Below are 115,343 nucleotides of genomic sequence, written 5' to 3'. Positions count from 1 at the left end.
ACAGCAGCAAGGCATCCTCGGGCTTGGCGAAATGCAGGTAACCGTAGTACCACAGGGCCGCGACGGTACCGATGATGCTGCAGACTCCGGTAATGATCAGCGGGATGGCGTTGCGTTCTTCACTCATTGCGACTTCTCGTCAGGGTAGTTGGGGACTTCGGCCAGGCGCCGCAGCCCGTTGAAATGCATCGGGTCGTCCAGAAAGCGCAACATGACCTGGCGCCAGGTCTTGTCGGCAAAGGTCTGCACATGCCCGCCACGGGTCAGCTGCAACACCCTCGGGGGCGGCGCAGCCTGATACAACTGCAGGCCGTTGACCAGCGGCACGATGGGGTCGTCGATGCTGTGGAAGAACAGCTTGGGCGGGGCCTTGATCTGCGCGATCGAATGGATCGCACTGTCGCCATCGGGCACCAGCCACGACAAAGGCACCTGCAGCGGCCAGGTCAACCACGAATTGCTCAGGGCAAAGCGCCCGACCTGACGGTAGCTGGCCGGTACGCCATCGAAAACCATGGCCTTGAAGCGCTCGGCCTGGCGCGGATGCTCGGCCAGGTAATGGATAGCCATTGAGCCGCCCAGGCTCTGGCCCAGCAGGATCTGCGGCTTGCCCTGCACCTCGGGGGCCTGGTCCAGCCAGGCCAGCGCCGCGGCGATGTCCTGGTAGACCTCCGGCAGCCCGGGCTTGCCCTGCGACAGGCCGTAGCCGCGGTAGTCGAGCAACAGCACCTGATAACCCTGCTCCGGCAACCACCAGCTGCCGCCCAGATGCCAGGCCAGATTGCCGCCATTGCCATGCAGGTGCAGCACCGTGCCCTTGACCTCGACACCAGCCTTGGCCGGCAGCCACCAGCCATGCAGGCGAGTGCCGTCGGCGGCGGTCAGGGTTACGTCGCGGTACGCGAGTTTGGCTTTCTCGGGGGTGAACGGCTGGCCAGGCTCGGGATAGAACAACAGCGAACTGCAACCGCCCAGACTCAGCAGCACCAGCAGCAGGCCCAGATGCCTGCGCCATGCTTCAGAGAATGTTCGAGTAATCGGCTTCAATCCGGTCCAGGCTCAGGTGGTTGAGGAAGTTGGAGAAACACATCCAGGCCGACAGCGCGTTGAGGTCGCGAAACTGCTCAGGCAGGTACTTGGGCGGTTCCACCAGGCCTTCATCGACCAGTTGGCGCAAGGTGCGCATGTCTTCAAGGGTGGTCTTGCCGCAGAACAACAAGGGGATCTGTTCGAGCTTGCCCTTGCGCACGGCCAACTGAATATAGTTGTAAACCATGATAAAGCCCTTGAGATAGGACAAGTCCTTGGTAAACGGCAAGCCGTTGGGCACCGAGCCACGGAACACCCGGCTGGCGTTGCCGTAGCTTTCGGCCATCTCGAAGCCCTGGGCACGGAAAAACTCATACACCTGCATGAAGTCGGCGCCCTCCTCGACCATATGGATGGCGCGGGTGCGGTTGGTCAGCTTGCGCAGGCGGCTGGGGTAGGAGGCGAAGGCGATCACTTCCATGAGGATCGCCAGGCCTTCCTGGGTCACGGTCGACGAGGGCGGGCCCTTGGCCAGGAAGGTGCAGATCGGCTGGTTGAGACCATTGAGGGTGGTGCCGACGTGCACCAGACCTTCGTGAACCTCCAGCGCGCGCACATCGCGGCTGTTGAACATGGCGTCGGCGCGGATCTTGATGTAGTCGGCGCCAGCGGCGGCGTCGGCGACGATACCGTCGGACTCGAACACGCGGATGGTGTCTTCGGCCTCGTTGAACACCTTGTTCAGGCGGCCCTGGAGCATCTCCACAGCCTGCTTGGCGGTGAGGTTCTTCGGCTCGTCCTTGAGGTCGCCACGGCCGTCGATGTTGTTCAGGTAGTCCGAGAGCATCAGGCCGAGGTCGGCCAGGGTCGGGTCACCGGCATGGAAGGCATCGGAGGCGGCGCCGTACAGTTCCTGGGAGATCAGGCCGAAATCCTCGGTGCCGCGCGCTTCGAGCATGCGCACCACCATGCGGTATTCCTTGCACATGCGCCGCATGATCTGCCCGACCGGGTTGAACTGGCCAAGCTGGCGGGTGATGTCGCGCTCGATGTTCTGGAACTCAAGCTTGACTGCCGCCGAGTCGAACGACAGCGGCCGGCCCTGGTAGTAGGCGCGGTCTACCGCTGGCAGCTCCTTGCCCTTGGCCTTGAGGAAACCCTGGCGGATGTTGTCGTCCCACTTCACCGCATCAAGCACGCGAATGGGCGTTTGCGCCAGGACAATGCGATCAGACAGGGCACGTATCGTCTGCTGGTACTCGTCCACCCTACACTCCTTGAATTGCGCTGATTACTTGCCGGCCCGCTTGAAGCGCGCCACTTCGATGAACAGGTCGGAGTTGGCCGGGTCGTCCAGGTAAGCCAGGACGCGCTCGGCCGGGCTGTCGATTAGAACCCCTTCGCCGTTTTCTTCGGGCACCTCGATGCTGCGGCCGCTGAGTTCTTTCTTCTGCACGGCCTGGTTGACCTGCTCGACATCAAGGTTGTAGACCACCAGTTCCTTGTTATCGAGCACTTCAAAACCGCCGATCAGGAAGTTGCCGCCCAGACGCTTGGGCACGCCGGCCGAGAGGTACCAGCGATTGCCGTGCTGGGACACGGTGAAGGCGTACTCGTCGCGCTTCTTGTTCTTGCCGATGGCCACTGCCTTGTAGGCGTTGCCACCGCTGCGGCTGATCTGCAGGGTCAGCGGCTCGCCCCAGGCGTCCTTGCTGGTCCAGGTGCCGAGCAGGGCCTTGGGTGCAGGTTTGTTGCCCGGAATCGGCTCGTTGAAGGTGACCAGACAACCGCCAAGCAGCAAGAACGACAATGCCAACAGCAGGGTTCTGGCTTTCATCAACCTCTCCTTGAAATAGGTTCGCGCCTTACACCGACGCCAAGACCAGATGCAGGTACCGGGTAAGAATAGCGAGCATCGGCGCTTCAGCCTGGGCTTGTTCAGCGTCGAGCAGGCCCTGATATTCCATCTGCTCGATAATCGCCGTCAACACCAGGGCATCCTGTTGTGGCTGACGTGAGCCTACCACCTGCAGCATCTGCACGGCGCCGCGCAGCAGAATCTGCTCGTGCAGCTTGACCAGCTCGGCCAGGCGCGGGCACAGCAGCGCCTCCTGGCGAAAGGCCTGCTCGGCCATCAGAAAGTCGCGGCGGTTATGCAATTGGCGCTGCACATAGTCGGTGGTCATCTTCGCTACTTCATCGGCCAGGCGCGCCCGCCACTGCGGGCTGCCATCGCCCTGGGAGAGCAACTGGCGCAGCACCACCTCGGTGTTCTCCCAGAGCTTGGCCATGTAGGCCGCGCTGCGTTCGACATACTGGGCGAAGGTGTCGGTGAGCAGGTCTTCGATGTCCTTGAAGTAATAGGTGGTCGCCGACAGCGGCACGCCGGCCTCGGCTGCCACCGCGCGGTGGCGCACGCCGCGCACGCCATCACGCACGACGATGCGCATGGCCGCGTCGAGGATCTGCTGGCGGCGCTGCTCGCTGCCTTCGCGGCTGGCCTTGCGGCCCTGGTACTGCACGCTTTCGGCCACCGCTGTAGCCACGCAGGCGGCGCCTTGTTGAGTCATTGCAGGAGTCACTGCTGGTCTACCCCAAACGTTGGATCCGATCGATGAATTTCTTCCAGGCATGAAAAAGCCGCCCCGGAAGGCGGCTTGTTCAGTTCGCTCAGGCCTGTGGGCGCATGTGCGGGAACAGGATGACGTCGCGAATCGATGGCGAGTTGGTCAGCAGCATCACCAGACGGTCGATGCCGATGCCTTCACCGGCGGTTGGCGGCATGCCGTATTCCAGGGCACGGACGAAGTCGGCATCGTAGTGCATGGCTTCGTCGTCACCGGCGTCTTTCTCGGCCACCTGGGCCATGAAGCGCTCGGCCTGGTCTTCGGCATCGTTGAGCTCGGAGTAGGCGTTGGCGATTTCACGGCCACCGATGAACAGCTCGAAGCGGTCGGTGACGTTCGGGTTGTCGTCGTTGCGACGGGCCAGCGGCGAGACTTCGAACGGGTACTGGGTGATGAAGTGCGGCTGCTCGAGCTTGTGCTCGACCAGCTCTTCGAAAATCATCACCTGCAGCTTGCCCAGGCCTTCGAAGCCGAGCACCTTGGCGCCGGCCTTCTTGGCGATCTCGCGGGCCTTGTCGATGTCCTGCAGGTCGGCGGCGCTGATCTCGGGGTTGTACTTGAGGATCGAGTCGAACACCGACAGGCGCACGAACGGCTCGCCGAAGTGGAACACCTTGTCGCCGTACGGCACGTCGGTGCTGCCCAGAACCAGCTGGGCCAGTTCGCGGAACAGCTCCTCGGTGAGGTCCATGTTGTCTTCGTAGTCGGCGTGGGCCTGGTAGAACTCGAGCATGGTGAACTCGGGGTTGTGCCGGGTCGAAACGCCTTCGTTACGGAAGTTGCGGTTGATCTCGAAGACCTTCTCGAAACCACCGACCACCAGGCGCTTGAGGTACAGCTCCGGGGCGATGCGCAGGAACATCTGCATGTCCAGGGCATTGTGGTGGGTTTCGAACGGCTTGGCTGCGGCGCCACCAGGAATGGTCTGCAGCATTGGCGTCTCGACTTCGAGGAAGTCGCGGGCCATAAGGAAGTTGCGGATGTGGGCAATGACCTGCGAGCGAACGCGGAAGGTGTGGCGGGTTTCATCGTTGACCATCAGGTCGACGTAGCGCTGGCGGTAGCGCTGCTCGGTGTCGGTCAGGCCGTGGTGCTTGTCCGGCAGCGGGCGCAGCGACTTGGTCAGCAGGCGCACGCTGGTCATTTCGACGTACAGGTCGCCCTTGCCGGAGCGCGCCAGGGTACCTTCGGCGGCGATGATGTCGCCCAGGTCCCAGGTCTTGACCGCGGCCAGGGTTTCTTCCGGCAGGGTCTTGCGGTTGACGTAGACCTGGATGCGCCCGGTCATGTCCTGGATCACCATGAACGAGCCACGGTTGAGCATGATGCGCCCGGCAACCTTGACCGGAATCGCTGCTGCTTCCAGCTCTTCCTTGGTCTTGTCGACATACTGTTTCTGCAGGTCGTTGCAGTAGCTGTCACGGCGGAAGTCGTTGGGGAAGGCGTTACCCTTGGCGCGCTCGGCAGCAAGTTTTTCCTTGCGCAGCGCGATCAGGTTGTTTTCTTCCTGTTGCAGGTCTTGCGATTCGGTCTTCAGGTCGCTCATGTCGTCATTCTTTCCATCAGGTATTCGTTGCCCTTTTCGGGCAGGGCGCGCGATGCCGGCGGGCGGCCGGGCATCGCGGCGGTGGTGTGCGGCTTACAGCCCCTGCTTGAGGCTCGCTTCCAGGTACTGGTCGAGGTCGCCGTCCAGCACCTTCTGGCAGTCGCTGCGCTCGACGCCGGTACGCAGGTCCTTGATACGCGAGTCATCCAGCACGTACGAACGGATCTGGTGGCCCCAGCCGATGTCCGACTTGCTGTCTTCCAATGCCTGCGAGGCGGCGTTGCGCTTCTGCATTTCCAGCTCGTACAACTTGGCCCGCAGCATTTTCATGGCGGTGTCCTTGTTGGCGTGCTGGGAGCGTTCGTTCTGGCAGGCCACCACGGTGTTGGTCGGCACGTGGGTGATACGTACTGCCGAGTCGGTGGTGTTTACGTGCTGGCCACCGGCGCCCGAGGAGCGGTAGGTGTCGACGCGCAGGTCGGACGGGTTGATGTCGATTTCGACCTTGTCGTCGATCTCGGGCGACACGAACACCGCCGAGAACGAGGTGTGGCGACGGGCGCCGGAGTCGAACGGGCTCTTGCGCACCAGGCGGTGCACGCCGATCTCGGTACGCAGCCAGCCGAAGGCGTACTCGCCCTTGATGTGCACGGTGGCACCCTTGATGCCGGCGACTTCACCCTCGGAAAGCTCGATGATGGTGGCGTCGAAACCGCGCTTGTCGGCCCAGCGCAGGTACATGCGCAGGAGGATGTTGGCCCAGTCCTGCGCTTCGGTACCACCGGAACCGGCCTGGATGTCCAGGTAGGCGTTGTTCATGTCCATCTCGCCGCTGAACATGCGACGGAACTCAAGCTGTGCCAGGCTTTCTTCCAGACCTTGCAGCTCGGTCACGACGTCGCTCGCGGCGCCTTCGTCATTTTCCTCGACGGCCATGTCGAGCAGGTCCTGGCAGTCGGCCAGGCCACCGGACATCTTGTCCAGGGTCTCGACGACCTGCGCCAGCATGGCACGTTCGCGGCCCAGGGCCTGAGCGTACTCGGGCTTGTTCCAGACGTTCGGGTCTTCGAGCTCGCGGTTGACTTCGATCAGGCGGTCATGCTTTTGATCGTAGTCAAAGATACCCCCGAATGGACTCGGAGCGCTCGGTGAGGTCCTTGATGGTGTTCAGGATCGGTTGGATTTCCATGGGCGGGCAGCTCTCGTGCGTATTCTGTAGAAAAGCCGGAGAGTATAGCGGAGTTAGAGCTTCAAGCGGCAAGCTACAAGCGACAAGAGGCCGGAGAAAAACCCGGCGCCAGGTTTTTTCTTGCAGCTTGAAGCTTGCCGCTTGTAGCTACCGTCAATCCACCCCGACCTGGTTACGGCCGTTGTTCTTGGCCAGGTACAGGCCTTTGTCCGCTGCCGAAATCAGTTGCCGGCAGTGGCTGCCGATGCCCGGGGTGAGGGTCGCCAGGCCGATACTCACGGTGAGCACCGAGTCGGCGTTGGGCATGGTGTGGGCGATGTTCATCGCCGCCACGGTCTGGCGCAGTTTTTCCGCCACCAGGCGGGCGCCACCCGGCGAGGTGTTGGGCAGCACCAGGGCGAATTCCTCGCCACCGTAACGGGCCGGCAGGTCGCTGGGGCGGGCGCAGGAGGCGCGAATGGCTTCGGCGACCTTGCGCAGCGCTTCGTCACCGGCCAGGTGGCCGAAGGTGTCGTTGAACGACTTGAAATAGTCGACATCGATCATCAGCAACGACAACTGCGCCTGTTCGCGCATGGCCCGGCGCCATTCCAGCTCCAGGTACTCGTCGAAGTGGCGACGGTTGGAAAGCCCCGTGAGGCCGTCGGAGTTCATCAGCCGCTGCAGCACCAGGTTGGTGTCGAGCAACTGCTGCTGGCTGACGCGCAGGGCGCGGTAGGCCTCGTCGCGCTGCAGCAGGGTCAGGTAGGAGCGCGAGTGGTAGCGGATACGCGCCACCAGCTCGATGTTGTCCGGCAGCTTCACCAGGTAGTCGTTGGCCCCGGCGGCAAAGGCGGCGCTCTTGACCAGCGGGTCCTCCTTGGTCGACAGGACGATGATCGGGATGTCCTGGGTGGCCGGGTTGTTGCGGTATTCGCGCACCAGGGTCAGGCCGTCAAGGCCGGGCATGATCAGGTCCTGGAGAATCACCGTGGGCTTGATGCGCACAGCCTGGGCCACCGCCTGGTGCGGGTCGGCGCAGAAGTGGAAATCGATGTTCTCTTCGTGAGCCAGGCCACGCCGCACCGCTTCGCCAATCATTGCCTGATCGTCGACCAAGAGGACCATTGCCGAATTTTCATTCATGGTCGGAAAACCGTCGAGCGGTAAATCATTCATGCGCTGTCACCTGGTCACTGCCGGCCAGCCGGCGTGGCTCAATACATATCGTCATTTTGGAAAAATTTCCATCAATCGCGCGGCGATTCGCTCCAGAGGGCGAATTTCGACGGCGGCGTCTATCGCGGCGGCTGCCTTGGGCATGCCGTACACCGCGCTGCTCTGCTGATCCTGGGCGATGGTCAGAAAGCCCTGTTGGCGCATCAGCTTCAGGCCCTGGGCGCCATCGCGCCCCATGCCGGTGAGCAGTACGCCGACCGCGTCGCCGCGCCAGTAGCGGGCCACGCTTTCAAAAAATACGTCGATCGAGGGCCGGTAGATTTCGTTTACCGGCTCAGCGGTATAGGCCAGGTTGCCGTTCTTGAGCAGGCGAATGTGGTGGTTGGTGCCGGCCAGCAGCACCTGCCCCGGTTGCGGCGGCTCGCCTTCGCTGGCCAGGCGCACCGCCAGGCCCGAGGCGCTGCTGAGCCATTCGGCCATGCCGGCGGCGAACACCTGGTCAACGTGCTGGACCAGCACGATGGCCGCCGGAAAACTGCGCGGCAAGCCCTTGAGCAGCACTTCCAGGGCCGCCGGGCCGCCCGCCGAAGAGCCAATGGCAACCAGGCCCTGGCGCTGCGCGGCTTCTCGCACCGGCGCGGCCATGGCCCGGGTCGGGGTGCTGCGCTGCTGGCCGATCAGCCAGCCGATATTGAGGATCTTGCGCAGCAGCGGCGCTGCCGCTTCACGCGGATCGCCGGCGCCAAGGGCCGGAGTATCGACCACGTCGAGGGCGCCATGGCCCATGGCCTCAAACACCCGGTGGACGTTCTGCTGGCGGTCGACGGTGACGATCACGATGGCGCACGGCGTCTCGGCCATGATCCGCCGGGTGGCCTCGACGCCATCCATGACCGGCATGATCAAATCCATGAGGATCAGGTCCGGTAACTGCTCGGCACACAGCTTGACCGCATCGGCGCCATTGCTGGCGACCCAGATCACCTGATGGGCCGGTTCGAATGCCAACGCCCGGCGCAAGGCCTCCACGGCCATGGGCATATCGTTGACGATGGCGATTTTCATCCCTGCGCTCCCCCGATCAGCTCGACGACAGCGTCGAGCAAGGCATCATCGTGAAAACTGGCCTTTGCCAAATAGTAGTCGGCCCCGGCGTCCAGTCCACGGCGACGATCTTCTTCGCGGTCTTTGTACGACACCACCATCACCGGCAGCGATTGCAGGCGGCTGTCGCGCCGCAGCAGCGTGACCAGTTCGATACCGTCCATGCGCGGCATGTCGATGTCGGTGATCAGCAGGTCGAAGTCTTCGCTGCGCAAGGCGTTCCAGCCGTCCATGCCGTCGACCGCAACGGCCACTTCATAGCCCTTGTTGCTCAGCAGCTTGCGCTGCAGTTCGCGCACGGTCAGCGAGTCGTCGACCACCAGCACGCGCTTGCGCGCCGCCTCGCGCACGCTGCGCTGGCCGCGCTCGATACGCTCCAGGCGGCCGGTGCTGAGGAGTTTTTCCACCGAACGCAGCAGGTCTTCGACATCGATGATCAGCACCACCGCGCCGTCGTCGAGCAAAGCCCCGGCGGAAATATCCTGGACCTTGCCCAGGCGCGCATCCAGCGGCATCACCACCAGCACCCGTTCGCCGATCAGGCGCTCGACCGCCACGCCGTAGAGCATGTCGCGCTCGCGAATCACCACCACCTTGATGCTTTGCCCTTCGCCCTGGCTTGGCGGACGGTTGAGCAACTGACTGGCCGCGACCAGGCCGATATGCCGGCCCTCATGCCAGAAATGCTGGCGGCCCTCGATCTGCACGATGGCCTCGGCCGGCAGCTCCAGGGTGCGTTCGATATGTGCCAGCGGGAAGGCATAGGCTTCGGCGCCAACCTCGACCACCAGGCTGCGCACCACCGACAGGGTCAGCGGCACTTCGAGGTGAAAGCAACTGCCCTGGCCGCTGGTCTGGGTCAGCTCGATCGAGCCGCGCAACTGGCGAACCATGTGCTGCACGGCGTCCAGGCCGACACCGCGCCCGGACACCTCGGTAACCCGGTCACGCAGGCTGAAACCGGGCAAAAACAGGAAGGTCAGCAGCTCGGCCTCGCTCATCTGCGCCACGGTTTCGGCCGGTGACAACTGGCGCTCGACGATGCTCTGGCGCAAGTGTGCCAAGTCGACGCCGCCGCCATCGTCGCTGATCTCAAGCACCAGCAGGCCGGCCTGGTGCGAGGCACGCAGGCGGATCTGCCCTTCCAGGGGCTTGCCGGCCACCAGGCGCCGCTCGGGCGATTCGATACCGTGATCGACGGCATTGCGCAGCAGGTGGGTCAAGGGCGCTTCGAGCTTTTCCAGTACGTCGCGGTCGACCTGGGTTTTCTCGCCGTCGATGTCCAGGCGCACCTGCTTGCCCAGCGAACGACCAAGGTCACGGACCATGCGGCTTTGCCCGGTCAGCACATCGGCGAACGGGCGCATGCGACAGGCCAGTGCGGTGTCGTAAAGCAGCTGCGCGCGCTGGCTGGCCTGCCAGCCGAACTCATCGAGATCGGAGGCTTGCTGCAACAGAATTTGCTGGGTCTCACCGAGCAGACGCTGGGCCTGGGCCAAAGCGTCCTGGACTTCGGCGCTCTGGCCGCTGCTTTCCAGTTGCTGCTTGAGGCCATCGAGGGCGCGGATGCTTTGCCCGTGCATGCGCTTGAGGCGCTGCAGGGTGGCCAGGTAAGGCTTGAGCCGCTGGGTTTCGACCAGCGATTTGCTCGACAGGTCGAGCAGGCTGTTCAGGCGCTCGGCCGTGACCCGCAAGACCCGCTCACCGCCCTCGGTCGTGCGTTTGCCGCTGCGCACCGGCGCGGCTTCAACCTCGGGCTCGGGGTCAACGCTTGGCAGCTCGACCGCCAGTGGTTCGGGTTCGGGCTCGGGTTCCGGCAATGGCGGCGCTGCGATCGCAGGCGCTGCTGGTGCACCAGGGTCGAGCAACGCGGCCATCTGCACCAGAAAGGTCTGCACCGCGGCATCGATACTGGCATCGCCCGGCGTGGCGATGCGCATCAGCAGGTCGGTGCCCTGCAACAGCGCATCGATATGCTCCGGGCGCAGCAGCAAGCGGCCTTCCTGGGCGCCGACCAGGCAGTCTTCCATGACATGGGCGACGCTGACCCCGGCATCGACGCCGACAATCCGCGCCGCGCCCTTGAGCGAATGGGCTGCGCGCATGCACGCTTCAAGCTGGTCGGCCTGGGTCGGGTTGCGCTCCAGCGCCAGCAGCCCGGCACTGAGCACCTGGGTCTGGGCTTCGGCCTCCAGGCTGAACAGCTCGAGCAACGAGGCGTCGCGCATTTGCTCTGGGGTCATGACAGGCTCCGGTTCACGGCAGACAGCACTTGGTCTTCATCCAGCACGCGAACACTGCGTCCGCGCCATTGCAGCACCGCTGCGGTAAAACGCGTTTCGCCCTGCTCGGCCCCCAGGCGGACGGGGTCCAGAGCATGGATGCCGTCCACTTCATCGACCTGGACCACCACCGAGCCGCCGGCAGCGGCGATGATCAGCATGCGCGGCATGATCCGCGCCGAGGTTGGCGCCGAACCCTGGGTTTCAAGGCCGAGCAGGTCGCCCAGCGACAGGCAGGGCACCAGCGCTCCACGTACATTGGCCACGCCATGCAGCACCCGCGAGCGCTGGTGTGGCAGGGAATGCACCTGCTGCAGCGGCGCAACCTCGACCAGGCAGCGGGTGGCCAGCGCCAGCCACTCCTCGCCCAGGCGAAACAGCAGCAACGAGCGGCCACTGCTGGCTTGCTCAGGCGCCTCGCTCTGCTCGTGGGCTTCCTGAGACAACGAATAGCGGTCCAGCAGGCGCGTCGCTGCAGCGGCATAGACGTCGCAGTTGCGGCAGTGAATATGTTCATCAAGCAGCGGGCAGCTCTTGTCGCCGTGTACGCCGATACGGTTCCAGCAATCGTCGATGCTGGCGGCGTCACTGGCGACCAGTTGCACGTCGTTGTCACCCATCATTGCTCAGACTCCCGGTCAGCGCGCCGTGCGGCCCGTTCCTGCAGGCGCCGGGCGCCTGCGACATCACCTTGCGAAGCCAGCAGCGCGGCCAGGTGCACCAGTGCCTCCGGATGCTGGGGGTCAAGGTACAGCGCCTTGCGGTAATGGCTCAGGGCTTCGCCGCTGTCGCCGGCGGTGTCACTGAGCAAGCCCAGCCAGTAGAACACCTGGGCAGTGGGCGGATACTGCTGCAAGTAGCGGGTACACGCGGCCTGGGCCTCGGTGCTGCTGCCGGCATTGGCCAACTGGGCGATCTGCGCCAGTAATTGGCTGGCCGCATCCTGCGCGGCGGGCTTCGCCGGCGGCGGCGCAATCGGCTTGAGCTTGCGCACCGTCAGCGGCGCCGACGCCGGGCGCGGCACGCTGGCCGCCGTCACCGGCACTGTCAACGGCAAAGGGATCGCCAACGGCTTGCTCGGCGGCGTCGGCTGCATTTCAGCCTGGCGTACGTAGGCAAAGGATTGGGCAATGCCCACCGGGCGCATGCCCATGCGCGCCAGCAGGCTGCCTTCGGCCGGGCCGATGAACAGCACACCTTGCTCATGGATCAGGCTTTTGAGCACCTCGAACACCCGCTGCTGGGTGGGGACGTCGAAATAGATCAGCAGGTTGCGGCAGAACACGAAATCGTAACTGCCCTCCCGGGCCTTGAGCGCCGGATCCAGGACATTGCCGACCTGCAACTTGACCTGCTGGCGAACCCGCTCGTCTAGGCTATGGCCTTCGTCAGTCTCGCTGAAATGCCGCTCGCGAAAGTCCAGGTGCGAGCCACGGAACGAATTGCGCCCATACAGCGCCTGCTCGGCGCGGCCAATGGAATTGGGGCTGATATCCATGGCGTCGACGCGAAAGCTGTGAGGGGCAAAGCCGCCGTCGAGCAGGGCCATGGCAATCGAGTACGGCTCTTCGCCGGTCGAGCACGGCAGGCTGAGGATGCGCAGCGGGCGCATGCCACCGAGCTCGGCCAGGCGTTTGCGCGCCAGGGTCACCAGGGCGTTGAACGACTCCGGATAACGGAAGAACCAGGTTTCCGGGACGATCACCGCCTCGATCAGCGCCTGCTGCTCCTGGCTCGACTGCTGCAGGCGCAGCCAATAGTCATCCAGGTCGCGGGCTTCGAGGGTGGCGCAGCGCTGACGCAAGGCGCGCTCGACCATCGCTGCGCCGACCGAGGCGACATCCAGACCGATCCGATCCTGCAAAAAGCGAAAGAAGCGCTGTTCGCCACTCATACCAGGCCCTCGTCGCTCGCCGCCAGCTCAGGCGGGAACAACAGCTGGCGCACCTCGGCGCTGAGCAGGTCCTGTACACCGATGCACTGCAGCAAACCGTGGGCATCCTCGCGCACCGGCCCCAGGTAAGGCGCCTGCTGGTTGTCCAGGCCATAGGGCTGGAACTGGGCGGGGTCGCAACGCAGGGTATCGGTGGCCTGTTCGAGGATCAGCCCCAGCCGCAAGTGCGGGCGCAACGGGTCGGCACGGTAGTGCACCAGGACCAGGCGCGTGCTGGTGCGCACCGGCGCCGGCAAACCGAAGCTCAAGGCGCCGACGTCGATCACCGGTACCAGCGCGCCTCGATGCGCCAGCACCCCGGCCACCCAGGCCGGGGTCTGGGCAATGGGCTTGAGCGGCAGGCGCGGCAGCACTTCGGCGACCTCATGGGCGTCCAGGGCAAAGCGCTGGTCGCCGATGCGAAACACCAGGTACAGGGTGCCGTGGGAGGCCGCATCCTGGTTGCGGCGAGGCTGAAGGTCGTTCATCGGCAGGTCAGACTTTGAACCGCGACACGCCGCCACGCAGGCCGGTGGCCACCTGGCTCAGTTCGTCAATGGCAAAGCTGGCCTGGCGCAACGATTCGACCGTCTGGCTGCTGGCATCGCCCAACTGCGCCAGGGCGTGGTTGATCTGTTCGGCGCCGGTGGCCTGGGCCTGCATGCCTTCATTGACCATCAACACCCGCGGCGCCAGGGCCTGGACCTGGTGAATGATCTGGGTCAGTTGCTCGCCGACCTGCTGCACCTCGAACATGCCGCGGCGCACTTCTTCGGAGAACTTGTCCATGCCCATGACCCCGGCCGACACCGCCGACTGGATCTCGCGAACCATCTGCTCGATGTCGTAGGTGGCCACGGCAGTCTGGTCGGCCAGGCGCCGCACTTCAGTGGCGACCACGGCGAAACCGCGGCCGTATTCACCGGCTTTTTCCGCCTCGATGGCGGCGTTGAGCGACAGCAGGTTGGTCTGGTCGGCGACCTTGACGATGGTCACCACCACCTGGTTGATGTTGCCGGCCTTCTCGTTGAGGATCGCCAGCTTGTTGTTGACCAGATCGGCCGCGCCCATCACCTGGTGCATGGTCTCTTCCATGCGCGCCAGGCCCTGCTGGCCGGAGCCGGCCAGGATCGAGGCCTGGTCGGCGGCCGAGGTCACTTCGGTCATGGTCCGCACCAGGTCGCGGGAAGTCGCGGCGATTTCCCGCGAAGTCGCGCCGATTTCGGTGGTGGTGGCGGCGGTCTCGGTGGCGGTGGCCTGTTGCTGCTTGGAGGTGGCGGCAATCTCGGTCACCGAAGTGGTGACCTGCACCGAGGAGCGCTGGGCCTGGGACACCAGGTTGGTCAGTTCGCCCATCATTTCGTTGAAGCCGGTTTCCACCGCGCCGAACTCATCCTTGCGATCCAGGTTCAGGCGCACGCTGAGGTCGCCGCCGCTGAGCTTGTCCAGGGCATGGACGATACGCTGCATCGGTGCGGTGATGGCGCGCATCAGCACCAGGCCGCAGATGGTTGCGGCGACAATCGCCAGCAACAGCGAGACGATCATGCTGAACTTGGCCGTGGCCACGGCGCTGACGATGGAGTCGGTGGCGGATTCGGCCGAATGACGGTTGCGCTCGATCACCCCGTTCAGGTGCTTGCGGCCATCGACCCAGGCCGGGGTCAGCACCTCGGCGAGCAGGCGCTGGGCTTCGGGGTAATCCTTCTTGCGGTAGGCCTCCAGGACGCTATCCACCGCTTTCAGGTAGCCCGCTTCGAGCTGGCCGAACTGGTCGAAGCTGGCCTGGTCGTCCTTCTCGCGAATGGTCGCCTGGTAGCTGGCCATGTGCTGTTTGAGGCGCTCTTCAAAGCCCTTGTACAGCTCCATGTCGGCCGAGGTGAGCTCGCGGTGGTCGCTCAGGCCCACCAGCTGCTGGGTCAGTACATAGCTGTCGACCCAGGCGCTGCGGATCATGGAGCTGTAGTAGACCCCCGGGATGCTGTCGGTTCGCACCGCTTCCTCGCCGGACTCTATGGCCACCAGTCGCGAATAGGCAGCGACCACCATTAGCGACATGATGGCGATAATCACGGCGAAGCTCGCCAGGATCCGTTGGCGCAAGGTCCAGTTTTTCACAGTCAGCCCTCAAGTGTTCTACGCGAGCAGGAAAAATGGGCAGAGTATAGCCCAGCGGCTGCGCGCTTTTGCGGCTGACTTAACGGCGGGATCGGGCCAAACGGGCTAGATACTGGCCATTAGCCCGGTTTCATTGACTGGCAGCAAGTTTTACCTGGTTTTCCAGCTCGCTCTTGAGCGCCGGGTCAAGCTTGAGCTGGCGCGCCAGTTCGTCCAGGTAGGCGCGCTCCATGAAATGCTCCTCGTCCACCAGCATGACACTGGCGATGTACATTTCGGCGGCCATTTCCGGGGTGCTGGCGGCGCGGGCGACGTCGGCCGGGTCCAGCGGTTTGTTCAGCTCGGCGTGCAGCCAGTGTTGCAGTTCCTGGTCGCTGGACAGCTTGACGAATTCGCCCTCGATCAGCGCCCGCTCGCGGTCATCGACATGGCCATCGGACTTGGCCGCTGCCACCAGCGCCTTGAGGATCGCCTGGCTGTGCTGCTCGACCTGGGCCGGCGGCAGGCGGTCGAGGGTTTGCGGCTCACCCTGCACCGCAGTGCCCTGCTTGGCCTGCCAGTTGCCGTAGGCCTTGTAGGCGATCACCCCGAGGGCCGCCAGGCCGCCGTAGGTCAGGGCCTTGCCGCCGTACTTGCGAGCCTTTTTGTTGCCCAGCAGCAAGCCCATCGCCCCTGCCGCCAGGGCACCGCCGCCGGCACCGGAGAGCAGGCTGCCCAGGCCACCACCGCCCTTGCCGCCGAGCAGGTCGCCAAGGCCGCCGGATTTGCCGGCAGGGCTTTTGCCGCCCTGGTTCTGCAGCAGGTCCTGGCCGGATTTGAGCAGTTGATCAAGCAAGCCGCGGGTGTTCATGGGGCATCTCCATGGGGAGGAAAGAAGCCCAAAGAGTACTGCCGCAGGCTGAAGCGAAGCTGAATGCATTTGCTTCCAGATGTTGCCTACGCTTAAACCAGCTATACCTGCACTTTCACCGCCCCGAGATAATTCCAACAAGAGGGAACACCATGTTCGTGCACAAGACCGCCACGCTCTGCGCCCTGAGCACCGCCCTGCTGGCCAGCTCCAGCCTGCAGGCCGCCGAACCCCTGAAAGCCGTGGGCGCCGGCGAAGGCCAGCTGGATATCGTCGCCTGGCCGGGTTACATCGAACGCGGTGAAAGCGACAAGGCCTACGACTGGGTAACCGGCTTCGAGAAGGACACCGGCTGCAAGGTCAGCGTCAAGACCGCCGCCACCTCCGACGAGATGGTCAGCCTGATGACCAAGGGCGGTTACGACCTGGTCACCGCCTCCGGTGACGCCTCGCTGCGCCTGATCGCCGGCAAGCGCGTGCAGCCGATCAACACCGCGCTGATCCCCAACTGGAAGAACCTCGACCCGCGGCTCAAGGACGGCGCCTGGTACGTGGTCAACCAACAGGTGTACGGCACGCCCTACCAATGGGGTCCGAACGTGCTGCTGTACAACACTGAGGTGTTCAAGCAGGCGCCGACCAGCTGGAGCGTGGTTTTCGAGCCGCAGGAGCTGCCCGACGGCAAGCCCAACAAGGGCCGGGTGCAGGCCTACGACGGGCCGATCTACATCGCCGATGCGGCGCTGTACCTGAAGTCGGCCAAACCTGAACTGGGCATCCACAACCCCTATGAACTGAACGAAACCCAGTACCAAGCGGTGCTCGATCTGCTGCGCCAGCAACATCCGCTGATCCACCGTTACTGGCACGATGCCACGGTGCAGATGAGTGACGTCAAGAACGAGGGCGTGGTCGCCTCCAGTTCCTGGGGCTACATGGTCAACGGCCTGCAAGCCGACAAACAGCCGGTGGCCTCGACCATTCCCAAGGAAGGCGCCACCGGCTGGGCCGACACCACCATGCTGCACAGCGAGGCCAAGCACCCCAACTGCGCCTACAAGTGGATGGACTGGTCGCTGCAGCCCAAGGTCCAGGGCGACGTAGCGGCCTGGTTCGGCTCGCTGCCCGCGGTGCCGGCGGCCTGCAGCGGCAGCGAACTGCTCGGCGCCGAGGGCTGCAAGACCAATGGTTTCGACCAGTTCGACAAGATCGCCTTCTGGAAGACCCCGCAGGCCGAGGGGGGCAAGTTCGTGCCCTATAGCCGCTGGACCCAGGACTATATTGCGATCATGGGCGGCCGTTAGGGCCCTGTCGCGGGGCAAGCCCGCTCCCACCTGAAGACGCGGGCTTGCTCCCTCTTGCTGGAGCTTCGCACCATGACCCTTGCAGTGCAGTTCACCAATGTCTCGCGCACCTTTGGCGAGGTCAGGGCGGTTGACCAGGTGTCGATCGACATCCACGACGGTGAGTTCTTCTCGATGCTCGGCCCCTCGGGGTCGGGCAAGACCACCTGCCTGCGTCTGATTGCAGGCTTCGAGCAACCCAGTGCCGGGTCGATCCGCATCCACGGTGAAGAGGCGGCGGGGTTGCCGCCCTACCAGCGCGACGTCAACACGGTGTTCCAGGACTACGCGCTGTTCCCGCACATGAACGTGCGCGACAACGTCGCCTATGGCCTCAAGGTCAAGGGCGTGGCCAAGGCCGAACGCCATGCCCGCGCCGAAGAGGCCCTGGCCATGGTTGCCCTGGGCGGCTATGGCCAGCGCAAGCCGGTGCAACTGTCTGGCGGCCAGCGCCAGCGCGTGGCCCTGGCGCGGGCGCTGGTCAATCGCCCGCGGGTGCTGCTGCTCGATGAACCGCTGGGAGCGCTGGACCTGAAACTGCGCGAGCAAATGCAGGGCGAGCTGAAAAAGCTGCAGCGCCAATTGGGCATCACCTTCATCTTTGTCACCCATGACCAGACCGAGGCGCTGTCGATGTCGGACCGCGTCGCGGTGTTCAACCGCGGCCGCATCGAGCAGGTCGACACTCCACGCAACCTGTACATGAAGCCGGCGACCACTTTCGTCGCCGAGTTCGTCGGCACCTCGAATGTGCTGCGCGGCGCATTGGCGCAGCAGCTCAATGGCAGCCAGCTGCCGTTCTCGATCCGCCCGGAACACATCCGCCTTGGCGACCAGCCGGCGGCCAGCAACGAAATCCAGGTCAGCGGCCTGCTCCACGATATCCAGTACCAGGGCAGCGCCACCCGCTACGAGCTGCAGCTGGACAACGGCCAGTTGCTGAGCATCAGCCAGGCCAACAACCAGTGGCAGGAACACGCCGCGCCCTGGCAGCCCGGCCAGCGCCTGCAGGCACGCTGGGCCCGCGAGGCGATGACGGCGTTGCAGGAAACCGTGCCCGGCGAGGGCCACTGAAATGACCCAGGCTCTGGCAAACAGCGCGCCGGGCGTCATGCGGCGCTTCTCGACCCTGCTCTACCGGCGCCCCAACCTGTACCTGGCGCTGCTGCTGGTGCCGCCACTGCTGTGGTTTGGCGCAATCTACCTGGGGTCGCTGCTGAGCCTGCTGTGGCAGGGTTTCTACACCTTCGACGACTTCACCATGGCGGTCACCCCTGACCTGACCCTGGGCAACTTCGCTGCGCTGTTCAACCCATCGAACTTCGACATCATCCTGCGCACCCTGGGCATGGCCATCGCCGTGTCGCTGGCTAGCGCCGTGCTGGCCTTCCCCATCGCCTACTACATGGCCCGCTACACCAGCGGCAAGACCAAAGCGTTCTTTTATATCGCGGTGATGATGCCGATGTGGGCCAGCTACATCGTCAAGGCCTACGCCTGGACCCTGCTGCTGGCCAAGGGCGGCGTGGCCCAGTGGTTCGTCCAGCAACTCAACCTGGGGCCGGTGCTGCAGTTCATCCTCGGTATTCCCGGGGTCGGCGGCAGCACCCTGTCGACCTCGCACCTGGGGCGCTTCCTGGTGTTCGTGTACATCTGGCTGCCGTTCATGATCCTGCCGATCCAGGCTTCGCTGGAACGCCTGCCGCCGTCATTGCTGCAAGCCTCGGCGGACCTTGGCGCCCGGCCGCGACAGACCTTCATGCAGGTGATCCTGCCGCTGTCGGTACCTGGCATAGCCGCAGGCTCGATCTTCACCTTCTCGCTGACCCTGGGCGACTTTATCGTCCCGCAACTGGTCGGCCCGCCCGGCTACTTCATTGGCAGCATGGTCTATGCCCAGCAGGGCGCCATCGGCAACATGCCCATGGCCGCCGCCTTTACCCTGGTGCCGATCGTGCTGATTGCCGTGTACCTGACCATAGTCAAACGCCTGGGGGCCTTCGATGCACTCTGAACGCGCCTCGATCGGCCTGCGCCTGGCGGCCTGGGGCGGGCTGGTGTTCCTGCACTTCCCGATCCTGATCATCTTCCTCTATGCCTTCAACACCGAGGACGCCGCCTTCAGCTTTCCGCCCCAGGGCTTGACCCTGAAGTGGTTCAGCGTGGCGTTTGCGCGCCCGGACGTGCTGGAGTCGATCAAGCTGTCGCTGCAGGTCGCCTGCCTGGCGACGCTGATCGCCCTGGTGCTCGGCACCCTGGCCTCGGCGGCGCTGTACCGGCGCAGCTTTTTCGGCAAGGAGAGCATCTCGCTGATGCTGATTTTGCCCATCGCCCTGCCCGGGATCATCACCGGCATCGCCCTGCTCTCGGCATTCAAGACCCTGGGGATCGAGCCGGGCATTTTCACCATCGTCGTCGGCCACGCCACCTTTTGCGTGGTGATCGTCTACAACAACGTCATCGCCCGCCTGCGGCGCACCTCGCAGAGCCTGATCGAGGCGTCGATGGACCTGGGCGCCGACGGCTGGCAGACCTTTCGCTACATCGTTTTGCCCAACCTCGGCTCGGCACTGCTGGCCGGCGGCATGCTGGCCTTTGCCTTGTCGTTCGATGAAATCATCGTCACCACCTTCACCGCAGGCCACGAGCGCACCCTGCCAATCTGGCTGCTCAACCAGTTGAGCCGGCCGCGCGATGTGCCGGTCACCAACGTAGTGGCCATGCTGGTGATGCTGGTGACCATGCTGCCGATCCTCGGCGCCTATTACCTGACCCGCGGCGGCGAAAGCGTTGCCGGCAGCGGCAAATAACTCCTGGAGGACTGGACCATGCAAACCCGACTGTTGATCAACGGCCAACTGGTGGACGGCGAAGGCGCAGGCTACGCGGTGCTCAACCCGGCGCTGGGCAGCGTGCTGGTGGAAGTCAACGAGGCCAGCGAGGCCCAGGTCGATGCTGCCGTGCGCGCCGCCGACCGTGCCTTCGACAGCTGGTCGCAGACCACGCCCAAAGAGCGTTCGCTGTTGCTGCTCAAACTTGCCGACGCCATCGAGGCCCACGGCGAAGAGCTGGCCCGCCTGGAGTCGGACAACTGCGGCAAGCCCTACGCCGCCGCGCTCAATGACGAGATCCCGGCGATCGCCGATGTGTTCCGCTTTTTTGCCGGTGCCAGCCGCTGTCTGGGCGGCTCGGCTGCCGGTGAATACCTGCCGGGGCATACCTCGATGACCCGTCGCGACCCGCTGGGCGTGGTCGCCTCGATCGCGCCGTGGAACTACCCGCTGATGATGGTTGCCTGGAAGATCGCCCCGGCGCTGGCCGCCGGCAACACCGTGGTGCTCAAGCCGTCGGAGCAAACGCCGCTGACAGCGCTGCGCCTGGCAGAACTTGCCAGCGAGCTGTTGCCGGCCGGCGTGCTGAACATTCTTTTCGGCCGCGGGCCGAGCGTCGGCACGCCGCTGGTGACCCACCCGAAAGTGCGCATGGTGTCGCTGACCGGCTCGATCCCAACCGGCGCCAACATCATCGCCAGCACCGCCGACAGCGTGAAGCGCATGCACATGGAACTGGGCGGCAAGGCCCCGGTGATCATTTTTGATGATGCCGATATCGACGCCGCGGTCGACGGCATCCGCACCTTCGGCTTCTACAATGCCGGCCAGGACTGCACCGCCGCCTGCCGCATCTATGCCCAGAGCGGGATCTACGAGCAATTCGTCGAAAAGCTCGGCAAGGCCGTGGCCAGCATCAAGCATGGCCTGCAGAACGACCCGGACACCGAGCTCGGCCCGCTGATCACCGCCCAGCACCGCGACCGGGTGGCGGCCATGGTCGAACGGGCGGTTGCCCAGCCGCATATTCGCCTGGTCACCGGTGGCAAGGCGGTGGCCGGTGACGGTTTCTTTTTCGAACCTACGGTGCTGGCCGATGCCCAGCAGGATGACGAGATCGTCCGCCGCGAGGTGTTCGGGCCGGTGGTCTCGGTGACCCGTTTCGACGATGAAGCGCAGGCCCTGGCCTGGGCCAACGATTCCGACTACGGCCTGGCGTCGTCGCTGTGGACCGCCGACGTCGGCCGTGCCCACCGCGTTTCGGCGCGCCTGCAGTACGGCTGTACCTGGGTCAACACGCACTTTATGCTGGTCAGCGAAATGCCCCATGGCGGTCAGAAACTGTCTGGCTATGGCAAGGATATGTCCATGTACGGGCTGGAGGACTACACCTGCGTCCGACATGTGATGTTCAAACATTAAGGTAAGGACACCCATGGAAATCACCCGACGCGACTTCATCAACGGAGTCGCCATCGGCGTCGCAGCGGGCCTGACCCCGCTGCAACTGCTTCAGGCGGCCCCCAGCGGGCGCTATTACCCACCGGCCTTGACCGGTTTGCGTGGCAGCCATGTCGGCGCCTTCGAAGTTGCGCACCAGATGGGCTGGGAGAAAAAGGCCTTCGCCACCGACGCCCTGCCGATCAGCGAGGAATACGACCTGGTGGTGGTCGGCGGCGGCATCAGCGGCCTGGCGGCGGCGTTCTTCTATCGCGAGAAACATCCCGCCGCGAAGATCCTGATCCTCGAGAACCATGACGATTTCGGCGGCCACGCCAAGCGCAACGAGTTCAGCGCCGGTGGGCGGATGATCCTTGGCTATGGCGGCAGTGAAGCCTTGCAGTCGCCCAACCATCTGTACAGCAAGGAGGTCAACGGCCTGCTGCAAAAGCTTGGCGTCGATATCAAGCGTTTCGAGACCGCCTTTGACCGCAGCTTCTACCCCGACCTGGGCCTGTCGCGCGCGGTGTTCTTCGACCAGGAAACCTTCGGCGAAGACAAGCTGGTCACTGGCGACCCGACGCCGATGGTCGCCGACGACATCGCCCCGAGCCAGCTCAACGCCCGCCCGATTGCTGATTTCATCAATGACTTCCCCTTGCCCGCAAGCGACCGCAAGGCGCTGATCGACCTGCACCAGGCGCCGCGCGACTACCTGGCCGGCAAGTCGCTGGAGGACAAGACGGCCTATCTGGAGCGCACCAGCTACCGCGACTTCCTGCTCAAGGACGTCGGCCTGTCGGCCAGGGCGGTCAAGTACTTCCAGGGCCGCACCAACGACTTCATGGCCGTGGGCATCGATGCCGTCGCCGCTGCCGACGCCTACTCTGTCGGCTTCCCGGGCTTTGCCGCGATGAACCTGGCGCCGCTCAGCGAGGAAGCCAAGGCGGAGATGGAAGAGCCCTACATCTACCACTTCCCCGACGGCAACGCCTCGCTGGCACGCCTGCTGGTGCGCAGCCTGGTGCCATCGGTGGCGCCGGGCCAGAGCATGGAAGACATCGTCCTCGCCAATTTCGACTACAGCCAGCTCGACCGCGCCGGGCAACCGCTGCGCCTGCGCCTGAACAGCACGGCGGTGAGCGTGCGCAACGTCGCGGGTGGAGTCGATGTCGGCTACAGCCGCGCCGGGCAACTGGCCAAGGTGCGCGCCAAGCACTGCGTCCTGGCCTGCTACAACATGATGATCCCCTACCTGCTGCGCGACCTGTCGGCCGAACAGGCCCACGCCCTGAGCCAGAACGTCAAGTTCCCGCTGGTGTACACCAAGGTCATCGTGCGCAACTGGCAAGCGTTCCAGAAGCTTGGCGTGCACGAAATCTACGCCGCCACCCAGCCCTACAGCCGGATCAAGCTCGACTACCCGGTGAGCCTCGGCGGCTACGAGCATCCACGCGACCCGGCGCAGCCCATCGGCCTGCACATGGTGTTAGTCCCGACCAGCCCCGACAGCGGCATGAACAGCCGCGACCAGGCCCGTGCCGGACGCGGGCGCCTGTACGGCACCTCATTCGAGGTACTGGAAAGCCAGCTGCGCGAGCAGTTGCAACGCATGCTGGGTCCTGGTGGCTTTGACCACAACAAGGACATCCTGGCGATCACGGTCAACCGCTGGCCCCATGGTTATGCCTGCTCCACCAATACCCTCTACGACGACCCGGCGCAGATCGAGCAGTGGATGGAGCTGGCGCGCCAGCCCGTGGGCAAGGTCAGCATCGCCAACTCGGACGCGGCCTGGAGCGCCTATGCCCATGCGGCGATTGATGAGGCGTGGAGTGCGGTGGGGGAACTGGGCTAAATCCAGGAAACCTCCTTCATCCATAAAGGCTTCGCCCTACGGACATCCCATTGCTGCATCGCAGACGGTATCATAATCTGATACCATGAATAATCATCAGCGCAGTACGCTGAAGTCAATCTTCAGCAAACCGATACCCGGCAATCTGGAATGGGCTCGCATCGAATCTTTGTTGGTCGGTGCGGGAGCCCGGGTAATCGAAGGCAGAGGTTCACGCGTGCGCTTTGAACTCAATGGTGTGATCGCGACGTTCCATCGCCCTCATCCGGATAAAGATGCCAAGCCTTATCAGATCCGCGATGCGCGGTACTTTCTGGAACAGGCAGGAGTGACCCCATGAATGTCATGAACTACAAGGGCTACGCCGCCCGTATTGAATACAGCGATGAAGACCAATTGCTGATCGGCCATGTCGCCGGCATACGCGATGTGATCGGCTTTCACGCGCAATCGGTCCCGCAGTTGCGCAGCGCCTTCGAAGAAGCCGTGGATGACTACCTTGATACCTGCGCGCGCCTGGGACGTGAGCCACAGAAAGCTTACTCGGGGAAATTGAGCTTGCGCCTTGAGCCGACGCTGCATGCCAGCGTCGCGCAAAAAGCTGAGTTGGCAGACAAGAGCATCAACCAGTGGGTCAGCGATGTGTTGAGCCAGGCCGCACATGCCTAAGGCCCGCTCCCACAGAGGGTTTATGTACGCCGAACCTGTGGGAGCTGGCTTGCCTGCGATCGAGCGCGAAGCGCTCGCCATTCAGTCAATCGCGTAAATCAGACTCATGTATCGGCTGCTCGCGACTGGTAGCCCGTTGATACTGCGCCGGCCACACCGCCTTGTTGCCGCCCAGGTCGTCGTCGGCATGCAGCGGCCAGTACGGGTCGCGCAGCAATTCGCGGGCGAGGAAGATGATATCGGCCTGCGCGGTACGCAAGATGGTTTCAGCCTGCATCGGGTCGGTGATCATGCCCACCGTCCCGGTGGCGATCCCCGCCTCTTCCCGCACTTTGGCCGCGAACTGAGTCTGATAGCCCGGCCCGGTCGGGATCTCGGCTTTTACCGAGGTGCCGCCAGAGGACACGTCGATCAGGTCCACGCCCAGTTTGCGCAGGCGCTTGGCCAGCTCCACGGTCTCATCCGGGTTCCAGCCATCCTCGACCCAATCGGTGGCCGATAGCCGCACGAACACCGGCAACTCGGCCGGCCACACCTCGCGCACCGCTTCGGTCACTTGCAGGGTCAGGCGAATGCGATTTTCAAAGCAGCTGCCGTACTGGTCGCGGCGCTGGTTGCTCAATGGCGACAGGAACTGGTGCAACAGGTAGCCATGGGCGGCATGCACTTCGACCACCTTGAAACCGGCCTCAAGGGCGCGCCGGGCAGCGGCGACAAAGGCCTGGATGATCTCGCCGATCTGCGCTTCGTTCAGTTCGCTGGGTGCGGTGTGCTCCGGGTCGAAGGCAATTTTCGAGGGCCCCACTGGCACCCAGCCGCCATCGTCGACCTTGACGCTGCCATGCTTGCCCAGCCACGGCCGATGGGTGCTGGCCTTGCGCCCGGCATGGGCCAGCTGGATGCCGGGCACCGCGCCCTGGGCGGTGATGAAACGGGTGATGCGTTGCAGCCCCGGGATCTGCGCGTCGTCCCACAAGCCCAGGTCTTGCGCGGTAATGCGCCCGTCGGCGGTCACGGCAGTAGCTTCGGTGAAAATCAGCCCGGCACCGCCCACCGCGCGGCTGCCCAGGTGCACCAGGTGCCAGTCATTGGCCAGGCCGTCGACACTGGAATACTGGCACATGGGTGAGACGGCAATGCGGTTGGGCAGGATCAGCTGGCGCAGGGTATACGGCTCAAGCAGCAGGCTCATGGGGCACCTCTCAAATCAAGTGGTAAGGCTCCAGGTAGTTGACCGGCCGACTACAGAATCTTCCCCGCAGGTTCTTCGACCCATCATTCGAAGCCTAGACCACTTTGCCCCGTGAGATCAGCGCGGCTCGATATGCGCGATCATCAGTTGCACGCTTTCCTGGCCGCGGAACTCGTTGACGTCGAGCTTGTAGGCCAGCTCGACCCAGCGCACGGTGGGGTTGGGCCAGACTTCACGGTCGACGCCAAAGGCGATGCCATCGAGCTTGAGCGAACCGCATTCGCTCTTGAGCACCACCTTCAGGTGCCGCTCACCGACGACCCGTTGCTCGACCAGTTGGAACACCCCGTGGAACAGCGGCTCGGGGAAGTGCTGGCCCCACGGCCCGGCGTTGCGCAAAGCCCGGGCCAGCTCCAGGTGGAACTCCTCGACCGCCAGGGTGCCGTCCGACAACAAACGGCCGGTGAGGTCTTCTTCACGCAGCTGGCGACGGGTTTCTTCGTCGAAGGCCTGGGCAAAGTCCGGAAAGTTATCAGCCGGCAGCGACAGGCCGGCGGCCATGGCGTGGCCGCCGAACTTGCTGATCAACTGCGGATGGCGCGCCGCCACGGCATCCAGCGCATCGCGAATATGAAAGCCCGGCACCGAGCGCGCCGAGCCCTTGAGCATGCCGTCGCCGGCATCGGCAAAGGCGATGGTCGGGCGGTGGTAACGCTCTTTCAGGCGCGAGGCAAGGATGCCGATCACGCCCTGGTGCCAGTCCGGCTCGAACAGGCACAGGCCGAACGGCATCGATTCCAGCGGCAGGTCCTTGAGCTGGGCCAGGGCTTCGCGCTGCATGCCCTGCTCGATGGATTTGCGGTCCTGGTTCAGTTCGTCGAGCTGGCCGGCCATTTCCCGAGCCTGGTTGGCATCGTCACTGAGCAGGCACTCGATGCCCAGGCTCATGTCGTCCAGGCGCCCGGCCGCATTGAGCCGTGGGCCGAGAATAAAGCCAAGGTCGGTGGAGGTGATACGCGCATGATCGCGGCGGGCCACTTCAAGAATGGCCTTGAGCCCCGGCCGCGCCCGTCCGGCACGGATGCGTTCCAGGCCCTGGTGCACCAGGATGCGGTTGTTGGCATCCAGCGGCACCACGTCAGCGACGCTGCCCAGGGCCACCAGATCAAGCAGCTCGCCAATGTTCGGTTGCGGCGCGTTGTCGTAGTGACCGAGGCTGCGCAACCGCGCGCGCAAGGCCATCAGCACATAGAAAATCACCCCGACCCCGGCCAGCGCCTTGCTGGGGAACTCGCAGCCCGGCTGGTTGGGGTTGACGATGGCGTCGGCCGCCGGCAGCTCATGGCCAGGCAGGTGGTGATCGGTCACCAGGACCTTCAATCCCGCAGCTTTGGCGGCGGCCACGCCTTCGACGCTGGAAATGCCGTTGTCGACGGTGATCAGCAATTGCGGCTGGCGCTGCAAGGCCACTTCGACAATCTCCGGAGTCAGGCCATAGCCGTACTCGAAGCGGTTGGGCACCAGGTAATCAACATGGGCAGCACCCAGCAGACGCAGGCCGAGCAGGCCAACGGTGCTGGCGGTGGCGCCGTCGGCATCGAAGTCGCCGACGATGAGGATGCGCTGGCGTTCTGCCAGTGCCGTCACCAGCAGGTCGACTGCCGCCTCGATGCCCTTGAGCTGCTGGTAAGGCAGCAGGCGCGCCAGGCTCTTATCCAGCTCGGCTGCCGATTGCACGCCACGGGCGGCATACAGGCGGGTCAGCAAGGGTGGCAGGTCGCCGAGAAAGGGCAACGTGGACGGCAACGGGCGGGGATCGATACGCATGGGGCGTTGGGGCTTCTCGTCAATCAGGGATGTTCGGCTTGAAAGGACGCGCGATCAGCGCTCGCCCATCAGCCATTGCAGCTGGACTTCGTGCTGGCCGCGATCGTCGGTGACGAACACCGTGCCTTCGCTGATCATCACGTCCCACTTGATCGCCCGCGGCATGTCCTTGGCCAGGGTTTCCAGTACTTCCTGGGGCACGGCGGCGATGTTGAGGTTTTTCAGGTTCTTGACCGCCGGCAGCACCTTGGTTTCCCACACGCGCAGGCTGCCATAGGCCAGCAGGCTGGTGCGCTCGGTGCGACGCGAGCACCAGGTCAGACGATCGGCATCGGGCTGGCCGACTTCGATCCAGTGCAGGATGCGGTCGTCCAGGCTTTTTTCCCACACCGCCGCTTCGTCCACGTCCGACAGACCTCGGCCAAAAGACAGTTGCTCGTTGTACCACAGGGCGTAGGCCAGCAGACGCACGGCCATGCGCTCTTCGGTTTCCGACGGGTGACGGGCGATGGTCTGCTTGACGCTTTCGTACACACCGCGGTCAAGGTCGGTGAGGTTCAGTTCAAACTTGTAGGTGGTGGATGGCTGGGCCATGGACGGGCTTCTTGCGGCAAGGAAAGTCGCCCAGTCTAACCGATCCGCATGTTCCTTGCGCCGCAGCAGTATCTGGGCGCGCCCAGCTATGATAAAAACGGGGGCCCTGACCCGCTGCCACGGACGCCTCATGCCTACGCCCAGCAAACCTCTCGCCGGCCTCAAAGTCATCGAACTCGGCACCCTGATTGCCGGCCCGTTCGCTTCGCGCATCTGCGCCGAATTCGGCGCCGAGGTAATCAAGGTCGAGTCGCCCGATGGCGGCGACCCGCTGCGCAAGTGGCGCAAGCTGTACGAAGGCACGTCGCTGTGGTGGTTCGTCCAGGCCCGCAACAAGCAGTCGCTCACGCTCAACCTCAAGCATGCCGAAGGGCTGGATATTCTCAAGAAGCTGCTGGCCGAGGCCGACATCCTGATCGAGAACTTCCGTCCCGGGGTGCTGGAAAAACTCGGCCTGGGCTGGGACGTGCTGCACGCTCTCAACCCGAAGCTGGTGATGGTGCGCCTGTCCGGCTTCGGCCAGACCGGGCCGATGAAAGACCAGCCGGGGTTCGGCGCCGTCGGCGAATCCATGGGCGGGCTGCGCTACATCACCGGTTTCGAGGACCGCCCGCCGGTGCGTACCGGCATCTCCATCGGTGACTCGATTGCGGCCTTGTGGGGCGTGATCGGGGCGTTGATGGCCCTGCGTCATCGCGAAGTCAACGGCGGCCAGGGCCAGGTGGTAGACGTGGCCCTGTACGAAGCGATCTTCGCCATGATGGAAAGCATGGTGCCGGAGTTCGACGTGTTCGGCTTTATCCGCGAGCGTACCGGCAACATCATGCCCGGCATCACCCCCTCCTCCATCCACACCAGCGCCGATGGCAAGCACGTGCAGATCGGCGCCAATGGCGATGCGATCTTCAAGCGATTCATGCAGGCCATCGGCCGCGATGACCTGGCCGACGATCCGGCGCTCGCCAGCAATGACGGCCGCGACCTGCGCCGCGATGAGTTGTACGGGGTGATCGACCGCTGGGCGCGGACCTTGCCACTGGATGCGCTGATGCAGGTGCTCAATGAGGCCCAGGTACCGGCCAGCCGCATCTACAGTGCCGAAGATATGTTCAGCGACCCGCAATTTCTCGCCCGCGAGATGTTCCTCCAGGCCAAGCTGCCCGATGGCACGCCGTTCAAGATGCCGGGGATCGTCCCCAAGCTCTCGGACACCCCCGGCTCCAGCGAATGGGTCGGGCCGGAGCTTGGAGCCCACACCGAGCAGGTACTGGCCGGGCTGGGTTATGACACAGCAGCGATTGCCCGGCTACGCACGCAAGGCGCAGTCTGAACACGGCACTACTCAAGTTGCGTGGCAACGGTGGAGACCTGGACATGACCCATCACTGGCAAGCGAGCATGCGTCGTGGATTGCCGCTGTTGCTAGGTCTGTTGCTTTGCCTGGGCCTGCCCGCTCCGGCCTCGGCCAAGGAGCGTTTGTTCTGGTTGTTGCGCGACTTGCCGCCGCTGACCATTTTCGAAGGCACCGGCAAGGGCCAGGGGGTGATCGACCGCTTGCTGCCGCTGCTGATCGAACAGATGCCCGAATACGATCACAGCATCGTCCGGGTCAACCGCGCCCGCGGCATCCAGATGCTCCAGGCGCCCACCTTCACCTGCGACCCGACCCTGCTGTGGACCCCGGAGCGAGCGCGCTATGTGCATTTCTCGATCCCCAGCCTGGGCGTGCTCAGCAGCGGCCTGGTGGTCCGGCGCAAGGACCAGCACCTGCTTGACCCCTACCTGCACAACCAGCAGGTCGACCTGCAGACGCTGCTCGGCAGTACCGCGCTCAAGCTGGGTGTGGTCGCCCAGCGCAGCTACAGCCCGGCGGTTGATGAACTGCTCAAGACCCTGCCCGACACTACCCTCAGCCGCCACTACGGCAATGACGCAGTGACCAGCCTGCTGCAAATGCAGCAGCATGACCGCCTGCAACTGGTGCTCGGCTACTGGCCGGAAGTGCGCTACCTGCTGCAACAGCAAGGCTGGCCCAGCGACGACTATGCCTTCTACCCGATCCAGGGAGTCGAGCAGTACCAGTTGCTGCGGGTCGGCTGCTCCGACACGCCGCTGGGGCGCGAAGCCATCAGCCATATCAACAAACTGCTACTGCCGCTGCGCAACGACACCTTGCCCGACCTGTACGCCCAGTGGCTGGCGCCGCAAATGCGCGAACAGTACCTGCACGACAGCCTGCACCTGTTTGGCGAGCACCCCTGAGGCCCGATCGCAGGCAAAAAGAAACCCCGAACGGTGGGGAGGCCGCCCGGGGCTAAACAAAAGCCCATAGGGCTTCGCACGACAGCTTCACGACATCGGAGCAAAATCCCGATCAGCTGTCCTTGTCAGGTCTGATTGCCTTGCCCGGCAAAGGTTCCGTCACACCCCGGCGCTGATCGAGCGGCCTTGCTGCAGATGGCGCTGCGCCGCGATGACGCAAGGCTGCAGGCGGCCCTCTACAATCAGCAGGTCACGCTGCAAGCCATCGACAAGGTCGACCAGCAGGCGCTGGTCCTGCAACTGGCTGGGCTTGACCGTACGCCGCAGCACACTGCGGTTGGCTTCGTCGGTCAGGCGCAGGTCGAAATCACAGCCGGTGCTCAGGCGCACCAGCCTGACCCGGTACGGTGCCAATGCTTGACCAAGCAACAATCTGATACATTCCATCTCATTCATTGTTCACCTACCTGTCGAGAAGGGGTCTTTCACTGACCCTGAGGCAGCCGGAAAAGTTCTCTCAGTGCGATTTCCTTTACCCAGCATGCCCGGCAAAAATGACAGATTGAAATCCAGCACGCTGAGCGGAGCCTGCCTGTGACAGCCCCTGCCCCCAGTGAACTGCGCATCATCCTGGCCGATGACCACCCGATCTTTCGTATCGGCCTGCGCGCCGTGCTCGAGCAGCTTCCGGGCATTCGCGTAGTGGGCGAAGCCGGCGGCCCGCTGGAGCTCACGACCCTGCTGCAAAGCCTGGAATGCGACGTGCTGGTGACCGACTTCATGATGCCGCTGGAGCAGCAGAACGATGGCTTGAAGCTGCTCGAACAACTGCGCCGGCACCATCCGCAGTTGCCGCTGCTGGTGGTGACCATGCTCAACAATGCCGGGCTGTTCCGGGCCATGCTGGCCCTGGGCGTCAATGGCCTGCTGAGCAAGGCCAGCCTGGCCGACGAATTGCCCCAGGCCATCGCCCGCCTGCGCAGCGGCAAGATTTACCTGGCCGATTCGGTGCAGCAGTTGCTGTTGCAGGACGGTGCCGTGCGTGAAGACCTGGCTCGCGACCAGACGGCGTTGTCGCCGCGCGAGCTGGAAGTCGCCCGCCTGCTCGCCGGCGGCCACACGGTCGGCCAGATCGCCACCCTGCTCAACCGCAGCAAGCAGACAGTGAGCAGCCAGAAGGTCAGTGCCATGCGCAAGCTGGGCCTGGCCAATGACGCCGCGCTGTACCTCTATTTGCAGGAGCACGGCCTGGGCTGAAGGCTGTTCACGCCCTGCGCCGCAGCCTGGCCTCGGCCGGCTCACGCTCGAGCATCCACCGGCGCAGGTCCTGCCCCGCCATCGGCCGGGCAATGAAATAGCCCTGCATGATCGGGCTGCCCAGGGCCTTGATCGCCATCAGGTCATCCACCGTCTCGACGCCCTCGACCACCACGTTCAGGTCCATGCGCCGGGCCATGATCAGCGCCCCCGCCACCACGGCGGCCTTGCGGCCATCATCGGCCATGCCCCGGACAAACTCGCTGGGCAGTTTCAACTCGCTGAATGGCAGTTCGAGCAGGCGCTGCAGATTGGACACGCCCATGCCGAAATCATCGATCGACAGTTGGCAGCCCTGGATGCGCAGGTGCAACAGCCCTTCGAGCTGGTTGCTGTCGAGCTGGCAGCTGTGGGTTTCGATGACCTCCAGGGTCAGGGCGCTGGCCGGCACGTCATGGCGCTTGAGGGCCGCGACGACCTGCGCGGCGAAATCATCGCGGGTGAGCATCAGCGGGGCGATGTTGACCGCCACGGGTAATGGCTGGCCACTGGCGAGCCTGGCCTGGGCACTGAATGCCAGGGCCTGGTCGAGTACGTGCCAGCTGAGTGCCTCCAGCAACCCGGCGCCTTCAATCAAGGGGAAGAACTGCGCCGGGCTAAGCAAGCCAAGGCTTGGGTGTTGCCAACGTACTAACGCCTCCACCCCGACCAGGGCACCGTCGAAACCCACCTTGGGCTGGTAATGGGCCTGCCACTGCGCCTGGCTCTGCGCCAACTCGGCGGGCGACATGGCCAACAGCTCGGCATGGGCCGGTGCGGCGAGCGCCTGGGGCGAATCGCCGGGCTCGTCGAGGTAGCGGCGCAGCAACTTGTGCAGCGACACGCTGCAAGCCGGCTTCTGCAGACTGCCGAGCACCCGCAAGCCCAACTGTCGCGCCAGGTCGGCAACGCTATCGAGCACACCACGTTCGGCGCTGCTGAGGATAATCAAGGCCGCCGCCAGGCCGCTGTCAGCCAGGTGACGGATCAGCTCCAGGCCGTCCTGGCCGTCCATGTGCAGGTCGCAGATGGCGATATCGACCCGCCCGCGCCGGGACAGCGTCTGCCGTGCGCCGTCGACCGACTCCGCCGTCAGCACATCGAAGACGCCATTGGCATTGAGCATCTGATGCAAGGCCATCAGTTGGAAAGGATGATCCTCGAGAATCAGAACCTTAAGTGAGCGCATGAAAATTTCCCCGCAGTAGCCGATCTGAACGACAGCACTGTGCAACTCTAGGAAAATTGACCTAGGACGCCCATAGGACATGTCCTAAAGTTGAGGTGACATTTTCCACAGCTCTTGTTCAATGTCCTGATTCAACTGGTCGATTGCCGCCTGCAATGCTGCCCATCCCGGGTCGGCAGCCTGCGTCGAGCGCACCTGGCTGGCCTTTTCCAGTTGCGCGCACGCCTGCGCCAGGGGCAGCGCATCAATCAGGCAGGCGACGCCCTTGAGGCGGTGCAATGCCACGCCAATGGCTTCCCAGCCTTGGGTCTGGACGGCAGAGGCGAGCAAAGCGGACTCTTCCCGCAGGTTTTTGCGCAACTCCTCAAGCATGCGCCGCAGTACCGCATTGTTGGCCTGGGTCATCTTCTGCAGGGTATCCATCCTGAAGCTGGGCCGCGCGGCCAGCCTGTCGATCACCGCGACAAGCTGGGCCAGCGCAACCGGCTTGACCAGACATTCATCCATGCCGGCCTCCAGGCAGCGGGCGCGCTCCTCTTTCATAGCGTTGGCGGTGCAGCCAACGATGGCGATCGCTGGGCGCTGGCTGTCGCGTTCCAGGCGGCGGATGCCACGGGCCAGCGCATAACCGTTCATCACCGGCATGTTGCAATCGCTGAGCACCAGGTCGAAATCGCCGTCCTGCCAGGCCTGCAAAGCACTCTGGCCGTTCTCCACAGCCAGTACCTCATGGCCAAGGAATTCCAGTTGCTGGCTGAGCACTAAGCGGCTGGCCGAAAGGTCATCAACCACCAGAATCCGCCGCGCCGGCCCGCCCGCCAGCCCACGCGTCGGCGCTGGCGCTACAGGCTCGGTAGCCAGCGCTTCGAGGGTCAGCTCGACACTGACCTCGGTACCTTTGCCCGGCACGCTACGCAGGGCAATGTTGCCGCCCATCAACTCGACCAACTGCCGGCAAATGCTCAGGCCCAGGCCCGAGCCGCCATATTCGGCACCCGCGCCTGCCTGAGCGAAGGGCTGGAACAGCGCGCTCTGCTGTTGCTTGCTGATACCGATGCCGGTGTCACGCACACACAAGCGTAAGCCAACGCCCTGCAAACTGTCGCAGCCCGTGCGGCTGACCTGCAGCTCTACCAGGCCCAGGTGGGTGAATTTCAGGGCATTGCCCAGCAGGTTGGTCAGCACCTGGCGCAAGCGCAGCGGGTCGAACCAGTACACCCCCTCTGCTTCGCTGGCCAGTTGCAGGCGCAAGTCCAGGCCCTGAGCCAGGGCCTGGGCCTGGAACTGCTCGACGATAGCCTTGAGAAATGGCGCCAGTGCCCGGGCCTGGGGTTCGAGCTGCAGGCTGCCGGCCTCGATCCGGGCAAGGTCGAGGCTGTCACCGATCAGCGCAATCAGCTCACGGGCTGATTGATGGGCGGTTTCCAGCCGCCGGGACGGCTGCTCGCCGCGGTCCAGGGTGGTTTCCCGCTCAAGTTCGAGCAGGCCGATGATCACCGCCATGGGCGTGCGAATCTCGTGGCTCATGGTCGCCAGAAAGGTACTTTTGGCCTGGTTGGCCTGCTCGGCCTGCTGCCGGGCTTCGACCAGCGCCACCTCCAGTTGCTTGCGCTCGGTGATGTCGATCCAGCCCCCCAGCAGGCCTTGCAGCTGCCCGTCGGCACTGTAGAACGGCACGGTCCACTGGTAGGCATCGGTGCGCTGGCCCTCAAACTCGATACAGCGGTCCGCGAACACCGGTTGCGGATCTTCGAGCAGGCTCAGGTAATCGGCATGCAGTTGCCTGGCCAGCTCCTCGGGAATGACATCGATGTCTGTCAGCCGCCGGCCCTTGACATCTTCCAGGCGCATCGAGAAGGCCTGTTCGTAGCTTTTGTTGCAGGTGATCAGCCGCCCCTCCAGGTCGCGCACGTAGATCGGGTTGGGGATTCCGTCGAGCAGTGCACGCTTGAACGCCAACTGGTCGTTGAGGGCTTGCTCGGCCTTCTGCCGCTGGTTGATCTGCGCGCGCAAGCGACTGCTCCAGACCAGCGACACCAGCCCGAACAGTACCGCCGCCGCCACGGTCCAGTAGATCCACGGCGCAATCCGCTGCCAGGCCGGCGCTGGCGGCGCCAGCGCGCCCAGCCACTTCATGCGCACGGCACGCAACTCGGCGACCGGGAAGGCTTCCAGGGCCTTGTTGAGGATGCTTTCCAGCTCCGGAGCGCTGCGCCGTACCGAGAACCGGTCCGGTGCCCACTTGCCCTCGACTCCACGCCCGACCTTGAGCACCGGGTCGTTGCCGATCACGCTGTAGGCGCCGATTTCGCTGTCGATGGTGGCCAGGGCTTCGCCGTTGCGGACCTTTTCCCGGGCTTGCTCCAGCGAGTCCACCAACAACAGGCGAATACCCGGGTGATCCTCGCGAAGGGTGCTCTCCAGCGCATGCTGCGCCGGCAGTGCCAGGGTCTGCCCGGCCAGTTCGTCCAGCGACGCCAGGCCCAGTTGCGGCGCACGAACGATGAACACCCAGCTCTGCCCGCCAATGGAATGAGTGAACCCGAGAAACTCGCGGCGCTCCGCGGTTTCACTGAGGGTTGTGCTCATGTCGGCCTGCCCGCTCCTGAGCAGCTCCAGGCTCTGGGCAATCGATTCGGACGGCGCATAGTCAAACTGCAGGCCCGTCATCTGCGCAATGGTCGCCAGCACATCGCTGTTAAGCCCCACCCAGGCGCCCTGGCGAGTGCGGAACAGGTAAGGCGGATACTGGCTGCCAACCACGGTCACCCGCGGATGGCTGGCGATCCAGCGGCGCTCGGCGACGCTCAGCTCGACCCGGTGATGAGCCACGTCCGAGCCCAGGCCGGAGGTCCAGCGGCCAAGAATTTCGCGGCGCACCGACTCCTCGATGCTGGCCAGCGCCTGGTTGAACATCTCCTGCAGCAGCCGGTCTTCGGCACGCACGGCAAAGGCGAAGCCAATCGGCGGCAAGGCGCTGGGGCCGACCACCTGCAGGCCCAGGTACGGACGCAGGGCATTGAAGGCGCGGATGATGATCTCGTTGCCGACAAACGCATCCACTTCACCCTGGTTGAGCGCCTCCAGGGCACTGCTGAGGTTGGGCGCCAGCAGCACCTGACTGTCGGGATAAACCTGGTGCATGACCCGGGTGTCGGCATAACCGTCGAGCAGGACCACTTTCTTCCCCGCCAGCGACTTTGGCGGCACCGGCGCGCCGCCACGCACCACGACCATGGAGCGGTCCGGAATGTAATCGTCGGAGAACGCCAGGCCCGCCACGCTGCGTTCAAAGCCGTTGGCGCTGGTCAGGACATCGATGTCGCCATGGCGCAAGGCCTCGATCGCCTCCTCGCGCTTGGCGAAGGCCAGCACCTGGGTTTTCACCCCCAGGCGTTCGGCAACCAGGCTCAGGTAGTCGGCGCTGATGCCCTGGTAGCGGTTGCGGTCGATGGTGATGTCCACCGGCTCGTAGTCGGCAAACGAGATACCGACCCGCAACACCCGCGCCGGGCCCAGCCATTGTTGCTGGGCCGCGGTCAATGGCATCGGCCCAAGCTCGGTGAACGGCGGTACCAGGGTAAAGGGCAGGCTCTGGGCGGCCTGGGCCCAGGGCCCGATACCCAGCCAGAACAGGCAGGCCAGCAACAGCCCTGTTGTGCGTCGATGTCCGGTGCTCATTGATACCCTTGATCCGTTGCTGCAAACCATTGCCAGTGTAGAAATAAAAAAGCCCGTCAGAGACGGGCTTTGTTGTGCCGATCAGTCGATCAGAGCGGTTTGCCGCGATTACCGTGCTGGCTGACGAAGGCCTGAACGGCTTTCAGGTCATTGGCCAGTACCGTGCACTTCTCTTCGCGGGCGAACAGGTCAGTCAGGTGCGCCGGCAGTTCCAGAGCCTTGCCGACACCGGCCTTCTCCACCGCTTCCGGGAACTTGACCGGGTGCGCAGTGCCCAGCACCACCATCGGCGTGTCCAGGCTGCGGCGGCACTCGCGTGCGGCCTTGACGCCGATCGCGGTGTGCGGGTCGAGCACCTCACCGGTCTGGGCAAAGACCTCGGCGATGGTTTCGCAGGTTTGCGCATCATCGACCGCCAACGAATCGAACAGCTTGCGCGCTTCGGTCCAGCGATCCTGTTCGACGCTGAAACCGCCGCCCTGCTTGAAGTTGTCCATCAGCCCGGCGATAGCCGCGCCATTGCGACCGTGCAGGTCGAACAGCAGGCGTTCGAAGTTCGACGAAACCATGATGTCCATGGACGGCGACAGGGTTGCGTGCAAGGTTTCCTTGACGTACTGGTTGCCGCTCATGAAGCGGTGCAGGATGTCGTTGCGGTTGGTGGCGACGATCAGCTGGCTGATCGGCAGGCCCATGTTGCGCGCCAGGTAGCCGGCGAAGATATCGCCGAAGTTGCCGGTCGGAACCGAGAACGCCACCGAACGCGCCGGGCCGCCCAACTGCAGGGCTGCATGGAAGTAGTAAACGATCTGGGCCATGATCCGCGCCCAGTTGATCGAGTTCACTGCCACCAGGCGGGTGCCCTTGAGGAAGCCCTGGTCAGCGAAACTGGCCTTGACCATTTCCTGGCAGTCGTCGAAGTTGCCTTCGATGGCGATGTTGTGGATGTTCTCGCCGAAGATGGTGGTCATCTGCCGGCGCTGAACTTCCGACACGCGCTGGTGCGGGTGGAGGATGAAGATATCGACGTTGTCGCAACGGCGGCAGCCTTCGATGGCGGCGGAACCGGTATCACCACTGGTGGCGCCGATGATCACGACGCGCTCGCCACGCTTGGCCAGCACATGATCAAGCAGGCGGCCGAGCAGTTGCAGGGCGAAGTCCTTGAACGCCAGGGTTGGGCCATGGAACAGCTCCAGCACCCATTCGTTGCTGTTCAGCTGACGCAGCGGTGCAACCGCGGCATGGGCGAACTCGCCGTAGGTTTCTTCGAGAATCTTCTTGAAATCGGCATCGGCGATGCTGCCGGTGACGAACGGGCGCATCACCCGGAAGGCCAGCTCGTGGTAGGGCAGGCCGGTCCAGGAAGCGATTTCTTCCTGGGTGAAACGCGGCAGGTTTTCCGGCACGTACAGGCCGCCGTCGCTGGCAAGACCGGCCAGCAGCACGTCTTCAAAGTTCAGGGCCGGTGCCTGGCCGCGGGTACTGATGTAGCGCATTTTTGCAAACCTTCGGTTTGAGCTTCAAGCTTCAAGCTTCAAGCTGCAAATCACCGCAGTCCCGCTGTGATCTTGCCGCTTGCAGCTTGCCGCTTGCCGCAGTTGTCAGTTGAGTTGTTCGACGCGGATACGCACGACGTTGCCGACCACATCCTGCAAGGCTTCCAGGGCGGTGATGGCGTCGTTCATGCGTTGCTCGATCACTCGATGAGTGAGCAGGATCATGGGCACCAGGCCGTCCTGTTCCTCGACTTCCTTCTGCATGATCGATTCGATATTGATGCCGCGCTCGGAAAGGATGCTCGCCACCTGGGCCAGCACGCCCGGGTGATCCTTGGCCTGGATGCGCAGGTAGTAGGCGCTTTCGCAGGCTTCGATCGGCAGGATCGGGTGGGCCGACAGCGAGTCAGGCTGGAAGGCCAGGTGCGGTACGCGGTTCTCCGGATCAGAAGTCATGGCGCGAACCACATCGACCAGGTCGGCAATCACCGACGAAGCGGTAGGCTCCATGCCGGCGCCAGCACCGTAGAACAGGGTCGAACCGGCAGCATCACCGTTGACCATCACGGCGTTCATCACGCCGTTGACGTTGGCGATCAGGCGGTCGGCCGGGATCAGCGTCGGGTGCACACGCAGCTCGATACCGTTGGCAGTGCTGCGGGCCACGCCCAGGTGCTTGATGCGATAACCCAGCGCTTCGGCGTAGTTGACGTCAGCGGTGGTCAGCTGAGTGATGCCTTCGGTGTAGGCCTTGTCGAACTGCAGCGGGATACCAAAGGCGATGGACGCCAGGATGGTCAGCTTGTGCGCGGCATCGATGCCTTCGACGTCGAAGGTCGGGTCGGCTTCGGCGTAACCCAGGGCCTGGGCTTCGGCCAGCACGTCGGGGAACGCACGGCCTTTTTCACGCATTTCGGTGAGGATGAAGTTGCCGGTACCGTTGATGATCCCGGCCACCCAGTTGATGCGGTTGGCCGACAGGCCTTCACGGATCGCCTTGATCACCGGGATGCCACCGGCCACAGCCGCTTCGAAGGCGACGATAACGCCCTTCTCACGGGCCTTGGCGAAGATCTCGTTGCCGTGCACGGCAATCAGCGCCTTGTTGGCGGTGACCACGTGCTTGCCGTTGTCGATGGCCTTGAGCACCAGCTCGCGGGCAATGGTGTAGCCGCCGATCAGCTCGATGACAATGTCGATTTCCGGGTTCGTTGCGACCTCGAACACATCAGCGGTAATGGGGGTACCGGTAATCTGGCAATTCGGGTTTGGCGAACGCATGGCAATCTGTGCCACTTCAATACCACGCCCGGCACGGCGGGCGATCTCCTCGGCGTTACGCTGAAGTACATTGAAGGTACCGCCACCGACGGTCCCCAACCCACAGATGCCTACTTTGACCGGTTTCACTGTGAACTCCCCATGAAACGACCGGCTGGCAGCCGATCGTGAAACTGCCGTCACCCCAAGGCAACGGCTTGCGATTGAATTACTTGGCCAGGGCCAGCTTGGCCACTTGCGGCGCCGGCTGGTAGCCCGGAATCACCTGGCCGTTTTCCAGGACGATGGCCGGCGTGCCGTTGACGCCGATCGACTGGCCCAGGGCGAACTGCTTGCCGACCGGGTTGGCGCACTTGGCGGCCTTGATTTCCTTGCCGTCGATCATCTTGTCCAGCGCCGCCTTGCGGTCGCTCGAGCACCAGACCGCCTGCAACTGCTCGTCACCCGGCGAACCCAGGCCCTGACGCGGGAAGGCGACGTAGCGCACTTCGATACCGCGACGGTTGAGCTCAGGCACTTCGGCGTGCAGCTTGTGGCAGTACGGGCAGGTGGTGTCGGTAAACACGGTGATGTGCGACTTGGTTTCGCCCTTGGCAGGATAAACCACCATCTCGGCCGCTGGAATGGCATTGATGGTCTTGGCGATGGCCTGCCGTTCGGTCTTCTCGGTCAGGTTGACCGGCTTGCCGTCCTGGATCTGGAACAGGTAGCCCTGCATGACGAACTGGCCATCCGCGCTGGCGTACAGCACGCGGCCGCCTTCAAGCTTGACTTCATACAGGCCGTTGAGCGGGCTGCTGGCAACGCTATCGACCGGCACGCCCAGTTCCAGGGACTGCAGGGTCTTGCGGATCGCCTGCTCGGCGTTGTCGGCGGCAGCGGCAAAGGTGCTGACCAGCGCCAGGGCGGCGGCGGCGAAAATCTGGGTCACGCGCATGGGAACTCCTGAGGGCGGACGGGGGCCGGAAGCTGGACGCTCGTGCTTAAACCACGGCGATTACACGGCCCTTGATGCAAACCGCACAAGCCTACCACAGATGCCAGCACAGACCGACTGCGGGCGATGCACGCAATGTTCGATCAGCGCTCAGCCGCGCGGGTGATGCCGGGCATGCAGTTCCTGCAGCCGCGCGCGGGCCACATGGGTGTAGATCTGGGTGGTCGACAGGTCGCTGTGGCCGAGCAGCATCTGCACCACGCGCAAGTCGGCGCCGTGGTTGAGCAGGTGAGTGGCGAAGGCATGGCGCAGGGTGTGCGGCGACAGGCTCTTGTCGATACCGGCCACCAGCGCCTGGTGCTTGATGCGGTGCCAGAAGGTCTGGCGGGTCATCTGCTCGCCGCGCAGGCTGGGGAACAATACATCGCTGGGACGCCCGCCGAGCAGTTCGTTACGGCCGTCACGCAGGTAGCGCTCAATCCACACCACCGCCTCTTCACCCATGGGCACCAGGCGCTCCTTGCTGCCCTTGCCCATCACCCGCAGCACGCCCTGGCGCAGGTTGACCTGATCGAGGGTCAGGCTCACCAGCTCGGTGACACGCAAGCCACAGGCGTACAGCACTTCAAGCATGGCGCGGTCGCGCTGGCCGATCGGCTCGCTCAGGTCCGGTGCCTGCAGCAAGGCTTCGACGTCGGCTTCCGACAGGGATTTGGGCAATGGCCGCCCCAGTTGCGGCATTTCCACCTGCAGGGTCGGGTCAATGCCGATCAGTTTTTCCCGCAGCAGGTAGCGATAGAAGCCTCGCACCCCGGAGAGAAAACGCGCGGTCGAGCGTGGCTTGTAGCCCTGCTCCAGGCGCCAGGCCAGGTGATCGAGGATCAGTTCGCGCCCGGCATTGGGCAGCTCGACGCCCTGCTCCGTGAGCCAGCCGTTGAACAGCGCCAGGTCGCTGCGGTAGGAATCGCGGGTGTTGTCGGCCAGGCCCTTCTCCAGCCACAGGGCGTCCAGGAACTGATCGATAAGCGGATGTTCAATAGCGGGCATGACAACTCTGCGGCAAGCGACGAAAACGACGAATTGCCGCTAGTCTTCCATAACACTGCCGGCATAGGGAGCCCGAATGAACGAACAACAGATATTGCTGGCATTTGGCGGGATAGGTCTGGCAGCGCTGTGCTGCCAATGGCTGGCCTGGCGCCTGAAGCTGCCGGCGATCCTTTTCCTGCTGCTCAGCGGCATCCTCGCCGGCCCGTTGCTCGGCTGGCTCGACCCACAGGAGCTGTTCGGCCCATTGCTGATGCCGCTGGTGTCGCTGGCGGTGGCGCTGATCCTGTTCGAAGGCAGCCTGACCCTGCACCTGTCGCAGTGGAAAGACATCGGCAGCGTGGTGCAGCGCATGGTCACCCTCGGCGCGCTGTCGACCTGGCTGGTAATCACCCTGGCCACCCACTGGCTGCTGGGCTTCGACTGGCTGCTGGCAACCTTGTTCGGCACCCTGACCCTGGTGACCGGGCCGACGGTGATCGTGCCGATGCTTCGAGTGGTACGGCCCAAGGCAACGATCGCCAACATCCTGCGCTGGGAAGGCATCGTTATCGACCCGATTGGCGCGCTGCTGGCGGTGGTGGTCTACAGCTTCATCATCGCCAGCGCCGCCGGCGACGGCCTAAGCCACAGCCTGGTGACCTTTACCGGGGTGATTGTCTGCGGCAGCGCGTTCGGCGTGGCCGGCGGCTGGCTGCTCGGCCAGGTGATGCGTCACCAATGGCTGCCGGAGTATTTGCACAACCTGGCGTCGCTGGCGGCGGTGCTGGGGATTTTCATTGGTGCCAACCAGGTGATGCATGAGTCGGGGCTGCTGGCGGTCACCCTCATGGGTATGTGGCTGGCCAACATGAAGGGCGTGGATGTCCGGCAGATCCTGCACTTCAAGGAGAACCTCAGCGTGCTGCTGATCTCCGGGCTGTTCATCCTCCTGGCCGCGCGCCTGGACCTCAATGCCTTGATCGGCCTGGGCCCAGCGGTGCTGGCCCTGCTGCTGATCATTCAGTTCGTGGCCCGGCCGCTTAACGTCGCGCTGTCGACCTTCGGCTCGCAATTGAACTGGCGCGAACGCGCCCTGCTGGCCTGGATCGCCCCGCGCGGCATCGTTGCCGCGGCGGTGTCGGCGATCTTTGCCATCCGCCTGGATGAAGCCGGGCATGAAGGCGCACTGCTGCTGGTGCCATTGACCTTCGCGGTGATCATCGGCACCGTGGTGCTGCAGAGCGCCACTTCGCGGCCCTTGGCGCGCCTGCTCAAGGTTGCCGAACCTGCCCCCAGCGGTTTTTTGATCGTCGGCGCCAACCCGCCGGCCCGCGCTGTGGCCAAGGCTTTGCAACAGCTCGATTGCCGGGTGCTGCTGGCCGACTCTAGCTGGGAGAACATCCGCGCGGCACGCATGGAAGGCTTGCCAACCTACTTCGGCCACCCCGCCTCGCAGCATGCCGATGCCCACCTGGACCTGGTAGGCCTGGGGCATTTGCTCGGGTTGTCACCGGCAGGTGAGCTCAACACCCTGGCCTGCACGCGCTTTCGCCACGACTTTGGCACGCAGCGGCTGTTTGTCCTGGCCAGTGGCCTTGAGGCCAAGCGCAGCGACAAGCATCGGGCCAGCGATGAGCACCGCGGGCAGACACTGGGAAGCCAGCCGCTGACCTACGGGCAGTTGGCCGGATTGCTGAACAATGGCGCCGAGCTGTACAGCACGCACCTGACCGAGGCATTCGGCTGGGCGGACTACCAGGCGCTGCATGGCGAGCGGGCCAACCCGTTGTTTGCCCGCGATGGCAGTGGCTGGGTGCATGTGTTCGGGCCCGACAGCCTGCTCAAGCCCGGGCCTGGGTGGACACTGGTGGCGTTGATTCAGCCCGCTCCTACAGAATGATCAGAACCCGGGCAATACCGGCACCGGGCGCTTGTCTTCATCGATGGCGACAAAGCTGAACAGGCCATGGATGGCCTTTTCGCGACTGTCGCAGCTCATGCTTTCGACAAACACTTCGACCTCGACCTTGAGGCTGGTGTTACCCACTGTCGCCACCCGCCCGACCAGCTCGACGATGGAGCCGGCGGCAATCGGGTGCTTGAAGTCGATACGGTCGGTCGACACCGTTACCAGCGGCAAGCGGCAGAAACGCGTGGCAGCAATGAACGAGACTTCGTCCATCCAGGCCAGCGCGGTGCCGCCGAACAGGGTGTTGTGGTGGTTGGTGGTGGACGGGAATACCGCCTTGGTCACGCGGGTCACCGACAGTTCGGTGCGGCGCTCGATTTCCTGCTCTCTGGAGGTCATGGGCTTCACATTGGACGACAAATTTCAGACAACAAAAAAGCAGCCCGAAGGCTGCTTTTTTCGCATGGTGGCCGTAGCCACCGGTCAAGCTGTCCTCAGGACAGTTTTTCCTTGATGCGAGCGGCTTTACCGGACAGGTCGCGCAGGTAGTACAGCTTGGCTTTACGCACGTCACCACGACGTTTCACGGCCAGGCTGTCGATTTGCGGGCTGTAGGTCTGGAAAGTACGCTCAACGCCAACACCGTTGGAGATCTTGCGAACAGTGAAAGCACTGTTCACACCACGGTTACGCTTGGCGATGACAACGCCTTCGAAAGCCTGCAGACGCGAACGATCGCCTTCCTTCACTTTCACCTGAACGACGATGGTGTCGCCCGGGGCAAAGGTCGGGATCTCTTTGGTCATCTGCTCTGCTTCGAGTGCAAGAATGATTTTGTTGGTCATGCTGTGCTCCTAAGGTAAATCAGCTGGATTTACCATCGATACGTTAACTATCGTCCCGCTCACGGAGGTATTCCGCCAGCAGCTTCTTCTCTTCTCCAGAAAGTGAGCGACTTTCCAGAAGATCGACGCGTCGTTCATAGGTCCGCCCAAGGGACTGCTGTAAACGCCATCGCCGGATGTGTGCATGGTTGCCACTAAGCAACACGTCGGGAACACGCTGATCCGCATACACCTCAGGTCGGGTGTAGTGCGGGCAATCAAGCAGACCATCGGTGAAGGAATCTTCCTGCGCCGAGTCCGCATGCCCTAAAGCTCCAGGCAGCAGTCGTGTAACCGCATCGATCAGGACCATCGCCGGCAGCTCGCCGCCAGACAGGACATAGTCTCCAATCGACCACTCTTCATCGACATGAGCTTCAATAAAGCGCTCGTCGATGCCTTCATATCGACCGGCTATCAGAATCAACGATTCGTGCTTCGCCAGGTCTTTGACCGCCGACTGAGTCAGCTTGCGGCCTTGTGGGCTCAGGTAAATCACCTTTGCCGCCTCTCCGGTTGCCTGCCTGGCATTCACCAGGGCGTCTTCCAGAGGCTTGATCTTCATCACCATGCCCGGACCACCGCCAAACGGCCGATCATCTACCGTATGGTGACGATCTGTGGTGTAGTCCCGCGGGTTCCAGCAGGTCAGTTGCAACAACCCCTGTTTCACCGCGCGGCTGGTAATGCCGTACTCACTGATGGCCGAGAACATCTCGGGGAACAGCGTGATGACGTCTACGCGCAGGCTGGCCATTGCTTAGAAGTCCGCGTCCCATTCGACCCTCATTTCGCCTGCAACCAGGTCGATCTTCAACACGCATTGCTCGGTATAGGGCAACAGGCGTTCTCGATCATCCAGGCTGCCCGCGCAGGGCTTGACCACCATTACATCGTTCGCGCCGGTCTCCAACAGGTGATCAATCGTGCCGAACAGCTGTTCGTCCTGATTGATGACTTTCAGACCCACCAACTGGTACCAGTAGTACTCGTCGGCAGACAGGTTGGGCAAAAGGCTACGCGAGATACAAATCTCATAACCGCTCAGAAGACGGGCTTCATCACGATCGTCGAGGCCTTTGAGCTTGGCGACCAGGTCCTTTTGAGTGGAACGGCCACTGACCAGCTCGACCTGTTTTACCTTCCCTTCGTGCCGAAGCGTCCAGTTACGGTAATCCAACAGGTTTTCAATCGGATCGGTAAAGGAAAAGACCTTTACCTCGCCGCGAACGCCGTGAACCGAAAAAATCTTGCCAACGACGATCAGGTCATCAGCTTTTTCTGGCGTCGCGCTCATACTATTCAGGCAGCAGCCTTAGCAGCATCTTTCAGCAGTTTTGCAACGCGCTCGGATGGCTGTGCGCCAACGCTCAGCCAGTGAGCAACGCGGTCTTGTTTAACGGACAGGCGAACTTCCTGGCCACGAGCGATAGGGTTGAAGAAACCAACCTGCTCGATGTGCGAACCGGTAACCGGGTTACGCGAGTCGGTCACGGTCAGGGTGTAGAATGGGCGCTTTTTAGAGCCACCACGGGCAAGACGGATGGTTAGCATTGAACATCGTTCCTGTAGTCGGTGCTGCAAATCATAATGCACAGCGGGCACACGGGTGCCCGAAAGGCCGCATATTCTCAAGGAATACACGGACTTTTGCAAATGCCTTTTTACGCCAGGTAAAAAGGACAGCCTGCAGATCTGCGCTTCGTACAGCCTCTATATAAAGGCTGCGTTGTTCCCGCCGGGGCGGGAGTCCGATCGTCGGCCCGTTTCCAGGCCGCCGATGCGAATAGGGTTACAGTTTGGGCATGCCGCCGCCGGGCATCATGCCACCCAGGCCGCGCATCATCTTGGCCATGCCGCCTTTGGCAGAAAACTTCTTCATCATCTTCTGCATCTGCTTGTGCTGCTTGATCAGACGGCCGATGTCCTGCACCTGGGTGCCGGAACCAAGGGCGATACGGCGTTTGCGCGAACCGCTGATCAGCTCAGGGTCGCGGCGCTCGGCCGGGGTCATCGAGTTGATGATCGCTTCCATCTGCTTGAACTGCTTCTCGGCGGCGCCCTGGGCGCTGCCCATCTGGGCCAGGTTGACGCCGCCGATGCTCGGCAGCTTGTCCATCAGGCCGCCCAGGCCACCCATGTTCTTCATTTGTTGCAGCTGGTCGCGGAAGTCTTCGAGGTCGAAGCCCTTGCCCTTCTTCAGCTTCTTGGCCAGTTTGTCGGCCTTGTCCTTGTCGAGGGTCTGTTCGGCCTGCTCGATCAGGCTGAGCACGTCGCCCATGCCCAGGATGCGCGAAGCGATACGGTCGGGGTGGAACGGCTCGAGCGCGTCGCTTTTCTCGCCCATACCGATGAACTTGATCGGCTTGCCGGTAATGGCGCGCACCGACAGCGCGGCACCGCCACGGGCGTCACCGTCGACCTTGGTGAGGATCACCCCGGTCAGCGGCAGCGCATCGCCGAACGCCTTGGCCGTATTGGCGGCGTCCTGGCCGGTCATGGCGTCGACCACGAACAACGTCTCGATCGGCTTGACCGCAGCGTGCAGGTCCTTGATCTCGGTCATCATTTCGGCGTCGATGTGCAGACGGCCGGCGGTGTCGACGATGACCACGTCGATGAACTTGAGCTTGGCTTCGCGGATCGCCGCCTCAGCGATGGCCACCGGCTTCTGGCTGATATCCGACGGGAAGAAGGTCACGCCGATGTCGCCCGCCAGGGTTTCCAGCTGCTTGATCGCCGCCGGACGGTAGACGTCGGCCGAGACCACCATCACGGTCTTTTTCTTGCGCTCTTTGAGGAAGCGCGCCAGCTTGCCGGCGGTGGTGGTCTTGCCCGCGCCCTGCAGACCGGCCATCAGCACCACCGCAGGCGGTGCGGCGTTGAGCGCCAGGTCTTCGTTGGCGGCGCCCATCAGGCCTTCGAGCTCGGCCTGGACGATCTTCACGAACGCCTGGCCCGGGGTCAGGCTGCGCGACACCTCGGTGCCGACCGCACGCTCCTTGACCTTGTTGACGAAATCCTTGACCACCGGCAGGGCGACGTCAGCCTCGAGCAACGCCATGCGCACTTCACGCAGGGTGTCTTTGATGTTGTCTTCGGTCAGCTTGGCCTTGCCGGTGACATGGCGCAGCGTCTGTGACAGACGGTCGGTCAGGTTTTCAAACATGGTGATCCTTTCGGGCTCTGTAGAACCGAGGTTTATCAGCTGCCTCTGGCGTATTCGGCCGGCCTTGGGCAGGGGCAGGCCGGCGATTATAACGAAGACTTGGCCCAGCGCACACCATGCCGTCGGCTGGCAGTCTTCCTAGGCGGGCGCGATCTATGCCAAACTCAGTCCCTTTCGGGCTTGCCTAACAGGACTTATGCTCCCCTTGTCACCCAGCTTGCTACCCAATCTCATCGCCGCCTGCCTGTATGCCGCCGCGACCTTCTATCAAGGCTCACGCCTGGCCCAGGGCTCCAAGGCCGACAAACGCCTGCTCGGCCTGCTTGGCGCGCTGGCGGTCATTGCCCAGGGCACTGCGCTGTTCTGGCAACTGCTCACGCCCCTGGGCCTGAGCCTGGACTTCTTCAGCGCCGCCAGCCTGATCGCCACCGCGGTGATCGCCCTGACCCTGCTGGCCTGCCTGCGCATCCCGGTGGAGAACCTGCTGCTGTTGCTGTTCCCGCTGGGCATGGCCACGGCACTGATCGCCCAGTTCGCGCCGTCGGGCACGGTGCCGCTGATCAACGAAGAGCCGGGCATCCTCGCGCATATCCTGCTGTCGATCCTGGCCTATGGCATGTTCACCATCGCCGTGGTGCAGTCCCTGCTGCTGCTGTTGCAGGATCACCAGCTCAAGCACAAGCACCCCTCCGGGCTGATCAAGAACTTCCCGCCGCTGCAAACCATGGAAAGCCTGCTGTTCGGCTTCCTCTGGGCCGGCTGGGGCCTGCTGTCGCTGTCACTGCTGTCCGGCTGGCTGTTCCTCGACAACCTGTTCGCCCAGCACCTGGTGCATAAAACCCTGCTGGCGTGCCTGGCCTGGATCGTCTTCAGCGTATTGCTGTGGGGCCGCACCCGCCTCGGCTGGCGCGGGCACAAGGCGATCCGCTGGACCCTGGCCGGCTTCTGCCTGCTGATGCTGGCCTATTTCGGCAGCAAGCTGGTACGCGAATTCATCCTGCATATCTGACGGGCACAGGTAAATGGACGCTCTGCCGTTAGGACCGCTACTCGGCGTATTGGCACTGGCACTGCTGTGGTCGGCGCTGTTCACTGCGGTGGACGCCGCCCAGCAGCAGCTCAACGGTGGCCGGCGCAACCCGCAGACCGGCGAGCACCCCGAACTTGCCGTAACCCCTCAGGCCCTGGTGCTGTGCTCGACCCTGGGCAAGCTGCTGGTATTGGCCCTGGCCTGCCTGATGGGCCAGCGCTACAGCGGCGAGCACGGTTTCTGGCTGGCGGGCCTGGGCGCCGCCGCCGTGCTTTTGATCGTCGCCGAATACCTGCCGCGACAACTGGCCAGGCGCAATCCGCAGGCCTTCATCGGCCTGGGCAACAGCTTGCTTAAAGTGCCGCTCAAACTGCTGCAGCCGGTAGCCTGGCTGCTGGATGGCTGCGCGCGGGTGCTGCTGCGCCCGTTCCGGGTGCAAAGCCATGCGGTAGCGCTGCACGACAACGACGACAGCGACAGCTACGCCGCCGACGAGCCGGATGCCGACCAGCGCCTGAACCTGCCGGAAAGCCTGCTGGCGCTGGACAAAATCACCGTCAACGACATCCTCGTGCCGCGCAACGATGTCGACGGCATCAACCTCGACGAGCCGATCGAGGCAATCATCGAGCAGTTGATCATCAGCCGCCACACCCGCCTGCCGGTCTACCACAGCGATATCAACCAGGTGGAGGCGATCCTCAATACCAAGCTGATCAGCCACCTGCTGCCCAAGGCCGAACTGACCCGCGAAACCCTGCAGGCGGCCTGCTACGAACCCTATTTCGTGCCGGAAAGCACCCCGTTGCAGCTGCAATTGCTGAATTTCCACAAACAGCAGCGGCGCCTGGGCGTGGTGGTCGACGAATACGGTGAAGTACTGGGCATCGTTACCCTGGAAGACATCCTCGAAGAAATCGTCGGCGAGTTCGAAGACGAACACAGCCTCGACAACCCGCATATCCACCCCCAGGCCGACGGGCGCTTTGTCATCGAAGGCAACGTGTCGATCCGCGAGCTCAACCGCACCCTGGGCTGGCACCTGCCCAGCGACGGGCCGAAGACCCTCAACGGCCTGGTCACCGAAGCCCTGGAAAGCATCCCGGCAAGCGCCGTGTGCCTAAAAATCGGCCGTTATCGCCTGGAAATCCTCGAAACCGAGGACAATTGTGCCAGCCGCATACTGGTCTGGACGCTCAAGCGCTAGCTATACTGGCCACACGCTTACCCAGCCCCAGCCGTCTCGCCCGCTACCCGCACCGGCGTCACACGGCCAGTCAGCCTGACTGAACATTGCGCGCACCAGCGGTACTGGCTCACACCCCGAGCCTTGCCCGCGCCCGCCCCCATCCCCAACGGGCGTATGTTTCGTCACGCGACCATAACAATTCGCTTCGGCGCACGCCCGTGCCTGCCTGTTCGTACCCGGCCGGCGGCGATGCCCATGGAGCTCTCGACTGACAGGGATAATCGCATGACGACCAGCAGCACCTACCCCGAAACCGCCCAGGCCAGCCCCGGCAACTCGCCGGCACGGGTTGCCACCGCCAGCTTCATCGGCACCGCCATCGAGTTCTACGACTTCTACGTGTACGCCACCGCGGCGGCGCTGGTGATCGGCCCGGTGTTCTTCCCGCAGACCTCCGGCACCGCGCAGATGCTCTCGGCGTTCCTTACTTTCGGCATCGCCTTCCTGGCCCGCCCCCTGGGTTCGGCGCTGTTCGGTCACTTTGGCGACCGTATCGGCCGTAAATCGACCCTGGTCGCATCCTTGCTGCTGATGGGCGTGTGTACCACCTTGATTGGCGTGCTGCCTGGCTATGACAGCATTGGCGCCTGGGCGCCGATCCTGCTTTGCGTGTTGCGCTTCGGCCAGGGGCTTGGACTTGGCGGTGAATGGGGCGGCGCGGCGTTGCTGGCCACCGAGAACGCGCCCAAGGGCAAGCGCGCCTGGTTCGGCATGTTCCCGCAGCTAGGCCCTTCGATCGGTTTTCTGGCGGCCAACGGCCTGTTCCTGACCCTGGCCATGCTGCTGACCGATGAGCAATTCCGCAGTTGGGGCTGGCGCATTCCGTTCCTGCTCAGCGCCGTGCTGGTGATGGTCGGCCTGTATGTGCGCCTGAAGCTCGAAGAAACCCCAGTGTTCGCCAAGGCCGTGGCCCGTCACGAGCGGGTGAAGATGCCGGTGGTCGAGCTCTTCGCCCAGTACTGGGCCCCCACCCTGCTGGGCGCGGCGGCCATGGTGGTGTGCTATGCGCTGTTTTACATCTCGACGGTGTTCTCGCTCAGCTATGGCGTCTCGACCTTGGGTTACAGTCGCGAGACCTTCCTCGGCCTGCTGTGCTTCGCGGTGCTGTTCATGGCCCTGGCCACGCCACTGTCGGCCTGGCTCAGCGACCGTTACGGGCGCAAGCCGGTGCTGATTGTCGGCGCTGTGCTGGCCATTGCCTCGGGCTTTACCATGGAGCCGCTGCTGACCTCGGGTTCGACCACGGGGGTGGCGCTGTTCCTGGCCATCGAGCTGTTTTTGATGGGCGTGACCTTTGCGCCGATGGGCGCCTTGCTGCCTGAGCTGTTCCCCACTCACGTGCGTTACACCGGGGCGTCGGCAGCCTACAACCTGGGCGGGATCGTCGGCGCCTCGGCGGCACCGTTCTTTGCCCAGAAGCTGGTGGCCATGGGCGGTTTGAGCTGGGTCGGCGGCTATGTCTCGGCGGCAGCTGTGCTGAGCCTGATTGCGGTGTTGTGCCTGAAAGAGACGCGCCACTCGGAGCTGTAAAATCATCGCGGGGCAAGCCCGCTCCTACCGGTGTAGGAGCGGGCTTGCCCCGCGATTGCTTAGAACTCTACCTTGACCGCCTGCGAAGCACGGTTGGCCTTGGCCCGGGCGGCTTCGATCGACTCGTCGCGGGCCAGGCACACGCCCATGCGCCGCTGGCCGTTGACCTCAGGCTTGCCGAACAGGCGAATGGCGGTATCCGGCTCGCTCAGGGCGGCGCCGAGGTTGGCGAAGGCGGTCTGCTGCGACTGGCCTTCCACCAGGATCACTGCCGACGCCGACGGGCCGAACTGACGGATCAGCGGGATCGGCAAGCCCAGGATCGCCCGCGCATGCAGGGCGAACTGCGACAGGTCCTGGGAAATCAGGGTCACCAGGCCGGTGTCATGCGGGCGTGGCGAGACTTCGCTGAACCACACCTGGTCGCCTTTGACGAACAGCTCGACACCGAACAGGCCGCGGCCGCCCAGCGCCTCGGTCACCGCTTTGGCCACCCGCTCGGATTCAGCCAGGGCCACCGGGCTCATCGCCTGCGGCTGCCAGGATTCCTGGTAATCGCCCTTCTCCTGACGGTGGCCGACCGGCGCGCAGAAGGTGGTGCCGCCGACATGACGAACGGTCAGCAGGGTGATTTCGTAGTCGAAATCAATAAAGCCTTCGATGATCACCCGGCCCTTGCCGGCACGCCCGCCTTCCTGGGCATAGTCCCAGGCCTTTTGCACGTCGTCAGCGCTGCGCAGCAGGCTCTGGCCCTTGCCCGACGAACTCATCACCGGCTTGACCACGCACGGAAAGCCGAGGTCGTCGACGGCCTTGGCGTATTCCTCGAAGGTGTCGGCGAAATGGTACGGCGAGGTCGGCAGGTCGAGCTCTTCGGCGGCCAGGCGACGGATGCCTTCGCGGTTCATGGTCAATTGCGCGGCGCGGGCGGTCGGCACCACGGTGAAACCTTCGTTTTCCAGCTCGACCAGGGTCGCGGTGGCGATGGCTTCGATTTCCGGGACGATGTAGTGCGGCTTCTCGGCCTCGATCACTGCCCGCAGGGCGGCGCCGTCGAGCATGTTGATCACGTGGCTCCGATGGGCCACCTGCATGGCCGGGGCATTGGCGTAACGGTCCACGGCAATCACTTCAACGCCCAGGCGTTGCAGCTCGATCACCACTTCCTTGCCCAGCTCGCCGCAGCCACAGAGCAGTACGCGGGTCGCGGTCGGCGACAATGGGGTTCCGATACGGGTCATTTCAGGTCCTCAGAGGGAAGAACATCCTGGGCCGCCCCGTACTCGGTGCAACCCGGTGAAAAGGAGCGCCATTTTACATGAACCGCGCTCAGCCAGTGACCACCCGCTTGCGCGCGCGCCAGGCCATGGCCAGCCAGACCACGGTAACCCCGGCGAATTTCGAGGCCATGGCGGTGCCGACCACGGCCGGGGTCAGGGCGCCGATCATGCCGAAGAAGATAAAGGTGTCGATCGGGATGCTCAGCGCCGAACTCAGCCACAGGCGATCGTGCAGCGGCCGCTTGGTGATGGTGAACACCAGCCAGTCGATCAGCTCGGACACCGCGAAGGCGGTGGCGCTGGCCAGGGCGATGGCCGGCTCCGAGGTGATATAGGACAGCACCAGGGCCGCCAGCATGGCCACCAGCGCACCGTGGCCGAAGCGGGTCTGGACCATGTCGCGCAGGATGAACACCAGCCCGCCCCAGGCGGACCAGATGACGTCCAGGTGCGGGGCACTGGAGAAGGCGTAGTTGATCAGCACTACGCTGCTGATATAGGCAATCAGAAAGAACATGGGATCGACCGCTGGGTAAGCGCTACAGGGTACTGCAGCGCTTGCCGGCGGCCAAGCGGCGGATCATGCGCCGACGCTGAAGATCAGCCCGGCCGCGACCGCGCGCTCGTGGCACAGTTTGAGCACCTGGCGCCGCTCGCTGTTGTCCATCCGCCCCCAGCGGGTGATTTCAGCGGCGCTGCGCTGGCAGCCGGTGCAGATATCGGCGTCATCCAGCGCGCAGATCTGCACGCAGGGCGAGGCCACCGGGCGTTCAGGCGTGCTCATCAATCCTCCTGTGGGGCCAGGTCGCGGGCATAACGCTCGGCGTTGTGCACGTAGTGGGCGGCACTGGCTTCAAGCATCTTCTTTTGCGCCTCGGTCAGTTCGCGCACCACCTTGCCCGGCGAGCCCATCACCAGCGAGCCGTCAGGTATTTCCTTGCCTTCGGGGATCAGCGCGTTGGCGCCAATGATGCAGTACTTGCCGATCCGCGCACCGTTGAGGATCACCGCGTTGATGCCGACCAGGCTATGGTCGCCGACCGTGCAGCCGTGAAGCATGGCGTTGTGGCCGACGGTCACGCCCTTGCCCAGGGTCAGCGGCGAGCCCATGTCGGTGTGCATCACCGTGCCGTCCTGGACGTTGCTGTTCTCGCCAATGTCGATCAGCTCGTTATCGCCGCGCAACACCGCGCCGAACCAGACGTTGGCGCCGGCCTGCAGGCGCACCTTGCCGATCAGCGTGGCAGTCGGCGCAACCCAGCTGCGCGGATGGGTTTCGACCCGCAGGTCGCCCAGACGGTATTTCATGCGTGGATCCTCACGGTGCGGCGTGGCTGGCGGGTGGTCCCGCTCAAATGGGGGTAAAGCGTTCAGGCGGCTGATGCAGGCTGATGTTGGCATCGTAAAGCAAGTTGACCAGCTCGACGATCATGATCGCCGACAGCCCCCAGATCTTGTACTCGCCATAGCGGTAGCTGGGCACGTACCAACTGCGGCCCTGATAATCGATACGGTGGGTATGGTCACGCGGGTCCTGGCGAAAGAACTCCAGCGGCACGGTGAACACCGCAGCGATCTCGGCGTCATTGGCCTGGTACTCGACGAAATCCGGAATCAGGCCGACGAAAGGCGTTACTTTCAGCCCATGCAGCGAGATCAGCGGGCTCAACGGGCCGATGATCTCCACCAGGCCCGGCGGCAGGCCGATTTCTTCTTCGGCTTCACGCAGGGCGGTGAAGATCAGGTCGGGGTCTTCCGGATCGCGGCGACCACCGGGGAAGGCCACTTCGCCGCCGTGGGTCGACAAGCCCTTGGCGCGCAGGGTCAACACCAGCTCCGGCTCTTCGCTGCGGGTGATGGGCAATAACACAGCGGCCTCGGGAAAACGTCGGTCCGTCTCCAGGGTACTCGGCGTATGACTGCTCACGCGGCGAAGTAGCTCGTCCAGCATTGCTCTCTCTCGATTCCAAAGCCTGTCGTGCATGATGCACCAAAGCCGCGGGCCGCCCAAGTCCCGGCGACGATCCGGCTTGCGGCCGCAGGGACAGTGGCGCCAAGATAGGCGCACCTAACAGGAATAAAAGCATGAAATTCTGCAGTGCGTGCGGCAATCAGGTGATTCAGCGTATTCCCGAGGGCGATACCCGCCTGCGCTATGTCTGCGATCACTGCCAGACCATTCATTACCAGAACCCCAACATCGTCGCCGGGGTGCTGCCGACCTGGGGCAGCCGGGTGCTGTTGTGCCGCCGCGCCATCGAACCGCGCCGGGGCTACTGGACCTTGCCCGCCGGGTTCATGGAGAACGGCGAAACCATCGAACAGGCCGCGCGCCGGGAAACCGATGAAGAAGCCTGCGCCCGCGTAGGCGGCATGAGCCTCTACCAACTGTTCGACCTGCCGCACATCAACCAGGTGCACGTGTTCTTTCGCGCCGAGCTTGCCGACCTGGACTTTGCCGTCGGCGTCGAGAGCCTGGAAGTGCGGCTTTTCGACGAAAGTGAAATCCCGTGGGACGAGCTGGCTTTCCGCACCGTCAGTCGTACCCTAGAATGCTATTATCGTGACCGCATCGAGCAGCGCTTCCCGATCGGCAATGAATGCCTGTCACCCATGCTCGTCTCGTCACCCAACACCTAGCTTTTTCAGGGATATCGTTTCATGCGCTGGTTGCTTGCCCTTTTCTGCCTCAGTGTGGCTTCGATGTCCCAGGCGGGTTTCACCGAAACCATCATCACCCGGCCGGTCGACCAGACCGCGCCTTCGCCACTGCAACCGCAAGCGCCCAAGCCTGCGCTGATCGACAAGATCCTGGTGATCAAGTCCGAACGTCGTTTACAGCTGATCAGCGCCGGCACGCCGCTGAAAACCTACCGCATCTCCCTGGGCAAGCAACCCAAGGGCGCCAAGCTGCGCGAAGGCGACAAGCGCACCCCCGAAGGCTTCTACTGGATCGACTGGCGCAAGCAGAGCGACCGCTACAACCTGGCCATGCACGTGTCCTACCCGAATATCACCGACGCCGCTCGCGCCCGTCGTGAAGGCGTTCCGCCGGGCGGGATGATCATGATCCACGGCACGCCGCTGAGCGAGGAATACCCGGAAGAAGTCTTCCACACCCTCGACTGGACCGAAGGCTGCATCGCCATGACCAACCGCGACATGCGTGAAGTGTGGAACATGGTCCCGGACGGCACCATGATCGAGATCCGCCCCTGATCGCCCCTTAAGGCGCTTCCGGCAAGCACGTCGGAAGCTTCCTTCGCAACTCAGGCTTCGGCCCTACTCGTCTACCGGCTCGGTAGCGCATCCATTCGAATAGTAGCGTCCATAAAATCCACGCATCTGGATACCACCTGGACGCTACTGCATGCCCTGTTCACTCAGCATTGTCGCTGCACGCCTTGTCATCCGGCCTTCGGCCCTCTTTGTTGTGCTGTTGATGGTGCGTCCCGCCAGTGCTCATGAACACCTGGGCATTCAGCCGCTACGCGACCAGCGTCTGCAACTGGAACAACTCGAGCAACGTCAACGCCTGCGCAAGCTGCAACGTAGCGATGAATTGGCCGAACCGGCCAGCCAAGCACCAGCCGCCACCGAGGCCTCGCCCTGCTGGCCGCTGAACGGCGTGCGCCTGGCTGGCAACCGGCAAATCGGCTCGGCAGAACTGGCAGCCAGCGTGCGACCGCTGCTGACGCCATGCATGGACGTGGCACGGATCAACCTGATCCTCAAAACCATCACCGAGCAGTATGTGCAAGCCGGCTACCTGACCAGCCGCCCCTACCTGAGCCAGCCGCCGCAAGCAGGCGCAACTCTGGACATCGAGATCGTCGAGGGCTTTGTCGAGTCGATCGAGCTGGCCGACCCCGACTTGCCGCTGTCACTGCACAGCGCATTCCCGACCCTGCTCGGCCAGCCCTTGCGCCTGAGCGAACTGGAACAGGGCATGGACCAGTTGAACCGGCTGCGAGCCTTCGACCTGGGCGCCGACCTGCTGCCCGGCGAGCTGCAAGGCGGCACCCGCATCCTCATCACGCCGCGGCAGATCAACCCGCGCTGGCGCCTGGGCAGCAGCTTCGACAACCGCGGCAGCGAGCTGACCGGGCGCGAGCGTGTCGGCGCCAGCCTGACCCTGGACAGCCCGTTGCAACTCAATGACTACAGCCAGCTGTCGCTTACCTCGTCGCTCGGTTCCGGCGCCAGTTACAGCCGCGGCTACGGCCTGTACTACAGCATCCCCTACGGCCCCTGGACCTACGCGCTCAACCTCAACCAGCTGCAGTACCAGGCGCAACTGCCGGGCCGGCGCGAGCGCAGCAGTGGCCAGAGCGGGTTCTACGGCCTGAGCCTTGAACGCAACCTGTGGCGCAACCAGCACGGGCTGCTCAGCGCCAGCCTGCGCCTGGACCAGAAGCGCCTGGACAACCGCCTGGCCGGGCAACGCCTGCACGTGCAAAGCCCGACCCTTACCAGCCTGGAAGCAGGCCTGAACCTGCTGTGGCTCGACGCCAACCTGTGGAGTGCCTACCTGGGCATTGCCCAAGGCCTGGAATGGTTTGGCGCCGATACTGCGCCGCTGGCCAGCAACGCGCCGCAGCCACAGTTTCGCAAGTACCGCGCAAGCGCCCTGCACCTGCGCCAGGGCCGTGACCCGGCCTGGCCCTGGCGTTGGCAGAGCGAACTGAACCTGCAGTACAGCGCCGACGCTCTGCCAGCAGTCGAGCAATTGCTGCTCAGCGACAACAGTGCCGTGCGCGGCTTTCGCCAACAGGTGGCGGCTGGTGCTAGCGGCGCCGCGTGGCGCAACACCCTGAGCCAGCCGTTGGCCCTGAACCTGCCCGCCGGGCTAGTGATTCGCCCGCAACTGGGCCTGGACCTGGGCTGGAGCAAATTCGACCACGGCCGCGCCGCACAGCGCTTGGCCGGCGCCCATGCCGGCCTTGAACTGAACCTGCCCGACAGCCTGCTCAAGCTTGACTACCAACGCGCGCTGCACGCCAGCAACACCCGCCGCCAGGACCTGGAGCCCGGCTACTGGCTGCTGGAGTGGGTACTGAACATCTGAAGTCCACAACAAAAAAGAGAAGACCGTGATGCCCAAGACGCCCTCCCCCGCTGTACAACGGCGCAGGCTCAATCGCCTGCGCTGGATAATCGCCCTGAGCCTGATGAGCCCGGGCATTGGCCTTGCCGCCAACGGCCTGCAAGCGGCAGCCGGGGTTGCCGGAACGCCGCTGATCACCGATCGGCACGGTGTACCGGTGATCGATATTGTCGCGCCCAACGCCAGTGGCCTGTCGCACAACCAGTTTCTCGATTACAACGTCAACAAATCCGGGTTGGTGTTGAACAACGCCCTGCAGGCCGGGCAATCGCAACTGGCCGGCGCCCTGGCCGCCAACCCGCAGTTTCAGGGCCAGGCCGCCTCGACCATTCTCAATGAAGTGATCAGCCGCAACGCCTCGCGCATTGCCGGCCCACAGGAAATCTTCGGTCGCCCGGCCGACTACATCCTGGCCAACCCCAATGGCATCACCCTCAACGGTGGCAGCTTCATCAATACCACCCGTGCAGGCTTTCTGGTCGGTACGGTCGAGCTTGAAGACCAGCGCCTCAAGTACCTCGATACCCGTACCGCCAGCGGCACCCTGGAGGTCCTCGGCGCCGGCCAGAGCAACCACTACGGAGCTCTCGAACTGATCGCCCCACGCATCGACAGCCGCGGCGCGCTCGCGGCGCGCGACGACTTGAGCCTGGTGGTCGGGCGCAACCGCATCGACACCACCGACGGCCAGGTCATCGAGCACCTGGTGGCGCCGGCTGGCAGTATCGATGCCAGCCTGTTTGGCGCCATGCAAGCCGGGCGCATCCGTATCCTCAGCACCGCGGCGGGCGCCGGTGTGCGCATGGCCAGCAGCCAGTTGCAAGCCCGCGACGGGATCGCCATAGACGCTGCCGGCACCCTGGAGATCAGCGCCGTACGCGCCCAGGCGCAACAGGTAAACATCAAGGCCGGCAAGAACCTCACCCTCGATGCCCAAGCGCGGGAAAACATCAGCCGCGAACAGCAGAACCGCAAAGAAAAGTGGGGGCTCATCACCACCGAAACCTACGAGCGCGAAAGCACCCGCACCGAGCGCCAACAGGTCGGCAGCCAGATCAAGGCCAGCCAGGACATCAACCTGCAGGCGGGCGGCGACCTGCGCATGGTCGCCGCCCGCGTTGAGGCCGGTGGCGACCTGTCGGTCAAGGCGGGCCAGAACCTGACCATCAGCGCCGGCGTCGACAGCCTGCAGGTCGATGAAAAAATCCGCCACCGCAAACACCTGTGGCGCGGTGACAAGGACAGCAGCAGCTACCAGGAAAGCGCCAAGGCCAGTGTTCTGTCCGGCCAGCAGGTTTCCCTGGCGTCCAAAGGCAACACGCAGATACTGGGCAGCGCCCTGAGCAGCGCCGGCGACATGAACCTTAAGGCCGGCAAGCTGGAGGTCGCCAGCATCGCACTGAGCAACGACGAAAACACCCGCAACTACAGTGGCGACCTGGTCTCCGGCAGCTTCTTCGGCAAGAACGGCCAGACCGAAGCCAAGGGCCAACAGGGTAGCGCCAGTAACCTTCAAGCTGAAGGTGCATTGACCGTGGTGGCTGACCAGGTGCAAATCAAAGGCTCAAAGGTGCAAGCCAAAGGCGATGCACTGTTGCTCAGTGAAAAAGCCCGGTTGTCGGTCGAAGCGACACACAATGAGTCCAGCGTCGAGCAACGCGAGAGCGACAGCAAACTGTTCGGCCTGATCGCCGAAAACAGCCAGCGCCAGGAACACCGTCAGCAAGTGCTAAGCAGCGACCTGGCCTCTGCAAGCAACCTGCGCCTGGCCAGCGCCGATGACCTGCAGGTGATCGGTTCAAGGCTTCAGGCCGGCAAGCAATTGCACCTGCAGGCGCAAAACGCCATCGATGTGCGCAGCGCCGAGCAACTGCAGACCCTCAGCGAACAAAAGCAGCAACAGGGCTTCACTGCCAGCGCCAGCCAGACCCAGGACGCCATCGACGGCAAGCCCGACTCGCACCAGTACACGGCTTCGGTGGGTTACGCCGTGGTCAACACCGACACGCAGGCATCCCACCTCAAGCAGGTTGTCAGCGAGCTCAAGGGCGCAGGCGTTGCACTCGAAAGTGCTAAAGCCATCGACATCACGGGCTCCAGCATTGAGGCGCTCGCCGGTGACCTTCAGTTGGATGGTCGCACTGTCACCGTAAGCGCAGCTCGCGAGCTACAGTCGCAGCAGACCACCACCGGCGAAAGTGGCGGCGGCCTGCGGGTCAGTGGCGGCATCGATGCTGTTGGCAGCGCCTTCGAAGGCTACTACAGGCGCCAGGAGGTCGATGAACGCGCAAGCCAGGCGCAACGCAGCAGCCTGAGCGCCACTGGCGATCTGCGCGTGACTGCCGACACGCTGGTCAACGAGGCTGCCCGCCTGACAGCTGGCCGGTCGCTGGAGCTGCAGGCCGGCAGCGTGGACAATCGCGCCGTCGACGATACCCGCGAATCAAAACAGACCCAGACCCACTGGCAAGCCAGCCTCGGCGCCAGCCTGGTGTACAAGGACCTGACCCGCCCGGTGGAGAACCTGGTCACCGGTAAAGAAGCCAGTCGCTTCCAGCAGGCATCAATCGAAGACGCCCTGGCCCCGCCAACGCTGGGCGCTGATCTTGAGTTCAAACACCTCAATCGCGAGCAAACCACGCGCAGCAGCACCGCGCAGGTCACCGAACTCACGGGCCAGCGTATCAACCTCAAGGCCGGCAGCCTCGACGATGCCGGCACCCAGTACCGGGCCAGCCAGGGGCCTTTGTCGATCCAGACGCAAAACCACCGCTTCGTCGCCGCCCAGGACAGCACCAGCACACGTGTTGAGCGCCTGGATGTGGACGCTGCGGTGCGCGTCGAAACCAGCACCGGCAGCGATATCAACCTGCGTCTTTCCGGCAAGGGTGGCTCGCTGCTGACCGACAACAGCACGCAAACCGCACGCCCTGGCAGCCTCTATGGGCAAACCGGCATCCAGGTGCAACTGGGCAGTGATGGCCTGTACGAAGGCACGCGCTTCAATGCCGGCGACGGCTCGCTTGAAATAACGGCCAAGGGTGACCTGAGCCTTGCCCAGGCCAACGATCAACAGCGCCAACAGTTGAACAAACTCGACGGCAACGGCTGGTTCAAGGCAGGCAACGCACCGGCGGGCAGTGCCCTGGAGTTTCGCGGCTACCTTGACCAGAGCAAACTGGACAGTCTCGATACCCAGGCCCGCGTGGTAGAGATAGACGCCAAAGGCAAAGTGCAACTGCAGGCCGGTGGTGCCCTCGAGCTTGTGGGTGGGCGCATCGGCAGCAGCGCGGCCAAGGTCGCCGATATCGAGCTGCAAAGCGCAGGTGCGCTGAAAGTCAGCGCTGCCACTGATACCCACAAGGCTCAAGGCAGCAACATCGGCGGCGGCCTGGAATTGCTCGGTAAAAGCACCAGCAATGGCAAAGGCGCTGGCCTGGGTGGCCACTTCGGCACGGGCCGGGTCGATGAAGCCAGTACCACGGCCAGCGGGGCCAACTGGTTTGCCAGGGAGCAACTGCTGTTGAGCAGCACCGCCAGTCAGGACGATGCGCTGACGCTGCAAGGCGTCAAGGCCACGGCAAACCGGGTCGCCATCAGCGCCAGCGAAGGCGGCGTGCTGATCGAGGCCGCAGGCAGCAGCGAACGGCGCAACAACCTCGACATCACCGCCGGTGCCGGCCTTAACGCCGCGCCAGGGGCGACCGCGAAAGAGGCCAAACGCGGGCTGTATGCCCGCGGGCAGGTGAACATCGACAACGCCGACAATCTCACCTTCGCCAACAGCCAATGGCGCGCCGGCCAGATCAGCCTGGCCAGCCTGAGCGACACGCGCCTTGACGGTGTGCGCCTGGATGCCGGGCGCATCGACGGCCAGGTCGGCGGCGACCTGCACGTCGCCAGCCGCCAGGACCGGGTCAATCAGTTGAACGTGCAGGTGGATGCGCGCTTGAGCCAGGAAAAGAACCCACAGGGCTATATCAACGCCGCCAACGCGGTGGCCGGCCCGCTGGCTGACAAGGTCGGTAAACCGGTCGGCGGCGCGTTGCAGAAAGTCGACCCGAAGACCTCACCCACCTTCACCCTCAAGGTCGAGCACACCCAGCGCGACACCGTCGCCAGCCAGAGCGCGCTCAACGGCCGCGACGGCATCGACCTTGAGGTCGGCGGCGCCGTGCGCCTCTCCGGCGCCAGCCTGCAAGCGAACAAGGGCAAGGTGCAATTGGGCGGTGCCGCCGTCACCGAGCAGAACGTGCAGGGGCGCGATTACTATCGCCAGGTGGGCATCAACGCCTCGAACGCACCGGTCGACCTGGTCAGCGGCCTGATCGATGTCTACGGCTCCGGCGCCAACAGCAACGCAGGAGAAAAGCCGTTAGACCTCGGTTTCCTGCGCACCAGCGGGCATGACCGCAGCACCAGTCTGGCCTCGAGCATAACGGAGGGCAGCAAGCCGCGCTGAGGCCGCCTGCCGGTCACCACTTGAGGGTGCGCCTGATGCCGGTTGCATCCGCCTTGAGCCAGCCGGCCGCCAGCAACACCGGGTACAGGGCGGTACCCGGTGTCATCTCGCCCTGCAGCTTCGCGCGCCGGGCGAGCAGGTCGGCATCCAGCTCGGCCTGATGCTGCCCCTGCAACTGCAACCGCGCCAGCAGATGCATGCCTGCCGAGCAATCAATGCGCACCTGGCCCGCGCCGAGGGGCAGCGACCAGGGCGCGTCCATGGCCAGACCGTCGACGCTGATCTCGCCCTGGCTGCCTCGGCACTGTCGACCGCTACCCTGCACGTCGATCCGTCCGCTCCACTCACCCGTCAGCCGATAGGACGAAGGCGTCGTGAGTGTAGGCTGCATTGGCACTACTGCCGCCCGCCAGTTCCACGGCCAGCCAGCGACCTGTACCTGCCAGCTTTGCCCCTGGAACCCAAGCTCGACCTGGGCCTGCAGACGCCAGGGCTGCCAGTGCCAAGCGACCGGCCCCACCTGCCCCAGCCGTTGCGCCTGGCCTTGCCAGAGGCTGCCGGAGACGCCTTCGGCGGCAACGGGTACGAGCAGCCAGTTCGCCGGCAAAGCGGCCAACAGGCTCAACACGAACACCAGGGCGAACCCGCCCGCGCGCTTCATTGTTGCAACTCCAGCTCGAAGCTCATACCTGACTCGCCCTGCTCCAGCGACCAGCGCAGCGGGCGCACGCCTTCGCGCTGTACAGCCAGTAGCCAGCGCTGCACACCTTGCTCATCGGCGGCACGGCCCTTGATCTGCCAACTGTGGTTTTCTACCAGCACTTCATTGAGGACGATGCTGTGTGCCTGCGCCGATTGCTGCAGTTGCTCGGCACTGAAACGCGTCTGCACCTGCAGGCTGGCCGCCGAGCGGGCCAGGGCTTGCCACTGCCGTGCGTCCTGCAAGCGCGCCGTGCCTTCACGAACGATCAAGGTGACAAGCAATACGCCTACCATCACCCAGGCTGCCGGCATCAACCAGCGGCGCTGCAGCCATGCACTCATGAGACAGCTCCCAGGTCGAACACCAGTTGCAGTTGATCTTCGCCAGCCTCCACTGCCACCGGCACACCGACCTGCCGGGCGATGGCCTGCCAGGTTGCCGCCTCGGGTGCCTGGTCGCCACGCAGGCGCAGGGTCCAGCGTTGTCCATCGAAGCCACTGGCGCTGACGTGCCAACCGGGTTGTGCCTGCAACCATTGCTGCACCGCCATCTGCAACTGCTCGATCTGACGCAGGCGCAAGTGGCGATCCGCCTCGGCCTGGCGCTGACGCTTGAGGAGCTGGGCTGCCTGGCGAGATGAAGTGACCGGCCCGGTGACCGCCACCACTTGCGCCTTGTAGACCTCGTTCTGGCGCCATTGCTGGGCCAGCCACAGGCCGCTGCAGACCAGCCCCAACAGCGCGCAGGCGGCCATCAGGCGCCATTGCCCGGGGGCCATGGCAACGCGCAGCCGCATCTGCCGCGCCGGGTGCAGAGCAAACAGGCTGGGCAAAGGCTCCAACGCGGCCAACCGCGCTGGCCAGGCCCCTTCAAACATTTCGGGTTGCAGGCTTGGCCAGGGAGCCGGCAAGTTCGATCCAAGCAGCGTCGGCCAGGCCAGCCAATGCTGGCGTGAGAGTTCGGTTACCCCCTTGAGCAACAGCAGGTCCGGGCTGCGCTGCCAGCACAGGGCGGTACCCGCTGGAGTGTCTGCCAGCAACTGAAACTCGGCCCAGCAGCGCTCGACGCTCAAGCCCCAGTCGGCGCACTGGCCCAACCATTGTTCGAGCAAAGCCTGATCGACGCTGACCAGCTCCAGTTGATTGCCCTGACGTGAAACACAGCCACAACGGATCGATTCGGCCGGTTGCAGCAAACGCTCTTCAAGCAGCAAAGGCCACTCATCACGCTTGAGCCCCGGCGGCGCCGCAAGCTGGCTATGGCTGCAGTGGTTACCGGGCAGAATCAGCGCCACACACGCGCCGTCCGGGCTGGGCGGTTCGCCCTCGCCGGCTTCGCGCCTGCCGTCGGCCAGGCGCAACCAGCTCCAGGGCGCTTGCCCCACACCAGGACGCAGCAGCAACCAGTTGCTTTCGCGTGGCGTTTGCCAGCGTTCAAGCCATTTCATCAGGGTGCCTCCGGCAGGGCGAAGGTACAGACATAAGGTGCTCCATCACGCTTGAACTCAAGGCGCACACCGCGATCCGGGGCGGACCGCTCGGCAGAAGGAAAGGCCAGCCAGCGGCCCGATTGAAAAAACGCAAAGCTTGGCGCCGTGACCTGATCGAGCTGTTCACGTTGACGCCATTGAGGCTTACCCACCGCATACAGGTCGGACGAGGTTTCCAGCAGCAGGCGTTGCCCGCGTGTGTCGTAGCTCAGGCGCTGACGCTGCAGGCGCGAGCCGCCCTCGGCTTGCGGCCAGGCACTGCGCGCCACCCATTGCAACTGCAGGGTGGCGGGTTGCCAGTCGAGCCAGTTGATCGCCAGGGGCAGACGTTGCTCATAGAGCTGGCGCAACACCGTGGAGTCGAAACGCCGCTCCAGGGCCAGGCAGAAATCCAGCACCGGCGAGCCCGGGGCAGGTTGCTGCAAGCGCTCGCGCATACCGGCCCAGGCATTGACCAGCGCCGCCAGCAAGATCCCCAGCACCGCGGTCAGGGCCAGGGCCACCAGCAGTTCAAGCAAGGTCAGGCCCTGCTGGCGGCGCTTCATGGGCGCACCAGAAAGATACGGTACTGGCCGAGCGGATCGCGTCCGTCTCGGTCGGCAAACAGGTGCAATTGCCCTCGGCGCAGGTTGCGCACGCCGGTCGAGGTCAACTGCAGTTGCCAGTGACACTGGTCATCGCTTTGCTGCAATTGCCCGGCGGCGCTGCTTTGCAGCGGCCAGAACCGCTCGACGGCAAACCGCGCCTGCAGCTCGCGCGCGCAGAACACCCCCAGGCGGTGGTGCTGCACGCTCTGCTGCACCGCCAGACGCTGGCGCAACACCTGGCTGGTCATGATTGCCAGGGCGGCGGCAATCCCCAGGGCCACGGTCACCTCAAGCAGGGTGAAGCCGCGCTGTGCGCGCTTCACAGTGGCGCCCTGTGCAATTGGCCGGCGCTGCTCCATTGCCAACGCTGGGTGCCTTCGGGCCAATGCCAGTTCAAGGTGGCGCTGCGGGCAAGCCCGGAGGGCGTGAACACCAGGCGTGGCTCGCGGCTGGCAGGCCAGTCGGCTTGCAGCGTTGCCGGCCAGTCAGCGAAATCGACGGGCTCGACCTGCCAGCGCTCGGCGACCCGGCGGACAAATTCGGGGTGGCTGCCATTCCAGCGCAAGCCGCGAATCTCCCCCCCGTGTAGCGCCAGCTCAGCCTGCTGGCGGCTGGCTCCGGCCAGGCGCTCAAGGGCCTGCTGCACCGGCGCCTTGCCGCTGTCGAGCCAGGCAATGCTCAAGGTGCTCATCAGCCCGGCGATCAGCAGCACCACAAGCATCTCCAGCAGGGTAAAACCACGCTCGTTGCGCATCCTTAAAGGTTCCAGTTACCCAGGTCGGCATCGATACCTTCGCCGCCCTCGACGCCATCGGCGCCCAACGAGTAGATATCGATGCGCCCGTGCTGGCCGGGGGCGCGGTACTGATAGGCAGTGCCCCAGGGGTCCTGCGGCAGGCGGCGGATGTAACCGTCGGCGCGCCAGGCGCGTGGCAGCGGCTCTGCCGCCGGTTTGCTGACCAGCGCCGCCAGGCCCTGCTCGGCCGAAGGGAAACGCAGGTTGTCGAGACGGTACATGTCCAGCGCCTGCTCCAGGGTCGACAGGTCGGCCATGACCTTCTGCTTCATGGCCTTGTCCTGGCTGCCGAGCACGCTTGGGGCGACCACGGCGATCAACAGGCCGATGATGAAGATCACCACCATGATTTCCATCAGGGTAAAACCGCGCTGACGCGCGCGTGGGCTGTGCATGGTCTTGCTCCTTTTCAAAGTGTCAGGCCCTGGTTGAGCTGCATGATCGGCAACAGCACGGCGAGGACGATGAACAGCACCACCGCGCCCATCACCAGGATCATCAGCGGCTCGAACAAGGCCATGGCGCTGTCGACCTGGCGGGCGAAGCCACGCTCCTGGTTGTCGGCGACCCGTTCGAGCATGTCTGGCAAGGTGCCGCTGGCTTCGCCACTGGCGACCATGTTCAGCAGTAACGGCGGGAAGTGGCCGCTGGCATCCAGCGCCCGGTGCAGGCTGACCCCGCCCTGCACATCGCTGCTGACCCGTTGCAACGCCAGGTGGATGCGCCGGTTGTTGACCGTGGCGGTGGCCACTTGCAAGGCTTCGAGCAGCGGTACGCCGCTGCCGCATAGAATCGCCAGGCTGCGCGACAGGCGCGCGCTCTCCAGCACCGCCAGCAAGTTGCCGATCCGCGGCAGGCGCAGCAGCAAGTCATCGCGGCGCAATCGCCAGTGCGGGCGGCGCAACAGCCAGGCACCGAGCACCGAGGCCAACACCGCGCCGAGCAGCAACCACGGCCCGAGCAACACCAGCAGGTCGCTGATGCCGATCAGCAGCGAAGTGATCCACGGCAGGCTCTGCCCGGAGTGAGCGAACTGCTCGGTAAGCTTGGGCACCACGAAAGTCATCAGGCCAACCACCACCGCCAGCGACACCCCCATTAACACGCAGGGGTAGATCAGCGCCGTGCGCGCCTTGTGCTGTTGACGTTGAACCTGTTCGAGGTGCTCGGCCAGGCGTTCCAGCACCTGGGCCAGGCGCCCGGAACGCTCGCCGGCCTCGACCAGCGCGCAGTACAAACCGCAGAACAGCCCGCCCTGGCGCGCCAGGCTGCGGGCCAGGCTCAGGCCTTCGGCGAGCGATCCGCGCACCGCCACCAGCAGGTTGCGCAGGGCTGGTTCCACCAGTTGCCGCTCCAGGGTCGCCAGGGCATCCACCAAGGGAATGCCGGCGCCGGTGAGGGTCGCCAGTTGCCGGGTCAGCTCGCACAACTGGGCGCGGTTGACCCGCTGGCGGCGCGGCTGTTGAGTGGTCGCATCGTGGCGTTGCAACTGCCGGGTGAACAGCCCTTGCTCACGCAACAACTGGCGGGCATGGCGCTCGCTGTCGGCCTGGATGCTGGCCTTGCGTGCCCGGCCGCTGAGGTCGACCGCTTGGTAACGAAAGGTCGGCATGGGTTAGCCCTGCACTGCGCGCAGCACTTCGGCGAGGCTGGTATCGCCGCGACGCAGGCACTCGCTGGCCATGCCGGCAAGGCTCTGGCGGCGCCCGGCCAGATGCTCGTGCATGGCCACTTCGCTGGCGCCGTCGTACAGCAGGGCGATCAGCCCGGCGTCCAGCTCGATAAATTCGTACAGACCGAGGCGGCCACGATAGCCGCTGCCCTGGCACTGCTCGCAACCGACGGCATGGAAGGTTTCGCTCAGCTCCGCCAGCTCCGGCCACAGCTGCCGCTCAGCCGCCTGCAAGGGTTGCGGCCGCGCACAGCTGCACAGGCGCCGCACCAGGCGCTGGGCCATGACCCCGCGCAGGCACGAGGCGATCAGAAACGGCTCGATACCCATGTCACGCAGGCGCGTCACCGCGCCCACGGCGCTGTTGGTGTGCAGGGTCGAGAGCACCAGGTGGCCGGTGAGGCTGGCTTGCACGGCGATCTGCGCGGTCTCGCGGTCGCGGATTTCGCCGAGCATGATCACGTCCGGGTCCTGGCGCAGGATCGCCCGCAGGCCGGTGGCGAAGGTCAGCCCGGCGCGGGGGTTGATGGCGGTCTGGCCGATGCCGGCGATGGCGTATTCGACCGGGTCTTCGACGGTGAGGATGTTGCGGCTGCCATCGTTGAGGCTGTTGAGGCTGGCGTACAGCGTGGTGGTCTTGCCCGAACCGGTCGGCCCGGTGCTCAGGACGATACCGTTGGGCCGCGCCAGGCAGCCACGCAAGCCCTGCTCCACCGCTGCCGGCATGCCGAGGTTGACCAGCGCCAGCAGGCTGGCTTGCTTGTCGAGTACACGCATCACCACCCGCTCGCCGTGGATACCGGGCAGAGTCGAGACCCGCACGTCCACCTCACGCCCGGCTGCGCGCAGGGTGATGCGCCCATCCTGAGGCTGGCGTTTCTCGGCGATGTCCAGGCGGGCCATGACCTTGATCCGCGACACCAGCATCGCCGACAGCGCGCGTGGCGGGCGCAGCACTTCACGCAAGTGGCCGTCGACGCGCAGGCGCACCACCAGGCTCTGCTCGAAGGTCTCGATATGAATGTCCGAGGCTTGCAGGCGCAAAGCCTGGGCAAACAGGCCGTTGATCAGGCGAATCACCGGCGCTTCGTCGTCGCTTTCGAGCAGGTCTTCGATGCGCGGCATTTCGCTCATCAGGCCGTCGAGGTCGACCTGCTCGCCGATGCCTTCGATCAGTGCGGCGGTGGCACCCTCGCCGGCCTGGTACAGCTGGCCCAGGCGGCTGTCGAAACTGGCGCTGTCGAGGTGGCAGACTTCGTCCGGCTGGCCCTGCACGCGCAGCAGTTCCTGCAACTGGTCGCTGTCGGCATCGCTGCGCAGCCACAGGCTCCAGCCCGTCGCCAAAGGCGCCACGGCAAGGCCGGCCTGGCGGGCCAGGCGATAGGGCAACAACTCCATCACCAGACACCCTCGTCCAGGCGCTGACGGCTGGCCGGAAAGGCCTGCAGAAGCTTGCCGTCATCGCTGATGGCCGGCAGCTTGAGGGCAGTGTCCTGCTGCAGGTTGCGGTATTTCTCGGTGCTCAGGCTGGCCAGGCTCGGGCCGTCGCGCAGGATCCGCGGGCGAATGAACACCATCAGGTTCTGCTTCACGCCCTGGTGGCCGGAGGAACTGAACAGCCGCCCCAGCCAGGGAATATCACCGAGCAACGGCACTTTCTGATTACTCGAGGTGACCTCGTCGCTGATCAGCCCGCCAAGGATCACCAGGCCGTTATCCTCGACCATGACCTTGGTCTTGATCTCGCGCTTGTTGGTGATCACGTCGCTGGCCGAAGCGTTGTCGGCAATCGACGAGACCTCCTGGACGATGTCCAGGCGCACGGTGTTGTCGATGTTGATCTGCGGCTTGATGCGCAGCTTGACCCCGACTTCCTTGCGCTCGATGGTCTGGTACGGGTTGGTGTTGTCCTGGGTCACGGAGCCGGTGACGAAGGGCACTTCCTGGCCGACCAGGATCGACGCTTCGGCGTTGTCCAGGGTCAGCAGGGTTGGCGTCGACAACAGGTTGAAGCCGCTTTTGCTCTTCAGCGCATTGACCAGCACGGCGAAGTTGAAACCGCCGCCGAAGTTGCCAAAGCCTGCGGTCAGGCCGTTGGTGCCTGACAGCAGCTTGGCCAGCGCGGCGTTGTCCTTGCCCGCTGCAGCCCCGGCGATGGCGGCGATGCTCGGGCCGCTGCTGCCGAAGTTGACCGTGCCGGCGCCGAACTTCTCATCGGCGAACAGCCACTGCACCCCCAGCTCTTCGGCGCGTGAATCCGAGACCTCGGCAATGATCGCCTCGACCACCACCTGCGCGCGGCGCACGTCCAGTTGCTCGACGATGTTGCGATAAGCCGCCAGTTCGCTGTCGGGGCCGACCATGACCACGGCGTTGGTGCCCTCTTCATATTCCAGGCGAATCCCCGAGCTGCTTACCGGCATCGGCGCCTTGTCGTCCTTGCCGCCCTCGCCGTTGGCGGCTGGCAGGGTGTCCTGGCTGAGGCTGCGCAGCACCTTGACCACTTCGCTGGCATTGGCGTGGCGCAGGTAGATCACCTGGGTGTTGGAGCTGCGCAGGTTATCGCCGGGGCGGTCCAGTTGCGCCAGCAAGGCGCGCACCCGCTCGCGGCTGTCGGCACTGCCGCGCACCAACAGCGCATTGCTGCGTGGGTCGGCCACCACCTGGGCGCTGTCGGCGCCCTGCTCGCGGGCCAGCAACTGGCTGATCAACTTGCTGGTGTCGTTGGCGCTAGCATGCTGCAGCGGCATGACCTGCATCGGCTCGTCACTGACCTGGTCGAGCTGCAGCAACAGGCTGTCGATGCGTTCCAGGTTGCTGCGCCAGTCGGTGATCACCAGCAGGTTGGCCGCAGGATACGGGGTGATCACCCCGACCCGGGGATCGATCAGCGGCTTGAGGATGCCCAGCAATTGCTCGCTGGCGGCGTTGCGCACATTGAACACGCGGGTGGCGACCCCGTCGCTGCCTTGCGCCGATTTGCCCGCCGTCTCCACCGGCACCGGCTCAAGCCGTGCGGCCTGGTCGGGGACGATCTTGACGCTGCCGTTGGGCAGGTCGACGGCGGCGAAACCCTGAGCGCGCAACTGGGCCAGGAAGATGTCGTAGATCGCGTCGCTGTCGTGGCGATCGACCGTGCGCACGGTGACCTTGCCCTTGACCCGTGGGTCGACGATGAAGGTGGTGCCGGTAATTTGCGAGACGCTGTCGATGAACTCGCTCAGTTCAGTGTCGACGAAATTGACTTCGTACAACGGCGTCTCGTTGTCATCCAGCGCTACCGGCTCTTCGGCCCAGGCCAGGTTGAGGCCCAGGCTCAGCACGCTGGCCAGGCAGAGTCTTGCGATCATCATTCATCCTTGGCGCTTGAAGCCGGTCACGGCAGGCCGTGGCGGCCAGGGCAGGCGTTCGCGCCGCCCCTGGTTGTCGAAAATCAGGCCCTGGTCATCGATGCTCTCCAGCACGATGCCCGGCGCCAGGCGCTGGCCACGACGCATGCTGCGCGTAGCCTGGCCGTAACGCAGCACCACCACCGTGGCGCTGAGCGGCACGGCCCGCAAGCCGCCCAGGTACTCCAGCGGTAAACGGGTCAGCGGCACCTCACCGCTGTCGGCCTGGGCCTGCCAGTGGCCGACCATCAGGCCCGGTAAAGGCGTTGCTTGCGGCACATCGGCCACCGCCGGCAGCGGCGTGCGGCTGAGCTGCAAAACACACTGGGCGGCAAGCCAGGCGGCCAGGGTCAGCAGCGCGCCGCTGAACAGGCGCGAGGCGCGGATCACGCGCTCAACTCACGGGGATGCCAACCGGGATGGCCCTGGACATAGCGCAGCTGCGGCAATTGCAACGCTGGCAATTGCCAGTCGGTCGGCTGCTGCGCCAGCCAGGCCTCGACCCGTTGCCACAGCGGCTCGCCACTGCTGGAGGCGTACTGCAGGCCGAAGGTGCGGCACTGCCCCTGGGTTTCGCTGAAGCCCGAGACGCGCTTGCCGCTCGGGCTGTAGCTCAACTGCCAGGGCTGGCCCAGCCAGCGCGGCAGGTCCTGGCTGTTGTCGAGCAATAGCGGGTCACCGAACAACTGCTCGGCGGCGTTTTCCAGCACCTGCTCGACTTGCCGCGCAGGCGCCTCGACCACCGGCGCCGGGTAGCTGCCGGTCAGGCTGATCAGGTGTTCGCGGGTGATGGCCTGGCCGGCAGCCAGGGGGCTGTCGTAGCGCAGGCCTGGGAGCAACACCGGGTAGCCGCTGTCGGCGGCCAGGGCCAGGTGCAGCAGGCGGTCCCAACTGCCACCGCGGGTATCACGGCGCCACAGTGCCTGCGGTGCGCGCGCCAGGGGTTGATCGAGCCAGGCGGCGTGACCGGCGCGTTGCTGCGCCAGCACACCACGGATCTGCGCGGCGCGGGCCTGGGCCCCAGGGGTAAGGCTGCTTTCGAAGGCCGGATGAAAATGCGCGCTGAATTGCCATTGCCCAGCGCTTCGCTGGCAGCGCACCTGGAAGGCGCCACTGGCACGATTGCCAGCGAACAGCACCGGCACGCGCTTGCCGCTGGCTTGCAGCACGGTCACAGGCTCAGGCCAGAAGTCCTGGCCACGGGCGCACAGCAGCAAGTCGGCATCGCTCAGGCGTTCGGCCAGCCACAGGCCGGGGCCGGTGCCGACATCGGCCAGGGCGATCACCAGGTCTGCCTGCCCGCGGGCTTGTTCGAAGGCCGGCAGCAGCGACTGGTACCACTGCTTGAGCGAGGCTTTCTGGTCCTGGGCATAGGGGTCGGTGATGCCGACCACGGCGACCCGCACACCACCACGACGAAACACTGTAAAGGCTGCAACACCCAGCGCGGTGCCCTGCTCCACAGCCAGGCCAGCGCCCAGCACGGGCTTGCCATATTGCCGATAAAGGCCGGTGCAACGCTGCGACCACAGCACCCGCTCATCGCTGCTGACCCGCACGTCGCTGGCCAGCAACTGGCTGCCTTCAACACCGCTACCCCCCTGGGTGAGGTAGGCCAGGCCGCTGCCATTCCAGCCCTGACCGTTCTCCAGGGTCAGGCAGTTGTCAGCCCCGGCGCCTTGGCGCAGTTGCTCGAGCAAGGCCGCCAGCACCGCGTAGCCGCCGGTGCGCACACCATCGGCGAGGCTGGCGTCGAGCAGCGGGTTGAGTTCGGCGCGGGTCTGGCGGGCGCTGGCGCCGGTCATCCAGGGCGCCTGGCCGAGGTGGGTGACCGGCCCCAGGCGCGTGGCCGGGACCACCGGTTTACCGGCCTGGCGGGCATCGAGGGTGTCAGCGAAATACAGCACATCGAGCGCCGCGTCGTTGCCGGCCGACGTCCCGCCCAGGCCCGCGCAGGCCGTGAGCAGCGGCGCCGCAGCGCCAACGCCGATCCAGTTCAACACTTCCCGTCTGTGCATGTTCAGCCTGTCCCGTCGCCTTCGCGCTTGTTGGTTGTCGGGCCGGGATATTGGGGCGCCTGGATTACAGTTTGATGGCAGTTAATCGACATCCAGGGCAAAACCTCAGGCAAATCAGGTGGTAACGATTTATTTCCTTCAACGCCTTTTAACAAAACTGCCAATCAATCATCACACTTGCTCACTAAAGTCCCGGTTTCTTTCACGCCGCATCATTGAACAAAAGGAACTGAACTGATGAGTCGAGACACCGGCGACAACCTGAACCGCAACCAAAGTGGCAACCTGCCCATGGACAGCGTTCTGGAGTCTTACCTGAGCCGCCGCAGCGTGGTACGCGGTGGCCTGGGCGCCGCGATCGCGATGATTGCCGGGACTGGCCTGACGGGCTGCTTCGACAGCAGCGACTCGGATGACGATGAACCCGTAGTCGAGCCGCCAACCCCGCCGAAACTGAAGCTCGGCTTCACTTCAATCCCAGGCTCGCGCACCGACGCCTGCGTGGTCGCCGCCGGCTACACTGCTTACGTCCTGGCGCCCTGGGGCACGCCGCTGAACAGCAGCGCCAACCCGTGGAAAGCCGACGGTAGCAACACCGCCGCCGACCAGGCCAACTCGGTGGGCATGCACCATGACGGCATGCACTTCTTCCCCATCAACGGCAGCTCCGAAGACGGCTTGCTGGCGATCAACCACGAATACATCGACGCCGACGCCCTGCACCCCAATGGCCCGACCAGCGACAGCAGCGGCAAGCGCCCGGTCGAGGAAGTGCGCAAGGAAATCAACGCCCATGGCGCCGGGGTGATCCGCCTGAAGAAAGTCAGCGGCCGCTGGCAGGTGGTCGACAACGACCCGCTCAACCGCCGCTTCACCACCGCCACGGTGATGAACATCGCCGGCCCCCTGCGCGGCAGCGAGCACGTGAAGACGCGCTTCTCGAAAAACGGCACCCAGGCCCGCGGCACCAACAACAACTGCGGCAACGGCTACACCCCGTGGGGCACCTACCTGACCTGCGAAGAGAACTGGCCGGGGATTTTCGTCAACACCAGCGCCACCCTGCCGGCCGACCAGAAGCGCATTGGCGTCGGCACCAAGGCCGGTAACTACAAGTGGGAAAGCGTCGCCGGTGACCCAAGCGAAGTGGACGGTGAATTCAGCCGCTTCAACGTCACCCCGAGCGGCGCCAGCGCCACCGAGGACTTCCGTAACGAAGCCAGCACCTACGGCTACATCGTCGAGATCGACCCGTACACGGCCAATACCCTTGCGGTAAAACGCACCGCGCTCGGGCGCTTCCGCCACGAGGGCTGCTGCCCGGGGCTGCCGGTGGTGGGCAAGCCGCTGGTCTGGTACATGGGCGACGACTCCAACAACGAGTACCTGTACAAATTCGTCTCCAGCGCGCTGTGGGAAGCGGCCGATGCCAACCCGGCCGACCGCCTGGCCACCGGCAACAAGTACATGGACCAGGGCAAGCTGTACGTCGCCCGCTTCAACGCCGACGGCTCGGGCGTGTGGCTGCTGCTCGACGTCAACACCCCGACCAGCAGCGGCAAGACCCTGGGCTCGATCTACGGCGACCTGCCGGGGATCATCCTCAACACCCGCGGCGCTGCCGACGCCCTCGGCGCGACGCCGATGGACCGCCCGGAATGGACCACGGTCAACCCGCTCAATGGCGACGTGTACCTGACCCTGACCAACAACAGCGCACGCACCGCGGCCAAGGTCGATGCCGCCAACCCGCGCGGGCCGAACCGCCACGGCCATATCATCCGCTGGCACGACAGCGACGATCAGTTGAGCTTCAGCTGGGATATTTTCGTGTTTGGCGCCAACGCCGCCGGCACTGCCGACATCAACCGCTCGGGCCTGACCGAACTCAACCAGTTCGCCAGCCCCGACGGCATGAGCTTCGATAGCCGCGGCATCCTCTGGTTCCAGACCGACAACGGTGAAAAAACCCTGACCGACTACACCAACGACCAGATGCTGGCGGTGATCCCCACCGACCTGGTCGACGCTGCGGGCAAGCAGGTGCCGGTCAACGCCAAGAACCAGGTCGACCTGCGCCGTTTCTTCGTCGGCCCCAACGGCTGCGAAGTCACCGGCATTGCCTTCACCCCCGACAACAAGTCGATCTTCGTCAACATCCAGCACCCGGACAACTGGCCGTCTACCGACGTCGCCACTGCCGTTACCCCGGCCGGCACCAAGGTGCGGCCACGGGCCTCGACCGTGGTGATCCAGCGTGCCAATGGCGGTGAAATCGGCATGTAACCCAAGCAACGCTCGGCGCAGCCCTTACCAGGGTTGCGGCGAGCGGCTGATCACCTGCACCTGCTGGGCCGGCACCAGCGCGTGCCACTGCACGATCCCGCGTGCGCGCAGCTGAAACTCGCTGCGCATCTTCTGCCCGTCCTGTTCGAATTCCAGCTGCAAGGCAAAGTCACCGCTGTTGAGCAGCAAGCCTTCGCTCAACCGCGCGAATGTTGCGTCGTCCATCGCCCCCAGTGCCTGGCGCAACGCACCCGCATCGTGATAACCGCCAGCAGGCCGGCCGGTGATGATCCGGGTCAGCAACGAACGCGACACCTCCCCTTCGTACAGCGCTTCAAGCAATGGCAACTGCTCCAGGCTCAAGGCATTGGCGTTCAGCCGCCAGCCGCTGGTCTGCGGCAGCGCGCACAACTGTGGATAGCGTTGCTGGCGGCTGGCATCGGGCTCAAGCAGCAGGTTCAGCTCACTCATGTCGACCATCATCTGGTTGGCCGCCAGGCGCGCAGGTGACTGGCGCAGGTACTGGTCGCTGTCGGCGCCGCTGAGCCGGGCCTGGCCGTCGCTGTCGATCCAGTCGGCCAGGGCATCGGTCAAGCGTTGCGCGGCCATGTCATCGCCCAGCAGGTAGCGCAATTGCCGTGCGGCCCGTTCGCTCTCCTCGCCAATCAGCGCGTTGACGTTGAAACAGCTGTGCAAGTCGCGGATGCGCAAGGCCGCCGAGCCGCCGGCAAAGGCATAAGACAGCGGCTGCCCGCGCAGCGCCTGCCAGAACAGCGGGCTGGCGCGCCAGGCCGGGTCTTTCAGGGCCTGCTCGGCAAACGCCAGGCCGGCGGTTTCCATGGCCCTGGCCTGCACCCGTTGCTGCACCAGGCGCACGCTGTCGATCTGCTGGCGGCCGTCCTGCACCAGCCAGGTCAGGCCGCCTGCGAGCATTGCCAGCACCACCAGCACCATCAACAGCGCCGCTCCTTGTTGCCGCTTCGCACCCATGAACTGCACATCCCTAGCCAATGAGCCGTCAGTCAACACAACGGATGTTGCAGGCACATGGCAAATACAGCTGCACGTCACTTTTGCGTCACAAAGCGCAGGCAGGATAAGGCCTTCTTTTTCATGAGCTTGGAGCGTTTTTCATGGGTGGTATCGGGATCTGGCAGTTGCTTATCGTCTTGGTGATCGTGTTCATGCTGTTCGGCACCAAGCGCCTCAAGGGCCTGGGTGCGGATGTCGGCGATGCGATCCAGGGCTTTCGCAAATCCATGGGCAACGGCCCGGCCACGGACGAAGCCGTAAGCCCGGTCAAACCCCAGGCGCCGCTGCCGGTCGACAGCGTGCAGCAAGCGGAACACCAGCGCTGATGTTCGAAGTCGGTTTTACCGAACTGCTGCTGGTGGCCATCGTCGCCCTGCTGGTGCTCGGCCCCGAGCGCCTGCCGGCGGCGGCGCGCACCCTGGGCCGCGGCCTGGGCCAGGCCAAGCGCGCCATGGCCTCGATCAAGGCCCAGGTCGAGCGCGAACTGGACACCCAGGCCCTGAGCCAGGAACTCGATGCCCTGCCGCAGCGCCTTGAACAGGACCTGCGCCGCGGCGTCAGCCTGCAGCCGGACCACAGCCCAACCAGTGGAAACCCCTGATGAACACAGCAAGCCAAGACTGCGCCATGCCGCTCACCGCTCACCTGCGCGAACTGCGCAGGCGCCTGGTGCGTTGTCTGCTGGCCATCGCCGTGGTATTCCTCGGCCTGTTGCCGTTTGCCCAGACCCTCTACACCCAGGTCTCGGAACCGCTGCGCCGCTACCTGCCCGAAGGCGCGAGCATGATCGCCACCAGCGTCACCTCGCCGTTCCTCGCGCCGTTCAAACTGACCCTGATGGCGGCGCTGTTCGTCGCCATGCCGGTGCTGCTGCACCAGGCCTGGAGCTTCATTGCCCCGGCGATGTACCGCCAGGAACGGCGCATCGCCCTGCCGCTGCTGGTATCGAGCATCGTGCTGTTCTACTCGGGCATGGCCTTCGCCTTCTTCGTGGTCTTTCCGATGATGTTCGGCTTCTTTGCCAGCGTCACCCCGGATGGCGTGGCGATGATGACCGACATCGGCCTGTACCTGGACTTCATTCTTGCCCTGTTCCTGGCCTTTGGCCTGGCGTTCGAAATCCCGGTGGCGACCTTCATCATCGTCTGGGCCGGGCTCACCGACGTCGGTACCCTGCGCAAAAGTCGCCCTTACGTGATCGTCGGCTGCTTCGTCGTCGGCATGCTCCTGACTCCGCCGGATGTGTTCTCGCAAACCCTGCTGGCGGTGCCGATGTGGATATTGTTTGAGGTCGGTTTGCTGGCCTGTGCGGCGGTCGAGCGCAAAGAACAGCGCACAATGCCAGTCAGCCTTCAGGCCTCAAATGAGCCTGGCAACTAAAGAAAAAATCGGCATACTCGAGAAATCTGAAGATTTTCATGGGCCAGTGAAGAAAATCCTGGCCTTTGAAACCGAAAAACAGGATTTCCGGCATGCAAGCGGTTGGCTACGCCCATCTTCATCAGCAGCTTCAACTGACGGTAGTACCGCTGCAGCTACCGGCTGTCGTTCAGCCGGTTACGCGTATCCAGCAAATCGGTACCACCTTGGCCGTACCCGCCGCCATTGCGCCTGCGGCCAACGACTTGCTGGGTCATGCGCTGTTTGCCCTGAAGCACGAAGGGATCAACCTTGCGCTATTGGCCCAGGCGTTGCCGAAGATCCCCGCCGAAGCATTCGAAGATGCCCTGCGCTCAACACCCAACGGGATATACATCCGTAAGGCCTGCTATTTACGCGAGGCGTTCTCTGGCGAGTTGCTGAAGCAGCAAGCTCCGGTCCGTGGCCCTTTCGTGGACCTTTTCGATCCTGAACACTACATCACCAAGCCTGGGGAGCGAAGCTCCAGGTGGCGGGTCGAGTTCAATGGCCTCGGTTCACTGGCTTACTGCGCCACAGTCGAACGTACGCCGCACATCAAAGCCCTGCTCGACTATGACATTCCAGCACGCGCCAGGGCGTTCATGCAGTCGCTGCCGCCCATCATGATGGACCGCGCCATCAACTGGGCGTACTTGCACGAAACCAAGGACTCTTTCGCCATCGAACGGGAAGCGCCTAGTGAAGACAAATCGCGCAAGTTCATACAGTTGCTGCGCCAGGCCCACGAACGCCAGCCGCTAACCGAGGACTATCTGGTCGCCTTGCAGAACGCCACGATCAGCAACCCGTATGACATGGCTGGCGCCTTCAGACATGAACAGAACCATCTTGCCGGTGCCCTGCAAGGCGCTGCGGGTGTGACCTACGTTCCTCCCCCAGCGGAGCTCTGCCGGGAGCTGATGGAATCATTGATGCACTTTGCCAATGAAGATGCAGCCCGCACCGATCCACTGGTGGCAGCCGGGATCATCTCCTTCGGCTTTGTCCTGCTCCATCCCTTCATGGATGGTAACGGTCGGCTTTCTCGCTTCCTGATCCATCAGACATTGTGCCGGGCCGGCGCGCTGGACAACGGCCTGTTGCTTCCCGTGTCGGTTGCCATGAAACGGAACGAGCGAGGATACCTGCAAGCACTGCAGAGCTTCTCCCGACCCGTGAGGGATTTTTGGGATGTCCAGTGGATTGACTTCGGGCAGTTGAACTTCCACTTCCGTGGTGATGCGGCCGTCTACCGTTACTGGGATGCGACGCCTTGCGTGGCCTTCACCCTGGAAATGGCCAAGCATGCGCTTGAAGTGGAACTGCGCGAAGAAACGACCTTCCTGGCCTGTTTCGATAGCGTTTACAAAGCCGTCGACGAGCAATTTGACGTGCGCGGCAGCGAGCTTTCGAATCTGGTCATGATGTGCCTGACCAATGGCGGTGTCATGTCCAGGCACAGGCGTAAGCAGTTTCAATACACGGTTCCCGCCCGCGTATTCGATTTTATCGAACAGGCGGCACGACAAGCCCTGGCTGGCCAGCAGTCTGAGGTTGAGTCGAATGATGACGACGCAAAATGAAACAGGCTGACAAGTGGTATTGACGTGGTATTCAAGTGGTATTAAATTTTTAATACCACTCGCCACCTGAAGCTACCGCCATGCCTCCGTTGACCGCCCTGCGCCCCGACGACACCCTGGCCACTCCCTTGTACCTTCAGTTGGCGCGCAACCTGGAACAGGCCATCCACGCCGGGCAATGGAAAGCCGAACAGGCATTGCCGTCGGAGCGCAGCCTCAGCGAAGCCCTGGATATCTCCCGGGTGACTGCACGCAAGGCCCTGGAAGTACTGCTTGAACAAGGCCTGATCCGTCGCATTCAGGGCTCCGGTACCTTCATTACCCCGCGCTTGGAACAACCACTCTCGCGGCTGTCGAGCTTCAGCGAAATGCTCCGTTTGAAGGGCTTCACACCCAGTTCGCAGTGGCTGGAGCGCAGCGTCGATGCGCCGTCTGCCGATGAGCTGGTGCGCCTGGGCCTGTCGCCCAACGAACAGGTGGTGCACCTCAAGCGCCTGCGCAAGGCCGATGACATCGTCATGGCCGTCGAGTACAGCACCCTGCCCGCGCGCTTGCTGGGCAACCCCGAGGCTATCGGCGATTCGCTGTACCAGTACCTCGACCAGATCGGCAAGCCGGTGGTGCGCGCCCTGCAACATATTCGCGCGATCAATGCCAGCGCCGAGCTGGCGGCGCGGGTCGGCATCGAACCCGGCACCGCCATGCTGCTGATGACCCGGGTCGGCTACCTCGACGACAACACCCCCATCGAACTGACCGACACCTACTGTCGCGACGACTACTACGACTTTGTCGCCGAGCTGCGACGCTAGCGGAGCCCCCATGAGCGAACACAACATACTCACCCCGACGGGCTGGGTACGCGGACGCCTGTTGCTGCGTGACGGCCGCGTCGCCGCCATCGACGGCCAGCCCTGCGACCCGCAGGGCAACGATCTGCCCTACCTGCTGCCCGGTTTCATCGACCTGCATGTACACGGCGGCGGTGGCAGCGACATCATGGAAGGCGCCCAGGCGTTCGCCACCATTGCCCGTACCCACGTGCGCTTCGGCACCACCTCGTTGCTGGCCACCACCATGACCGCGCCGAAGGAAGAACTGACCCAGGTGCTCGGCGCCCTCGGCGAGTACGTTCGCCAACCGTGCAACGGCGGCGCCCGGGTGCTCGGTGTGCATCTGGAAGGCCCGTACATCAACCCCGGCAAGCTCGGCGCGCAGCCGAACTTCGCCCACCTGGGGCTGCTCGAAGAGGTCGACGCCTACCTGGCCCTGGCACCGATCAAGGTGATCACCATCGCCCCGGAAGTCGCCGGCCACCTGCCGTTGATCCGCACCTTGAGCGAGCGCGGCGTGCGCCTGCAGATCGGCCACACCCTGGGCAGCTACGAAGAAGGCGTGGCAGCCCTGGAAGCCGGCGCCACCAGCTTTACCCACCTGTACAACGCCATGAGCCCGCTGCACCACCGCGAGCCGGGCATCGTCGGCGCGGCCCTGGCCCATGCGCGCTTTGCCGAGCTGATTCCCGACCTGCTGCACGTGCACCCCGGCGCCATCCGCGTGGCCCTGCGCTCGATTCCTTGCCTGTACTGTGTGACCGACTCCACTGCCGCCGCGGGCATGCCCGATGGCGAGTACAAGCTTGGCAGCCACACCGTGACCAAATGCCTGGGCGGCGTGCGCCTGGCCGACGGCACCCTGGCCGGCAGCACCCTGACCATGGACCAGGCCCTGCGCAACCTGGTGAAGATCGGCCTGCCCCTGGCCGAAGCCTCCCAGCGCCTGTCGCAGTTCCCCGCCGACTACCTCGGCCTGCAAGAACGCGGGCGCCTGCAGCCCGGTAGCTGGGCCGACGCCGTGAGCCTGGATCGCAACCTCAACCTGATCGGCGTAATGGTCGAAGGAGAACACCTTGAGCTCTAAGATGCTTGCCGAGGCCCTGGCCGCGGCCAACGTTGTGCAGACCCAGTTGCAGCGCTGCGACGCGCGTATTGCCAGCGTCGCCGAACAACTGCGCAGCCTCGCGCCGCAGGTTGCCCTGACGGTCGCCCGCGGCAGCTCGGACCACGCCGCCAGCTACTTTGCCTACCTGACCATGCAGCAGTTGGGCCTGCCGGTGGCCTCGCTGCCGATGTCGGTGGTGACCCTGCAGAACTCACCCCTGCAGGTGCGCGGCCAGGTGGCCCTGGGCTTCTCCCAGTCGGGCCAGAGCCCGGACCTGGTCGACAGCCTGCGCACCCTGCGCGAACGCGGCGCCACCACCCTGGCGCTGGTCAATGCCGAAGACTCACCGCTGGAGCAGGCCTGCCAGTATCACCTGCCGCTGTGCGCCGGCCCCGAGCTGAGCGTTGCCGCGACCAAGAGCTTTATCGCCACCCTCAGCGCCAGCGCCCGCCTGGTCGCCCATTGGCAGCAGGACCCGGCTTTGCTCGACGCCGGCCTGGCTCTACCCGGACAACTGCGTGAAGCCGCCGAGCAGGACTGGAGCCTGGCCATCGAGCAACTGCGCGACTGCCAGCGGCTGATGGTCATCGGCCGTGGCGCCGGCTTTGCCATCGCCCAGGAAGCGGCGCTCAAGTTCAAGGAAACCTCGGCGATCCAGGCCGAAGCCTTCAGCAGCGCCGAGGTGCGTCACGGCCCGATGGCGCTGATCGATGCCCATTACCCGTTGCTGGTATTGGCGCCTCGTGGCGTGGAACAGGCCGGCCTGTTGCAACTGGCCGAAGACATGCGCCAGCGCGGCGCCAAGGTGCTGCTGGCGGCGCCGGCGGACATCCCCCAGCGCAACCTGACCTTAAGCTGCGCCGCCCACCCGGGCCTCGATCCGCTGCTGGCGATCATGAGCTTCTATGTCATGGCCGCAGGCCTGGCCGAGGCGCGTGGCATGGACCCGGATCAGCCCCGTCACTTGAGCAAAGTGACCCGAACTCACTGAGGCACCGAGGACCTTGCGCATGCCCAACAACAAGAACATCACCCTCCATGCCCCCCTCGAAGGCCCGCTATTGCCGCTCGACCAGGTGCCCGACCCGGTGTTCGCTGGCGGCACCCTGGGCAACGGCATCGCCATCGACCCGCTCAACGACTGCCTGCAGGCGCCTTGCGCCGGCACCGTCATCCACCTGGCGAAAACCCTGCACGCCCTGACCCTGCGCGCCGACAACGGCGCCGAGGTCCTCATGCACATCGGCCTGGATACCGTGCAGCTGCAGGGCCGCGGCTTCGAAGCACTGGTGGCCAACGGCGAACGGGTCGAACGTGGCCAGCCGCTGATCCGCTTTGACCTCGACCTGGTGGCGCAACACTGCACCAGCCTGATCACGGTGATGATCCTCAGCAACAGCAGCGACTACCGCTTGCTGCCGCGCACCACTCGCTCGGTGGCATTGGGTGCGCCGCTGCTGGATGTCATCCCCAATGCCAAAACCGCTGCAGGCAATGCAGCCAGCAGCGGCGAAACCGTGCGCGGCAGCGCCAGAGTCGCTCATCACGGCGGCTTGCACGCGCGCCCTGCGGCGCTGCTGCGCCAGACTGCCCAGGGCTTTGGCAGCCGCGCCGAGCTGCACTTCAACGGCCAGGTCGCCGCGCTCAACAGCCTGGTGGCGATCATGGGCCTGGGTGTCGGCGAGCAGGATGAAGTTGAAATTGTTTGCAGCGGTGCCGACAGTGCGCAAGCGCTGCAGGCACTATTGGCAGCAGTCACCACCGCGAGCGTCGGCGAACAGCATGCCGCCCCTGCCATCAGTGCTCAGGCCACACCCGTCGCCAATCTGCAGCCCGGCATCCTCAACGGTGTCTGCGCATCGCCGGGCCTGGCCTGCGGCCCGCTGGCGCGTCTGGACGGGATACGCCTGCCGCCAGACCCCGGCGGCCATACGCCCGCTGCGCAGCACCAGGCCCTGGACGCCGCACTGGTCAGCGTCAAAGCCGCCATTGAAGGCGACTTGAAACAGCTGCAACAAGGTGATGCTGCAGCCATTTTCGAAGCGCACCTGGCACTGCTCGACGATCCGTCACTGATCGACGCTGCACGTCAGCGCATCGACCAGGGCATTGCCGCCAGCCACGCCTGGAGCCAGGCCATCGACGCCCAGTGCGCGATCCTCAAAGCCCTCGACAAGCCGCTGCTGGCCGAGCGCGCCAACGACCTGCAGGATTTGCAGCAACGGGTATTACGCGCCCTGCTCGGCGAAAGCCGCGAACTCGAGTTGCCACCCTCGGCGATTGTCGCCGCCCATGAACTGACGCCCTCGGACCTGCTGCTGCTCGACAAGCACGCGGTGGCCGGGCTGTGCATGGTCGCCGGGGGCGCCACTTCGCACGTTGCCATCCTCGCCCGCGCCCGCGGCCTGCCGTGCCTGGTTGCCCTGGGCCCGGAGCTGTTGAACCTGCAGGCCGGCCAGGTGCTGGTGGTGGACAGCGAGCAGGCCCGGCTGGAAACCGCGCCAGACGCCGAACGCCTGGCCGAAGTCGCGCAGCTTCGCCAGCAACAGCAGCAACGCCGCCAACAGCAACAAGCCGCCGCCCAGGGCAGCGCCCAGACCCGTGACGGGCGCCTGATCGAAGTTGCCGCCAATGTCGCCTCGGCGGCCGAAGCTGCCCAGGCCCTGACTCTGGGTGCCGACGGCGTCGGCCTGTTGCGCACCGAATTCCTCTTCGTCGACCGCCACACCGCCCCGGATGAACAAGAGCAACTCAGCGCCTACCAGGCGGTAGTCGACGCCATGGGCGATCGTCCGGTAATCATCCGTACCATCGATGTCGGCGGCGACAAGCAACTGGACTACCTGCCCCTGCCCCACGAGGCCAACCCGGTACTCGGCCTGCGCGGCATTCGCCTGGGCCAAGTGCGCCCCGAGCTGCTCGACCTGCAATTGCGTGCCCTGCTGCAGGTCAGCCCGCAGCGCCGCTGCCGGATCATGCTGCCGATGGTCAGCGAGGTCGATGAGCTGCTGGATATCCGCCAGCGCCTGGACCACCTGGCCAGCGAACTGGGCATCAACCAGCGCGCCGAACTTGGGGTGATGATCGAAGTTCCGGCCGCCGCCCTGCTCGCCGAGCGCCTGGCCGAACACGCCGATTTTTTCTCGATCGGTACCAACGACCTGTCCCAGTACACCCTGGCCATGGACCGTGACCACGCGGGTCTGGCCGCCCGCGTCGACGCCCTGCACCCGGCGCTGCTGCGCCTGATCGACCTGACCTGCCAGGGCGCCGCCCGCCATGGCCGCTGGGTCGGGGTGTGCGGCGCGCTGGCCTCGGAGCCGCTGGCCACCGCGGTGCTGGTCGGCCTCGGGGTCCGCGAGCTGTCGGTCAGCGCCCCGCAGGTCGGCGAGATCAAGGAGCGCGTGCGCCAGCTCGACAGCAGTGAATGCCGCACCTTCAGCCAGCAGCTGCTGGGCCTGTCCAGCGCCCGCGCGGTGCGCCAGGCCTGCCGCGATTTCGCCGCACGCCCGCTACACCACCGCCACTCCCCACTCAGCACAGAACAATAACCGGAGCGCACCATGTACCAGCACTTCATCCAGGGCCTGCAACGGCTCGGCCGCGCCCTCATGCTGCCCATCGCCATCCTGCCGATTGCCGGCCTGCTGCTGCGCCTGGGCGACACCGACCTGTTGGACATCGCCCTGATCCACGATGCCGGCAACGCGATTTTCGCCAACCTGGCGCTGATCTTCGCCATCGGTATTGCCGTCGGCTTTGCCCGCGACAACAACGGCACCGCGGGCCTGGCCGGGGCCATTGGTTACCTGGTGCTGGTCTCGACCCTCAAGGTCATCGACCCGCACATCGACATGGGCATGCTCGCCGGGATTCTGTGCGGCCTGCTCGGCGGTGCGCTGTACAACCGTTTCAAGGACATCAAGCTACCCGAGTACCTGGCCTTCTTCGGTGGCCGGCGTTTCGTGCCGATTGCCACCGGTTTATCGGCGGTGGGCCTGGGCTTGCTGTTCGGCCTGATCTGGCCACCCCTGCAGAACGGCATCAACAGCCTCGGCCAACTGCTGCTCGACAGCGGCAGCATCGGCGCGTTCTTCTTCGGCGTGTTCAACCGCCTGCTGATCGTCACCGGCCTGCACCATATCCTCAACAATCTGGTGTGGTTCGTCTTTGGCAGTTTCGAAGGTGCCAATGGCCTGACGGTAACCGGCGACATCAGCCGCTATTTCGCCGGCGATCCCCGAGCCGGCCAATTCCTCGCCGGGATGTTCCCGATGATGATCTTCGGCCTGCCCGCCGCCTGCCTGGCCATGTACCGCCATGCCCTGCCGGGGCGGCGCAAACTGATTGGCGGCATCCTCCTGTCGATGGCCCTGACCTCGGCGCTGACCGGCGTTACCGAGCCGATCGAGTTCGCCTTCATGTTCCTCGCGCCGTTGCTGTTCCTGATCCATGCCGTGCTCACCGGACTGGCCATGGCCCTGTGCGACCTGCTCAACATCCGCCTGGGCTTTACCTTCTCCGGTGGCGCCATCGACATGGCCCTGGGCTGGGGCCGCTCGACCAATGGCTGGATGGTGTTCCCGGTCGGGCTTTTGTATGCGCTGGTGTACTACTTCGTTTTCGACTTCTGTATCCGCCGCTTCAACCTGAAAACCCCGGGCCGCGAAGACCAGCCCAGCGAAGAAGCTCCAGTCCAGGACGCTAGCGCACCACGCGGCAAGCGCTACATCGATGCTCTCGGCGGTGCCGCCAACCTGCTTTCGGTAGACGCCTGCACCACGCGCCTGCGCCTGTTGCTCAATGACCGCGGCCTGGCCCACGATGGCATGCTGAAAACCCTCGGGGCCATGGCCGTGGTACGTCCGGGTTCCGGCGGCAGCCTGCAGGTGGTGGTCGGGCCGCTGGCCGACACCATTGCCGACGAGATTCGCAACCAGCTGCCCCATGCCCTGGCGAATGTCGTCGAGCAGCCGCAAGTGAAAGCCGAGGCGAGCGAAAGCATGGCCGCTGCAGACTGGCTCAGTGCATTGGGTGGCAAGGACAACTTGTTGAAGGTCGATTGCGTGGCCCTGACCCGGGTGCGGATCGAGCTCAAGGATGCGCGCAAAGTGACGCGCGAGCGCCTGTTGGCGCTGGGGTGCCAGGGGGTGAGTCCGCTGGCGGACGGGACCTGGCATTTGTTGCTGGGCAAGCGTGCTGCTGCCTTGAGCCAGGCGTTGCAGGGCTGAAAAGCATCGCGGGTCAAGCCCGCTCCCACAGGATCACTACTTCCTCTGTGGGAGCGGGCTTGACCCGCGATAAGTCCGGAACCCTCAGAAGTCCGCTAGCTGCCAGACCTCATAAGCCGGGGTTTCATAAGGGTGGCTGAGCTTGAGGGCAGCGACCACCGAGCCTATCAGCTCGTCGGCCACCACCAGCTCAACCCGCCATTCTTCGACCTGCTCGACCACGCCCGCCTGCCCGAGGAACGGCTGGCTGCCGTCCAGCGGACGGAACTGGCCCTGGCCCAACACCTGCCAGGCGCAGCAGTCGTAGTTGCCGATGCGCCCGCCACCGGCGGCGAACACAGCGGCCTTGACCACCTCCACGTGGCTTGGCGGGACGAAGAAGGCGAGCTTGTACACCCCTTAGTTCACCCACGCCCGGGCGTTGCGGAACATGCGCATCCACGCCGCGTCTTCGTTCCAGTCATCCGGACGCCAGGAGTTCTGCACGGCACGGAAGACCCGCTCAGGGTGCGGCATCATGATGGTGACGCGACCGTCGCGGCTGGTCAGGCCGGTAATCCCGCGCGGCGAGCCGTTCGGGTTGGCCGGGTAGCTTTCGGTGACCTTGCCGTGGTTGTCGACGAAGCGCAGGGCCACGCAACCGGACAGGTCAGCTTCGAGCAGGGCTTCTTCGCTGGCGAACTCGGCATGGCCTTCACCGTGGGCGATGGCAATCGGCATGCGCGAACCGGCCATGCCCTGGAGGAAGATCGAGTTCGACTTCTGCACTTCGACCATGGCCACACGGGCTTCGAACTGCTCGGAGCGGTTACGCACGAAGTGCGGCCAGAACTCGCTGCCCGGAATCAGCTCGTGCAGGTTGGACATCATCTGGCAACCGTTGCACACGCCCAGGGTGAAGCTGTCGCTGCGCTCGAAGAAGCCCTGGAAGGCATCACGGGCACGGGCGTTGAACAGCGCCGACTTGGCCCAGCCTTCACCGGCGCCGAGCACGTCACCGTAGGAGAAACCGCCACAGGCTACCAGGCCCTTGAAGTCGTTGAGGTCGACGCGACCGGCAAGGATATCGCTCATGTGCACGTCGATGGCGTTGAAGCCGGCGCGGTCGAAGGCTGCGGCCATTTCGACCTGGCCGTTGACGCCCTGCTCGCGCAGCACTGCCACTTGCGGACGCACGCCCTTCTTGATGTACGGCGCGGCGATGTCCTGGTTGACGTCGAAGCCGAGCTTGACGCTCAGGCCGGGGTTGTCTTCTTCCAGCAGCACGTCGAACTCTTGGTCGGCGCAGTCGGCGTTGTCGCGCAGACGCTGGATCTGGTAGCTGGTCTCGGCCCACTGGCGCTGCAGCAGGCGGCGGTCGCCCTTGAACAGTTCTTCACCGGCCAGCTTGATCAGCACTTCGCCGTTGTTGATCGGCTGGCCGATCACCGCGACGCAGTCTTCACCCAGGCCGGCTGCGCTGAACTGGGCCAGCACGTCCGGAGTAGCGTCCTGACGCACCTGAATCACCGCGCCCAGCTCTTCGTTGAAGAGGATGGCGGCGACTTTTTCGCGCTTGCTGGTCAGGGTGTCCAGTTCCAGGTCCAGGCCGCAGTGGCCGGCGAAGGCCATTTCCAGCACGGTAGTCAGCAGGCCACCGTCGGAACGGTCGTGGTAGGCCAGCAGGTGGCCGTCGGCGTTCAGGCCCTGGATCACGGCGAAGAAGGCCTTGAGGTCTTCGGCGTCGTCGACGTCCGGCGCTACGGCGGCCAGCTTGCCGTGAGTCTGGGCCAGGATCGAGGCGCCCATGCGGTTCTTGCCGCGGCCCAGGTCGATCAGGATCAGGTCGGTCTCGCCCTTGTCCATACGCAGTTGCGGGGTCAGGGTCTTGCGTACGTCGAGCACCGGGGCGAAGCCGCTGACGATCAGCGACATCGGCGAGGTGACGCTCTTGTCAACGCCCTCTTCGCTCCACTTGGTCTTCATCGACATCGAGTCCTTGCCCACCGGAATGGTCAGGCCCAGCTCCGGGCACAGCTCCATGCCGACAGCCTTGACGGTGTCGTACAGGCGGGCATCTTCACCCGGGTGGCCGGCAGCCGACATCCAGTTGGCCGACAGCTTGATGTCGGACAGCTTGCCGATGTGCGCAGCAGCCAGGTTGGTCAGGGTCTCGCCAATGGCCATGCGCCCGGACGCCGGGGCGTCGAGCAGGGCCAGCGGGGTACGCTCGCCCATGGCCATGGCTTCACCGCTGTAGACGTCGAAGCTGGTGGCGGTGACGGCGCAGTCGGCCACCGGTACCTGCCAAGGGCCGACCATCTGGTCGCGGGCAACCAGGCCGGTGATGGTGCGGTCGCCGATGGTGATCAGGAAGCTCTTGCTGGCCACGGCCGGGTGGCGCAGGACGCGCTCGACCGAGTCGTTCAGTTCCAGGGTGCTGGGGTCGAAATCATCGCCCAGCTCCGCTTCGCGGGTCACCGAACGGTGCATGCGCGGCGGCTTGCCCAGCAGCACGTCGAGCGGCATGTCGACCGGGGTGTTGCCGAAGTGGCTGTCGGTCACGGTCAGGTGCGGCTCGGCAGTGGCCTCGCCGACCACCGCGAACGGGCAACGCTCGCGCTCGCAGATGGCCTGGAAGCGCTCGAAGTCGCCAGCGCTGACCGCCAGCACGTAGCGTTCCTGGGATTCGTTGCTCCAGATCTCGTGCGGGGCCATGCCCGGCTCGTCGTTGGGCACGTTGCGCAATTCGAAGCGGCCACCGCGGCCACCGTCGTTGACCAGTTCCGGGAAGGCGTTGGAAATACCGCCGGCGCCGACGTCGTGGATGAAGGCGATCGGGTTGTTGTCACCCAGCTGCCAGCAACGGTCGATGACCTCCTGGCAGCGGCGTTCCATTTCCGGGTTCTCGCGCTGCACCGAGGCGAAATCGAGGTCAGCGGAGCTGGCGCCGGTATCGACCGACGAAGCCGCGCCGCCACCCAGGCCGATGAGCATGGCCGGGCCACCGAGCACGATCAGCTTGGCGCCGACGGTGATCTCGCCCTTTTGCACGTGGTCTTCGCGGATGTTGCCCAGGCCACCGGCCAGCATGATCGGCTTGTGGTAACCGCGTACTTCTTCACCGTGCGGGGTGTTGATCGACTGCTCGAAGGTGCGGAAGTAGCCAGTCAGCGCCGGACGGCCGAATTCGTTGTTGAACGCGGCGCCACCCAGCGGGCCTTCGACCATGATGTCGAGGGCGGTGACGATGCGGTCCGGCTTGCCGTAGGCCTGCTCCCATGGCTGTTCGAAGCCCGGGATGCGCAGGTTGGAAACGGTGAAACCGGTCAGGCCGGCCTTGGGCTTGGCACCGCGGCCGGTAGCGCCTTCGTCACGGATTTCGCCGCCGGAACCGGTGGAGGCGCCGGAGAACGGCGAGATGGCGGTCGGGTGGTTGTGGGTCTCGACCTTCATCAGGATGTGCACCGGCTCCTGCACCGCGCCGTACTGGCGGGTCTCAGGGTTCGGGAAGAAACGCCCGGCGACGGAACCGACGATCACCGAGGCGTTGTCCTTGTAAGCCGACAGCACGCCTTCGTTGTGCATCTGGTAGGTGTTCTTGATCATGCCGAACAGGCTTTTTTCCTGGCTCTGGCCATCGATGTCCCAACTGGCGTTGAAGATCTTGTGGCGGCAGTGCTCGGAGTTGGCCTGGGCGAACATCATCAGTTCGATGTCGTGCGGGTTGCGCTTGAGGCCCTGGAAGCTGGTGACCAGGTAATCGATCTCGTCTTCGGCCAGGGCCAGGCCCAGCTCGACGTTGGCTTTCTCGAGGGCAGCGCGGCCACCGCCGAGAATGTCGACAGCGGTCAGCGGCTTGGGCTGGGCGTGGCTGAACAGGCTGGCGGCCTCTTCAAGCTTGGCCAGCACCAGCTGGGTCATGCGGTCGTGGAGGATGTCGGCAACGATGGCGGCGTCGGCGTCGCTCAGCTCACCGCTGACGTAGTAGGCAATGCCCCGTTCCAGGCGCTGGATGTTTTCCAGGCCGCAGTTGTGAGCGATGTCGCTGGCCTTGCTCGACCAGGGCGAGATGGTGCCGAAACGCGGAACCACCAGGAACAGGCGCCCGCTTGGCTCCTGGACCGGTACGCTCGGGCCGTACTTGAGCAGGCGCGCGAGCACTTGCTGTTGGTCGGCACTCAGATCGCCGTCAACCTCGGCGAAATGCGTGAATTCAGCATACAAACCACTAACAGCGGGGACTTTCTGGCTCAGTTGCTCGATTAACTTACCGTGGCGAAAGGCAGAAAGGGCAGGAGCGCCGCGCAGGATCAACATCGTCGGGACAGCCTCAGGAAGGGGGTGTGCTTAGAGGCCGTGCATTCTAGCCTAATTCCGGCGCTTCCGGCACCCGAAACACAGCATTGCAGCACCTGCGCATGTCGGCCCGGCAAAGCGGACTCGGGGGTCAAAAAAAACCACCGGTTTTGCCCTGCATTTTGCCTTTAACGCAAAGATCGCTAGCAGACAAGCAAACCGTTGTCGAGATATGGCGCGGCCGGTCCTTTGCGTATACTGCAACCTATGTTCGCCCAAACCGCTTTGCGCCAGCGGTGCGCCAGATGGCTCATCGCAACCGGACTCTTCCTGATGCTCGGTGCCTGTGTTGAAAAACCCAGCACCCTCGAGCGCGTCAAGGAAGACGGCGTGCTGCGCGTAATTACCCGCAACAGCCCGGCCACCTACTTCCAGGACCGCAACGGCGAAACCGGCTTCGAGTACGAGCTGGTCAAGCGTTTCGCCGACGATCTGGGCGTGGAACTGAAGATCGAGACCGCCGACAACCTCGACGACCTGTTCAACCAGCTCGGCCAGCCGTCCGGCCCGGTGCTGGCGGCAGCGGGCCTGGTCAGCAGCGAACAGCGCAAGTCGCAGGTGCGCTTTTCACACCCGTATCTGGAAGTCACCCCGCAGATCATCTACCGCAACGGCCGCCCACGGCCCACCGACGCCAAGGACCTGGTCGGCAAGAAGATCATGGTGCTCAAGGGCAGCACCCACGCCGAGCAGATGGCCGAGCTGAAAAAGCAGTATCCGGCGCTCGAATACGAAGAATCTGACGCAGTTGAGGTGGTCGACCTGCTGCGCATGGTCGATGAGGGGCAGATCGACCTGACCCTGGTCGACTCCAATGAACTGGCAATGAACCAGGTCTACTTCCCCAAGGTGCGGGTGGCTTTCGACCTCGGCGATGCCCGTGACCAGCGCTGGGCGGTGGCAGCCGGCGAAGACAACAGCCTGCTCAACGAGATCAACGAATTTCTCGACAAGGTGCAGAAGAATGGCACCTTGCAGCGTCTGAAAGATCGCTACTACGGCCACGTCGATGTACTGGGTTATGTAGGCGCTTATACCTTTGCCCAGCACCTGCAGCAGCGCCTGCCGCGCTACGAGAAGGCCTTCCAGGCCTCGGCCAAGAAGGAACAGGTCGACTGGCGCCTGCTGGCCGCAATCGGCTACCAGGAGTCGATGTGGCAGGCCGAGGTCACCTCCAAGACCGGTGTGCGCGGCCTGATGATGCTGACCCAGCGCACCGCCCAGGCCATGGGCGTGTCCAACCGCCTGGACCCGGTGCAGAGCATCCGCGGCGGCGCCAAGTACTTCATGTACGTCAAATCCGAGCTCGATGACAGTATCGAGGAGCCGGACCGCACCTGGTTCGCCCTGGCCGCCTACAACGTCGGCAGCGGCCACCTGGACGATGCGCGCAAGCTGGCCAAGCGCGAAGGCCTGAACCCCAACAAGTGGCTGGACGTGAAGAAGATGCTGCCGCGCCTGTCGCAGAAGCAGTGGTACAGCAAGACCCGCTACGGCTATGCCCGCGGTGGCGAGCCGGTGCACTTCGTCGCCAACATCCGCCGCTACTACGACATCCTCACCTGGGTGACCCAGCCGCAGCTTGAAGGCAGCCAGGTGGCCGAGAGCAACCTGCACGTGCCCGGCGTGAACAAGACCAAGCCGACCGAGCAGACCCCGCCACTCTGAACTGTTTCGCGGGGCAAGGCCACCTCAGGCCTTGGCCCGTCGCGCCTTGAAGAACTCGGACAGAATCGCTCCGCACTCCTCTGCCAGCACCCCACCCTCAAATAGCACCCGGTGGTTGAGAAAGCCCTGGGTAAAGAACTGCCCCTGGCTCTGCACCACACCCGCCTTGGGCTCCAGCGCGCCGTACACCACCCGGTTGATCCGCGAGTGCACGATCAGCCCGGCGCACATGCTGCACGGCTCCAGGGTCACGTACAGGGTGCTGCCGGGCAGCCGGTAGTTGCTCGCGGCCTGGGCGGCGGCGCGGATGGCGACCATCTCGGCATGGGCACTGGGGTCGCTGCCGCTGATCGGGCAGTTGAAGCCCCGGCCGATCACCTGGCCGTGCTGGACCAGCACCGCGCCCACCGGCACTTCGCCCATGGCCGCGCCTTGCGCCGCCAGCTCCAGCGCCAGGCGCATGAATTGCTGGTCGCGGCTGCGATCGATGATCTGCGGCTGACGCATCAGGCCACCTCGATCGCGGCCATCAGGCCGGTTTCCATATGATCGATCACGTGGCAGTGGAACATCCAGGTACCCGGGTTATCCGCCACCAGCGCCACCCGCGCGCGCTCGTTCTTGCCCAGCAGGTAAGTGTCGGTGAAATACGGCTCGATCTTGCGCTTGTTCGAGCCGATCACCTTGAAACTCATGCCATGCAGGTGGATCGGGTGCTGGTACTGGGTCATGTTCTTCAGCTCGAAGATGTAGCTCTTGCCCTTTTGCAACGTAGCAATCGGCCGGTCGGCGCAGGTCTTGTCGGTGATGTCCCAGGCCTTGCCGTTGATCTGCCAGAGGCTCGGCGGCTTGCCGTTGTCGGTGTTCACCGAAACCGAGCCGACCCACTCGAAATTGAAGTTGAGCTTTTCGGCGTTGGCCAGGTCCGGCTCGGCGATCGGGTTGGCCGGCAACCCTGGCGGCCAGTCGCCCGGGGCTTCGCTGCTGGCCACCGAACGCAGGGTGCCCAGACGCACCGGGCCATCGCGCAATGACAGTTCTTCACCGGCTGGCGGCATCTTGATCGCCAGGCAGATACGCATGCCCGGGCCCAGCCAGTAGTCCTTGCCCAGCGGGCGCGGAGCGATGGGGTTGCCGTCCAGGGCGTAGACCCGCGCCTCAAAGGCGCCTTTGAGGTTGATGCGATACGTCAGGGTGTTGTCGAGGTTGAGCAGACGCACCCGCACGATCTGCCCGGCAGGCATCTCGACCACGGCGTTGGCCTGGCCGTTGATGGTAATCAACCGGCCGGCGGTGCCGCCACGGGCAGCTTCACGGGGGATGCTGAAGGGCAGGTAAGCGCCCTGCTCGTCGACGTGCCAGTTCTTCAGGCTCAGGGTGCGTTCGTGCTTGAAGCCGGTGGGCTCGCGCTCCTCGACGATCAGCGGGCCGACCAGGCCGCGGCCGAGTTCTTCGGAGCTGTTGACGTGCGGGTGGTACCAATAGCTGCCGGCATCCGGTACGCGGAACTTGTAATCAAAGTACTCGCCCGGCAACACCGGCAGCTGCGAGACGTAAGGCACGCCGTCCATTTCCAGCGGCAGGCGGATGCCGTGCCAGTGGATGGTGGTGGCCACTGGCAGGTGGTTGATGAAACGCACCCGCAGCCATTCGCCCTGGCGCACCCGCAACTCGGTGCCCGGCGCCGACGGGCCGAAGGCCCAGGCCTCGGTCTTGAAGCCGGAGACCAGCTCGACATCCAGCGGCGCGGCGATCAGCTCGTAGTCATGCCCGGCATCCGGATCGGTCCTTCCTAGCCAGTACCGCGATGCGCCACCGGCGCCAAGGCCAATCGCCACCAGGCCGCTCAGGCCACCGAGAATTTGTCGCCGGGTAAAGGACATGCAGCAGGTACCTCACATCGCAGGAACAACATGCCGGCACCTGGCGGCAAAGTGCCAAGGTACCGGCGATGAAGGGCGAATACGATACACCTGCAATTGAGAAATATTAAGTGAAGAGTTGCCGCAGGGCCTAGGTTCCCGGCCTTATAACCCCTGGCGGCGCAGTGATGGCGTCGCGAAAGGCAACGGGCTGATCCTGGGTCTGCAGTGCCAGGCGTAGATCGCCCTGGACGATACCGTCGGGCCTGCCCATGCTCGGCAGATAGTACTCTCCCGCATCCAGGGTAATGCCGCTGGCCTGCCCCGGCCCGGCATCGACCAGGCGCAAGCCCGGCACCCCTCGCAGCTCGGCCAGGCCTGGCACACGTTTGTACAGGTTGCTATGGGTGTTACCGACCAGCGCGATCCATTTGCCGGCGTCAGCCTCGCCTTGGGTGGCGCCAATAACCCGGTTGGCATAGTAGTTCATGACTTTCTGGCGCAGCGGATTGCCCGGCTGCTCCAGGTCGAGGCCTTCCAGGTGATAACTGGCGACGCAGTCCAAGGCCTGTACCCTGATTCGGTTGGCCCGGGCTTTGCGCACCAGTTCCAGGAAGTTATAGCGGCCGGCGCTGTCGGTGCGATGGCCAAGATCCAGACGGTCCAGGTAGCGCCGCAATTGCGTAGTCATGCGCCCGCTGCGATGGAACAGGTCGAGGTCCGCCTGGTGCAGGTCGGTCATCAGGTGCTCAAGATAAAGCGTGCGCACGCCCTTGGCATACAGGGGCGTGAGGTTTTCCAGCAGCCAGCGTTTGCTGGCGATCGAAGCGTGGGATTCGCCAATGACCACGCCGGCATGCTCGTCGAATAGCTCGATGAATGCCCGCTGCGGGGTGATAGAGGCGGCTGGCGGGTGAATCTTGAAGCTGGGCAGGGTCAGCCGGGTGAAAAACCGCTCGGCATCCGTGCGCAATTGCTGCCGGATCTGCTGCAGGCTGTCACGCACCTCCATCAGTGGCGACGCGGGGTCGTAGTAATCACCGCCGATCGCCCGCCGATTGTTTGCACTGATGAGCTCCCGCACAGCGGGCCGGGACGGTTCCGGGACTTCATAGCTGCCAGGTTCGGCCTCGAAGTACGAATAATCCATGGGCGCAGCCGGCACTTCGGGGGTCAGCCCGCCCAGGCACTGGCCGCCCCCGCGCAGGCAGGCGGCGTCTAGCACAGCCCACCGCCCCTGCTCGTCCAGCCGCACGGGTATTACGCCATTGAAGGCGAATGGGTTGTCTTCCGGAACAATCAGCCAGGTGCCCAAGGCCTGGTCATATCGAACCCGATAGGGCACGCCCTCAAGCTCGATGTACTGGGCACCATCCGCCAGGGTACTGACACCTTGTTTGATGCCGCTGAAAGCCTCGGGTACGTCAATGATCTGGTTGCTTTCAAGCTGGCCCAGCGCTTGCGCCGCACCACGTCCCAGCGGCAGCAGGAATGGCAGGTTGAGCAATACCTCGACACCGGCAAGAATCGCCCCAAGCACACCCGCCCGCCGCTCCTCGGGATTGTCGCCGTCGACCGCCTGCTCGACGTTCAAGGCAAGACTGGCAGTGCCCGTTGCCACCGCCAGCAATGCCAACGGCCAACCCGCCGGCGCTACGGCGCCCAGCAGGCGCGAGGCCACGCCCAGGTAACCCACCCACAATTGCGCACGCAGTTCGGCATTGGTACGCAGGGCCGCATCGGTTTCAAGTTCCATGTGCTGCCGGGCGTTGTCGCGCATCCAGGTGAAGACCTCGCCGTTGATCGGCGCACGCTGCACCTGAGCGGCAAAAGCCTCGACCGAGCCTTGCGCCCAAGAGGCGAGTTGCTCACGCAACCTCTGCACCTGCTGCGCATCCCTGACGAAATAAGCCAACAATTGCTCGCGGCTGACGGCCACCTGCAGCCAGCCAAACAGCCATTCGGCCAGCTCCTGCTGGCTACTGAAAGCCTGGAACGACGGCACCGCACCGGGCATATAGAGCACATGCTGCGCCCCCGGCCCCTGCAACCACACCAGCGCCGACGACGCCTGCCCGGCCAGGCTCAAGGTCGCAAGCTGAATGCCGGCAGCAGGTTGCTGTACTTGTTCAAAATGCTGCAGATGGGCAGCAACGCTGCTGTCAAAGCCGACAGCGTCGAACACCAGTTGCAACTGCTGCTCGTTCAGTTGCCCACCGAGGCCAGCCTGCAGTGCCTGCGCGAGGTAAGTGAGCTTGCTGAGCGCGCGCACATCAGCACCGTGCTCGACCCAGAACGCCGTTCGCTGGCGCTGGAACCTGGCGCCAAAGTCCATCTCCCACAAGGCGTTGAGTACCTTTTGCGGGTCCAGCCGCACTTCATTGCTTTCATCGAAGCGCCTCGCCTCTGCCCCCTCGGTGTAGAAACCGCCGTACAACAGCAGCAGGTCGGCATTGTCCTGGTCACTGACGCGAAAGCGGCGCATGACCAGTTCGGTCAAGGTCAAGGACTGATCAGGTGTTCCATAGTGCTCCCAGCCTGTAAAGCTGCGGCTGTTGCTGGCAGCGTGAGAGAAACGGTTCCAGTAGATCCTGTCCGGATCAGCGTGCAGGTTGGCTTGTGTGGCCAGCAGCTGCGCCGCTGCGTCGCCGGCGCTGGCATGCAGGTCCGGGAAGGCATTGACCACCGTTTCGGCAAGCCGGCGCAGCGACGCACGAACCGCCGCCAGTTGCAGGGTGGACTGATCATCAGGTTGCGAATGTTCCATGACATGAGTTCCGTTGCACAAGAAACCCTCAGCCTGGGTCGTGCGTCGATGCCAGCGGTACTACATAAGTATTCCCGGCGGCCATCAGCTAGACAGGGAAACGGCTCGGTGTAACGTCAGAAAAACCCATTTCGTTGTAACAACAAATACCTATGGCAGCAGGTATGACGCAGGCTTTCTCAATGGGCATTCACCTGCAAGGAGATGCACATGCCCTATCAATTAAATGTCCATTCCGATTCGCTGGCCTCCAGCCAAGGCCAGAAGCAAGCGCTCGACACCATCGCCTCGACCCTGGTGACTCAATGCCCCGACATGTGGGAAATGGCCCGTGAAGTTGCCCGCAACTTGCTGCTCAAGCACACCGGACAGACTCCAGAGCCAGACACCATTTACTGGCACCGCTTCGCTGGCGCGGTAAGCAGTACACGAAGCTTCACCGGCTGGGAGCATTACGGCCCACCGCTTGAGTCGATGACCTTGCCACAGTTGGTCATGCGCCGTTTCAACAGCCACGACCAGGACAACAGCGATCTACTGCAACAGGACGGTGGCTTTTACCGAGCCGGGCCACACAGCCCGGTTTTCAACGAAACCAATGAAATTCGCATGCTGGGCCAGGATGTGCTCAATGAGTTCTGGCTGATCGACTTCAGCACGCTGTTCAACAACCGGCTCGATGCCTTCTGGCAAGCCCATGCCGATGATTTTCGCCTGATGGCCAAGGTCAACTTCCTCGCCAAGGCGTATGAGGACTATCAAAGCGGCGTGCTGTACCCGCAGCACTGCCAGGCTATCTTCAAAGCAGTGGCAGGCGACTTGCGTGCCCCGATCACCCGCAAGCAACTGGCAGATCAGGTGCAGGCGGCGCAAGGCTGGAGTGTTCGGACCTTCGACATAGGCGGCTACCTGGCCAGCGACATCGTGCGCATTGTCTCCCCTGAAGGTCATCAGTTTGTCTATATGCCCGGAGAAACAACCGCCCTGCACAGCTTCGAAACCAACAACGACCTGCACATCTGGGTGCTGCAACAGGCCTGTACCGACCTGGCCAGCCGGGCGCGCTTCGAATCGCACTTCCCGTTGTCGGTCCACCCGCCACGGGGCTCGGGCGTCGGCCTGAACAGCCTTATCGAGCTACTGGTAACCAGTTACGGCCATGCTGACCATTCGTTGATCAATCAGCTCGACCGGCCAATCGCCGGAGATCTGTTCAGCTACCTGCGCGACCAGGCCCGCGAACGCATGTATGCCGACGCCGACACGGCGCTGCGCTCGAACAGCGAACTGCGCAAACAGATGTGGATCGGGTATCTCAATGCCTTTACCAACACCTTTGGTGTCATCGGTGCAGTGTGTTGGCCCGTGGCATTGGCGGTGGTCGGTGCGGACCTGGCCAGCCTGGGACTGAACATCGACCAGGCGGTGAACGGCGACACCACCGCAGAACGCAAGGCCGGTGTCACTGGCGCCATCGTCAGCGCTGTCAGTGCCGCCTTAGACGCCACCCTGGTATTTGGCGTCGGCGCAGCCGCCGAAGTCGCTGAAGTAGTTGATCCACTTGAAGCCGAACGCAGCGCCAGCGGCATACGCACACCTCGACCGCCCTTCGCCAGTGAAGCCCGTCCCCTGCCAGAGATAATCGATCTGCCCCTGGAGCGGCCGATTGCCAACGTGATTGTCGATGGGCAACGCCCACAACTGGAAGGCAACCTGCGCGGCACCTATCTGCTCGATGGCCAGACCTACATCACCCTCAACGGGGATCCTTATGCGGTGCGCTACGTTGGCGAAATGAAAACCTGGGTGATCATCGATGAACAGAACCCGTACGCGTTCTACCGCAGCCAGCCCGTGAGGCTCAACGCCAAAGGCCAGTGGGAACTGCTGCCCAAGCCCGGCCTGCAAGGGGGTGGCAAGTTCTGGAGCAAACATCCCTGGGGGTCCAGCGCGGCAGCGCAAACACCCGTCGTACTGCCCCTATCGCCCTATGAAGTACCGGTCGAGTTACGCGCGAAGCTGGAGAGCCCCGCCAACAACCCGGGCGATCAGTTACTCAAAGGCTATATCGTCATGAACGATCCCGAACTCAACGCTGCCGCCGAATCATTCACCCGGATACGCACGCAATTAGCGGAGGAAAGCCGCTCGTATTTTCGTACAGTGCAGGTGCAGCCCCGAGTAGAGATTCCCACGCTGGCGGCCAGCGCCACGCCCAAATCGATTTTCCAGGAGGTGTTTCAGCGCGCCGAAGGTTTGGTGATTGGCGAGCGTCACAGCTCGATTGCCAGCAAGAAGTTCCTGATCGAGAACATGGAGGTGCTAGCCAAGCAGAAAGTCCGCACGCTGTACATGGAACATCTGCTGACCGACTTCCATCAGGCCGACCTGGACATTTTCATGCGCACCGGGAAGATGCCCCCGGGCTTGAACAAGTACTTGAAAAGCCTCGATAGCGGGTTCGGAACCGACCCGTCAGGCCAGTTCACTTTCCTCAACCTGGTCAAGGCCGCCCAGCGCAACCACTTACGCATCCAGGCCATCGACTGCATGGCCAGCTACCGTCAGACGGGCCTGGTGGACCTGGAGGGAACCCTGCGCGTCGAAATGATGAATCGCTATGCCACTTCAATCATCAGTGCTGTAGAACAGCAAAGCCCGGGGCGCTGGATTGCGCTGGTAGGAGAGTCCCACGCCAACACCTTCGAGCAGGTGCCAGGGCTCAGCGAGTTGAACCAGGCAATTGGCCTGCGGGTAGCCGATGCTGAGGCAGGGACCACCGTCGGCCTGTTTGTCGATGAAGGCAGGTTTGGCGAGCTTTCCAAAAGCGAGCCACCACGCTTCGTCAAGAACGACCTGGTCTTGCGAATGGTAACTACGGGCTCCTGGCCTGCTGATGTAGTGGCTACCCACGAAGCTCGCCTGCCGCGGACCGGTATGTTCTTGATTGAGCAGCAGGGTGACCAGGCCCTACTGTTTCATCGCAGCAACGACCGTTCGATCGTGCGCACTGCCATTCGCGTTACCGAGGACCATGTCTCAATCGACCGCCCCTCCTGGCCGCGCGTCCACAAGCGGCGCTTCAACGACCTGCGCGAACTGGCCGAGGCGCTCAAACTCATGGGGCTGACCGAGGCCTGAAAAAACAAACGCCCCGACAAGTCGGGGCGTTTGCTTCAAGCGCTACAGCGGTTCACGCAGCGGGATCATTCCCACTCGATGGTCGCTGGCGGCTTGCTCGACACGTCGTAGGTGACGCGGGAGATGCCTTCGATCTCGTTGATGATCCGGCCGCTGACGGTTTCCAGCAGCTCGTAAGGCAGGTGCGCCCAACGCGCGGTCATGAAGTCGATGGTCTCGACCGCACGCAGGGCCACGACCCAGGCATAACGACGGCCGTCACCAACCACGCCCACCGATTTCACCGGCTGGAACACCACGAAGGCCTGGCTGACCTTGTGGTACCAGTCGGCCTTGCGCAGTTCTTCAATGAAGATGTGGTCGGCGCGACGCAGCAGGTCGGCGTATTCCTTCTTCACTTCACCGAGGATGCGCACGCCCAGGCCCGGACCCGGGAACGGGTGACGGTAGACCATGTCGTACGGCAGGCCCAGCTCCAGGCCAAGGCGACGAACCTCGTCCTTGAACAGCTCGCGCAGCGGCTCGACCAGCTTGAGGTTCATCTCTTCCGGCAGGCCACCGACGTTGTGGTGCGACTTGATCACGTGGGCCTTGCCGCTCTTGGCGCCAGCCGACTCGATCACGTCCGGGTAGATGGTGCCCTGGGCCAGGTACTTGATGTTGTGCAGCTTGCTCGACTCGGCATCGAACACGTCGATGAAGGTGCGGCCGATGATCTTGCGCTTCTTCTCGGGGTCGGCTTCGCCGGCCAGATTGCCGAGGAACTGCTCTTCGGCGTTGGCGCGGATAACCTTGACGCCCATGTTCTCGGCGAACATGGCCATCACTTGCTCGCCTTCGTGCAGGCGCAGCAGGCCGTTGTCGACGAATACGCAGGTCAGCTGGTCGCCGATGGCCTTGTGCAGCAGCGCTGCAACCACAGAGGAGTCAACGCCGCCGGACAGGCCGAGCAGGACGTTGTCGCTGCCGACCTGGGCGCGGATCTGGGCAATGGCGTCTTCAGCAATGTGCGACGGGGTCCACAGCGCTTCGCAACCGCAGATGTCGAGGATGAAGCGCGAGAGAATGCGACCGCCCTGCTTGGTATGGGTCACTTCCGGGTGGAACTGCACGCCGTAGTAGCCACGGGTGTCGTCGGCCATGCCGGCGATCGGGCAGCTCGGGGTGCTGGCCAGGATGTGGAATTCTTCCGGGATGCGGGTGACCTTGTCACCGTGGCTCATCCACACATCCAGACCGAACACGCCATCGGCGTCAACGTGGTCTTCGATGCCGTCGAGCAGGCGGCTCTTGCCGACTACGTCGACGCGGGCATAACCGAACTCACGCAGCTCGGATCCTTCAACCTTGCCGCCCAGCTGTTCGGCCATGGTCTGCATGCCGTAGCAGATACCGAACACCGGTACGCCCAGGTCCCAGACTGCTTGCGGTGCGCGCGGGCTGTTGGCTTCGTGCACGGACTCGGGGCCGCCGGCGAGGATGATGCCGCGCGGGGCGAATTCGCGAATCGCTTCATCGTCCATGTCGAACGGGTGCAGTTCGCAGTACACGCCGATTTCGCGCACGCGGCGGGCGATCAGCTGGGTGTACTGGGAACCGAAGTCGAGGATCAGGATGCGGTGAGCGTGAATGTCGAGGGCCATGACTCAATCTCTGATGCAGCTGCAAGCTTCACGCTGCAAGCCGCAAGTTGTTCGGGAATTACGCGGTAGCCGCTGCAGAGCAACTACCGCTTGGAGCTAGAAGCTTGTCACTTGCCGCTGGAGGCGTTAGCCGACCCGATAGTTTGGCGCTTCTTTGGTGATCTGTACGTCATGCACGTGGGACTCGGCCATGCCGGCACCGGTGATGCGCACGAATTCGGGCTTGGTGCGCATTTCTTCGATGTTGGCGCTGCCGGTGTAACCCATCGAGGAACGCAGGCCGCCCATCAGCTGGTGGATGATCGCGGTCAGGGTGCCCTTGTAGGGCACACGGCCTTCGATACCTTCCGGAACCAGCTTCTCGGCACCGGCCGAGGAGTCCTGGAAGTAACGGTCGGAAGAACCCTGGGCCTGGGACATGGCGCCCAGCGAGCCCATGCCGCGGTAAGCCTTGTAAGAACGGCCCTGGAACAGCTCGATCTCGCCCGGGGCCTCTTCGGTACCGGCGAACATCGAACCCATCATCACTGCCGAGGCACCGGCTACGATGGCCTTGGACAGGTCACCGGAGAAGCGGATACCGCCATCGGCGATCAGCGGGATGCCAGTGCCTTCGAGGGCCGCAGCAACATTGGCGATGGCGCTGATCTGCGGCACGCCGACACCGGCGACGATACGGGTGGTGCAGATCGAGCCCGGGCCGATACCGACCTTGACGGCGTCAGCGCCGGCTTCGGCCAGGGCCTTGGCAGCAGCGCCGGTGGCGATGTTGCCGCCGATGACCTGAACCTGCGGGAAATTCTCTTTTACCCAGCGAACGCGATCGATCACGCCTTTGGAGTGACCGTGAGCAGTGTCGACCACCACCACGTCAACGCCAGCGGCAACCAGCGCCGACACGCGATCACCGGTGTCTTTGCCGGTACCGACCGCGGCACCGACGCGCAGGCGACCCTGGTCGTCCTTGCTGGCCAGCGGGTAGGCCTTGGCTTTTTCGATGTCGTTGACGGTCATCATGCCCTTGAGGGCAAATTTGTCGTCGACGATCAGTACGCGCTCGATGCGGTGCTTGTGCAGCAGCTCGCGAGCTTCGTTCTTGTCGGCGCCTTCCTTGACCGTGACCAGGCGCTCTTTAGGCGTCATCACTTCACGGACGGTGGCGTCCAGGCGGTTTTCGAAGCGTACGTCGCGGGAGGTGACGATGCCGACCAGGTCGCCATTGTGCAGCACCGGAACGCCGGAGATGTTGTTCAGCCGGGTCAGTTCGAACAGGTCACGGACCGTGGCGTCAGCCTCGATGGTGATCGGGTCCTTGACCACGCCAGCCTCGAACTTCTTGACCTTGCGCACTTCGGCAGCCTGCTGCTCGATGGTCATGTTCTTGTGGATGATGCCGATGCCGCCTTCCTGGGCCATGGCAATGGCCAGGCGGGCTTCGGTCACGGTATCCATGGCGGCGGAAACCAACGGAATATTCAGCTCGATGCCACGGGTCAAACGGGTCTTGAGACTGACTTCATTGGGTAGCACCTCTGAATAACCAGGCACTAGGAGAATGTCGTCGAAGGTCAGGGCTTCTTGGCTGATACGCAGCATCGCGGGGGCTCCCGGGCGGGAAAATGGAAGCGCGCCATTATACTCATCCAGTGCCCTTCGCTCAATGCAAAGATGGGCCTTCGGTCAGTTACCTTCGCGGCTTACCTGCACCACGGCCACCGGCTGGTCCAGCCAATCGGCGAAGTTATCCAGAAAACCCTGCCTGAACCCCGCCGCAGTCCAGTTATTGAAGATGAAACCGAGGTTGGAAAACGCACAGGGCTGCAGGAACAGAAAGCCGTTGATGTCGTCTTCATGGCCGCACAGCGGGCAAACGAAGTTTTCCGTGCGCCCGGGCATCCATTCTTCCAGGCTCTCGAACAGCGCCACGCCGACTTCCTTGCGGCACTCGGCGCAGCCGGCTTCTTCGAGAAAGCCATCGGTGGGGGTATAGATGCAGCGTTTGGTGATCACCTCGAGGCCGTTGACCGGCTGGCCGAACGGCAGCAGTTCGGGCCGCTCGACGACTTTGCGTGCGCCCTCGGCGATGGCGTAGGCCATACGGCTACCGGTGCTACCGCAGGTGCTCAGTTGCTCCTCGATGACTTTCTCGCGCACCAGCCAGCGCAGGATCGCCCGGGCGCGGGCCTCATGGACGGGGACGGTGGAAATCTTCGGGACAATAATGCTCTGGTTTGTCATCACAGCGGCCAAACAGGTTCAAAGATGCCAGTTTACCTCACTCAGGTAGCGGCCGATCAGGGCAATGCCGCTGGCCAGCACCAGCCAGGTGACCAGGCGCACGAAGGTCTCACGCGACATGTTCAGGGTCAGGCGCCGGCCCAGGTACACACCGCCCAGCATCATCGGCGCCAGGCACAGGGCCAGCAGCAACAGCGGCAGGTCGGCATACACGCCAGCAATCAGGAACAGGCTCAGGCGCACCACAGTGCTGCAACTGATCAGCGCGCTCTGGGTCGCCCGCGCCTGCTCCTTGGACGGCAACCGGGCGTTGAGGTAGAGCGCATAGAGAAAGCCGCCGCTGCCGAACAAGGCACCGAACAGGCCGCCCGCTGTACCCATCGGCACCGACCAGGCCGCCGACAGCTGCGCCGGCCTGACCTTCACCGCCAGGCTGTAGAGGGCATAGGCGCTGATAAACAGCCCCATCAATAACAGCAACACGTCGGACTTGAGCTTGAGCAGAAACACCACGCCAAAGGTGCAGCCCAGCGCCATGCATGGCAGCAGGCGCATCAGTTCCGGGCGCGCCACGGCTTTGCGCGCCGGCAACCAGTTGCCGAAGGCGGCGACGAAATCCAGCAGCACCAGCAACGGAATGATCCGCGACAGCGGCATGAAGTTGATCAGCACCGGGCCGGCCACCAGCGCGGTACCGAAGCCGGCGATGCCGAAGACGACATAGGCGGCGCCAATACCCAGCAGGATCGGCAACCAGTCGAGCGGGGTAAACGGTAATTGGGCAAACAGGGTGGAAAGCATGACGGTCTTCACCAGTGGAGGTGTGGAAACTTTAGCCAGCCACTAGCCATGCCGACTAATATGCAATTACCTAGTCAGTCATATTGAAACGGCATAGCTGCAATGATCTCCACCCGCCAGTTGCGTTATTTCGTGGAAATTGCCGAGAGCGGCAGCTTCAGTGCTGCGGCCGAGCGGCTGTTCATCGCCCAGTCGGCGCTGAGCCGGCAAGTGAAGGAGCTGGAGTCGCAACTCGAGACCCTGCTGTTCGAGCGCACCGCCCGCCAGCCGCGCCTCACCGCTGCGGGCCAGGCCTTTTTGCCGCGGGCGCGGACCTTGCTGGTGGACCTGGAAAAGGCCCAGCGCCTGGCCCGTGAGGTCGGCCAGGGCGTGCGCGGCAGCCTGCGCCTGAGTCACTCGAGCACCGTGCCGCTGAGCGGGCAGTTGCTGGCGCGGCTCAGTGGCTATCTGCATGACAACCCGGGGGTGTCCATGGAAATCGCCCAGCAATCCTCCGAGGCGCAGCTTGAGGAACTGGCCGAAGGTCGCCTGGAAGTGGGCCTGCTGCGCCTGCCAGTCCTGCGCCAGCATGAGGGGTTATGCGTTCAGCCATTGTTCGCAGAGCCTTTGCTGCTGGCGGTCGCTGAAAGTCATCCCTTGGCTGGGGAAAGCAGCGTTACCCTGGCGCAGTTGCGCGATGAGCGGTTTATCTCCATCCCCCACCGCCAGCGCGGTGGTCTGAGTTACCTGTCGGCCGAGTTGTGCATGGCCGCTGGGTTCTTCCCGCAAGCGGCGCGGGTGGTGTCGCGCAAGACCACCCAGTTGCAGTTGATCCAGGCAGGCTTTGGCGTGGCCTTGCTGCCGCAATGCATGCAGGAGATTGCCCCGGCTTCGCTGCGCTTCATTGCCCTGGCCGATGAGGGTTGCCGCAGTACGGTGGCGCTGGCCTATCGGCGCGATGCCGGGGCTTTGGTTGAGCAGTTTGTGAGCCATATTCAAGGCTAAGGGCCCCAATCGCTGGCAAGCCAGCTTCCACAGGTAATGTATGCACCTGTAGGAGCGGCGGTGCGACGCCTCGACTTGCCCCGCGATCGCCACAATCCTTTATGATGCAGCCCATGATCAAAGACCCCTTCGAAAGACTCGGCCTGGACCGCGAAGTCCTGACCGTCAGCCAACTCAACGGCCGCGCCCGGGTGCTGCTGGAAGACGTGTTCCGCAATGTCTGGGTCGAAGGCGAGATCTCCAACCTCGCCCGCCCGGCCTCCGGTCATGTCTACTTCACCCTCAAGGACAGTGGTGCCCAGGTGCGCTGTGCATTGTTCCGCCAGAACGCCGCGCGGGTGCGCCAGGCCCTGCGCGATGGTCTGGCGGTCAAGGTGCGCGGCAAGGTCTCGCTGTTCGAAGGCCGGGGCGACTATCAACTGATCCTCGATACTGTCGAGCCGGCCGGTGACGGCGCCCTGCGCCTGGCCTTCGAAGCGCTGAAGGAAAAGCTCGGCGCCGAAGGCCTGTTCAGTGCCGAAAACAAACGCGCCCTGCCCGCTCACCCGCAGCGCATTGGCATCGTCAGCTCGCCCACCGGCGCGGTGATCCGCGACATCATCAGCGTGTTCGGCCGCCGTGCGCCGCAGGTCGAGCTGACCCTGATCCCCACTGCCGTGCAAGGCCGCGAAGCCATCAACCAGATCGTCCGCGCCCTGCAACTGGCCGACAGCCGCGGCTTCGACGCGCTGATCCTGGCCCGCGGTGGCGGCTCGCTGGAAGACCTCTGGTGCTTCAACGAAGAGGCCGTGGCCCGCGCCATCGCCGCCTGCCAGACGCCGATCGTCAGCGCCGTCGGCCATGAAACCGACGTCTCGATCAGTGACTTCGTCGCTGACGTGCGCGCCCCGACGCCGTCTGCCGCCGCCGAACTGCTGGCCCCGGACAGCAGCGACCTGCAACGGCGCATCGACAGCCTCAAGCGCCGCCTGCTGCTACGCATCCAGAGCCGTCTGATGCACGATCGCCTGCGCCTGGACAGCCTGACCCGGCGCCTGCGCCACCCGGGCGAGCGCCTGCGCCAGCAGGCCCAGCGCCTCGACGACCTGGACATGCGCCTGCGCCGCGCCTTCGAGCAGCGCCTGAATCAGCGCCGCGAGCGCCTCGCACGCCTGGACACACGCCTGGCCGCGCAACACCCCGGGCGTACCCTGACCCTGCTCAAGCAGCGCCTGGACAGCCTCGCCGAACGCCTGCCGCGCGCCATGCGCGAGACCCTCAAGGACCGCCGCCAGCGTCTGCAGGCGCAGGTCCAGACCCTGCACGTGGTCAGCCCGCTGGCGACCCTGGGCCGTGGCTACAGCATCTTGCTCGACGAGCGCGGCCAGGCCATCCGCAACGCCGCCCAGACCCACAACGGCCAACGCCTGACCGCCCGCCTGGGCGAGGGCGAGTTGCTGGTGCGGGTCGAAGACAACCACCTGACCCCGGTCACGCTCTCTTTACTGGACTGAACCATGCCGCGTCTATTTGCCCCGCTGTTGCTCCTGTGCCTGGTGTTCGCCAGCAGCGCCCAGGCCAGCTACATCACCCGCCAACTGAACAAGCCGGTACCCGGCGGCGTCGCCGTCGTCGACCTGGGCCCGGCCGCCACGCCACCCAGCGCGCGCTTTGATGGCAAGCCAGTGCTGGTGGTCAGGGAACAGGACACCTGGCTGGCCATCGTCGGCCTGCCACTGACGCAAAAGCCCGGCACCGCGCAGCTCACCCAGGGCAGCCGTACCCTTAGCTTCAACGTGGGCAGCAAGAAGTACCCGGAACAGCGCATCACCTTGAAGAACAAACGCCAGGTCAACCCCGACCCTGCCGACCTCAAGCGCATCGACGCCGAGCTGGCCGAGCAGATCAAGGCCTACCGCAGCTTCAGCCCCACCCTGCCGAGCAACCTGATTCTCGACAAGCCGGTCAACGGCCCGCTGTCGAGCAAGTTCGGCGTGCGCCGCTTCTTCAATGGCGAAGAACGCAACCCGCACGCGGGCCTGGATTTCGCCGTACCCGCCGGCACGCCGATCAAGACCCCGGCCAACGGCAAGGTAATCCTCATCGGCAATTACTTCTTCAACGGCAACACCGTGTTTGTCGACCACGGCCAGGGCTTTATCAGCATGTTCTGCCATATGTCGAAGATCGACGTGAAGCCCGGCCAGCAACTGAGCCGCGGTGCCGTGGTTGGCCGCGTCGGCGCGACCGGCCGCGCCACCGGCCCGCATATGCACTGGAACGTCAGCCTCAATGATGCGCGGGTCGATCCGGCGATCTTCATCGGCGCCTTCCAGCCCTGAGGCCTGGCTTGCGCCATTCAAAAAGACCGCGCAACTGGCGCGGTCTTTTTATTTGTAAATCGCCATAAAATCTCGACAAAACTGGTTTTTTAAGCATTTCTCTCAATTTTCTTGCAAGGCTTGCCATCTTTAACCCCACTGGTTAGGGTTGAAGCCATGAAAACCTTTCAGACCCTCATCCTGCTTCGTCAACACCGCAGCCTCTGCCTGGTCAGTGCACGACTACCAAGCTGAATCGCGTCGCCTCGCCTTTTCATCTCGTTTTCGTTCGGCGGGCCCCTTTCAAGGCCGCACATTCAAGGATTGCTTTCATGACCATGCTCAAAGACCCTTCGAAAAAATACAGCGCCTTCGCGACCGTCAACCTGGCGGACCGCACCTGGCCTTCGAAGACCATCACCCAGGCGCCGATCTGGTGCAGCTCGGACCTGCGTGATGGCAACCAGTCGTTGATCGAGCCCATGGATGCGGCAAAGAAACTGCGCTTCTGGAAGACCCTGGTCAGCGTTGGCGTAAAAGAAATCGAAGCCTCGTTCCCGTCTGCTTCGCAAACCGACTTCGACTTCGTTCGCACCCTGATCGAAGATGGCCACATCCCGGACGACACCACCATCCAGGTGCTGACCCAGGCCCGTGAAGACCTGATCGCGCGCACCTTCGAATCGCTGCGCGGGGCGAAAAAGGCCATCGTCCACCTGTACAACGCCACCAGCCCGTCGTTCCGCCGCATCGTCTTCAATCAGGACAAGCAAGGCGTCAAGGACATCGCCGTGAACGCGGCCAAGCTGTTCGTCAAATATGCCGCCCAGCAGCCACAAACCCAGTGGACCTTCCAGTACTCGCCGGAGACCTTCAGCGCCACCGAGCTCGAGTTCGCCAAGGAAGTCTGCGATGCAGTGATCGAGGTGTGGAACCCAACGCCTGAACACAAGATCATCCTCAACCTGCCGGCCACCGTCGAAGTCTCGACGCCGAACATCTATGCCGACCAGATCGAGTGGTTCGGCCGCAACGTCAACCGTCGTGACAGCGTTATCATCAGCCTGCACACCCACAACGACCGTGGTACTGGCGTGGCCGCCACCGAGCTGGGCCTGATGGCCGGCGCCGACCGTGTCGAGGGCTGCCTGTTCGGCAACGGCGAGCGTACCGGCAACGTCGACCTGGTGACCCTGGCATTGAACCTCTACACCCAGGGCATCGACCCCGAGCTGGATTTCTCCGACATCGACGGCGTGCGCAAGGTGGTCGAGGAGTGCAACCAGATCCCGGTGCACCCGCGTCATCCGTATGTCGGCGACCTGGTTCACACCGCATTCTCCGGCTCGCACCAGGACGCCATCCGCAAAGGCTTCACCCAGCAGAAAGACGATGCCAAGTGGGAAGTGCCGTACCTGCCGATCGACCCGGCCGACATCGGCCGCAGCTACGAGGCAGTGATTCGCGTCAACAGCCAGTCGGGCAAAGGCGGTATCACCTACCTGCTCGAACAGGAATACGGCATCAGCCTGCCACGGCGCATGCAGATCGAGTTCAGCCAGGTGGTTCAGGGTGAAACCGACCGCCTGGGCCTGGAGATGACCGCCCAGCAGATCCACTCGCTGTTGCACCGCGAGTACCTGCAGGCCAACGCGCCGTACGCGCTGGTCAGCCATCGCCTGCAGGAAGAGAACGGCCACAGCGCGGTGGAAGTGGAAGTTGCCGGTGAAGGCGAAACCACCCTGCACTGGCGCGGCAAGGGCAACGGCGCCCTTGAAGCCCTGGTGGCCGGCTTGCCGATCGCCGTCGAGATCATGGACTACAACGAGCACGCCATCGGCGCCGGCACCAACGCCAAGGCCGCGGCCTACATCGAACTGCGCGTGGCCGGTGGTCGTCCGGTGCACGGCGTGGGTATCGATGAAAACATCACCACCGCGAGCTTCAAGGCGCTGTTCAGTGCACTGAACCGTTCGCTGAGCCAGCAGGCAGCCAAGGCGGCCTGAGCCCTGAACTGAGCTGCAACCGTGTGCCCGCCTCCCTCCGGAGGCGGGCACTTTCGTTTGCGTGCAATAAAAATCGTCGGTCAGCTTGCTGGCAACCCCCGGTATACTCCCCTCCTCGCTTTACCTTGCGCTGCGCGCACATCATGAAAGGACACTCGATGAGCAACTACCTCGAGCGGGCACTGAGCGGCCTGCGCACCATCGGCATCAACCTCTTGCGCCCTGTCCAGGACGCTCCGGTACTGGTACTGCTCGACCGTGTGGCGCAATACGACAGCAGCAAGGTCACCTCGATCGCCGCCGTGCTGCAGCAAGCCACCGCCTTTAACAGCATGGTCCGCGAGCAGATCGAGGGCATGGACATTTCCACCCGCTTCATGGACATCACCCAGAGTTTTACCTCGATCCGCGAAGACGCCGCCGCCATGGCCGGCTGGATGGACGACGGGCGCCTGGACAGCATGGAAAAACTCAAGCTGGCGTGGATGAATGTACGCCGTGGCTCGATCCCCAGCCGCTTCAACGACATTCGCGACAACTACCTGCAAGTGTGCAAGTCGGCCAACGACCAGATCAGCCGTGAGACGGTGATCCTCGAGTCCTACCTGGATTTTCGCATGGCCATGAAAGCCGCCGAGGTCGAGGCCCAGCAAGTGCTGGCGATTGCCGGCCAGGCCCTGGAGCAGCGCACGGTCGAGCTTAACGAAGCCAACCAGCAAGTCACCGCAGCCGAGTCGGCCGAACCTGCCCAGCGCTCCGCCCTTGAGCTGCGCCGCGACGAAGCCGTGCGCGCCCTGCAGGATGAAGACAAGCGCTACCAGATCGTCAAGGACATCGCCGACGACCTCAAGGTCGGCTACAACACCGCCGAGATGGTCTTCGCCCGCATCAACCAGGTGCACGTGATCAAGGAGCGCCAGTACCAGCGCATGGTCTCGTTCTTCTCGACCAACGAGGTGGTGCTCACCGGCCTTGCGGTTTCGTTCACCGCCAACAGCGGCCTGGCCGAGGCGACACATACCCTCAACGCCACCACCGATGGCATCAGCAAGGGCCTCGAGGCCCTGGGCACTACCGGCAACCAGCAACTTGAAGCTGCGGTCAAGGCCAGCTACGGCTCGACCATCAAGGTCGATTCGGTTCGCGCCCTGGCCGATGCCACGCTGTCGTTCCAGAACGACATGCACAGCCTGACCGAAACCTACCGGGCCGAGTCGAGCAACGCATCGCGCGACATCGCCGCTGCGGTCGAGGACTCCAAGCGTAAGTTCGCCGCACTGCTCAGCAAGGCGGCCTGATGAGCAGTATTCCACTCTCCGAACAGCTCGGAGCGATGGCGTTCGTCGACGAATTGCGCCACCAGCAGATGCAGGTCCAGGAACACCTGGACCTGCCCAAGCGCCGCGCGGAAGTTGCGGCGCGCATCCGGACCTATTACCAAAGCCACAACATCGCTTTCGATGAGGCCTTGATCGAACAAGGCGTGCGTGACTTCTTCGCCCGCCGCCTGATGTTCGAGGCACCACCGCTGAGCTGGCGGCAAAAGCTGCTGAGCAAGGCGTCGATGGCGCGTAGCCAACTGTTCAAGGTGGTCCTGGCGATCATCGCCGCGGCACTGATCACCCAGTGCACGCGCATTGCCCACGACAGCGGCATTACCGTCGAAATCGAAAACAGCGCCCGCGACCTGCGCCGCCATGATGAAGACGTGCGCGCTGACATCCAGCTCAAGCACGAGCAGCTCAGGCAGTGGCAGCAAAAGGCGCAGGCCCAGCCCGATGCCGCTGTCAGCCGCATCCTCGATCAGGTCCGGCAAACCTTGCCGCCGCTGGACCAGAGTTTTGCCAGCGATGTGCCGCAGTTCGTCAACAAGACCAACCGCGACAACGTCAAAAACCTGGTCACGATGCACGAGGCGCAGATCGAGCAGGCCCGCAAGGCCGTTTCCTCGGCCCGCGCAGCCTTTACCACGGTAGAGGGTATCTACCCGCAGCGCGATAACCTCGCCAGGCTGCTGGCGATGCCAGCCTACCTCGAAGGCCTGAAGCCGTTCCCCACGCTCAAGGCGCTTGCCGAATCGGCTGACCGGCAACTGCTGCAGGTTAACGATGGCGATACGCTCAAAGCGGCCAGCCAGCAAGTGGCCAAACTGGATCTTGAGATCGAGCGCATCGCCTACTGGCTCGAACAGAGCACCCTGCGCGATCAGTTGCAGCAGCGCCTGCAAGCGATGCCGCTGGCCGCCGGTGACCGCGCGCAACTGCAAGCGCTGCTGGCACAAGCCAACAATGCCCTGCACGAGCAGAACGTCCCCCTGGCCCGTAATCAGCTTGAACACCTCAAGCAGATGCTCGATTTCGCCGCCGTGCCATTGACCCTGCAGATCGTCGACCGCACCGGGATCAAGTCCGGGGTCGAGCGTTGCTACGACCCCGCCGGCTGCAACCGCGGCGAAGACACTGACAAGGGCAAGAGCTGGTTCCTGGTGGTCGAGGCTACCGACGCAGCGGGTATCAGCGTCGAAGTGCCGGTTACCAGCGCCGAAACCGGCAAGCAGCGCTGGGCTCGTTTGTTCGCCGTGCGCGTCAGCCAGGCCGAATACCTCAAGGTCAAAGCGGACAAACTTGACGATGGCCATGTCGATAACCGCATGATGGGCAGCAAGGCTGCCAACTCGCTGACCCTGCGCTTCAACCAGCGCACCACGGGCAACCCTGACATGATCATGGACTGGTGAACACATGACCCCTTCTACCCTCACCGGCAACGTGGCGCAGAACGCCCGCAGTTGCGAGGCCTTGCTGCGTAGCGCTGAGCAGTTGCTGTCGGCCCTGAGCAGTCAGGAAGCGCGCCTGGAACAGGACATTCTCACCCGCCTGAGCAACATCGCCACACTCAAGCTTGAACATCGCCCGGCCCTCGATCAGGACACCCTGCAGCAACTGCAGGCACGCCAGGACGCCGAAGCGCAATCGCGCGCCGAACTTGCCCGGGTCGAAACCGATATCGCCGAGTCGCTGGCCGCCCAGCACGCGGTACGCAGCCAGATTGAAAGCATCGACCGCCAGGTCAAGCAGCAACTGGCGCTCGAGCCTGCCTGGTGTGAGCTGGGCGAGCAGTTGCTGGCCGCGCAAGAGGCCAACACTGAAGCCAATACCGGCTACCAGGAAATCCGCCAGGAGTGCGTCGACAAGCTGCCTTCGTACAGCGCCAACCCGATCTACTACCACCTGCTCAAGCGCGACTACGGCACCGAGCAGTACCGCCACAACTTTCTCCACCGCTGGCTCGACAACACGCTGGCCAAGCGCGTCAACTTTGCCGGCAACCGCAACAACGAGCTGATCCTGCGGGCCATGCAGACCCGCAACGAAGAGCTGCAAGGTGAGCGCCTGAGCCTGATAGCCGGGTTGCAGGAGGCAGTCGACCAGCACCTGGCCCAGGCGCGCACAACCGCAGGCATGGACCCGCTGAGCCGCGAAGACGTCACCCTGAACAAGCACATCGTCGCCGCCAAGGCCCGGGCCAACGAGCAGCACCTGAAACTGGCCAATTTTGCCGGCAAGCAGGACCCGCATTACCTGCGCATCCGCCAGAACATCACCGAGCGCCTGCAGGCGCAAACCATCGAGCAACTGCTGGTCGAAGTACAAAAGACCCCAGACAGCAACGACGACAAGATCGCCGCCCAACTCAAGGAACTGTACCCGCGCCTGCGTGACGTCCAGGACCGTTTGCCAAAGCTGCGCGAGCAGCATGACCGCGCCCTGCACAATTATGAGCGGGCCAAGGAACTGGAGCGGGCGCTGCGCACCGACTATTACCGGGACAGCGACTACACCTACAACACGACCTTGAGCATCGAGCGCCTGCTGACCGACTACATGACCCGCGACCTCAGCCTGCACGCCCTGGAAACCGTGCTGCAAAGTGGTCGGCGCCTGGTGCCGCGCAGTTCTTCGTCGAGCAGCTCTTCGTCATTCAGCTGGTCGAGCTCCGGCTCCAGCAGTTCGAGTTCGAGTTCAAGCTCCAGTGACTTCTCCACCTCCAGCAGCAGCGGTGGTGGCAGCTTCAGCACCAGCGACAGCTTCTAAGTGCTATGCCGGTCTTGCCCGTATTTCAGGCGTGACCGGCATGCTGGCCATCAGTCTTTGAGGTAGTCAGAAACCCCAGAAACCGATTTCACCCTGCTCTTCGTTATAGTGCTGGTAGCCTTCAAACAGAACCGACTTTTTGATCTGCTCCCAACTGTAGGGGTTGATCGACGCGTCGCTGGGCAACATGACAACTTTCTGGGTGGCAAACGAGGTGAGAAAGATCAGGTCCTCGCGTGTCACGCGTTGAAACTCGTCAACGACCAGATCGACGAGATTGTTGTCCGCCGCCTGTTTAAACTTACCGCCCCCCAGCATCTTGTGCGCATAGACCATGTTGACTTGATATACATAGTTCGTCGCATGCGCAGGAACCGACAACGAACACTCGTCCGTGCTGGACTCGGAAAAGGCCTCACCGTAGACACTGGACTCAGTAATCTCCGCCCCCAGCCTGATCGCCCCCAATTTAATCCCGGCGCCGTAGGTTTTCGAGACGGCGGTTGCGTAACTTTTGCTCATCCCTTGCTGGGTAGTCACTTTGAACGTCTGCTCGACACTGAGCTTGTTAACCAGCGGCCTGAGGTATTCCAGGTAGGCAAAGATGGGCCGCGTCTGAACATTCCAAGAGGAGCCCAGGTAGCTGACGTCCCCTCCCACGGTCAGGCCATTTACCCAGCATCCATAATTGGATGCGCCTTCTGCAAACAAGTAACGATCAATTTCGAAGGCGCCCTCTTTGAAAGGCAAGTTGCGTATTTCCGGTTGCTGATTCATCGGTGAATTCCTTGTCGAAGCGATTATCGTCGGTAATATCCAGGTACGCCTGTTGATCAGTAGCGTTTTCGTGGATCCACAAGAGCGTCCATATCAAAACTCCAGGCGCGGGCATCGCCAGCCGTGGAGTAGTTATCGAGCAGTATCAGTTTGAACAGGTCGTCTCTGGACAGAGGTGGCTGCGCGCCTTGCACCTGCTCGTTGGCGCAAAGCCGACTGGTTGCCACCGAAGAAAGCAGTATCAAGTCGTTTTTCCCACCCGTGCTCACGACGCACGCATGATTGGAGCTGAACAGGCCACCTATAGTGTCAGCAGCAGCGAATACGCGATGGGCATAGACCAGTGCTACCTGATAAACCAAATAGGTCGTACTACCCGGGACGAGCAACGATTGTTTTTGCGGCCGTGCAGGTGCCCAGGCCTGCTCGGAATCCATCCCGGTTTGAAGATTGGAAAACGCATTGACTTGATCAATCGCCGGCGCCACAGAACAGTCTTTTGCCGTGCCCTTGAAGAACCAAAGGTGATGCCCCTGAGCAGCGCTGACTTCTATGTTCTGATCGCCAGTAGCCTGTATCACTCGCGTATCAACATAGTTCAGATAGGCAAAAACCGGCCGGCTGATGGTCGGCCATTTACGCCCTTTGAAGCTGACTTCGCCGTAGATTGACTGCCCGTTCACCCAGCAGCCTCGATTGAAATTTCGATCGCCAATCAGATAGCGTTCAATTTCGTACGACCCGCTCTTGAGCGGGAAGCCGATGGCTTCATGTACTTCTTCTTGCATAACGCACCTCAGTTAAAAGTCGTGCAGCCTCTTAACCGTACGGCGCGGTCGACAATCGCGACAGCCGGACGCCCTTCCCTACAACACCAGCAACATCGAAAAATCACCGGCAAAAAAAAAGGTGCGCCGACCAAGCGCACCTCAAAGCCGTGTAGCACACAACGAATTCGGTTTCAGTCCAGCAGTGCCAGGGCCTCGGCGCTGCAGGCTTGAATACGGGCCCAGTCGTGATTCTTGATCCAGCTGCTGTCAAGCATCCAGGTACCGCCCACGCACATCACATTGGCCAGGGCCATGTACTGTTTCACATTGCCCGGGTTGACCCCGCCGGTGGGGCAGAAACGCACGTCGCCGAACGGCCCGCCATAGGCCTTGATCGCCGCTACACCGCCGCTGATTTCGGCCGGGAACAGCTTGAAGCGCC

At 64.0% G+C, this 115,343-nt stretch carries 99 protein-coding genes (2 of these 99 cut by a window edge); 38 read left to right on the top strand and 61 right to left on the bottom strand.

Going from position 1 to position 115,343, the window contains the following annotated elements:
* The 15 genes from LOY37_RS05750 to LOY37_RS05680 all read right to left on the bottom strand — a co-directional run.
* Positions 1–127 carry the 5' end (the start) of a hypothetical protein gene (locus tag LOY37_RS05750; RefSeq protein ID WP_093386728.1) on the bottom strand. It extends 203 nt beyond the left edge of the window, so 127 of the gene's 330 nt are visible here — the first part of the coding sequence; its start codon is at positions 125–127; its stop codon lies off the left edge, out of view.
* Positions 124–1,047 (bottom strand): alpha/beta hydrolase, encoded by a 924-nt coding sequence (locus LOY37_RS05745; protein ID WP_045193665.1) that lies wholly within the window; start codon positions 1,045–1,047, stop codon positions 124–126. The genes LOY37_RS05750 and LOY37_RS05745 overlap by 4 nt, the downstream gene beginning before the upstream one ends.
* On the bottom strand, positions 1,019–2,296 hold the full coding sequence (locus LOY37_RS05740) for a flavohemoglobin expression-modulating QEGLA motif protein (protein ID WP_045193667.1): 1,278 nt from the start codon (positions 2,294–2,296) through the stop codon (positions 1,019–1,021). Before LOY37_RS05740 ends, LOY37_RS05745 begins: the two co-directional genes overlap by 29 nt.
* Before the next feature lie 24 nt (positions 2,297–2,320).
* Positions 2,321–2,866 (bottom strand): hypothetical protein, encoded by a 546-nt coding sequence (locus tag LOY37_RS05735; RefSeq protein WP_045193668.1) that lies wholly within the window; start codon positions 2,864–2,866, stop codon positions 2,321–2,323.
* Between the two features lie 28 nt (positions 2,867–2,894).
* Positions 2,895–3,599 (bottom strand): TetR/AcrR family transcriptional regulator, encoded by a 705-nt coding sequence (locus LOY37_RS05730; protein WP_093386736.1) that lies wholly within the window; start codon positions 3,597–3,599, stop codon positions 2,895–2,897.
* A gap of 100 nt (positions 3,600–3,699) precedes the next feature.
* Positions 3,700–5,202 carry a lysine--tRNA ligase gene (lysS, locus tag LOY37_RS05725; RefSeq protein ID WP_045193670.1) on the bottom strand — a complete coding sequence of 501 codons (1,503 nt, stop codon included), beginning with the start codon at positions 5,200–5,202 and terminating at the stop codon, positions 3,700–3,702.
* A gap of 93 nt (positions 5,203–5,295) precedes the next feature.
* A protein-coding gene (gene prfB, locus LOY37_RS05720) for a peptide chain release factor 2 (RefSeq protein WP_143013309.1) occupies positions 5,296–6,391 on the bottom strand; the annotation gives its coding sequence in 2 pieces (ribosomal slippage) (positions 5,296–6,318 and positions 6,320–6,391; 1,095 coding nt in all).
* A 153-nt stretch (positions 6,392–6,544) separates the two neighbouring features.
* Positions 6,545–7,549 carry a PleD family two-component system response regulator gene (locus LOY37_RS05715; protein WP_045193671.1) on the bottom strand — a complete coding sequence of 335 codons (1,005 nt, stop codon included), beginning with the start codon at positions 7,547–7,549 and terminating at the stop codon, positions 6,545–6,547.
* A gap of 51 nt (positions 7,550–7,600) precedes the next feature.
* Positions 7,601–8,614 (bottom strand): chemotaxis response regulator protein-glutamate methylesterase, encoded by a 1,014-nt coding sequence (locus tag LOY37_RS05710; protein ID WP_045193672.1) that lies wholly within the window; start codon positions 8,612–8,614, stop codon positions 7,601–7,603.
* Positions 8,611–10,896 (bottom strand): hybrid sensor histidine kinase/response regulator, encoded by a 2,286-nt coding sequence (locus LOY37_RS05705; protein ID WP_045193674.1) that lies wholly within the window; start codon positions 10,894–10,896, stop codon positions 8,611–8,613. Before LOY37_RS05705 ends, LOY37_RS05710 begins: the two co-directional genes overlap by 4 nt.
* Positions 10,893–11,558: a chemotaxis protein CheW gene (locus LOY37_RS05700; RefSeq protein ID WP_045193675.1), complete on the bottom strand. Its 666-nt coding sequence runs from the start codon at positions 11,556–11,558 to the stop codon at positions 10,893–10,895. Before LOY37_RS05700 ends, LOY37_RS05705 begins: the two co-directional genes overlap by 4 nt.
* Complete coding sequence (locus LOY37_RS05695; protein WP_258716452.1) at positions 11,555–12,829, bottom strand: CheR family methyltransferase; 1,275 nt, start codon at positions 12,827–12,829, stop codon at positions 11,555–11,557. Before LOY37_RS05695 ends, LOY37_RS05700 begins: the two co-directional genes overlap by 4 nt.
* The gene (locus tag LOY37_RS05690; protein ID WP_258716451.1) at positions 12,826–13,356 is read right to left on the bottom strand and encodes a chemotaxis protein CheW; all 531 of its coding nucleotides are present in this window, start codon (positions 13,354–13,356) and stop codon (positions 12,826–12,828) included. Before LOY37_RS05690 ends, LOY37_RS05695 begins: the two co-directional genes overlap by 4 nt.
* A 7-nt stretch (positions 13,357–13,363) precedes the next feature.
* On the bottom strand, positions 13,364–14,986 hold the full coding sequence (locus LOY37_RS05685; protein WP_045193679.1) for a methyl-accepting chemotaxis protein: 1,623 nt from the start codon (positions 14,984–14,986) through the stop codon (positions 13,364–13,366).
* Positions 14,987–15,116: 130 nt separating this feature from the next.
* Complete coding sequence (locus tag LOY37_RS05680) at positions 15,117–15,836, bottom strand: tellurite resistance TerB family protein (protein ID WP_123565735.1); 720 nt, start codon at positions 15,834–15,836, stop codon at positions 15,117–15,119.
* Between the two features lie 152 nt (positions 15,837–15,988).
* Between LOY37_RS05680 and ydcS the strand changes: the two genes are divergently transcribed.
* The 8 genes from ydcS to LOY37_RS05640 all read left to right on the top strand — a co-directional run bounded on the left by ydcS (position 15,989) and on the right by LOY37_RS05640 (position 23,977).
* Complete coding sequence (ydcS, locus tag LOY37_RS05675; protein ID WP_258716450.1) at positions 15,989–17,140, top strand: putative ABC transporter substrate-binding protein YdcS; 1,152 nt, start codon at positions 15,989–15,991, stop codon at positions 17,138–17,140.
* Positions 17,141–17,212: 72 nt separating this feature from the next.
* Positions 17,213–18,253 (top strand): ABC transporter ATP-binding protein, encoded by a 1,041-nt coding sequence (locus LOY37_RS05670; protein WP_258609736.1) that lies wholly within the window; start codon positions 17,213–17,215, stop codon positions 18,251–18,253.
* 1 nt (position 18,254) lies between these two features.
* Complete coding sequence (locus LOY37_RS05665; protein ID WP_093386770.1) at positions 18,255–19,193, top strand: ABC transporter permease; 939 nt, start codon at positions 18,255–18,257, stop codon at positions 19,191–19,193.
* On the top strand, positions 19,183–19,989 hold the full coding sequence (locus tag LOY37_RS05660) for an ABC transporter permease (RefSeq protein ID WP_045193687.1): 807 nt from the start codon (positions 19,183–19,185) through the stop codon (positions 19,987–19,989). The genes LOY37_RS05665 and LOY37_RS05660 overlap by 11 nt, the downstream gene beginning before the upstream one ends.
* 18 nt (positions 19,990–20,007) lie before the next feature.
* The gene (locus LOY37_RS05655) at positions 20,008–21,432 is read left to right on the top strand and encodes a gamma-aminobutyraldehyde dehydrogenase (RefSeq protein ID WP_258716449.1); all 1,425 of its coding nucleotides are present in this window, start codon (positions 20,008–20,010) and stop codon (positions 21,430–21,432) included.
* A gap of 13 nt (positions 21,433–21,445) precedes the next feature.
* On the top strand, positions 21,446–23,308 hold the full coding sequence (locus tag LOY37_RS05650; protein WP_258716448.1) for an FAD/NAD(P)-binding protein: 1,863 nt from the start codon (positions 21,446–21,448) through the stop codon (positions 23,306–23,308).
* A gap of 85 nt (positions 23,309–23,393) precedes the next feature.
* On the top strand, positions 23,394–23,648 hold the full coding sequence (locus LOY37_RS05645) for a type II toxin-antitoxin system HicA family toxin (RefSeq protein WP_093386785.1): 255 nt from the start codon (positions 23,394–23,396) through the stop codon (positions 23,646–23,648).
* Entirely contained in the window at positions 23,645–23,977 is a 333-nt protein-coding gene (locus LOY37_RS05640; RefSeq protein ID WP_093386790.1) for a type II toxin-antitoxin system HicB family antitoxin, read from the top strand. Before LOY37_RS05645 ends, LOY37_RS05640 begins: the two co-directional genes overlap by 4 nt.
* Positions 23,978–24,062: 85 nt before the next feature.
* On the opposite strand, the gene LOY37_RS05635 is transcribed toward LOY37_RS05640, so the two are convergent.
* The 3 genes from LOY37_RS05635 to LOY37_RS05625 all read right to left on the bottom strand — a co-directional run bounded on the left by LOY37_RS05635 (position 24,063) and on the right by LOY37_RS05625 (position 27,590).
* On the bottom strand, positions 24,063–25,169 hold the full coding sequence (locus LOY37_RS05635) for an NADH:flavin oxidoreductase/NADH oxidase (protein ID WP_195885800.1): 1,107 nt from the start codon (positions 25,167–25,169) through the stop codon (positions 24,063–24,065).
* Positions 25,170–25,286: 117 nt separating this feature from the next.
* Positions 25,287–26,996, bottom strand: coding sequence for a single-stranded-DNA-specific exonuclease RecJ (recJ, locus tag LOY37_RS05630; RefSeq protein ID WP_258716447.1), 1,710 nt, complete (start codon positions 26,994–26,996; stop codon positions 25,287–25,289).
* 54 nt (positions 26,997–27,050) lie between these two features.
* Positions 27,051–27,590: a YaeQ family protein gene (locus LOY37_RS05625; protein WP_045193694.1), complete on the bottom strand. Its 540-nt coding sequence runs from the start codon at positions 27,588–27,590 to the stop codon at positions 27,051–27,053.
* Between the two features lie 130 nt (positions 27,591–27,720).
* Between LOY37_RS05625 and LOY37_RS05620 the strand changes: the two genes are divergently transcribed.
* Complete coding sequence (locus LOY37_RS05620) at positions 27,721–28,920, top strand: CaiB/BaiF CoA-transferase family protein (RefSeq protein WP_258716446.1); 1,200 nt, start codon at positions 27,721–27,723, stop codon at positions 28,918–28,920.
* A gap of 44 nt (positions 28,921–28,964) precedes the next feature.
* On the top strand, positions 28,965–29,852 hold the full coding sequence (locus LOY37_RS05615; protein ID WP_093386805.1) for a TIGR02285 family protein: 888 nt from the start codon (positions 28,965–28,967) through the stop codon (positions 29,850–29,852).
* Positions 29,853–30,011: 159 nt separating this feature from the next.
* Here the strand turns inward: LOY37_RS05615 and LOY37_RS05610 are convergent, their stop codons facing one another.
* The gene (locus tag LOY37_RS05610; protein WP_408980558.1) at positions 30,012–30,308 is read right to left on the bottom strand and encodes a DUF3509 domain-containing protein; all 297 of its coding nucleotides are present in this window, start codon (positions 30,306–30,308) and stop codon (positions 30,012–30,014) included.
* A 138-nt stretch (positions 30,309–30,446) separates the two neighbouring features.
* Between LOY37_RS05610 and LOY37_RS05605 the strand changes: the two genes are divergently transcribed.
* Complete coding sequence (locus LOY37_RS05605) at positions 30,447–31,109, top strand: response regulator transcription factor (RefSeq protein ID WP_045193697.1); 663 nt, start codon at positions 30,447–30,449, stop codon at positions 31,107–31,109.
* Between the two features lie 7 nt (positions 31,110–31,116).
* On the opposite strand, the gene LOY37_RS05600 is transcribed toward LOY37_RS05605, so the two are convergent.
* From LOY37_RS05600 to xerD, 6 genes are all read right to left on the bottom strand, one after another.
* Complete coding sequence (locus LOY37_RS05600) at positions 31,117–32,337, bottom strand: EAL domain-containing protein (protein WP_258716445.1); 1,221 nt, start codon at positions 32,335–32,337, stop codon at positions 31,117–31,119.
* A gap of 84 nt (positions 32,338–32,421) precedes the next feature.
* Positions 32,422–36,018, bottom strand: a complete 3,597-nt coding sequence (locus LOY37_RS05595; protein WP_408980691.1) for a transporter substrate-binding domain-containing protein — start codon at positions 36,016–36,018, stop codon at positions 32,422–32,424.
* Positions 36,019–36,107: 89 nt separating this feature from the next.
* Positions 36,108–37,517, bottom strand: a complete 1,410-nt coding sequence (thrC, locus tag LOY37_RS05590; protein WP_258716444.1) for a threonine synthase — start codon at positions 37,515–37,517, stop codon at positions 36,108–36,110.
* 105 nt (positions 37,518–37,622) lie between these two features.
* Positions 37,623–38,927 carry a homoserine dehydrogenase gene (locus LOY37_RS05585; protein ID WP_093386830.1) on the bottom strand — a complete coding sequence of 435 codons (1,305 nt, stop codon included), beginning with the start codon at positions 38,925–38,927 and terminating at the stop codon, positions 37,623–37,625.
* A gap of 79 nt (positions 38,928–39,006) precedes the next feature.
* Positions 39,007–39,735 carry a bifunctional protein-disulfide isomerase/oxidoreductase DsbC gene (dsbC, locus tag LOY37_RS05580; RefSeq protein ID WP_045193700.1) on the bottom strand — a complete coding sequence of 243 codons (729 nt, stop codon included), beginning with the start codon at positions 39,733–39,735 and terminating at the stop codon, positions 39,007–39,009.
* A 150-nt stretch (positions 39,736–39,885) separates the two neighbouring features.
* Positions 39,886–40,782 carry a site-specific tyrosine recombinase XerD gene (xerD, locus tag LOY37_RS05575; RefSeq protein WP_258609718.1) on the bottom strand — a complete coding sequence of 299 codons (897 nt, stop codon included), beginning with the start codon at positions 40,780–40,782 and terminating at the stop codon, positions 39,886–39,888.
* Between the two features lie 76 nt (positions 40,783–40,858).
* Between xerD and LOY37_RS05570 the strand changes: the two genes are divergently transcribed.
* Positions 40,859–42,664, top strand: coding sequence for a sodium:proton antiporter (locus tag LOY37_RS05570; RefSeq protein WP_258716443.1), 1,806 nt, complete (start codon positions 40,859–40,861; stop codon positions 42,662–42,664).
* On the opposite strand, the gene LOY37_RS05565 is transcribed toward LOY37_RS05570, so the two are convergent.
* The 6 genes from LOY37_RS05565 to ffh all read right to left on the bottom strand — a co-directional run bounded on the left by LOY37_RS05565 (position 42,665) and on the right by ffh (position 46,726).
* The gene (locus LOY37_RS05565) at positions 42,665–43,072 is read right to left on the bottom strand and encodes an acyl-CoA thioesterase (RefSeq protein WP_045196557.1); all 408 of its coding nucleotides are present in this window, start codon (positions 43,070–43,072) and stop codon (positions 42,665–42,667) included.
* A gap of 95 nt (positions 43,073–43,167) precedes the next feature.
* Positions 43,168–43,518 (bottom strand): 50S ribosomal protein L19, encoded by a 351-nt coding sequence (gene rplS, locus LOY37_RS05560; RefSeq protein ID WP_038996821.1) that lies wholly within the window; start codon positions 43,516–43,518, stop codon positions 43,168–43,170.
* A gap of 43 nt (positions 43,519–43,561) precedes the next feature.
* Complete coding sequence (gene trmD / locus LOY37_RS05555; protein WP_045196554.1) at positions 43,562–44,314, bottom strand: tRNA (guanosine(37)-N1)-methyltransferase TrmD; 753 nt, start codon at positions 44,312–44,314, stop codon at positions 43,562–43,564.
* 3 nt (positions 44,315–44,317) lie between these two features.
* The gene (gene rimM / locus LOY37_RS05550; RefSeq protein ID WP_093386845.1) at positions 44,318–44,854 is read right to left on the bottom strand and encodes a ribosome maturation factor RimM; all 537 of its coding nucleotides are present in this window, start codon (positions 44,852–44,854) and stop codon (positions 44,318–44,320) included.
* Positions 44,855–44,859: 5 nt separating this feature from the next.
* Positions 44,860–45,111 carry a 30S ribosomal protein S16 gene (gene rpsP / locus LOY37_RS05545; protein WP_028942918.1) on the bottom strand — a complete coding sequence of 84 codons (252 nt, stop codon included), beginning with the start codon at positions 45,109–45,111 and terminating at the stop codon, positions 44,860–44,862.
* Between the two features lie 238 nt (positions 45,112–45,349).
* Positions 45,350–46,726, bottom strand: a complete 1,377-nt coding sequence (gene ffh / locus LOY37_RS05540) for a signal recognition particle protein (protein ID WP_038996825.1) — start codon at positions 46,724–46,726, stop codon at positions 45,350–45,352.
* 196 nt (positions 46,727–46,922) lie between these two features.
* On the opposite strand from ffh, the gene LOY37_RS05535 reads away from it, so the two are divergent.
* From LOY37_RS05535 to LOY37_RS05525, 3 genes are all read left to right on the top strand, one after another.
* The gene (locus tag LOY37_RS05535) at positions 46,923–47,735 is read left to right on the top strand and encodes an inner membrane protein YpjD (protein WP_408980690.1); all 813 of its coding nucleotides are present in this window, start codon (positions 46,923–46,925) and stop codon (positions 47,733–47,735) included.
* A 13-nt stretch (positions 47,736–47,748) separates the two neighbouring features.
* The gene (locus LOY37_RS05530; RefSeq protein WP_093386849.1) at positions 47,749–48,963 is read left to right on the top strand and encodes a transporter associated domain-containing protein; all 1,215 of its coding nucleotides are present in this window, start codon (positions 47,749–47,751) and stop codon (positions 48,961–48,963) included.
* Between the two features lie 267 nt (positions 48,964–49,230).
* On the top strand, positions 49,231–50,535 hold the full coding sequence (locus LOY37_RS05525) for an MFS transporter (protein WP_093386854.1): 1,305 nt from the start codon (positions 49,231–49,233) through the stop codon (positions 50,533–50,535).
* 59 nt (positions 50,536–50,594) lie between these two features.
* Here LOY37_RS05525 and purT read toward each other — a convergent pair whose 3' ends face one another.
* The 5 genes from purT to LOY37_RS05500 form a co-directional block, all read right to left on the bottom strand.
* The gene (gene purT / locus LOY37_RS05520) at positions 50,595–51,776 is read right to left on the bottom strand and encodes a formate-dependent phosphoribosylglycinamide formyltransferase (protein WP_258716441.1); all 1,182 of its coding nucleotides are present in this window, start codon (positions 51,774–51,776) and stop codon (positions 50,595–50,597) included.
* Between the two features lie 88 nt (positions 51,777–51,864).
* Positions 51,865–52,332, bottom strand: coding sequence for a VUT family protein (locus tag LOY37_RS05515; RefSeq protein WP_045196541.1), 468 nt, complete (start codon positions 52,330–52,332; stop codon positions 51,865–51,867).
* A gap of 63 nt (positions 52,333–52,395) precedes the next feature.
* Positions 52,396–52,599, bottom strand: a complete 204-nt coding sequence (locus LOY37_RS05510) for a DUF1289 domain-containing protein (RefSeq protein WP_045196539.1) — start codon at positions 52,597–52,599, stop codon at positions 52,396–52,398.
* On the bottom strand, positions 52,599–53,123 hold the full coding sequence (locus LOY37_RS05505; protein ID WP_045196537.1) for a gamma carbonic anhydrase family protein: 525 nt from the start codon (positions 53,121–53,123) through the stop codon (positions 52,599–52,601). The genes LOY37_RS05510 and LOY37_RS05505 overlap by 1 nt, the downstream gene beginning before the upstream one ends.
* Positions 53,124–53,166: 43 nt before the next feature.
* Positions 53,167–53,766 (bottom strand): CoA pyrophosphatase, encoded by a 600-nt coding sequence (locus LOY37_RS05500; RefSeq protein ID WP_010220257.1) that lies wholly within the window; start codon positions 53,764–53,766, stop codon positions 53,167–53,169.
* Between the two features lie 134 nt (positions 53,767–53,900).
* Between LOY37_RS05500 and LOY37_RS05495 the strand changes: the two genes are divergently transcribed.
* The 4 genes from LOY37_RS05495 (at position 53,901) to LOY37_RS05480 (ending at position 61,384) form a co-directional block, all read left to right on the top strand.
* Complete coding sequence (locus tag LOY37_RS05495) at positions 53,901–54,455, top strand: NUDIX hydrolase (protein WP_045196535.1); 555 nt, start codon at positions 53,901–53,903, stop codon at positions 54,453–54,455.
* A gap of 21 nt (positions 54,456–54,476) precedes the next feature.
* On the top strand, positions 54,477–55,034 hold the full coding sequence (locus tag LOY37_RS05490; protein WP_045196533.1) for a murein L,D-transpeptidase family protein: 558 nt from the start codon (positions 54,477–54,479) through the stop codon (positions 55,032–55,034).
* A 151-nt stretch (positions 55,035–55,185) separates the two neighbouring features.
* Complete coding sequence (locus LOY37_RS05485; protein ID WP_408980689.1) at positions 55,186–56,883, top strand: ShlB/FhaC/HecB family hemolysin secretion/activation protein; 1,698 nt, start codon at positions 55,186–55,188, stop codon at positions 56,881–56,883.
* A 28-nt stretch (positions 56,884–56,911) separates the two neighbouring features.
* The gene (locus LOY37_RS05480; protein WP_258716439.1) at positions 56,912–61,384 is read left to right on the top strand and encodes a hemagglutinin repeat-containing protein; all 4,473 of its coding nucleotides are present in this window, start codon (positions 56,912–56,914) and stop codon (positions 61,382–61,384) included.
* 13 nt (positions 61,385–61,397) lie between these two features.
* Here the strand turns inward: LOY37_RS05480 and gspN are convergent, their stop codons facing one another.
* Genes gspN through LOY37_RS05420 form a run of 12 tightly spaced genes read right to left on the bottom strand, consistent with a single transcriptional unit; the run spans position 61,398 to position 72,038 of the window.
* Positions 61,398–62,045, bottom strand: coding sequence for a type II secretion system protein N (gene gspN / locus LOY37_RS05475; protein WP_258716438.1), 648 nt, complete (start codon positions 62,043–62,045; stop codon positions 61,398–61,400).
* Positions 62,042–62,428, bottom strand: a complete 387-nt coding sequence (gene gspM / locus LOY37_RS05470; RefSeq protein ID WP_258716437.1) for a type II secretion system protein GspM — start codon at positions 62,426–62,428, stop codon at positions 62,042–62,044. Before gspM ends, gspN begins: the two co-directional genes overlap by 4 nt.
* Positions 62,425–63,534: a type II secretion system protein GspL gene (locus tag LOY37_RS05465; RefSeq protein WP_258716436.1), complete on the bottom strand. Its 1,110-nt coding sequence runs from the start codon at positions 63,532–63,534 to the stop codon at positions 62,425–62,427. Before LOY37_RS05465 ends, gspM begins: the two co-directional genes overlap by 4 nt.
* Positions 63,534–64,121, bottom strand: coding sequence for a prepilin-type N-terminal cleavage/methylation domain-containing protein (locus tag LOY37_RS05460; protein WP_093386896.1), 588 nt, complete (start codon positions 64,119–64,121; stop codon positions 63,534–63,536). Before LOY37_RS05460 ends, LOY37_RS05465 begins: the two co-directional genes overlap by 1 nt.
* A complete protein-coding gene (locus LOY37_RS05455; RefSeq protein WP_258716435.1) occupies positions 64,118–64,486 on the bottom strand; it encodes a type II secretion system protein GspI in 369 nt (122 codons plus the stop codon). The genes LOY37_RS05460 and LOY37_RS05455 overlap by 4 nt, the downstream gene beginning before the upstream one ends.
* Positions 64,483–64,917, bottom strand: a complete 435-nt coding sequence (locus LOY37_RS05450; RefSeq protein WP_258716434.1) for a prepilin-type N-terminal cleavage/methylation domain-containing protein — start codon at positions 64,915–64,917, stop codon at positions 64,483–64,485. Before LOY37_RS05450 ends, LOY37_RS05455 begins: the two co-directional genes overlap by 4 nt.
* Before the next feature lie 2 nt (positions 64,918–64,919).
* Positions 64,920–65,354: a type II secretion system major pseudopilin GspG gene (gspG, locus tag LOY37_RS05445; RefSeq protein WP_258716433.1), complete on the bottom strand. Its 435-nt coding sequence runs from the start codon at positions 65,352–65,354 to the stop codon at positions 64,920–64,922.
* A gap of 14 nt (positions 65,355–65,368) precedes the next feature.
* Positions 65,369–66,571: a type II secretion system inner membrane protein GspF gene (gene gspF, locus LOY37_RS05440; protein ID WP_258716432.1), complete on the bottom strand. Its 1,203-nt coding sequence runs from the start codon at positions 66,569–66,571 to the stop codon at positions 65,369–65,371.
* 3 nt (positions 66,572–66,574) lie between these two features.
* Positions 66,575–68,023: a GspE/PulE family protein gene (locus LOY37_RS05435; protein WP_258717175.1), complete on the bottom strand. Its 1,449-nt coding sequence runs from the start codon at positions 68,021–68,023 to the stop codon at positions 66,575–66,577.
* 5 nt (positions 68,024–68,028) lie between these two features.
* Positions 68,029–69,981, bottom strand: coding sequence for a type II secretion system secretin GspD (gene gspD / locus LOY37_RS05430; RefSeq protein WP_258716431.1), 1,953 nt, complete (start codon positions 69,979–69,981; stop codon positions 68,029–68,031).
* Between the two features lie 3 nt (positions 69,982–69,984).
* Positions 69,985–70,410, bottom strand: coding sequence for a pilus assembly protein PilZ (locus LOY37_RS05425; protein WP_093386916.1), 426 nt, complete (start codon positions 70,408–70,410; stop codon positions 69,985–69,987).
* Positions 70,407–72,038, bottom strand: coding sequence for a lipoprotein UxpA (locus LOY37_RS05420; RefSeq protein WP_258716430.1), 1,632 nt, complete (start codon positions 72,036–72,038; stop codon positions 70,407–70,409). The genes LOY37_RS05425 and LOY37_RS05420 overlap by 4 nt, the downstream gene beginning before the upstream one ends.
* Positions 72,039–72,275: 237 nt before the next feature.
* Here LOY37_RS05420 and LOY37_RS05415 point away from each other — a divergent pair, with 237 nt between their 5' ends.
* Entirely contained in the window at positions 72,276–74,324 is a 2,049-nt protein-coding gene (locus tag LOY37_RS05415; RefSeq protein ID WP_258716429.1) for a PhoX family phosphatase, read from the top strand.
* Positions 74,325–74,348: 24 nt separating this feature from the next.
* Here the strand turns inward: LOY37_RS05415 and gspK are convergent, their stop codons facing one another.
* Positions 74,349–75,314: a type II secretion system minor pseudopilin GspK gene (gene gspK, locus LOY37_RS05410; protein ID WP_258716428.1), complete on the bottom strand. Its 966-nt coding sequence runs from the start codon at positions 75,312–75,314 to the stop codon at positions 74,349–74,351.
* A gap of 143 nt (positions 75,315–75,457) precedes the next feature.
* Here gspK and tatA point away from each other — a divergent pair, with 143 nt between their 5' ends.
* From tatA to nagE, 9 genes are all read left to right on the top strand, one after another.
* Complete coding sequence (gene tatA / locus LOY37_RS27385; RefSeq protein ID WP_195885776.1) at positions 75,458–75,682, top strand: twin-arginine translocase TatA/TatE family subunit; 225 nt, start codon at positions 75,458–75,460, stop codon at positions 75,680–75,682.
* A complete protein-coding gene (gene tatB / locus LOY37_RS05400; RefSeq protein ID WP_258716427.1) occupies positions 75,682–75,957 on the top strand; it encodes a Sec-independent protein translocase protein TatB in 276 nt (91 codons plus the stop codon). Before tatA ends, tatB begins: the two co-directional genes overlap by 1 nt.
* The gene (tatC, locus tag LOY37_RS05395; protein WP_258716426.1) at positions 75,957–76,736 is read left to right on the top strand and encodes a twin-arginine translocase subunit TatC; all 780 of its coding nucleotides are present in this window, start codon (positions 75,957–75,959) and stop codon (positions 76,734–76,736) included. The genes tatB and tatC overlap by 1 nt, the downstream gene beginning before the upstream one ends.
* A gap of 92 nt (positions 76,737–76,828) precedes the next feature.
* Positions 76,829–78,340, top strand: coding sequence for a Fic family protein (locus tag LOY37_RS05390; protein ID WP_258716425.1), 1,512 nt, complete (start codon positions 76,829–76,831; stop codon positions 78,338–78,340).
* 80 nt (positions 78,341–78,420) lie between these two features.
* Positions 78,421–79,152, top strand: a complete 732-nt coding sequence (locus LOY37_RS05385; RefSeq protein ID WP_258716424.1) for a GntR family transcriptional regulator — start codon at positions 78,421–78,423, stop codon at positions 79,150–79,152.
* 10 nt (positions 79,153–79,162) lie between these two features.
* Positions 79,163–80,260: an N-acetylglucosamine-6-phosphate deacetylase gene (gene nagA / locus LOY37_RS05380; RefSeq protein ID WP_093386948.1), complete on the top strand. Its 1,098-nt coding sequence runs from the start codon at positions 79,163–79,165 to the stop codon at positions 80,258–80,260.
* Positions 80,250–81,272, top strand: a complete 1,023-nt coding sequence (locus LOY37_RS05375; RefSeq protein WP_258716423.1) for an SIS domain-containing protein — start codon at positions 80,250–80,252, stop codon at positions 81,270–81,272. The genes nagA and LOY37_RS05375 overlap by 11 nt, the downstream gene beginning before the upstream one ends.
* Before the next feature lie 19 nt (positions 81,273–81,291).
* Positions 81,292–83,832: a phosphoenolpyruvate--protein phosphotransferase gene (ptsP, locus tag LOY37_RS05370; RefSeq protein WP_258716422.1), complete on the top strand. Its 2,541-nt coding sequence runs from the start codon at positions 81,292–81,294 to the stop codon at positions 83,830–83,832.
* 12 nt (positions 83,833–83,844) lie between these two features.
* On the top strand, positions 83,845–85,512 hold the full coding sequence (gene nagE, locus LOY37_RS05365; protein ID WP_258716421.1) for an N-acetylglucosamine-specific PTS transporter subunit IIBC: 1,668 nt from the start codon (positions 83,845–83,847) through the stop codon (positions 85,510–85,512).
* 84 nt (positions 85,513–85,596) lie between these two features.
* Here nagE and LOY37_RS05360 read toward each other — a convergent pair whose 3' ends face one another.
* Entirely contained in the window at positions 85,597–85,908 is a 312-nt protein-coding gene (locus tag LOY37_RS05360; protein WP_093386966.1) for a YqfO family protein, read from the bottom strand.
* Between the two features lie 3 nt (positions 85,909–85,911).
* Positions 85,912–89,811, bottom strand: a complete 3,900-nt coding sequence (gene purL / locus LOY37_RS05355; RefSeq protein ID WP_093386975.1) for a phosphoribosylformylglycinamidine synthase — start codon at positions 89,809–89,811, stop codon at positions 85,912–85,914.
* A gap of 246 nt (positions 89,812–90,057) precedes the next feature.
* On the opposite strand from purL, the gene mltF reads away from it, so the two are divergent.
* On the top strand, positions 90,058–91,518 hold the full coding sequence (mltF, locus tag LOY37_RS05350; RefSeq protein WP_045196482.1) for a membrane-bound lytic murein transglycosylase MltF: 1,461 nt from the start codon (positions 90,058–90,060) through the stop codon (positions 91,516–91,518).
* Between the two features lie 24 nt (positions 91,519–91,542).
* Here the strand turns inward: mltF and tadA are convergent, their stop codons facing one another.
* The 3 genes from tadA to LOY37_RS05335 form a co-directional block, all read right to left on the bottom strand.
* Positions 91,543–92,025 (bottom strand): tRNA adenosine(34) deaminase TadA, encoded by a 483-nt coding sequence (tadA, locus tag LOY37_RS05345; protein WP_093386979.1) that lies wholly within the window; start codon positions 92,023–92,025, stop codon positions 91,543–91,545.
* On the bottom strand, positions 92,025–93,401 hold the full coding sequence (locus tag LOY37_RS05340; RefSeq protein ID WP_258716420.1) for a multicopper oxidase family protein: 1,377 nt from the start codon (positions 93,399–93,401) through the stop codon (positions 92,025–92,027). The genes tadA and LOY37_RS05340 overlap by 1 nt, the downstream gene beginning before the upstream one ends.
* Positions 93,402–93,531: 130 nt before the next feature.
* On the bottom strand, positions 93,532–96,147 hold the full coding sequence (locus LOY37_RS05335) for a membrane-targeted effector domain-containing toxin (protein ID WP_258716419.1): 2,616 nt from the start codon (positions 96,145–96,147) through the stop codon (positions 93,532–93,534).
* 210 nt (positions 96,148–96,357) lie between these two features.
* Between LOY37_RS05335 and LOY37_RS05330 the strand changes: the two genes are divergently transcribed.
* Entirely contained in the window at positions 96,358–99,288 is a 2,931-nt protein-coding gene (locus tag LOY37_RS05330; RefSeq protein WP_258716418.1) for a membrane-targeted effector domain-containing toxin, read from the top strand.
* Between the two features lie 65 nt (positions 99,289–99,353).
* Here LOY37_RS05330 and guaA read toward each other — a convergent pair whose 3' ends face one another.
* The 4 genes from guaA to LOY37_RS05310 all read right to left on the bottom strand — a co-directional run bounded on the left by guaA (position 99,354) and on the right by LOY37_RS05310 (position 103,958).
* Positions 99,354–100,931 carry a glutamine-hydrolyzing GMP synthase gene (gene guaA / locus LOY37_RS05325; RefSeq protein WP_045196475.1) on the bottom strand — a complete coding sequence of 526 codons (1,578 nt, stop codon included), beginning with the start codon at positions 100,929–100,931 and terminating at the stop codon, positions 99,354–99,356.
* A 126-nt stretch (positions 100,932–101,057) separates the two neighbouring features.
* The gene (guaB, locus tag LOY37_RS05320) at positions 101,058–102,527 is read right to left on the bottom strand and encodes an IMP dehydrogenase (RefSeq protein ID WP_045196472.1); all 1,470 of its coding nucleotides are present in this window, start codon (positions 102,525–102,527) and stop codon (positions 101,058–101,060) included.
* Between the two features lie 84 nt (positions 102,528–102,611).
* A complete protein-coding gene (locus tag LOY37_RS05315; protein WP_258716417.1) occupies positions 102,612–103,169 on the bottom strand; it encodes a sugar ABC transporter ATPase in 558 nt (185 codons plus the stop codon).
* Positions 103,170–103,187: 18 nt separating this feature from the next.
* On the bottom strand, positions 103,188–103,958 hold the full coding sequence (locus tag LOY37_RS05310; protein WP_045196607.1) for a sulfite exporter TauE/SafE family protein: 771 nt from the start codon (positions 103,956–103,958) through the stop codon (positions 103,188–103,190).
* A 114-nt stretch (positions 103,959–104,072) separates the two neighbouring features.
* Between LOY37_RS05310 and LOY37_RS05305 the strand changes: the two genes are divergently transcribed.
* From LOY37_RS05305 to LOY37_RS05275, 7 genes are all read left to right on the top strand, one after another.
* Complete coding sequence (locus LOY37_RS05305) at positions 104,073–104,954, top strand: LysR family transcriptional regulator (RefSeq protein ID WP_258716416.1); 882 nt, start codon at positions 104,073–104,075, stop codon at positions 104,952–104,954.
* Positions 104,955–105,067: 113 nt separating this feature from the next.
* Positions 105,068–106,447 carry an exodeoxyribonuclease VII large subunit gene (xseA, locus tag LOY37_RS05300; protein WP_258716415.1) on the top strand — a complete coding sequence of 460 codons (1,380 nt, stop codon included), beginning with the start codon at positions 105,068–105,070 and terminating at the stop codon, positions 106,445–106,447.
* Between the two features lie 3 nt (positions 106,448–106,450).
* A complete protein-coding gene (locus LOY37_RS05295) occupies positions 106,451–107,275 on the top strand; it encodes a M23 family metallopeptidase (protein ID WP_093387011.1) in 825 nt (274 codons plus the stop codon).
* A 311-nt stretch (positions 107,276–107,586) separates the two neighbouring features.
* Positions 107,587–109,260 (top strand): 2-isopropylmalate synthase, encoded by a 1,674-nt coding sequence (gene leuA / locus LOY37_RS05290; RefSeq protein ID WP_045196464.1) that lies wholly within the window; start codon positions 107,587–107,589, stop codon positions 109,258–109,260.
* A gap of 158 nt (positions 109,261–109,418) precedes the next feature.
* Positions 109,419–110,558, top strand: a complete 1,140-nt coding sequence (locus tag LOY37_RS05285; protein ID WP_258716414.1) for a merozoite surface protein 3b — start codon at positions 109,419–109,421, stop codon at positions 110,556–110,558.
* Positions 110,558–111,997, top strand: coding sequence for a DUF6384 family protein (locus LOY37_RS05280; protein WP_258716413.1), 1,440 nt, complete (start codon positions 110,558–110,560; stop codon positions 111,995–111,997). Before LOY37_RS05285 ends, LOY37_RS05280 begins: the two co-directional genes overlap by 1 nt.
* Positions 111,998–112,001: 4 nt before the next feature.
* Positions 112,002–113,354: a hypothetical protein gene (locus LOY37_RS05275; RefSeq protein ID WP_258716412.1), complete on the top strand. Its 1,353-nt coding sequence runs from the start codon at positions 112,002–112,004 to the stop codon at positions 113,352–113,354.
* A gap of 66 nt (positions 113,355–113,420) precedes the next feature.
* Here LOY37_RS05275 and LOY37_RS05270 read toward each other — a convergent pair whose 3' ends face one another.
* From LOY37_RS05270 to LOY37_RS05260, 3 genes are all read right to left on the bottom strand, one after another.
* Entirely contained in the window at positions 113,421–114,131 is a 711-nt protein-coding gene (locus LOY37_RS05270) for a monalysin family beta-barrel pore-forming toxin (RefSeq protein WP_258716411.1), read from the bottom strand.
* A gap of 56 nt (positions 114,132–114,187) precedes the next feature.
* Positions 114,188–114,919 (bottom strand): monalysin family beta-barrel pore-forming toxin, encoded by a 732-nt coding sequence (locus tag LOY37_RS05265; RefSeq protein WP_258716410.1) that lies wholly within the window; start codon positions 114,917–114,919, stop codon positions 114,188–114,190.
* 173 nt (positions 114,920–115,092) lie between these two features.
* On the bottom strand, positions 115,093–115,343 hold the 3' end of the coding sequence (locus tag LOY37_RS05260) for a bifunctional 4-hydroxy-2-oxoglutarate aldolase/2-dehydro-3-deoxy-phosphogluconate aldolase (protein WP_258609616.1). It continues 424 nt past the right edge of the window; 251 of the gene's 675 nt are visible here — the last part of the coding sequence; the start codon falls outside the window, past its right edge; its stop codon occupies positions 115,093–115,095.

Origin of the sequence: Pseudomonas sp. B21-012 (genome assembly GCF_024749305.1) — a bacterium.
Lineage (GTDB): Bacteria > Pseudomonadota > Gammaproteobacteria > Pseudomonadales > Pseudomonadaceae > Aquipseudomonas.
This window is presented reverse-complemented; position numbering and strand designations above follow the sequence as displayed.

Excerpts from the sequence above, each read along its gene's own strand:
- LOY37_RS05680 (WP_123565735.1), bottom strand. The coding sequence starts at position 15,836 with ATGAACACCCGCGGCTTGCTTGATCAACTGCTCAAATCCGGCCAGGAC.
- guaB (WP_045196472.1), bottom strand. The coding sequence starts at position 102,527 with ATGCTGCGTATCAGCCAAGAAGCCCTGACCTTCGACGACATTCTCCTA.
- LOY37_RS05620 (WP_258716446.1), top strand. The coding sequence starts at position 27,721 with ATGCCTACGCCCAGCAAACCTCTCGCCGGCCTCAAAGTCATCGAACTC.
- LOY37_RS05645 (WP_093386785.1), top strand. The coding sequence starts at position 23,394 with ATGAATAATCATCAGCGCAGTACGCTGAAGTCAATCTTCAGCAAACCG.
- tatC (WP_258716426.1), top strand. The coding sequence starts at position 75,957 with ATGAACACAGCAAGCCAAGACTGCGCCATGCCGCTCACCGCTCACCTG.
- LOY37_RS05525 (WP_093386854.1), top strand. The coding sequence starts at position 49,231 with ATGACGACCAGCAGCACCTACCCCGAAACCGCCCAGGCCAGCCCCGGC.
- LOY37_RS05665 (WP_093386770.1), top strand. The coding sequence starts at position 18,255 with ATGACCCAGGCTCTGGCAAACAGCGCGCCGGGCGTCATGCGGCGCTTC.
- LOY37_RS05330 (WP_258716418.1), top strand. The coding sequence starts at position 96,358 with ATGCCCTATCAATTAAATGTCCATTCCGATTCGCTGGCCTCCAGCCAA.
- LOY37_RS05655 (WP_258716449.1), top strand. The coding sequence starts at position 20,008 with ATGCAAACCCGACTGTTGATCAACGGCCAACTGGTGGACGGCGAAGGC.
- ptsP (WP_258716422.1), top strand. The coding sequence starts at position 81,292 with ATGCCCAACAACAAGAACATCACCCTCCATGCCCCCCTCGAAGGCCCG.
- LOY37_RS05640 (WP_093386790.1), top strand. The coding sequence starts at position 23,645 with ATGAATGTCATGAACTACAAGGGCTACGCCGCCCGTATTGAATACAGC.
- gspG (WP_258716433.1), bottom strand. The coding sequence starts at position 65,354 with ATGCACAGCCCACGCGCGCGTCAGCGCGGTTTTACCCTGATGGAAATC.
- LOY37_RS05600 (WP_258716445.1), bottom strand. The coding sequence starts at position 32,337 with ATGCGCTCACTTAAGGTTCTGATTCTCGAGGATCATCCTTTCCAACTG.
- LOY37_RS05295 (WP_093387011.1), top strand. The coding sequence starts at position 106,451 with ATGCCGCGTCTATTTGCCCCGCTGTTGCTCCTGTGCCTGGTGTTCGCC.
- LOY37_RS05505 (WP_045196537.1), bottom strand. The coding sequence starts at position 53,123 with ATGAAATACCGTCTGGGCGACCTGCGGGTCGAAACCCATCCGCGCAGC.
- LOY37_RS05670 (WP_258609736.1), top strand. The coding sequence starts at position 17,213 with ATGACCCTTGCAGTGCAGTTCACCAATGTCTCGCGCACCTTTGGCGAG.
- rplS (WP_038996821.1), bottom strand. The coding sequence starts at position 43,518 with ATGACCAACAAAATCATTCTTGCACTCGAAGCAGAGCAGATGACCAAA.
- tatB (WP_258716427.1), top strand. The coding sequence starts at position 75,682 with ATGTTCGAAGTCGGTTTTACCGAACTGCTGCTGGTGGCCATCGTCGCC.
- LOY37_RS05595 (WP_408980691.1), bottom strand. The coding sequence starts at position 36,018 with ATGAGCACCGGACATCGACGCACAACAGGGCTGTTGCTGGCCTGCCTG.
- LOY37_RS05480 (WP_258716439.1), top strand. The coding sequence starts at position 56,912 with ATGCCCAAGACGCCCTCCCCCGCTGTACAACGGCGCAGGCTCAATCGC.
- LOY37_RS05500 (WP_010220257.1), bottom strand. The coding sequence starts at position 53,766 with ATGCTGGACGAGCTACTTCGCCGCGTGAGCAGTCATACGCCGAGTACC.
- LOY37_RS05420 (WP_258716430.1), bottom strand. The coding sequence starts at position 72,038 with ATGCACAGACGGGAAGTGTTGAACTGGATCGGCGTTGGCGCTGCGGCG.
- LOY37_RS05490 (WP_045196533.1), top strand. The coding sequence starts at position 54,477 with ATGCGCTGGTTGCTTGCCCTTTTCTGCCTCAGTGTGGCTTCGATGTCC.
- LOY37_RS05450 (WP_258716434.1), bottom strand. The coding sequence starts at position 64,917 with ATGCGCAACGAGCGTGGTTTTACCCTGCTGGAGATGCTTGTGGTGCTG.
- rimM (WP_093386845.1), bottom strand. The coding sequence starts at position 44,854 with ATGAGCGCGACGCCAGAAAAAGCTGATGACCTGATCGTCGTTGGCAAG.
- thrC (WP_258716444.1), bottom strand. The coding sequence starts at position 37,517 with ATGCGCTACATCAGTACCCGCGGCCAGGCACCGGCCCTGAACTTTGAA.
- LOY37_RS05315 (WP_258716417.1), bottom strand. The coding sequence starts at position 103,169 with ATGACAAACCAGAGCATTATTGTCCCGAAGATTTCCACCGTCCCCGTC.
- LOY37_RS05735 (WP_045193668.1), bottom strand. The coding sequence starts at position 2,866 with ATGAAAGCCAGAACCCTGCTGTTGGCATTGTCGTTCTTGCTGCTTGGC.
- LOY37_RS05510 (WP_045196539.1), bottom strand. The coding sequence starts at position 52,599 with ATGAGCACGCCTGAACGCCCGGTGGCCTCGCCCTGCGTGCAGATCTGC.
- leuA (WP_045196464.1), top strand. The coding sequence starts at position 107,587 with ATGACCATGCTCAAAGACCCTTCGAAAAAATACAGCGCCTTCGCGACC.
- LOY37_RS05270 (WP_258716411.1), bottom strand. The coding sequence starts at position 114,131 with ATGAATCAGCAACCGGAAATACGCAACTTGCCTTTCAAAGAGGGCGCC.
- LOY37_RS05495 (WP_045196535.1), top strand. The coding sequence starts at position 53,901 with ATGAAATTCTGCAGTGCGTGCGGCAATCAGGTGATTCAGCGTATTCCC.
- LOY37_RS05710 (WP_045193672.1), bottom strand. The coding sequence starts at position 8,614 with ATGAAAATCGCCATCGTCAACGATATGCCCATGGCCGTGGAGGCCTTG.
- LOY37_RS05530 (WP_093386849.1), top strand. The coding sequence starts at position 47,749 with ATGGACGCTCTGCCGTTAGGACCGCTACTCGGCGTATTGGCACTGGCA.
- LOY37_RS05465 (WP_258716436.1), bottom strand. The coding sequence starts at position 63,534 with ATGAAATGGCTTGAACGCTGGCAAACGCCACGCGAAAGCAACTGGTTG.
- LOY37_RS05280 (WP_258716413.1), top strand. The coding sequence starts at position 110,558 with ATGAGCAGTATTCCACTCTCCGAACAGCTCGGAGCGATGGCGTTCGTC.
- LOY37_RS05275 (WP_258716412.1), top strand. The coding sequence starts at position 112,002 with ATGACCCCTTCTACCCTCACCGGCAACGTGGCGCAGAACGCCCGCAGT.
- gspK (WP_258716428.1), bottom strand. The coding sequence starts at position 75,314 with ATGGGTGCGAAGCGGCAACAAGGAGCGGCGCTGTTGATGGTGCTGGTG.
- LOY37_RS05570 (WP_258716443.1), top strand. The coding sequence starts at position 40,859 with ATGAACGAACAACAGATATTGCTGGCATTTGGCGGGATAGGTCTGGCA.
- LOY37_RS05285 (WP_258716414.1), top strand. The coding sequence starts at position 109,419 with ATGAGCAACTACCTCGAGCGGGCACTGAGCGGCCTGCGCACCATCGGC.
- LOY37_RS05730 (WP_093386736.1), bottom strand. The coding sequence starts at position 3,599 with ATGACTCAACAAGGCGCCGCCTGCGTGGCTACAGCGGTGGCCGAAAGC.
- purT (WP_258716441.1), bottom strand. The coding sequence starts at position 51,776 with ATGACCCGTATCGGAACCCCATTGTCGCCGACCGCGACCCGCGTACTG.
- mltF (WP_045196482.1), top strand. The coding sequence starts at position 90,058 with ATGTTCGCCCAAACCGCTTTGCGCCAGCGGTGCGCCAGATGGCTCATC.
- rpsP (WP_028942918.1), bottom strand. The coding sequence starts at position 45,111 with ATGCTAACCATCCGTCTTGCCCGTGGTGGCTCTAAAAAGCGCCCATTC.
- lysS (WP_045193670.1), bottom strand. The coding sequence starts at position 5,202 with ATGAGCGACCTGAAGACCGAATCGCAAGACCTGCAACAGGAAGAAAAC.
- LOY37_RS05415 (WP_258716429.1), top strand. The coding sequence starts at position 72,276 with ATGAGTCGAGACACCGGCGACAACCTGAACCGCAACCAAAGTGGCAAC.
- LOY37_RS05390 (WP_258716425.1), top strand. The coding sequence starts at position 76,829 with ATGCAAGCGGTTGGCTACGCCCATCTTCATCAGCAGCTTCAACTGACG.
- tatA (WP_195885776.1), top strand. The coding sequence starts at position 75,458 with ATGGGTGGTATCGGGATCTGGCAGTTGCTTATCGTCTTGGTGATCGTG.
- dsbC (WP_045193700.1), bottom strand. The coding sequence starts at position 39,735 with ATGCGCGTGACCCAGATTTTCGCCGCCGCCGCCCTGGCGCTGGTCAGC.
- LOY37_RS05265 (WP_258716410.1), bottom strand. The coding sequence starts at position 114,919 with ATGCAAGAAGAAGTACATGAAGCCATCGGCTTCCCGCTCAAGAGCGGG.
- LOY37_RS05565 (WP_045196557.1), bottom strand. The coding sequence starts at position 43,072 with ATGACCTCCAGAGAGCAGGAAATCGAGCGCCGCACCGAACTGTCGGTG.
- LOY37_RS05535 (WP_408980690.1), top strand. The coding sequence starts at position 46,923 with ATGCTCCCCTTGTCACCCAGCTTGCTACCCAATCTCATCGCCGCCTGC.
- LOY37_RS05695 (WP_258716452.1), bottom strand. The coding sequence starts at position 12,829 with ATGAGTGGCGAACAGCGCTTCTTTCGCTTTTTGCAGGATCGGATCGGT.
- nagA (WP_093386948.1), top strand. The coding sequence starts at position 79,163 with ATGAGCGAACACAACATACTCACCCCGACGGGCTGGGTACGCGGACGC.
- gspF (WP_258716432.1), bottom strand. The coding sequence starts at position 66,571 with ATGCCGACCTTTCGTTACCAAGCGGTCGACCTCAGCGGCCGGGCACGC.
- LOY37_RS05650 (WP_258716448.1), top strand. The coding sequence starts at position 21,446 with ATGGAAATCACCCGACGCGACTTCATCAACGGAGTCGCCATCGGCGTC.
- LOY37_RS05485 (WP_408980689.1), top strand. The coding sequence starts at position 55,186 with ATGCCCTGTTCACTCAGCATTGTCGCTGCACGCCTTGTCATCCGGCCT.
- LOY37_RS05335 (WP_258716419.1), bottom strand. The coding sequence starts at position 96,147 with ATGGAACATTCGCAACCTGATGATCAGTCCACCCTGCAACTGGCGGCG.
- gspD (WP_258716431.1), bottom strand. The coding sequence starts at position 69,981 with ATGATCGCAAGACTCTGCCTGGCCAGCGTGCTGAGCCTGGGCCTCAAC.
- LOY37_RS05385 (WP_258716424.1), top strand. The coding sequence starts at position 78,421 with ATGCCTCCGTTGACCGCCCTGCGCCCCGACGACACCCTGGCCACTCCC.
- LOY37_RS05690 (WP_258716451.1), bottom strand. The coding sequence starts at position 13,356 with ATGAACGACCTTCAGCCTCGCCGCAACCAGGATGCGGCCTCCCACGGC.
- LOY37_RS05340 (WP_258716420.1), bottom strand. The coding sequence starts at position 93,401 with ATGTCCTTTACCCGGCGACAAATTCTCGGTGGCCTGAGCGGCCTGGTG.
- recJ (WP_258716447.1), bottom strand. The coding sequence starts at position 26,996 with ATGCGTATCGATCCCCGCCCGTTGCCGTCCACGTTGCCCTTTCTCGGC.
- gspN (WP_258716438.1), bottom strand. The coding sequence starts at position 62,045 with ATGAAGCGCGCGGGCGGGTTCGCCCTGGTGTTCGTGTTGAGCCTGTTG.
- nagE (WP_258716421.1), top strand. The coding sequence starts at position 83,845 with ATGTACCAGCACTTCATCCAGGGCCTGCAACGGCTCGGCCGCGCCCTC.
- guaA (WP_045196475.1), bottom strand. The coding sequence starts at position 100,931 with ATGGCCCTCGACATTCACGCTCACCGCATCCTGATCCTCGACTTCGGT.
- tadA (WP_093386979.1), bottom strand. The coding sequence starts at position 92,025 with ATGCGTCAGCCGCAGATCATCGATCGCAGCCGCGACCAGCAATTCATG.
- LOY37_RS05700 (WP_045193675.1), bottom strand. The coding sequence starts at position 11,558 with ATGATGGGTGACAACGACGTGCAACTGGTCGCCAGTGACGCCGCCAGC.
- LOY37_RS05635 (WP_195885800.1), bottom strand. The coding sequence starts at position 25,169 with ATGAGCCTGCTGCTTGAGCCGTATACCCTGCGCCAGCTGATCCTGCCC.
- LOY37_RS05305 (WP_258716416.1), top strand. The coding sequence starts at position 104,073 with ATGATCTCCACCCGCCAGTTGCGTTATTTCGTGGAAATTGCCGAGAGC.
- ydcS (WP_258716450.1), top strand. The coding sequence starts at position 15,989 with ATGTTCGTGCACAAGACCGCCACGCTCTGCGCCCTGAGCACCGCCCTG.
- LOY37_RS05705 (WP_045193674.1), bottom strand. The coding sequence starts at position 10,896 with ATGACCCCAGAGCAAATGCGCGACGCCTCGTTGCTCGAGCTGTTCAGC.
- xseA (WP_258716415.1), top strand. The coding sequence starts at position 105,068 with ATGATCAAAGACCCCTTCGAAAGACTCGGCCTGGACCGCGAAGTCCTG.
- LOY37_RS05515 (WP_045196541.1), bottom strand. The coding sequence starts at position 52,332 with ATGTTCTTTCTGATTGCCTATATCAGCAGCGTAGTGCTGATCAACTAC.
- LOY37_RS05610 (WP_408980558.1), bottom strand. The coding sequence starts at position 30,308 with ATGAATGAGATGGAATGTATCAGATTGTTGCTTGGTCAAGCATTGGCA.
- LOY37_RS05715 (WP_045193671.1), bottom strand. The coding sequence starts at position 7,549 with ATGAATGATTTACCGCTCGACGGTTTTCCGACCATGAATGAAAATTCG.
- LOY37_RS05615 (WP_093386805.1), top strand. The coding sequence starts at position 28,965 with ATGACCCATCACTGGCAAGCGAGCATGCGTCGTGGATTGCCGCTGTTG.
- trmD (WP_045196554.1), bottom strand. The coding sequence starts at position 44,314 with ATGGCCAGCCTGCGCGTAGACGTCATCACGCTGTTCCCCGAGATGTTC.
- purL (WP_093386975.1), bottom strand. The coding sequence starts at position 89,811 with ATGTTGATCCTGCGCGGCGCTCCTGCCCTTTCTGCCTTTCGCCACGGT.
- ffh (WP_038996825.1), bottom strand. The coding sequence starts at position 46,726 with ATGTTTGAAAACCTGACCGACCGTCTGTCACAGACGCTGCGCCATGTC.
- LOY37_RS05625 (WP_045193694.1), bottom strand. The coding sequence starts at position 27,590 with ATGGCCCAGCCATCCACCACCTACAAGTTTGAACTGAACCTCACCGAC.
- LOY37_RS05460 (WP_093386896.1), bottom strand. The coding sequence starts at position 64,121 with ATGAAGCGCCGCCAGCAGGGCCTGACCTTGCTTGAACTGCTGGTGGCC.
- xerD (WP_258609718.1), bottom strand. The coding sequence starts at position 40,782 with ATGCCCGCTATTGAACATCCGCTTATCGATCAGTTCCTGGACGCCCTG.
- LOY37_RS05660 (WP_045193687.1), top strand. The coding sequence starts at position 19,183 with ATGCACTCTGAACGCGCCTCGATCGGCCTGCGCCTGGCGGCCTGGGGC.
- gspM (WP_258716437.1), bottom strand. The coding sequence starts at position 62,428 with ATGAGTGCATGGCTGCAGCGCCGCTGGTTGATGCCGGCAGCCTGGGTG.